This window comes from Chromobacterium alkanivorans (genome assembly GCF_016937655.1).
GTDB lineage: Bacteria > Pseudomonadota > Gammaproteobacteria > Burkholderiales > Chromobacteriaceae > Chromobacterium > Chromobacterium alkanivorans.
Genome location: NZ_JAFHKL010000001.1, coordinates 223,374 through 336,521, shown reverse-complemented (window position 1 = coordinate 336,521; position 113,148 = coordinate 223,374). Strand labels below are relative to the sequence as shown.

Here is a 113,148-nt window from a genome sequence, read left to right as displayed (position 1 = left end):
GCGGCCGTAAAAACGATAGGCGATGGAGTAGACCGACACCGCCGCCACGATCAGCCAGACCGCGTTGACCGGTTCGCCGCGATTGAGGGCCACGACGGCGAAGGCCGCCGCGCCGGCCAGGGCGACGGCCAGCCACACGGCCCATTCTCTTATCTGTTGCATATGGCAAGTTCCTATTCTCTTTTATCCCGTTTTAATTCCCCGGTCCCTGGCGACGACAGCGGCCACGGCCGGCTTTTTTTGCCTGACCGATTCTGGATTGATAGCGCTGGAAAATCAAGCAAGCTCTTTAATTTGTAAAAGCTATCAATGCTTTATGACGAATAGCAGTCACGATAATGCTAAAGTCGCTTCGGATCGCTGCGTGCTAGTATTTTAAAATTCAAGGCAACAAATCCTCTCGAACACATGCCAAGCGATACCCCCCATATTCTCATCGTCGAAGATGACGTGAGACTAGCCGAATTGATAGGCGCTTATCTGAGCAAGCACGGCTATCGCATCTCCCAGCACGGCCGCGGCGACACCGCGCCGGCCATCATCCTGGAAGAAAAGCCGGACCTGGTGATCCTGGACATCATGCTGCCGGGCAAGGAAGGCTTCGACGTCTGCCGCGAAATCCGCCCGCGTTATAACGGCCGGGTGCTGATCATGACCGCGCGCGACGAGGACGTGGACGAAATCCTGGGCCTGGAACTGGGCGCCGACGACTACCTGGCCAAGCCGGTGGAGCCGCGCCGCCTGCTGGCGCGGGTGCGCGCGCTGCTGCGCCGCGGCGGACCCGGCGCGCAGGCCGACGGCGAGGCCGCCGACGAAGACAGCTTCACTTTCGGCCAGTTCTGCATCAGCCAGGCCACGCGCGAAGCCACGCTGAACGGGGAGCTGATCGATCTGACCACCGCCGAATTCGACCTGCTGTGGCTGCTGTCCTCCCACGCCGGCCAGGTGCTGTCGCGCGACGACATCATGAGCGAGTTGCGCGGCATCGGCTTCGACGGGCTGGACCGCTCCATCGACGCGCGCATTTCGCGGCTGCGCCGCAAACTGGGCGACAATCCCGACGCGCCGGCCCGGATCAAGACCGTGCGCGGCAAAGGCTATCTGTTCTCGCGCAGCGACTGGGAATAAGCAATGAGCACCCGTCGTCTGCGCGGCTGGCTCAAGCCGTCGCTGGGCACCCTGTTTGCCCGCTACTTCTTCGCCACCATGCTGGTGGAACTGATCATCATCATCGGCTTCGGCTTCTTGGTCACCAAGCTGTACGAAAACAGCGACCGCGACGGCAAGCTGCAGTTCATGAACGGCACCGTGACGCTGATCCGCCAGCAGCTGGCCCAAGCCCCGCACAAGGACTGGGACGGCAAGCTGGCCGAGATCGCTCGCGCCTTCAGTTACCCGGTCAGACTGATCGCCCACCCCCCCGACGATTTCGAGCCGGAGGGCCACGCCGCGCTGCTGGGCGGCCGCCCCTATCTGGACTTCGACAGCCAGCTGCTTTACGTGCCGCTGCCCCATGATCCGCGCCTGCTGCTGCTGGGCCCCCTGGAGGCGCCGGCCAGCAACAGCAGTTGGATCAGCGAGGACATGGAAATCCTGCTGCTGTGGATTCTGCTGACCGGCTCCACGCTGGGCACCCTGATCTATTTCAGCCTGCGCCCGCTGTGGAAGGACTTGCTGGAAGTCCGCCGCAAGGCGGAGGTGTTCGCCGACGGCGACTTCAGCGCCCGCGCCCAGCCCTCGAAGAGCCGGCTGCTGGCTCCCCTGTCCCTGGCCTTCAACAGCATGGCCGCGCGGCTGGAGCGGCAGATGGAGACCCGCCAGGCCTTGTCGCACGCCATCGCCCACGAGATACGCACCCCGATCGCGCGGCTGCGCTTCGGTCTGACCATGCTGGAGGAAGAAGAGGACGAGCAGGAATGGCGGCGTTACCGCGAAGGCATGGAGCGCGATATGCAGGAGCTGGAAGAGCTGTTCAACACCAGCATGGAGTTCGCCAAGCTCAACCGCAACGAGGTGCCGCTGCACTGGGAAACCGTGGACCTGTACGACTGGTTCGACGATCTGATCGATCTGGTCACGCCGCTGAAGCCGTCCGGCGTCGCGCTGGAGCTGGACTGCGCGCTGGGCAACGGCGCTTTCGACCGCAAACTGATGTACGTGGCCAGCCGCAACCTCTTGCTCAACGCCTTCAAATACGCCAACGCCCAAGTTCGGCTGACGGTGTGCCACAACGCCGCCGGCCAGTTGCTGATCCATGTCGACGACGACGGCTGCGGCATCCCCGAGGCCGAGCGCGACAAGGTGTTCGAACCCTTCCTGCGCTTGGACCGCAGCCGCGACCGCGCCACCGGCGGCTACGGCCTGGGGCTGTCCTTCGTCAAGCTGATCACCGAGCACCACGGCGGCCAGGCCAGCGTCGGCGCCAGCGAGCTGGGCGGCGCGCGCTTCACCCTGCGCATCATGCAGCCTCAGCAATGAAACGCGGAGAAAAGTAAAGCCGCAGTGTGTTAAGCAATCTGAATGGGGTCACGCGCCGTCACAAAGCGGGGACAGGAAGCCAACAGACCCTGATCCGGGCCGGCGGGATAATGCCAGCATCTCAACTTGGATCGGGTATTTCCCATGGTTTCTTCACGACCGGCCGCCCTGCTGGTTCACGGTCTCGGCGGCAGCGCATATGATCTTGGCGCTCTCGGACGCACGCTGGAGGAGGCGGACATCGTCACGCACACCCCCTTGCTGCCGGGACATGGCGGCGAGCCGGAAGATCTGCTGTCCGTTCGCTGGCAGGACTGGGTGGAAACCATACGCAAGGAATACCTGGAACTGAAGACGCGCCACAAGGTGGTGCACCTGGCCGGCGTCTGCCTGGGCGGCCTGGTGGCGCTGGAAGTGGCGCGGCTGGAAAATCACAAGGACGGCCTCGCGCTGTACGCGCCGCCGCTGTTCCTGGACGGCTGGAGCCTGCCCAAACTGACCTGGGCGCGCCACATCGTCTACCGCATTCCCGGGCTGGCCAAGAAAATGCGCGTGCCGGAGGTCGAACCCTTCGGCATCAAGAACGCCCGCATCCGCAAGGCGATCCAGCAACGCTTCGAGCGCGGCGAGCGCTTCCACTACGCCTACATCCCGCTGGCCTGCATCCGCCAGGTGGACGGGCTGCGCCGCCAGCTGATGCCGCGGCTGGAACAGATCACGTGCCCGACGCTGATCGTCCACGCCGACGAGGACGACATCACCAGCCCGCGCTCGGCCCGCTACTTGCAGCGCTATCTGGGCGGCAGCGTGGACTTCATGCCGCTGTCCAACAGCTACCACATGGTGATGGTGGACAATGAACGCGGCGAAGTGCTCAAGCGCAGCCTGAAGTTTTTCAACCACCGCGCCCAAGCGTCGGCCGCCGCCGCCGAACAAAACGGCTGGGCCCTGTTCGCCGCCGCCTGAACGCCGCGCCGCTGCAATCAAGGCAAGCTTCCCGCTTGCCTTTTTTCTTGCCTGCGCCCAAGGCACCTGCTCCACGCCCCTCCAATTAAAGTTGCAAGCAATCACAACCGAACATTGAATTTAACAGCTGCGCAAACTTCCGCGCCGCCCCGTCACCAACCGTCACCAAGCCAGAACACAGCGACAATGGAAGACAAGGTCTGGCTGAAGCAAACTGTTTGCACGAGCCGGATCGGCGCCCCCGCCGGTCTTGCAACGGTTCCGTTCTCTTTTCCCTTTGTGTGACTTTGCGTGCCCGCCGGCTTCGGCGGGCATCTTTTCTTTCATCCGCCCGCCCCGCCTTGTTACACATCGTTACACAAGCCCTCCATCCCTCACACAAAGAGCGCTTACAAGCTCAACAGACTGATTTGCTTCTCATTCGCACAATATCGTCGTTACCAACAAAGCAAACAGTCGCAAAAATGAAAAAACTGATTACCGCTTCCGTGATGAGCCTGGCAGCTCTGTCCGCCCACGCCGCCGACCCGGGCTTCTACGTGTTCGGCAACACCGGCTACAACTTCTCCAAGCCGGAATCCGGCAACCGCAACATCATCCTGAAAGACGCCAAGGCCGCCGGCACGGTATGGGAACTGGGCGCCGGTTACCGCTTCAACCAGTACCTAGCCACCGAACTGTCCTACGCCGACTTCGGCAAATCCACGGCCAACGGCACCTTCAACGGCCGCACCGGCAACGGCTCCGTCGCCACCAAGGCCGAACGCATCGCCGTGTTGGGCATCTTGCCGGTGACCCAGGATTTGGAAGTTTTCGGCAAGGCGAGCCTGAACAACGTCCATACCAAGCTCAAGATCGACCAAGTTGCCAACCAAACTTTCAACGACACCCGCCTGGGTCTTGGTTTCGGCGCGCAGTATCAGCTGCACAAAAACCTGTCCTTGCGTGGCGAATACGAATACATCGGCGGCAATGACTTCCAGATGGCGGGCAAAAGCGTGGTAAAGACTTCCGGCACCAGCGTGCTGAAGGCCGGCATCAGCTACCACTTCTAAACTTAGCCTTGCCGCTACCTCCCATCGCCAGCCGCGGCCCCTGCGCCCGCGGCTGGTTTTGCGTTTCAGGCCGCCGGCACCGCCATGCCGCGCCGCACCGCCGGCCGCTCGCCGACGCGTTGGAACCAGCCGCTCACCCGCGGAAACGCCGCCAGATCCACCTGATGCCAATCATGTCGCGCCGCCCACGGATACAGCGCGATGTCGGCGACGCCGTACTCGCCGGCAACGTAATCCCTGCCCTCCAGTTGCCGGTCCAACACGCCGTACAACCTCAAGGCTTCGTCGTGGTAGCGCTTTTGCGCGTAAGGCAGCGCTTCCGGCGCGTAGCGCAGGAAATGGTGGGCCTGCCCCAGCATCGGCCCGAAGCCGCCCATCTGGAACATCAGCCATTGCAACGCCTCGTAACGCGCCGCGCCCGCCGCCGGCAGCAGGCGGCCGTGCTTTTCCGCCAGGTATTGCAGAATGGCGCCGGACTCGAACATCGCCAGCGGCCGTCCCTCCGGCCCGTCGCTGTCGACGATGGCCGGAATCTTGTTGTTGGGGCTGATGGCCAAGAAGGATTCGGCGAACTGCTCGCCCTTGCCGATATCCACCGCGTGCACGGCGTAAGGCAGCTCCAGTTCTTCCAACATGATGGAAATCTTGCGCCCATTGGGCGTGCCCCAGGTATACAGATCAATCACGATGCGAGTCTCCCCTGTTCAAGGCTCAGGCCGCGCGCGCCTTCGCGCGCCGCCCCGTCTGCTACAATGCAGCCCATTTCAAGCCTTCAGGATACTGCGATGAGCCAGCCGCGCGTCAATGATGTCAAAGCCTTCCTCTTGGACCTGCAAGACCGCATCTGTGCGGCGCTGGAGCAGGCCGACGGCGGCGCTCAATTCGTCGAGGACGCCTGGCAGCGGCCGGGCGGCGGCGGCGGGCGCAGCCGGGTTCTGGCCAAGGGCGCGCTGTTCGAGCAGGCTGGGGTCAACTTCTCCCACGTCTACGGCGACGCGCTGCCCGCCTCCGCCACCGCCCACCGGCCGGAGCTGGCCGGCCGCGGTTTCCAGGCCATGGGCGTGTCTCTGGTGATCCACCCGGAAAACCCGCACATCCCCACTAGCCACGCCAATGTCCGCTTCTTCATCGCGGAGAAGGACGGCGAGGCGCCGGTATGGTGGTTCGGCGGCGGCTTCGACCTGACTCCGTTCTACCCGGTGGAGGCCGACGTGGTGCACTGGCACAGCGTGGCCCGCGACTTGTGCCGGCCGTTCGGCGAACAGGTGTACCCGGACTACAAGCGCTGGTGCGACGAGTATTTCTTCCTGAAGCACCGCCAGGAGGCGCGCGGCGTCGGCGGCCTGTTCTTCGACGATCTGAACGCCTGGGGCTTCGACTCCTGTTTCCGCTTCATGCAGGCGGTGGGCGATGGCTTCACCGACGCCTACCTGCCCATCGTCCAGCGCCGCAAGGGCGACAGCTGGGGCCAGCGCGAGCGGCAGTTCCAGCTTTACCGCCGCGGCCGCTACGTCGAATTCAACCTGGTCTGGGACCGCGGCACCCTGTTCGGTCTGCAATCCGGAGGACGCACCGAATCCATCCTGATGTCGATGCCGCCGCTGGCGCGCTGGGAATACGATTACCAGCCTGAGCCAGGCAGCCCCGAAGCGGCGCTGACCGAGCGCTTCCTGGCCCCGCGCGACTGGCTGGCCTGAGCCGTTTTTTCCAGCCCGCGCATGAGTTTAGCCAATCACAAGGACGGCGAAATCGGGTATCCTTGCGCAGCTGTCCATAATAATCCAACGACTATCCGTTCCGCATGAATCAACCCCATTTCTCGGCCGGGTTTTCCGGCCGCGCCGCCCGTCCCTGGCTGGAGCCGGCGCTGTGGCTGCTGTTCGCCGTCGTCTGGTTCGGCTCCCTCGGCTACCGCGGGCTGATTCACGCCGACGAAGGCCGCTACGCGACGCTGTCGCTGTTCATGCTGCACAGCGGCGACTGGATCACGCCGCGGCTCAACGGCCTGCTGTATTTCGAAAAACCGGCGCTGCAATACTGGATGGGCGCGCTGAGCTTCGCCGCCTTCGGCGTCAACGAATTCGCCGCCCGCTTTTGGCCGGGCCTGACCGGCTTCCTGAGCGTGGCGATGTGCGGCTTCACCGCGCGCCGGCTGTGGGGCGTGGACGCCGGCCGCTACGCGGCGCTGGCCGCGGGCAGCTGCGCCTGGATCGTCGCCAACAGCCATTTCCTGTCGCTGGACATGGGGGTCAGTTTCTTCCTGACCGTGGCGCTGTGCGGCTTCCTGCTGGCCCAGCGCGACGACGCCGGCCCGCGCGAAACACGCAACTGGATGTGGCTGACCTGGGCGGCGATGGCCGCCGCCACGCTGAGCAAGGGCCTGATCGGCCTGCTGATTCCCGGCGCCACTCTGGTGCTGTACAGCCTGCTCAACTGGCAATGGGGCTTCTGGAAGCGCATGCACTGGCTGAGCGGCCTGGCCCTGTTCCTGCTGCTGACCGCGCCCTGGTTCATCCTGGTGTCGCAGCGCAACCCCGACTTCGCCCATTTCTTCTTCATCCGCGAGCATCTGGAGCGCTTCCTCACCACCGAGCACAAGCGCACCGGCGCGCCGTGGTATTTCGTGCCCTATCTGCTGCTGGGCCTGCTGCCCTGGACCAGCCTGTTGCCGGCGCTGTGCCGCGACGGCTGGCGCGAGCCGGGCGCGCGGCTGCGCGCCGGCCGCCTGCTGCTGATCTGGTCGGTCTTCATCTTCGCCTTTTTCAGCAAGTCCAGCTCCAAGCTGCCGTCCTACATCCTGCCGCTGTTCCCGGCGCTGGCGCTGCTGTTGGCGCCTACGCTGCAGCGGATGCCGGCCGCCGCGCTGAAGAAGCATTTGCTGCCGGCGCTGCTGCTGTGGCTGGCCGCGCTGGCCCTCTATCCCTTCGTCGACCGCTTCGCGTCCGAAGACATCCCGCTCGACGTGCTGCACGGCTTCGCCCATTTCGTCGCCGCCGCCGCGCTGCTGTTCCTGGTCTGCGCCGCCGTCGCCTGGCGCTTGCTGGGCCGCGAGCGCAAACTGGCCGCGCTGTGCTGGCTGGCCTTCGGCAGCCTGCTCGCCGTCAGCGTCGCCGCCGCCGGTCACGACAGCTACGGCCGGCTGAAGGGCAGCAAGGAGATCGTGCGCCAGATCCAGCCTTATCTGAGCGCCGACGTCCCGGTGTTCTCGGTCCGTTATTACGATCAGACTTTCCCCTTCTATCTGGGCCGCCCGGTCACCCTGGTGCAGTTCGTCGACGAGTTTGAGTTCGGCGAGGGCCAGGAGCCGCAACGCTGGATGCCGCGGCTGGAACAGTTCGTCGCCGCCTGGAACGCCGCCCCGCGCGCGCTGGCGATGACCGATCCCGCCACCTATCAGGAACTGCTGGCCCAGGGCCTGCCGATGCGGGTGGTCTACCAAGATCCGCGCCGCCTGGTGGTGGCCAAGCCGTGAAACCGCCAACCTTTGGACCCCGTCTACTATGAAGTTGATCGAATTCGGCCTGATTCTGCTCGGCGTGCTGCTCAACGCCGCCGCCCAGCTATGCTTGAAAGCCGGCGTGCGCCAGATCGGCCACTTTGACTTTTCCGCCTCCAACGTGCTGCCGATAGGCTGGTCGCTGGCCACCAATCTGCCCATCGTCGGCGGCCTGTCCTGCTACGCGGTCAGCGTGGTGGTGTGGATCATGGCGCTGTCGCGGGTGGAAGTCAGCATCGCCTACCCTATGCTGTCCATCGGCTACGTGGTCAACGCGCTGCTGGCCTACTGGCTGTTCGGCGAAGCGCTGAGCGCGCAGAAGCTGATCGGCATCGGCGTCATCATCATCGGCGTGGTGCTGGTCGCCCGCAGCTAACGTCAGAAAGGCTCTCATGGATTTCCTGCCCTTCACCCGCCCGGACATCGACGAAGCCACCATCGCCGCCGTCGGCGAGGTGCTGCGCTCCGGCTGGATCACCACCGGACCCAAATCCCGGCAACTGGAAGCCGAGCTGTCCGCCCATGTCGGCGGCCGTCCGGTGCGGGTGGTGGCCTCCGCCACCGCCGCGCTGGAAATGGCCTTGCAGCTGGCCGGCGTAGGCCCCGGCGACGAGGTGATCACCTGCCCGCTGAGCTGGGTGGCCACCGCCAACGTGATTCTGAAAGTGGGCGCCAAGCCGGTGTTCGTCGACGCCGACCGCGCCAGCCGCAACATCGACCTGGACCTGGCGGAGCGGGCGATCACGCCGCGCACCCGCGCCATCATCCCGGTGGACCTGGCCGGCCTGCCGGTGGATCGCGATCGCCTGTACGACATCGCCAAGCGCCATCGGCTGCGCGTGATCGAGGACGCCGCCCAGTCCATGGGCGCCAATTGGCGCGGCCGCCGCATCGGCAGCTTCGGCGACCTGGTCTCGTTCAGCTTCCACGCCAACAAGAACATGACCAGCGGCGAAGGCGGCTGCCTGGTGCTGAACGACGAGGACGAGGCGCGCCTGTTCGAGAAGCTGCGGCTGCAGGGCGTGACCCGCCACGCCGACGGCGGCATGGACGTGGACGTGCTGGGCGGCAAGGCCAATATGACCGACATCGCCGCCGCCATCGGCCTGGGCCAGCTGCCGCGGCTGGAGGGCTTCAACGCCCGCCGCCGCGAACTGGCCGCGCTGTATTTCCGCCATTTCGACCGCGAGCTGGCCTGCGAGCTGCCGCTGGAAGACATGGCCCAGAGCAATTGGCATATGTTCCAGCCGCTGCTGCCGCTGGATCGGATGAGCATGGACCGCGGCGCATTCATCGCCCGCATGAAAGACTTGGGCATAGGCGTGGGCGTGCATTACCCCGCCATGCATTTGTTCACCCTGTTCCGCGAGATGGGCTTCCAGCCGGGCGATTTCCCGGTGGCGGAAGACATCGGCCGCCGCACCGTCACCCTGCCGCTGTTCCCGGCCATGGCCGACGCGGACGTGGAGCGCGTGTGCGCCGCCGTGAGCGGCGTGCTGAAGCCCGTGCTGAGCGTATAAAACATCATGAAAAGCGTAATCGATCTTTCCGTAGTCATCCCGGTGTACAACGAGCAGGACGTGCTGCCGGCGCTGTTCGACCGCCTCTACCCGGCGCTGGACGCGCTGGGCGTGCGTTATGAAATCGTCTTCGTCAACGACGGCAGCCGCGACAGAAGCCCGGCCATGCTCGCCGCGCAGTTCGACCTGCGTCCGGACGTGACCCGGGTGGTGCTGTTCAACGGCAACTTCGGCCAGCACCGCGCCATCCTGGCCGGCTTCGAATACAGCCGCGGCGAGCGCGTGGTGACGCTGGACGCCGACCTGCAGAACCCGCCGGAGGACATCAAGCTGCTGTTGGCGGAAATGGACAAGGGCCACGACTACGTCGGCTCCATCCGCCGCCAGCGCAACGACAGCCTGTGGCGTCACCTGGCCAGCCGCGCGATGAACCACCTGCGCGAAAAGCTGACCCGCATCAAGATGACCGACCAGGGCTGCATGATGCGCGCCTACAGCCGCCGCATCATCGACACCATCAACCAGTGCAACGAGCTGCACACCTTCATTCCGGCGCTGGCCTACCAGTTCGCGCAGAACCCGACCGAGGTCACCGTCGGCCATGAAGAGCGCTTCGCCGGCGAATCCAAGTATTCGCTGTACAGCCTGATCCGGCTGAACTTCGATCTGATGACCGGCTTCTCCATCGTGCCGCTGCAGCTGTTCTCGCTGCTGGGCATGCTGGTTTCCGCCGGCTCCGGCGTGCTGGTGGTCTACCTGGTGCTGCGCCGCCTCATCGTCGGCCCGGAAGTGGGCGGACTGTTCACCCTGTTCGCCATCGCCTTCCTGCTGATCGGCATCGCGCTGTTCGGCATCGGCCTGCTCGGCGAATACATAGGCCGCATCTATCAGGAAGTGCGGGACCGGCCGCGCTATGTGATCGGCGCGGTGCTGGAGCAAAAGGACAAGCCATGAAAGCCGTGGTCTTCGCGTATCACAATGTCGGCGTGCGCTGCCTGAAGGCGCTGATCGGCGGCGGCGTGGAGGTAGCGCTGGTGGTCACCCACCGCGACAACCCCAAGGAGAACATCTGGTTCGCCAGCGTGGAGCAAGTCGCCCGCGACTACAGCATCCCGGTGATCACCCCGGACGAGCCGAACACGCCGGAAGTGCTGGCCCAGGTGCAAGCGGCGCGGCCGGACTTCCTGTTCTCCTTCTATTACCGCCACATGCTGAAAGCCCCGCTGCTGGAGTGCGCGGCGCGCGGCGCCTTCAATATGCACGGCTCGCTGCTGCCCAAATACCGCGGCCGGGTGCCGATCAACTGGGCCATCATCCACGGCGAAACCGAAACCGGCGCCACCCTGCACGTGATGAACGTCAAGCCGGACAACGGTCCCGTCGTCGACCAGATGGCGGTGCCCATCCTGCCGGACGACAACGCCGACGAAGTGTTCGCCAAGGTCACCGTGGCCGCGGAAATGGTGCTGGCCCGCAGCCTGCCGGCGCTACTGGCCGACAAGGCCGAACTCCGCCAGCAGGACTTGAGCCAGGGCGGCTACTTCGGCGGCCGCAAGCCGGAAGACGGCCGCATCGACCCGCAGGCCGGCGCCGACGCGCTGCACAACTTCGTGCGCGCGCTGAGCCACCCCTTCCCGGGCGCCTTCGCCGACACCGAAAGCGGCCGGCTGGTGATCTGGAAAACGCTGCGCGCCGGCGCTCACGGCCTGCAATTGCAAGCGGCCCGGCTACACTCAGAAAACGGCGCGCTGTGGCTGGACGCCGTGGACGGCGGCCGCCTGAAGGTTCTGTCCGCCACGCTGGACGGCGCGGCACTGGCGCCGACAACGACGCTGACGCTGGCTTGAAGCGACGGACTCACGGAATACACATGCAAATCACAGCCCCCTCAGTGGGAGCGACGAAGGAAATCTCAATGAAAAAAGTACTGATCCTCGGCGTCAACGGCTTCATCGGCCACCACCTGACCAAACGCATCATCGAAACCACCGACTGGCACATCTACGGCATGGACATGCACGATGACCGCGTGGCCGAGTGGAAAGACCATCCGCGCTTCCACTTCTTCGAAGGCGACATCACCATCAACAAGGAATGGATCGAGTATCACGTGAAGAAGTGCGACGTGGTGCTGCCGCTGGTGGCCATCGCCACTCCGTCCACCTATGTGAACAATCCGCTGCGCGTGTTCGAACTGGACTTCGAGGCCAACCTGCCCATCGTGCGCCAGTGCGTGCAGTACAAGAAACACCTGGTGTTCCCGTCCACCTCGGAAGTCTACGGCATGTGCCACGACGAAGAGTTCGACCCGGAGAATTCCGAGCTGATCTGCGGCCCGATCAACAAGCCGCGCTGGATCTACTCCTGCTCCAAGCAGCTGATGGACCGCGTGATCCACGCCTACGGCATGCAGGAAGGCCTGAACTACACCCTGTTCCGCCCGTTCAACTGGATCGGCGGCGGCCTGGACAACATCAACACGCCCAAGGAAGGCTCCAGCCGCGTGATCACCCAGTTCCTGGGCCACATCGTGCGCGGCGAGACCATCAAGCTGGTGGACGGCGGCCATCAGAAACGCGCCTTCACCTATGTGGACGACGGCATCAGCGCGCTGATGAAGATCATCGAAAACCAGGACGGCAAGGCTTCCGGCCAGATCTACAATATCGGCAACCCGACCAACAACTACTCCATCCGCGAGCTGTCCGCGATGATGCTGGACCTGGCCCGCGTCTACCCGGAATACCAGCTCAACGCCGACAAGGTGAAGATCGAGGAAACCACCTCCGGCGCTTACTACGGCAAAGGCTATCAGGACGTGCAGAACCGCGTGCCCAAGATCGCCAACACCATGGCGGACCTGGACTGGAAGCCGAGCGTGACCATGGCCGACGCGCTGCGCGGCATTTACGACTATTACCGCGACCAAGTGGCCGCCAGCCGCGACCTGTCCGAGTAAGCGGCTCCCGGCGCCAGGCGAGATAGAAAGCCCGGCGCCGGTTTCAGAGATCCCCCATGAGAAAACTCGCCCTTAAAATCGACGTCGACACCTGGCGCGGCACCCGCGACGGCGTGCCGCGGCTGATGCACATGCTGCAACAGCACCACGCCAAGGCCACCTTCCTGTTCAGCCTGGGGCCGGACCATACCGGCCGCGCGATCAAGCGGGTGTTCCGTCCCGGCTTCCTGTCCAAGGTGTCGCGCACCTCGGTGGTCGAACACTACGGCATCCGCACCCTGTTGTACGGCACCGTGCTGCCCGGCCCGGACATCGGCAAGCGCGAAGCGGAACTGATGCGCGAAGTGCGCGCGCAGGGCTTCGAAGTCGGCATCCACACCTGGGACCACATCAAGTGGCAGGACTACGTCGCCGGCAAGGACGCCGCCTGGACCCGCGCGGAAATGCGCAAGGCGGCCGAGCGCTTCGAACAGATCTTCGGCGAGCCGGCGCGCACCCACGGCGCGGCCGGCTGGCAGATCAACGACGCGGCGCTGGCCTATGAGCGCGAACTGGGCATGCTTTACGCGTCCGACGGCCGCGGCAGCCACCCCTTCCAGCCGGTGGACGCCGCCGGCCAGGCGCTGGGCGTGCCGCAACTGCCCACCACGCTGCCGACGCTGGACGAGTTGATCGGTCTGGACGGCCTCACCGCCGACAACGTCCATCACCATATCCTGGCGCTGACCGAAGAAGCGCCGGCCACCGGCCATGTGTACACGCTGCACGCCGAGCTGGAAGGCCTGCGCCTGGGCTATACCTTCGAACACCTGCTGGTGGGCTGGCAAGCCCAGGGTTACCAGCTGTGCAGCTGCATCGAGCTGTTCAGCAGCCTGGACGTGGCCGCGCTGCCCGCCGGCCGCGTGGTGATGGGAGAAATCCCCGGCCGCAGCGGCATGCTGGCGCTGCAAGCCTGATAGCCTGCTCGCGCCCCGTTCAAACAAACGGCGCGCGCGGGCTCCCAGCCGCCGACCCGCCTCACTCCTCCGCCGGCGACGTCTGGCCGGCCAACCGGTCCAGCGTCGCGCGCAGCGCGTCCATACTCTCGCTCAAGCCTGCCGCTTCGCCCTGCAACAACATCCCCTCCAGCTCGCGCGCCAGCTCCGCCAGCTCGCCTTGTTCCATGGTCAAGGCCGCGCCGTAGATCCGGTGCAGATGCTGGCTGGCCGTGGACCAATGGGTCTGCTGGATCGCCTGCACCGCCTGGCGGTAATCGCGCTCGTTATGCTCGATGAACATCGCCCATAGCCCGTCGGCCTGCGGCGACGGTTCGGCGGACTCGGAGACGGGCAGCGTTTCCGGCAGCCACATGAACAGCATCTGCTGCAGGTCCCTGAGCCGCAAAGGCTTGACCAGCACGCCGTTCATGCCGCTGTTCATGCATTTTTCCCGGTGCAGATCGTCATTGGCGGCGGAAATCGCCACAATGGGCACCAAGGCGTCGCCCTCCTCTCGCTCCCGCGCGCGGATTCGCCACGCCACCTCGTAGCCGCTGACGTCCGGCAGGCTGCAGTCCATCAGGATCAAACGGATCTCCGGATTCTCCTTCAAAATGGACAGGCTGCTCATGCCGGTGCTGGCCACCGTCGCGCGGCAGCCCAATTGGCGCAGCTGCTCGCAAATCATCAGCTGATTGGCGGGATGGTCCTCCACCACCAGCACCAGCTGTCCCTGTCCCACCGCCTGCGGCGGATCGAACGCTTCCTCCTCCGCTTCCCACTCCAGCGCCCGCCCCAGCAGCACCGGCAGCCTGATGGTGAAGGTGGAGCCGGACACGCCGTCGCTGTCCAGCGAGATGCGCCCCTTCATCAAGCCCACCAGCCGCTTGCAAATGGCCAGCCCCAGCCCGGAGCCGCCTGACTTGCGGATGGCGACGGCGTCCGCTTGCACGAAGGCGTCGAAAATGGTTTTCTGCGCGGCCAGCGGCACCCCTATGCCGGTATCGATCACCTGGCACAGCAAAACGCCGCGCGTGCTCCCCGCCTTGCCGCTGCGCAGCTTCGCCTGCAACGTGACCGTGCCCTTGTCGGTGAACTTGATCGCATTGGAAATCAGGTTGTGCAGCACCCGTTGCAGATGCGAAGGGTCCAGCCTGAGTTCGCGCTCCGGCAACTCGCAGACATAACGCAGCTCCAGCCCTTTCATCTTGGCCGCCAGCGCGTACAACTTGACCAGCCCCTCCAGGATGGCGCCGACATTGACGAAGGACGGTTCCAGGCCCTCCTGGCCGGCGTCCAGCCGCGAGGCGTTGAGAATATTGTTGAGCAGCTGCAACAGGCTGTTGGCCGCCAGATTGGATTGCAACACCAGCTCGCGTTGCTTCTCGCCCAAGGGCATGGTCTGCAGCAACTCCCCGGCGGCGATGATGGCGTTCATCGGCGTGCGGATTTCATGGCTGACCACCGCCAGAAACTCGCTTTTGGCCGCCTCCCCCATCCGCGCCTTGCGCAGCAGCCGGGTGGTGGTGCGCATCGCCAGCAACATGGCGAAGAACAGCAGCACCAACACGATGCCCTCGCCGGCATAGCTTCGGACCACGCTGTAAACCGACGGCCGCGCGGCCACCTGCTCCTCCCAGGCGGAGCGGACGGCGTCGACGTCGTCGGCCGACATATCGTCCAGGCAACGCCCCAGGATGTCGTAAAGCAGCGGCTGGTTCTTGCTGACTCCCATCCGGTAAATCGCGTAATAGCCGGGAATCGCGCCGGAGCTGGTCAGTTCGGGAAAACGGTAATTCAATAGGAAACGCGCATAGTTTTCCGGCACCAGACCGATGTCCGCGCGTTGCTCCCGAATCGCCAGCAGCGCCTGAGTCGGCGTTTCCACCGGCACCAGGGCCAGATTGGCATTGTCGTCCAGCAGCCAGGAACGGGAGTTGTCGTTGAAGATGAAGGCGACCTTCTGCCCATGCAGATTATTGTAGTCGTACACCACCGGATGATTGCGGCGCGTGACCGCCATCAAGGGCTGCGAGGAGTACGGCTGGGTGAAGTAGTAGTCCTTGTTCAAGTTCAATTCGCCGATCGCGTCCTGATTGATGCTGGCCAGCATCATGGCTCGCCCGTCTCGGCTGGCGTCGATCAGATCCTGCGCCGAGTGCACTTGCACGATATTGAAGCTCAAACCGCTTTTCTCGCCGACATGCCGCAGGAAATACGCCTCTATGCCCTTGTAGTACACGCTGCTGTTCTTGCGGTTGGGCGCCAGCTTGGAGCGGAGCACATACACGTCCACCACCGGGTTTCTGCGCACCCACTCCGCCTCCTCCCGGCTCAACAGGATAGTGCCGCTCTGATCGGCGCACGCTGACAGCGCGCCGCACAGAACGGCCCAACAGCTCAAATATCTAAGTCGCACCGCTACTCCAATTTCGAGTTCAACAAGAACAGTTCCCTGTCCGTATTGATCCCCAGTTTCTGGAAAGCCGCTTTTTTCTGGGTGCTGACCGTCTTGATGCTGCGCGAGAACTTCTCCGCGATCTGGCTGGTGCTCATGCCGTCCAGGCAGCAGCGCACCACCTCGCGTTCCCTTGGCGACAAGCGGGAGTACGGATCCAGCTTCTGCCCTTCCTCCAGCTTGATGTCGCTGGACAGCAGGAGATTCATCTCGCTCATCATCTTGACGGTCAGATACACCCTCCCGGCATGAACGCAGTGGATCGCGCCCGCCAGCGCCTCCACCGGCTGCGACTTGCTGAAAAAACCTCTGGCGCCCGCGCGCAGCATCAGGTTGATCGTGCCCACCAGATCCACCGACGACAGCACTAGAACCTTGCACTCCGGATAACGCACATTGATGGACTGAATCAGATTCAGACCGTCCACCTCGTTGCTGCCCAGAGAAAAGTCCATCAACAGAACATCCGGCAGCTGCTTGCGAAACACCCCCAGCAACTGAGTGCTGTGCGCAAAGCTGCCGATGATCTCGAATTCCGGGTAGCGCTTGAGGCAGGCTTCCAGCCCCACTCTCACCACGTCATGGTCGTCCAGAATCATCAGCGATATTCTTTTTCTCATGCCGTTCTCATTTAAAGTTGGCCAATCGGCTTGCCGTCGCGCCCCGCGGGAACATGTCCGCCGCATCCCCTGTCCCGCCAGCGCGCCCTGCCCCCGCGCCTAGTCGTCCGGACCCGCCAGGTCCCACTCCTTCGGAGTCCGGCGCACCAATTCGATGTAGCGCGACGGCGCCATCGGACGGTACAGGCCGAAGCCCTGGCCGATCTCGCAGCCCATCTCGCGCAAAACCTTGATGTGACGGGCGCTCTCCACGCCCTCGGCCACCACCTGCAGCTTCAATTCCCTGCCCAGCAGAATGGAAGAGCGGACGATTTCATAATGCCGCGAGCTCTCCAGCATCGAGGCGACGAACAATTGATCCAGCTTCAGGGACGAAAAAGGCATGGCGGACAACATCTTCAGCGAAGAGATGCCGATGCCGTAGTCGTCGCAGGCGATGCCGAAACCGTTGGCGCGCAGCTGATTCAGCGCCACCATCAAATCAAGGCCGATTTCCGGTTCGAGGTTTTCCGTCAGTTCAACCACCAGCAGCGAACGCTCCAGCTGGGTCTTGTCCCAGCGCATGGTGATCTCGCGCGCCAGATTCGGCGAGGACAGGGTAGCCGCGGACGCGTTGATCGAAATCGGCAGCCTCACCCCCTGTGCGCTCAACGCCTGCTGGGTGGCGATCACCCCGCTCAACACATGGAAAAACAGCAATAGGTCCAGACCCAGCTTGCTCACCACCGGCAGGAACACCGATGGGCGGATATTGCCTCGCGTCGGGTGCATGCAGCGCGCCAGCGCCTCGGCGCCGGTGATCGCTCCGTCGCGCAAACGCACCTGAGGCTGCAGATCGATCGTGACATTGCCCTTGGAGCACAGAGCCTCTATCACCTCCTGCTCGCTGAAGGGCCGAGTTCCCAGACGCCCCGGCACGCCCTTGACGCGGACGGCCTCGGCCATCGCCGCGCGCGCCAGTTCCACCTGGCGCAAAAACTGCGCGCACTCGCCGTCGTCCATGGTCGGATGCGCCGTCCAGACGTAGTTGAAACCGGCTTCGCGCGCCAGCCGGACATGCGATTCCTGCAAGGACTTGCCCGCCGCGCTGTGCCACAGCAGCATGGGCGCGTCCGACAGTTCGCCGCGGCGCACGCCGGCATGCACCTTGGCGATCAGCTCGGCGCCGCCGCCGTCCGGCATCTGGATATCGCATACCAGCAAATCCACCGGGTCGCGCAGCAGTTGCTGCTCCGCCTCGTGAATATGGCCGCAATAACGGATATTGCGGATGCCGGCCTGAAACAGCATGCGTTGAAAACGCTCATTGTCCCGTGATGGCCCGGACACCACCATAACATTAAGATCTTCCATGGATTCCCTACCATTTGGAATATTGGCAGCCTAATGCCCACCACTTTCAGACTGGCGCGCCGCCATTTTTTCAACATCCCAAAAAGCATGCGATTGATCAGCTTAATTGCCGGCCCGTTTAGCCAATTCAATAATGACAATGTGAAAGCACATTGCCGGCTAGATGCATCCAAGGTCAATGAATCTAAAGAATCATTCAAGATCGCAGGCTCTGCCTGGCGACGCCTGCCGCCGCAACGACGCTGCAAGCCCCGGTATTCAAGCCACGACCCACTGCACGCATCACGCCCAGCCCCACGGCGTCTCCTCGGCGCCGTCCGCATCAGGTGCAATCAAACCAGATCACGTCGTTCTATTTGGTTTTAAACTGCGATAATAAAAAAAATCCATAGAATCAAACATAGGATTTATCTTAAATACCAAACCAATTGTCATATTGATTTCTTGCAATGTTTTTAATATGAAAATTAATTAATTATTAAAAGATAAAAATAAAAACAACGTCATTGCGTGATAGGCGAGGGTTTCAAGCGCGCGCGGCATCCGGACCCGCGCGCGTACGCGCGCCGGGAACCGACTCAAACGAGGGAAGCCGAGCAGAAAAGAAAACGGGCAAGGCGATTGTCGCCTTGCCCGTTTGAAATGGACGCACTGCAAACAAATCCACGCCGATCGCGGCGGGATTCAAATCAACAAACGATCAGCCGCGTTTGTTCAAGCGCAGCGTCAGAGTCAGCTCGCCTTCGCCGTCGTTCTGCGATTGAATGTTCTTCAAAGTGATGCCGGTGGGCAGCAATACGCTGATGCCGTGGCCGACGCCGTACTTGGACAGCGTTTTTTCCAGCTGCCGCGCCATGCCCTTGGCCGGCAGCTTGGCTTCCTCGTCCAGCGCGAAGCCGTAGGATTCTGCGGCGGAGCCCATCGCCTGGTCCACCTGCTCGCGCGGTACGAACTTCTCGGCGGCGCTGGCCAGCTGCCTGGCCGACACGTCTTCCTCGCTGCTCACCAGATTGAGGAATTCATCCTTGAAACGCGCCTGTTGCAGCGGGTCTTCAATCTCCTCCGACAGCTGCTCCACCACGCTGGCCATCATCTTGCTGCTGGAGGCCTTGTCCGGCACCCGCATCGCTTTCAGGAAATCGTCCAGCCAGAACTTGGCCTCGCGGCTGAGCCGGTCCACCGCGTACACCGTGGGTCCGTGTTCCAGAATCAGCGCGCCCTTGTCGATCAGCCGCGGGTTGATGCCGGACGCGTGGCTGATGTCGAACACGTCGCCGGACTCCACCACGGTCAGGAAATCATCGCGGATCTCGGATTTGAACACTCCCAGCGCGCGCAGCTCGCGGTCGCCGTCGTTGAGGCCGGAGAACAGAATCACCAGCAGGTCGCCGGCATTGATGTTGGGGTGCTGCGAACGCGCGTACAAATGCTTGGCGATGCGCTGGGACACCGCCAGGAAATCCAGCTCGCCGCGGAAAAACTGGCGGGTGTAGTGGTAGATCTCGTTCAGATTCAGGTCGGACTCGTGGAAGAACTGGTGTTGGCGCTTGTCCGACACGATGTTCTTCAGATAACCGCCCAGCAACAACGACGACACCTCCTCGTCCACGGAGCTGGCCCGCTCGGACAGACGCGCGCCTTCGCCGCGCGCGGCATTGCCCACCCGGTGCACCACCAGCCGCTCCACCCTGCATTCGCCAATCGCCAACATCTGTACGCTCCCGCCTGAAAATCGAATGCGCGATTATTGCCACTGCGCCCGGGCTTGGCAACCGCGAAAGCGGCCGCCCGCCTATTCCGGCAAGGCCAGCGGATCGTCGATCAGCGATTCGGCCAGGAAGTCCATCAATAGCCGGACCTTGGGCGACAGCTGGCGGTTGTGCGGCGTCAGCGCCCAAATGCCCTCGTCCGGCTCGCGGTAATCGGCCAACACCTCGACCAGCTCGCCGCTGCTCAAAAAGCCGGCGACGTAATAGTCGGGCAATTGCGCCAGCCCCAGGCCCAGCCGCGCCGCGTGCGCCAGCGCATGGCCGCTGTTGCAGCGCAAGCTGCCCTTGACCCTCACCTGCCTCCTGCGGCCGCCGTCCTGCAGATGCCAGTGCTCGCCGCTCAGCGACAGGCAGTTGTGGCGCTCCAGGTCCGCCGGCTCCTGCGGCCGGCCGTGCCGCTCCAGATAAGCCGGCGCCGCGCAGACATGATGGCGGCGCGAGGCCAGCCGCCGCGCCATCAGCGTGGAATCGCTCAAATGACCGATGCGGATCGCCAGGTCGTAGCCGTCCTGCACCAGGTCCAGCACTTGGTTGGACAGATTCAGGCTCGCCTCCAGCTGCGGATGGCGCTGCAGAAAACGGGTCAACAACGGCGCGATGTGGCTTTGGCCGTAAGCCAGCGGCGCGGTCAGCTTGAGCTTGCCCTGCGGCTGCGCCTGATGGCGCGAGATCGCCTGCTCCGCCTCCGCCAGCGAATCCAGCAACTGCCGACAGTGGCGCAGATACAACGCGCCGATCTCGGTCAGCGCCTGATGGCGGGTGGTCCGATACAGCAATTTGGCGCCCAAACGCTGCTCCAGCTGCGTGACCTGGCGGCTGACCTGGGCGACGGAAATGCCCAGCGCCTGAGCCGCCTTGGTGAAACTGCCCTGCTCCGCCACGCTGACGAATTCGCAAATGCCTTCCCAACCCAGCATTATTCCACCTCGGAAAAAATCATTTACCAATTGCCACGATTATCTATTCAAACACGAGAAATACAATCAAAGTTTTGCCGCCGCCGGCCTTCAGTCTTTAGACACCAGCGAGCTGCTGGCGGCGATCCAACATCTAGGAGGGCTCATGAGCCAGGACATCATCAAGTGCAAGGCCGCCGTGGCCTGGGCCGCCGGCCAGCCGCTGAGCATAGAAGAAGTGGAAGTGCATCCGCCCCGCGCCGGCGAGGTGCGGGTGAAAATGGTCGCCACCGGCGTTTGCCACACCGACGCCTTCACCCTGTCCGGCGAAGACCCGGAAGGCGTGTTCCCCTGCATCCTGGGCCATGAAGGCGGCGGCATCGTCGAATCCGTCGGCCCCGGCGTCAGCAGCGTGGCCGTGGGCGACCACGTGATCCCGCTGTACACCCCGGAATGCCGCGAGTGCAAATTCTGTCTGTCCGGCAAGACCAATCTGTGCCAGAAGATCCGCGCCACCCAAGGCAAGGGCCTGATGCCGGACGGCAGCACCCGCTTCTCCAAGGACGGCAAGCCCATCTACCACTATATGGGCACCTCCACCTTCGCCGAATACACGGTGTTGCCGGAAATCTCGCTGGCCAAGGTCAACCCGGCCGCGCCGCTGGAGGAAGTCTGCCTGCTGGGCTGCGGCGTCACCACCGGCATGGGCGCGGTGATCAACACCGCCAAGGTCAAGGCCGGCGACAGCGTGGCCATCTTCGGCCTGGGCGGCATCGGCCTGTCCGCCATCATCGGCGCGCGCATGGCCGGCGCCGGCCGCATCATCGGCATCGATATCAACGAGAGCAAGTTCGAACTGGCGAAGAAGCTGGGCGCCAGCGACTGCGTCAATCCCAATGACTTCGACAAGCCCATCCAGGACGTGATCGTGGAGATGACCGACGGCGGCGTCGACTTCTCCTTCGAATGCATAGGCAACGTCAAGGTGATGCGCGCGGCGCTGGAATGCTGCCACAAGGGCTGGGGCGAATCGGTGATCATCGGCGTGGCCGGAGCCGGGCAGGAAATCTCCACCCGCCCGTTCCAGCTGGTCACCGGCCGAGTGTGGCGCGGCTCCGCCTTCGGCGGCGTGCGCGGCCGCAGCGAGCTGCCGGACTATGTGGAACGTTATCTGAAGGGGGAATTCCGCCTGGACGACTTCATCACCCACACCATGCCGCTGGAGCGCGTCAACGAAGCCTTCGATCTGATGCACGAGGGCAAGAGCATCCGTTCCGTGATCCATTACTGAGCCGGAGACGCGCGTGAATCTGGAAAACATCAGTGCCAACAAATCGTTTGGCGGCTGGCATCGGCAGTATCTGCACGATTCGGAAACGCTGGACTGCCGGATGCGCTTCGCCGTCTACCTGCCGCCGCAGGCCGGCGCTAACCAGCGCGTGCCGGTGCTGTACTGGCTGTCCGGCCTGACCTGCACCGACGAGAACTTCATGCAAAAGGCCGGCGCGCAGCGCGTCGCCGCGGAGCTGGGACTGGCCATCGTCGCGCCGGACACCAGCCCTCGCGGCGCGGAGGCGGCCGACGACGAGGCTTTCGACCTGGGCCAGGGCGCCGGCTTCTACCTGAACGCCACCCAGGCGCCGTGGGACCGCCATTACCGGATGTACGACTACGTCAGCCGCGAACTGCCGGCGCTGATCGAGGCCAACTTCCCCGTCACCGGGCAGCGCGCGGTGGCCGGCCACTCCATGGGCGGCCACGGCGCGCTGATCTGCGCGCTGAAGCGGCCGCAGGACTATGTCTCGGCGTCGGCGTTCAGCCCTATCTGCCACCCGGTCAACGCGCCCTGGGGCCAAAAGGCCTTCGCCGCCTATCTGGGCGAAGACCGCGCCGCCTGGGAGGACTGGGACGCCAGCCTGCTGCTCAAGCACGCGCAGCGGCAGCTGCCGCTGCGTGTGGACATCGGCCTGGCCGACAGCTTTCTGGACGTGCAATTGCAACCTGAGGCGCTGGAAACGGCGGCGCGGGACTGCGGCTATCCACTGGAATTGCACCGCCACGCCGAGTACGACCACAGCTATTACTTCGTCGCCAGCCTGATCGAGGAACAGCTGCGCTTCCACGCGCGCCACCTCGGACTATGAGCGCGTGCACGGAAACAGAACGCAAAAAAGCCAGGCGTAGCCTGGCTTTTTTGTTGAATCTGGTGGAGGGAGAAGGATTCGAACCTTCGAAGGCAGAGCCGTCAGATTTACAGTCTGATCCCTTTGACCGCTCGGGAACCCCTCCAGAGAGAGGCGCATAATATAGCTAGTCGACCGCCGCGTCAATCGCCGACGCGCGAAAACCCACCGCGACGCGCCCGCGCCCACCGCTGATTTGGCAAATCTGCGCGCGCGGACGCGCAAGCGCGCCAAGAAAGCCCGCTGTGCCATTGGCATGATCTCGCCATCAGGGACTCGCCCTGACCTCTGGAGACAACAATGCCCAAGCTCCCACTCGCCGCGCTGTGCCTGAGCCTCGCCGCCGCCTTGCTGGCGCAGCCGGCGCTGGCCGCGCCCAAGCTGCAAAAAGCCCCCCACCAAGCGCAGGCCCGGCCGAAGCAAGCGCCGCCGCCGCGGCAATGGCAACAACGCCCGCCAAGCGACGCGCAATCCCGCTACCGCTTGCCGGACGAGCGCACCGTGATCGGCAAGCCCAAAAGCAAGCTGATCCGCCGCGCCGCCGTCGTGCAGTGCCCGGACGTGAAGGCCATGGCCGGCTACAGCGGCGCGGCGCTGGCCAACTACCTGGCCGCCCTGCCCGATTACACCTGCACCTACGGCCTGTTCTCGCTGGACAGCAAACTGGCCGCCACGCTCTACAGCGCGGCCAACCTCAACGCCGTCGCCGGCCGCTTCGCCCAGGAGGCCGCCGCCTACAACGCCGGTTCGATGACCCTGGTCAACCTCACCCTCTACCTGCGCGCCGGCTATTACCTGGCCAGCGGCGGCGCCCTGCCGGCGCTGGACCCCAATCTGCTCACCGTGCTGCGCCCCGGCATCAAGCAGCTGGCCGACGGCAACGCGCTGTTCTCCGCCAACGCCCAGGCCTCCACCACCGCCGGCGAGGTGATGAAGCTGATCACCAATATGGCGGATGAGGCCTACTACTTGCCCAGCATGCGCGCCATCGTGCAGCGCTACACCAATAGCGCCAGCCAGCCCAACGCCGCCCAGGCCCTGCGCGAGACCAGCGCCAGCCAGGGCTTCACCGGCGCGCTGACCGTGTTCTTCTACGCTCACGGTCGCGCCAACGCCGCGCCGCTGCTGCAGAACGACGGCAGCTATTCCGCGGCGCTGACCCGCTTCGCCCTGGCCAACAAGAGCAGCCTGCTCGGCACCGAAAGCGCCTTCCAGCTGGGCGACGCCACCCGCGAAGGGCTGCGCTTCATGCAATATCCGGCGCTGAAGCCGGCGATCAAGCCGCAGGCGCAGGCCATTCTGGCCGGCAGCAGCATGACCGGCGCCGACAACGAGCTGTGGCTGGCCGCCGCCGAAGCGGTCAAGTATTACGACGCCGCCAGCTGCGCCGACTACGGCACCTGCGACTTCGAAACCCGGCTCGCCGACGCCATCCTGGTCAACCGCTACACCTGCAGCGCCAGCATCCGCATCCGCGCCCAGGAAATGAGCGCCGAACAGCTGCAGTCCTCCTGCGCGCTGCTGCAAAAAGAGGAGTCCTATTTCCATCAGATGCTGCAAACCCGCAAACAGCCGGTGGCCAACGACAACAACACCTCGCTGGAAGTGGTGGTGTTCGACGACTACAACAACTACGCCAAATACGCCTCCGTCATCTATGGCATCAGCACCGACAACGGCGGCATGTATCTGGAAGGCGACCCGGCCGCGGCCGGCAACCAGGCGCGCTTCATCGCCCACGAAGCCTCCTGGCTGCGCCCGACCTTCAAAGTCTGGAACCTGGAGCACGAATACATCCACTATCTGGACGGCCGCTTCGACATGTACGGCGACTTCGGCGCCAGCACCCGCCTGCCCACGGTCTGGTGGATTGAGGGACTGGCCGAGTACCTGTCGCTGGGCAACGGCAACCAGCCGGCCATCGACGCCGCCCGCGGCGGCGGCTACACGCTGAGCCAGATCTTCGGCAACACCTACGACATGAGCGACTACGTGACCCGCGCCTACCGCTGGGGCTATATGGCCACCCGCTTCATGATGGAACGCCACCGCGGCGACGTGGACGGCTTCCTCGCCCGCTTCCGCAGCGGCGACTACGCCGGCTACCGCAGCCAGATCCAGCTGATTGGCAGCCGCTACGACGCGGAATTCGCCAGCTGGGCGCAAAGCGCCACCACCGCCGGCCAGCCGCCGCTGCCGTCGGACACCGGCCTGCCGCCGTGCAAGGAGGCCTCGCCCAGCTACCTGGGCAAGAACTGCTCCATCGGCGGCCTCTCCGCCTCCGCTTCCGGCGCGGCCTACGCCACCATCCTGCTGCCGGCCGGCGCGCGCAACCTCAAGCTGTGGACCAGCGGCGGCAGCGGCGACGTCGATCTCTACGTGGCGCAGGACCGCTACCCGACGCCAGGCAATTACGACTACGCGTCCGCCGTCGCCGGCAATGAGGAAAGCGTGGCCATCGCCGCGCCGCAAGCCGGCCGCTGGTACTACCTGACGCTGCAGGCGCGCCAGCCCTTCGCCAACGTCACCGTCAGCGCCAGCTACGACTAAGCCCAAAGCCGCACCCGCCGCGGCTCGTCCGCGGCGGACTTGCAAAATGGGTTGAATTAATGCATTTTGTTTTCAAACAATGCTTAATGAATGACATGAAGATTGGATAGCCCGGCCCGCCTCGCTGGCCGGCCGTCTTTTTGGAGCGCAACACATCGCAAACAGGTCATAAGGACGCCCGCCATGTCCATGCCGCCGCAACGCCCCTACATCGTCAGCGACCCGAGCGCCATGCAGGCGATGGCCGCCCTGTTCGATCAGTTGCCCGACGTGGTGTTCGCGGTCAAGGACCTGGACAGCCGCTACCTGGCCTTGAGCGAGGGCTGCGTCGGACGTTGCGCGCTGCGCAACAAATGGCAGGCGGAAGGGTTGACCGCGCACGAACTGTTCCCCAACGCCATGGCCAACCGCTACCGCAGCCAGGATCTGCAGGTCTTCTCGGAGCGGCGGCCGGTGCGCAACCGGCTGGACCTCACCGTCTACCACGACCGCGCGCCCGGCTGGTGCCTGACCAACAAGCAATCGCTGCACGACCCGGACGGGCGCCTGATCGGACTGGTCTGCATTTCCAAGGACCTGACCGAGCTGACCCGCGAGAAGCTGCTGGACGAGCGCTTCGCCGCCTGCGTCGACCACATCCAGACCCATTTCGACCGCCCTCTGCACCTGGAGGAATTGTGCGATCTGTCCGGCCTCAGCATCGGCCAGATGGACCGCCGCATGAAGCGGGTGTTCCAGGCCAGCGTAGGCGAGTTCATCCGCCGCACCCGGATGGAGGCCGCCTGCCACGCCATCCAGCACAGCGGCCGGCCGCTGGCCGACATCGCCGCCAGTTGCGGTTTTTCCGATCAAAGCGCGCTGACCCGGCTGTGCCGGCAAATGTTCGGCCTCAGCCCGCGCCAATTGCGGCTGCGGACGCCGCCCGGCTTTCCTCATCCAGCAGAGCCCGGTACAAGCCGGGCCGCCGGTCGGCATGCACATGATTGCGCCGGCTGATGAATTTGTCCCGGCTCGCCGCCAGATCCAGTTCCGCCAGCAGCCATTGATCCGCGTCGCGCCCAGGCTCAGCCAGCGCCAGCGGATAGCCATCGGCGTCGACGATCAATGAGCCGCCGGTCCAGTCCACGCCGCGCTCACGGCCATGGCGGTCGCACGCTGCGATCGGCAAGCGGTTGAACGCCGCGTTGGCCTGGGCCTTGAAACGCTCGGCCTGGCGCTCGCCGGGCGGGTGCGGCGACGCAGGCCAGTTGACCGGCGCGCACAACAGCTCGGCGCCGGCCAGGGCCGGCAAGCGCACCCACTCCGGCATTTCCAGGTCGTAGCAGATCATCAAGGCCAGCCGGCCAAAGCGGGTGTCCAGCACCGGCGGCGGCTGACCGCCCGGATCGAAGATCCGCTTCTCGGCGTCCCAGAGATGGGCCTTGCGATAGCAGGCCCGCTCGCCGTCCGGCCCCAGCAGCACCGCGCTGTTGTACAGCCCGCCGTCGGCGCCGGCTTCGCAAAACCCCGCCGCCACCGCCATGCCCAGCCGCCGCGCCAGCGCCGCCCAGGCGGACACGCTGCGGCCGTTGGCCGCCTCCGCCAAGCCCTGCGCCTCCTCGCGGCCGGCGAACACATAGCCGGTATTGGCCAGCTCAGGCAGCACCGCCACCTGCGCGCCCTGTTCCGCCGCCCGCTCCAGCGCCCGCTCCGCGCGCGCCAGATTGCCGTCCACATCGCCAAACACCGGCGCCGTCTGGCAACACGCCACTTTGATCCTGCTCATCTCAACGCTCCCATGCCGGTTTCGCCGCGCCATGGCGGCTCAATGCCCAATAGGCGCCTCCCGACGCCAGCAGCCCCACCGCCAGCGACACGTCCGCGCCGCCCAAGGCCGTCGCAACCGGCCCGGCGTAGCCACCCAGCGCCGCGAAAGGCAGCATGGCCAAGAGGCCGCCAAGATAGGACAGCAGACCGGGGCGCGACCATTGCCCATAGACGCCGTCGGCCAGGAAAATGTCGCGGATCGAATAGCTTCCGCGCCGCACCCAGTAGAAATCCACCAGATTCACCGCGCTCCACGGCACCAGCAAGTACAGCATCAGCGACACAAAGACATTGAAACTGGCCAGGTAGTCCGCGGGCAGGCCCAAGGCCGCCAACCACACCACCATGGCGAAAACCGTGATTCCGGCCACGCGGACCGCCAGTCCCCGCGGCGCCGGCCGCACCGCGTCCAAAGCGCTGAGCCCGGTCAGCAGCGCGCCGTAGAAATTCACCGCCATGATGCCCACCAGGGCCGGCGCGGCGGTCAGCGCCGCCAGCGCGCCAAAGCCCGGGACCAGCGCGTCGCCCAATTGCCGCAAGCCCTGGATGGCGTCCGGCCGCGCCTGCTCTCCGGCCAGCACCGCGCCCAGCGACATCAGCCACAGCGCCGAGCCGGCGGCGCCCAGCCAGGTCCAGCCAATCAGCCGCGCGGCCGGCGTCTCCTCCGGCAAATAACGCGAATAATCCGACACGTACACCGAGTAACTGAGCTGATAGCCCGCCGCCGCCGACAGCTGCGCCAGCATGGCCGGCCAGGCGAAAGCCCCCATCGCCACGCCGCCGGCCGCGGCCAATCGGAAACACAGGGCCGCGCTCAGCGCGCCGAATATCAGGATCAGCGCGCAGGTCAGCCAGCGCTGCACCCCGTGCAGCAGATCGTGGCCGACGATGGAGACGATGCCCGCCGCGGCGATCAACACCGCATAGCTCGCCGGCCTAGGCGCTGCAAACACCACGGCGACGGCGTCGGCGGCCAGGATCACGTCGAACACATTGAAGCCGACATAAACGAAAACCACCGCCAGGAACGGCAAAATGGCGCCGCGGCGGCCGAACTGGGCGCGCGACTGGATCATCTGCGGCAAGCCCAGACGCGGCCCCTGGTTGGCGTGGCAGGCCATCAGCAAGGTGCCCAAGCCCACGCCCAGCGCAATCGCCAGCACGGACCAGCCGACGCCCAGGCCCAGCAAGGGTCCGGCGAAGCCGACCATCATGGTGGTCAGCACGAAATTGCCGGCAAACCAGAACGGCGCCTGATGCCAGGCTTTGCCGCGCCGCTCCGCCGCCGGCACGTGATCGATGGAGCGCGTCTCCAGCCAGCCCTGTTCGCGCCTGTCCCGCTTGTCGTTTTGCTCCATGGCCTCCTCCTGTCCTCCCCGGCCAGGCCGGGGCGAGGAGCCAGTCTAGGCGGCCCTGCGGCGGCAACCCATAGCTAATGCCCAATGTTCATGTTGACGCGGATGAATGCGAGCCCTCGCCCCGCCAGGCCGCCACCGTCGCCAGGCTTTGCCAGGCCGCGCGCAATATCCGCTCGCAGGCCGCGAACGGCGCCTTGCCGCCGTCCATCATCCCGTACATGCCTTCGAACAAGCGCACCAGGAATTCGGCGGCGATGCCCACCTCGATGTCCTGCGGCAGCTCGCCCTGGGCGACGGCGCGCCGCAGTTGGCGGCGCACATAATGCATGCTGGCGCGGTCCATCAGCTCGCGGCGGCGCAGGATGCCGCGGTTTTCCTGATTGCGCTCGCACTTGTGGTACAGAAACTCCGTCACCCGCTGCGCCGGCCCCGGCTCGTGAAACTGGCGCAGGTAATACATGCCCACCGCCACCAGGGTTTCGCCCGCCGACGCCCGCTCCGCCGGGAAACGCAGCGCGTCCAGTTCGAACACGCGGTCCACCATCGCCCGGCACACTTCCATCTTGTTGTCGTAATGGCCGTAGACCGCGCCGCGCGACACCCCGGCCGCGTCGGCGATCTGCGCCATGGTGGCGTTGGCCACGCCCTGCCGCAGAAACACCCGCTCAGCGCCGTCCAGGATCGCGTCCCGGGTTTTTTGCGATTCTTCCTTGGTTTTCCTGGCCATATCCGCCTCTGAACTTTTCCTTCGATGCTACCTCAAAGAATTAATTAATCAACCGTGATTGATTAATTGGATGGACAAGGCCGGCCGCGCTCAAGGCAAGACGCGCCGGCCTTCCCCGTCCCTCGATCTTTTGAAACTCTTCTTAGGCACTCCCATGTCACACACAACAACAAACCACCGCGACCTGGACACGTTGCCGGTGTCCAAACTGTTCTGGCAATACACCATACCCTCCCTCGCCGGCATGCTGGCCACCGGCCTGTACGTGGTCATCGACGGCATCTTCGTCGGCCACTTCGTCGGCAGCCACGGCCTGGCGGCCATTGCGCTGGCCTACCCGCTGGTGATGATGCAAGTAGGCCTGGGCGCCATGCTGAGCATGGGCGCGGCCACCCGCATCGCCATCCTGCAAGGCGGCGGCGACTACGACCGCGCGCGCGCCACCCTGGTGGCGGCGCTGGCGCTGCTGGCGCTGATCAGCCTGGCCATCCCGCTGCTTGGCCTCAGCTATCTGGACACCCTGCTGCAATGGCTGCAAGCCGACAAGCAGCCCATCGTGATGGCGGAGGCGCGCAACTATCTGCAATGGATGCTGGGCGGCGCGCTGTTCACCATGGGCCAGATGGTGGCCACCTATCTGCTGCGCAACGACGGCCGCCCGCGGCTGGCCACGCTGCTGATGGTGATAGGCTCGCTGCTCAACGTGGTGTTCAACTATCTGTTCGTCGGCGTGTTCAAGCTGGGCCTGGCCGGCTCGGCCCAAGCCACGCTGTTGTCCGAATCGGTGGTGATGCTGGCCGGCCTCGGCTATTTCTTCACCCGCCACGCGCGGCTGCGGCTGCGGCCGGCCCAGCTGCGGCTGGACTGGCGCTGCTGCGTCCCGGTCCTGGCGCTGGGCCTGTCCAGCCTGCTGATGGAGTTCAACCTGGCCTTGCTGATGTTCGCCCACAATTTCCAGCTGCTGCGCTGGGGCACGGACCTGAGCGTGGCCGCCTACGCCACCGCCGGCTACAGCGAAGCGCTGTTCACCCTGGTGGTGCACGGGCTGGCGGTGGGCCTGCAACCGCTGCTCAGCCACTCCACCGGCGCCGGCCGGCCGGAGCGCACCCGCGAAGCGCTGCGCTACGGCCTGCGCGTCACCATGCTGCTGGGGCTGACGGCGTTGGCCGTGGTGCAGTTGTTCCCCACCCTGATCGTGCGGATGTACAACAGCGAAGACCTGGCGCTGATCGCCGCCGGCAGCCACGCGCTGCGCCTGCACCTGCTGGCCATGCCTTTTGACGGCCTGGTGATCATCGGCATCCTCGCGCTGCAGGCGATGGCGCTGACGCGGGCGGCGCTGCTGCTGACCATAGGCAAGACCGTGCTGTTGCTGCCGGCCTTGTGGCTGCTGCCGCTGTGGCTGGCGCTGGATGGCGTCTGGCTGGCGATGCCCCTGGTCAACCTGCTGCTGGGCACGGCCGCCGCGCTGGCCTTGTGGGGCGCCTTCCGTCGTCTGAAACGCGAAGAGAACGCGCTGGCAGCCGCCTGATCGCCTCCGTTCTCCACCAAATGGCCGGATTTCCGGCCATTTTTTTTGGGCATGAGCGAACCGGTTTCAATTGCCATTGTCTATACCCTCGCGCGACACTGGCAGCTTGTCCGCCACCCGCCGTCGCGCATCCTTGCACCCATGACCGCAAAAAAAATCGCAGCCTGGCCTTATAGTGATATCAATGCGCTTTCCCCGTCACGGCCCGGCTTACACCACCGTCAATAACAAGGAAAATAAATTGTCTCCGAACACCATTCCCCGCTGGACCGTCGTCACCCCGCTGGTGGCCGGGGGCGCAATCCTGGCAGCATCCTCGATTGCGGCCTCCCCCCTCTTCCTCACCCTGCTGGCGGTGCTGCTGGCCGGCACCGTCTTCGCCGCCGTCCACCACGCCGAAGTGGTGGCGCACAAGGTGGGCGAGCCGTACGGCACGCTGATCCTGGCGCTGGCGGTGACGGTGATCGAGGTGGCGCTGATCGTCTCCTTCATGCTGGCCGGCGGCGAAAGCAAGCTGGCGCTGGCGCGCGACACCATTTTTTCCGCCATCATGATCACCTGCAACGGCATCGTCGGCATCTGCCTGCTGCTGGGCGGCCTGCGCCATCGCGAACAGAACTTCCAGCTCAGCGGCGCCAAAGTGGCGCTGACGGTGCTGGCCGCCATTTCGGTGCTGGCCCTGGTCTTGCCCAACTACGGCACCAGCGAACCCGGCCCGCTGCTGTCCTCGTCGCAACTGGCCTTCACCGGCGTGGTGTCCCTGGTGCTGTACGGCGCCTTCGTCTTTGTGCAAACCATACGCCACCGCGACTACTTCCTGGCGGAAGACAGCCATAGCGAGGACGAGCACGCGCCGCCGCCGTCCATGAAAGTGACGCTGATCAGCCTGGCGCTGCTGCTGGTCTGCCTGGTGGGCGTGGTCAGCCTGGCCAAGCTGCTGTCGCCGTCCATCGAAGGATTCGTGGAAGCCGCCGGCGCGCCGGCCGCCGTGGTGGGCATCATCATCGCCGCGCTGGTGCTGCTGCCGGAAGGCCTGGCCGCCGCCAACGCCGCGCGCGCGGACCGGGTGCAAACCAGCCTCAACCTGGCGCTGGGTTCGGCGCTGGCCTCCATCGGCCTGACCATCCCCACCGTGGCGCTGATCTTCGTGACCATGGGCGAGCCCCTGATCCTGGGCCTGGAAAACAAGGAAACCATCTTCCTGGTGCTGACCCTGCTGGTCAGCTCGATGTCGCTGGCGGTGGGCCGCACCACCATCTTGCAAGGCATCGTCCACCTGGTGATCTTCGCGTCCTTCGTGTTCTTCGCCATCAGCCCCTGAGCGGCCGCGCCGCGCAAAAAAAACCGCCAACCGTTGCCGGCTGGCGGTTTTTTCATGGGCGGACCCGGTTCTCAGAACGTGTTTACGATCTCGCGGGCTAAGGCGAGACAAGGCGAAAACGGCTGAGAAAGCGGAATGTACGCGTGGTACATGAGCATTTCGAAGCGGGCACTCATCGCACAATGCCTCTACCGACGCGCAGCAGATCGTAAGCAGGTTCTCAGGCCCGCATCGCTTCCAGCACCTTGGCGCTGTCCACAATCTGCACGAACTTGACGATCTTGCCGTCGCGCAGCGTGTAGATGTGGGCGAAAGAGGCGACGAAGCCCTTGCCGGTGGCGCGATAGACGCCGTGGTAGAAACCTTGGGCGATCACGTGCTCGCCGGCGTCGTAGAAGCTGTCCACCGCCGCGCGGTAGCCTTCCCACTCGCGGCCCAGCCGCTCGTGCACGTTCTTGACGATGGACTCCGCGCCGACATAGGTGCCGGCGTAGGGGAAGCCGGCGGCTTCGGTCCATTCCGCGTCCGGCGCCAGCGCGGCCAGCAGATTGCGGCCGTTGGCCTCGGAATCGCCTTCGTAGGTGGCGCGGACGATGTCCACATTGCTCAGGTGGCCCTGGCCGGAGGTTTGATTAGCGTTCATGGTCTTCCATCCAAAAATCGGTTTGCTCATGCCCTTCCCTTATCGCTACAGCGCACAGCTGTCCGGGCCGCAGGCCAGCGCCTCCGTCGCGGCCGGGGCCGCGCTGGACGCCGCCTGGCGTAAGCGGGCGCGCCAGGCGTCCGGCCGGCCCAGATAGGCGCCGAGGTCCAGCACCGTCAGCCGGCCGTTTTCCTCCAGCGCCAGCGTGGGGAAGCCCTGGCCGCCCGCTTGGGCCAACAGCCGGCGGCTTTCCTGGAAGTGGGCGTCGGTGGCCGCGCCCTCCTGCCGGCGGTAAGCCGCGGCGAAAGCGTCCGCGTCCAGGCCGATGTCGGCGGCCAACTCGGCCAGCACCGGGAATTCCGCGATGCGGCGGCCTTCGACGAAATGGGCGCGCTGGATGCGGTGCAGCAGTTCCAGCCCGCTGCCGGCCAGCTCCTCCGCCGCCAGTACGGCGGTGGTGGGCGGCGCGGAATCCATCACCGCGCCGTGATCCTTGAGCAAGCCGTCGAAGTAGGCTTCGCCGAAAGGCTGGCCGGAGACTTCGGCGATGCGGCGGTCGTGCGGCAAGACGAACTGACGCCACTCCGGGCTGACCCGGCGGCGATTGGCGCCCACCATCATGCCGCCGCCGTGCAGCGCCACCGTCAGGCCCGGCACGCCGCGCGCGGCTTCCAGCAAGGGCGCGGCGCCGTAGCACCAGCCGCAGAGCGGATCGAAAATAGTGTGCAAAGTGATGCCGGACATGTCGGTTTCCTTTCTTGCGCCGCCCGCGGCGCGGGCGGCCATGCATTCAAATCATCAGGCGTAAACGGCTGCCGGCAGGCGGGCCGTCTACGCGCAACAGCTCGTGAAGCATGAGGGCGGCAAACGAAGCCGCTGCCCTCAGCCCCTTATTGCGGCCACTTCATCTCGCCCTTGAGCACCTTGGCGCTCAGTTCCAGGTCGGACACGCCGTCCAGCTTCGGATAACGCTGCTTCATCGCCGTCACCAGCTCGGCCGAGTTCTTGGCCTTGGGCAGCTCCGCTTCCAGCGTTTTCAGGTAGTCGCTGGTGAACTTCACCGAAGCCAGGGTGTGCGGCGCATTGTTCAGGAAATGGCCCGGCACCACGACCTTGGGCTTCAGCGCCTGCAGGTTCTTCAGCGACTTCTGCCAATCCGCGCGGTCCTTCGGAGTTTGGGTGTCCGCGGTCCAGACATGCATATTGCCGTAGGTCAGCACGCCGCCCATCGCGGTCTTGATCGAAGGGGCCCAGATATAGGTGCGGTCCGGAGTCGGGCCTTTCAGACCCATCACTTGCAGCTTCTGGCCGTCCACTTTCAGGGTGTCGCCCTGAATGGGCTCCGGCACGATCACGGTCTTGGGCGCGTTGTCCTTCAGGATCGGGCCCCAGTAAGCCATCTTGCCGTCCTTGGTGGCCTTGATCGACTCGATGGTGGACGCGGTGGCCAGCACCTTGACGTCCGGGAAGGCGGCCTTGATCACGTCCAGGCCGAAGTAGAAGTCCGGGTCCGGATGGGAGATGAACACGGTGGTCAGCTTCTTGCCGCTGGCCTTGACCTTGGCCACCAGGGCCTCGGCGTCGTTGCGCTGGAACTGAGCGTCGATCAGCACAGCCTCGCTCTTGCCGGTGACCAGTTCCGACGACACCGGGAACAGGCTCTTGGCGCCGGGGTTGTAGACATCGACTTTCAAAGCGTCGGCCTGGGCGAAGGCGGCTGACATCAACAGGGCGCCTGCTACAAAGCTGCCGGAAATGCGGTGTTGGATCATGATGGTTTCCATTTGGTGAATTTGAGATCGGTCGGCTTGGTAGCAAGCCTGATGTGAATCATAGATTGCTATTTTCGAATCAAAAACCGGATAATAAGCAATGGTTAGTTGCATGAATCGAGCAAATCATGGATAGGATCACCGCGGCGCAAGTCTTCGTCACCATTACCGAACGCGGCAGCCTGGTCGCGGCGGCGGACACCCTGGACATGTCGCGGGCGATGATCACCCGCTATCTGGCGGAAATGGAGGAGTGGGCCGGCACTCGGCTATTGCATCGCACCACGCGGCGGCTGAGCCTGACCCCGGCCGGCGAGGAGACGCTGGCGCGGTGCCGGCAGATGCTGGAAATCGCCGGGCAGATGCCGGCGGCCAACAGCGCGGACCCCGGCCAGCCGCAGGGCCTGCTGCGCATCAGCTGCGCGCAGTCCTTGGCCCAGGACGCGCTGGCGGCGGCGGTGACCGAGTTTCTGCGCCGCTATCCGCAAACCGCCATCGATCTGCAGATCAGCAACCGCGCGGTCAATCTGGTGGAAGAAAGAATCGACCTGGCCATCCGCATCACCAACGCGCTGGACCCCAATCTGATCGCCCGGCCGCTGGCCAGCTGCGCGTCGGTGATCTGCGCCTCCCCGGCCTACCTGGCCGCCCACGGCGCGCCCAAGCGGCTGGAGGATTTGTCGCTGCACAACTGTCTGACCTATTCCTATTTCGGCAAGAGCTTGTGGCGCTTCCTGCGTCACGGCGAGCAGTTGGCGGTGCCGGTCAGCGGCAATCTGAGCGCCAATGAGTCCATGGTCTTGTTGTCCGCCACCGCGGCCGGCGCGGGCATTGCCTTGCAGCCCTTGTATTCCGCCGCGCCGCTGATCGCCAGCGGTCAGTTGGTGGCCTTGTTGCCGGAGTATCAGCCGCAAGAGTTGGGCATTTACGGTATTTACGCTTCGCGCCGGCAGATGCCGGCCACCTTGCGGGCGATGCTGGATTTTCTGGTGGAGCGGTTCGCCAGCGATCCGGCCTGGCAGGCGCGTACCGCCGGGGGCTGAGCGGGGGTGGCCGGTGGGCGCTTCGCGGAGCCGAATATGGCAGGTGCAGCGTTTTAATGATTAATCTGTGGAATCCGCTGCGCGGATGATGATTTCCATTGCCGGGGCTGCCCGGCGGGCAGGAAGGGGAATTTGCGCGGCCAAATTCCCCTTCACCCCAAAGGCCGCCCTGCAAGCCTGGCCTGCGGCTTCCCGCCGGGGCCCGTCAGGCCCGAGGCGCGGCTGAACTCGCAGCGCGCTAACGTCGCGCTGCTCGAACAAGCAGCCGCTTAAAACCTCGGGCCTGCCACCCGACGGCAGGCTTGAAGGGACCTAGGGCGCGTCGGATACATACTTTCTTTTAGGAAACAAGACTTATCCACAGATAAGAGCAATGGGCCAAGTTACCCACAAGAATGGCCCACTTCGCTAAACCACCCCTCTTAATTCAAAAAATACCACCTCGTGTAGCGCCCAAGTGTCCCCTCGGGGCGCGCCGGAGAAAAAGAGGTCTGCAAGGTCTTAAGCGGCTGCTTTGTTTGAGCGATTTGACGTTAGCAAATCGCGAGTTCAGCCGCGCCTTGCAGGCCTCTTTTTCTTCGGGGTTTCGCGTCCTGGGGGACGAGGGGGGCTGGAAGGGGGCGGCGGCCCGCCCCCTCCCCGTTCGCCGCGCGGAAAGCGGCACCTAAATCAATATCCGCGTAGCGGATTCAAAACCAGACCATCCAATAAATCAGCCACGCTCAATCAAAGCAACCACCCCACCTTGACCCCGCCCGCCCCCTCGGCAACAATCCCCAGGTTGCCGCCCACATGCGGCACACGGGATTGGCGTCCCGTTATCTACTTACCAATTCTGCTTGCGCGGCATGCCGCGCGGGCTGCTTTACCATGGCCGCGCCATTTGGCAGGCGCATGGTGGGGGAGTGCTATGCACTCGCTGGTTTGGTAAGTAGACCAGTACGCCAATCCTGCCACGCGCCTGCCCAATACCTCAGCCTTCCCCGGCAGGTGGTTTATCTTGTGTCACCGCAGGAGAAACACCATGCAACAGCCTCAAAACTTTCCCCCGCGCCGCCGCTACAAACTGAATGCTCTTGGACAACAGGAAGCGCTGCTGCCCTTCGTCCGCTTCTGCCCCGGCCGCACCTACCCGCATTACTGGCAAATGCCTACGCCCAGCAAGGATCTCCTCGCCAACCACGCCTATGGCCGCGAATACGTCGGCAAAGGCCTGCTCAGTCGCGTGGCGCGCGACATCGATTTTGACGACCGCGACGGCCGCGGCCAGTGGATGGGTTTCTTCAACTATCTGGAAATCATCATGCTGTTGGGCGCTGACCGGGTCCGGGTCTACCGCCATGTAGACAGCCAACACCAGATCTACCTGGCGCTGGGACAGCGCTTCAGCCTGGAAGCGCGCTTCCGCCGCATCCGCCTGCGAAACCGCTAAGCGCCTTGCGGTGGGTATCGCTGCGCTCCACCCACCCTACGGCGGATGGTTTGGTCGGGGGTATTTGTAGGGTGGGTGGAGCCGATAGGCGATACCCACCAAAACCCGCCGCCAAGACCCAAGCATCAATCCCATCGCGTTTCCGCGTGGGTATCGCTACGCTCCACCCACCCTACGGTGGATGGTCTTGTAGGGTGGGTGGAGCCGTAGGCGATACCCACCACACTCCCCCACCGAAAACCAACACTCAAGGCGCGGCCAGGTAATCCTGCAGGCATGTCTGCAAATGCTCGCGCAGCGCCGCCACCGCCGGCGACAGCATCAGACGATGCGGGATCACCAGACACAGCGGCGTGGCCTCGGTCTGCCAATCTTCCAACAGCGGCAGCAAACGGCCGGCGCGCAGATCGTCCAGCGCGTCCAAACGCGATTTATAGGCGATGCCCAAACCCTCCAGCGCCCAGCGCCGCACCACTTCGCCGTCGTCGCTCTGACGGCGGCCGTCCACCGTCACCAGCTCCCGCTGCGGCCCCTGGCTGAAACTCCAGCGCTCGTGCAGCGTCGCGCCCAACACCAGGCGCAGGCATTGATGGCGGCGCAGCTCCTGCGGCGACTGCGGCCGGCCGTGGCGCGCCAGATAGTCCGGCGACGCGCACAGCACCCGCCGGTTGTCCGGCGCCAGCGGCAGGGCCACCAGGCTGGAGTCTTCCGGCACGCCGTAGCGCAGGGCCACGTCCACCGGCTGCCGGTACAGATCCGCCACCCGGTCGCTGATCCGCAATTGCAGGCGCAGGCCGGCGTGCCGCTCCAGGAAGGCGTCCAGCCAGCCGCGCAGCCGGCTGCGCCCCAGGTCCGACGGCATGGACAGCGACAATTCGCCGCTCAAAGCCTGCCGCTGCAAGGCCAGCGCCTGGCCGCCGGCTTCCACCGCCTCCAGCGCGGCGCGCGCATGGGCCAGGTAGCGCTCTCCGGCCAGAGTCAGCCGCAGGCTGCGGGTGGAGCGCGCCAGCAATTGCGCGCCCACGGTTTTTTCCAACCGCTTCAGCGCCGCGCTGGCCACCGCCGGGCTCAGGTCCAGCTGACGCGCGGCGGCGGACAGGCTGCCGTTGTCTGCGGCGCGAACGAACACCTGCAAATCTTCGAAACGGACCATGATCGTCAAAATTTTTTTGAAACTGAATCGAATTCTAGCCGGCTTTTCGTTGCTCCGAATAGGAATAGCATGGACACCATCAAGACCGGGCCATATCGGCCCGCACGCTATGGAGAACACCCTATGAAAGCCGTCGCCTATTACCAGAACCAGCCGATCGAGCATCCGGAATCGCTGCAGGACGTGCAACTGCCCGAGCCCGCCATCGGCGAGCATGATCTGCTGGTGGAGGTCAAAGCCGTCTCGGTGAACCCGGTGGACGCCAAGGTGCGCGCCGGCGCGGCGCCGGAGGCCGGCCAGGCCAAGGTGCTGGGCTGGGACGCCGCCGGCGTGGTGCGCGCGGTGGGCGCCAAGGTCAGCCTGTTCCAGCCCGGCGACAAGGTGTGGTACGCCGGCGCGCTGCACCGCCCCGGCGCCAACAGCGAATTGCACGCGGTGGACGAGCGCATCGTCGGCCGCATGCCGCAGAGCCTGGACTTCGAACAGGCCGCCGCGCTGCCGCTGACCGCCATCACCGCCTGGGAGCTGCTGTTCGACCGGCTGCAAGTGCTGGACAACCGCGCGCCCAGCGGCCGCAGCCTGCTGGTGGTGGGCGCGGCCGGCGGCGTCGGCTCCATCCTGGTGCAGCTGGCGCGTCGGCTGACCGGTCTCACCGTGATCGCCACCGCTTCGCGGCCGGAAACCCAGACCTGGGTCAAGGAGCTGGGCGCCCATCAGGTGATAGACCACCGCCGCCCACTAAGCGAGGAGCTCAAGCGCATCGGCTACGCCAGCGTCGATTACGTGGCCAGCCTGAACCAGACCGACGCCCACTTCAAGGAGATCGTCGCCGCCATCGCGCCGCAGGGCAAGCTGGCGCTGATCGACGATCCGGCGGCGCTGGACGTGCGTGAGCTGAAACGCAAGAGCGTGTCGCTGCATTGGGAGTTCATGTACACCCGCTCGCTGTTCGGCACCGACGACCAGATTCAGCAACACCTGCTCCTGAACCGGCTGGCGGATCTGGTGGACGCCGGCCTGATCCGCAGCACGGTGGCCGAGCGCTTCGGCCGCATCGACGCCGCCAACCTGAAACGCGCTCACGCCTTGCTGGAGAGCAACCGGGCCAAGGGCAAGATCGTGCTCTCGGGTTTCTAAGCACCTGTTTACGATCTGCTGCGCGTCGGCGATACGGCGTTGAAAACGCCTTCGAAATGCTCAGGCACCACTCGTACATTCCGCTTTCTCAGTCGTTTTCGCCTTGTCTCGCCCTTGCTCGCGAGACTTTGAACAGGCTCTAAGAACCGATACACGCCATCGCGCCGGCGGCGGCGTCTCGCCGCCGGCTCCATGCCGCTGCGCTAAGCGCCGCCGGCATGCGTCGAAATCGCTTCACAAGGCGCAGCCGGCGCGGAATAATGGCCTGCTGGCCGTCTTTAACAATCCGGGGAACGAGATCACGAATGCGCACGCTTTCGCCTCCGGCCCCGCCGCTGGCGACGCCGGCCGCGCCGCAGCGCCCGGCCCGCCCCGCCATTCCACCCTCCGTTCCCGCACCGGTCAGACCGGCGGCGCAAGCGTTCCCGGCCGCCAAACCTTTGCGTAATGGCCTATACCAAGCCTGATGCCGGAGCGAAACCGGAGCCGCCGCCCGCGCAACAGAGTACACAGGTTCAGAGACATAACCATGGCGCAAGGCGCAGCCGCGCCGCCATCTGTTGGGATACTCATATGCCTGATGCCAAATCATTGCGGAGCCAGCCGATACAGATCATGTTGCTGGACGATCACCTGATGGTGCTGAACAGCCTGGCCGGCCGCCTGGCCGATGAAACGGACCTGAGCGTGACCGGACAGTTCACCAGCAGCGCGCCGCTGATCCAGCATCTGGCGCAACACGACGGCGTCGACGTCGTGGTCACCGACTACGCGCTCAGCCCCGGCGACATCGACGGCTTCAGTCTGATCCGCGGCCTGCGCCGGCGCTTCGCCCAAGTGCGCATCCTGGTGATGTCGGCCTATTACACCCCGGCCACGGTGGCGCTGGCGCTGCGCTGCGGCGCGCACGGCTTCATCGGCAAGGAACAGAGCCTGGACGAGCTGGTGGCCGCCATCCGCCTGCTGGCCGACGGCCACGGTTATCTGAGCCCGGACATGAGCGCCGCCTTGGACGAAAGCTGCGCCAACCTGCCGGCACCGCAAAAAGCCATGCTGCGCAGCCTGCTGGACCACCCGGAGCTGTCCCCGCGCGAGCGCGAGGTGCTGCGCTGCTGCCTGGACGGCATGACGGTCAGCGACATCGCCGTCAAGTTCTCGCGCAGCATCAAGACCATCAGCAATCAGAAGCAATCCGCGCTGAAAAAGCTGGGCCTGCGCAGCGACAACGAGCTGTTCAAGCTGCAAAGCCGGCTGGCCAGCCACTGAAGCCATGCGCGCGCGCCTCTTGCTGTCCTCCTGTCTGCTGCTGGCCTTCTGCCTGCCCGCCGGTTTCAGCCGCGCCGCCCTCAATCCGGCGGAACGCGCCTGGCTGCTCAAGCACCCGGTGGTGCGCTACGCGATAGACCCGCACGGCTGGCCGATCGAATACATGGAGGACGGCGAGCACCGCGGCCTGACCCAGGCTTATCTGAGCCGCATCTCCGACATCAGCGGCCTGCGCTTCGAACTGGTGCCGGTGGCCAACCGCCAGCAGGCGGTGGACATGATGCTCAGCGGCCGCATCGACCTGCTCACCGCGCTGTCCTCCGGGCTGATTCCGCCGGAAGTGGGCCGGCGCATCCGCTTCAGCGACCCCTACTTCTCCGGCAGCACCGTGCTGGTCACCCAGCCGGACAAGCCCATCGTGTTCAGCACCTCCAAGCTGTCCGACAAGACCATCGCGGTGGAAAGCGGCGACCCCTACGAATACTTCCTGCGCGAGAATTTTCCCGCCGTGGACATCGTGGCCACGCCCACGCCGCTGGCGGCGCTGGACGCGGTGGCGGACGGCAAGGCCTACGCCGCGGTGGGGCTGGACGCGGTGATGCAGTCCGTGATCCGCCGCCGTTATTACGGCTCGCTGCGCATCGCCGGCAGCGTCAGCGAAATGCCCAGACTGGTGTCGATGGCGGTGAACAAGGACCAGCCGCAGCTGCTGTCCATCATCAACGGCTCGCTGGCGCAGCTGACCGCGGACGACACCCAGCACATGCTGGAAGACTGGCTGCAGACCACCGACTACGGCGCGCCGTCCTGGCGCTCCATCGGCCGCTACTACGCGCTGGAGCTGGCCGGCGTCGGCCTGGTCTTGCTGTTGCTGCTGCTGTTCGCCCAGCGCGCCCACGCCGCGCGCCGCGCCGCCCAGCGCAGCGAGGCGGAGAAATCGACCTTCCTCGCGGTGATGAGTCATGAAATCCGCACGCCGATGAACGCGGTGCTGGCCTCGGTGGAGCTGCTGCGCCAGGCCGAGCTGCCGCCGCGCGAACGCGAGCTGGCGGCGCTGGCCAACGCCTCGGCGGTGAATCTGCTGGAGCTGCTGGACAATGTGCTGGACGTGTCCAAGCTCAACGCCCGGCGGCTGCGGCTGGAACCGGTGGCCACCGACGCGGCGGCGCTGGCCAGCGGCGTGGCGGCGATCTATCGCGCCTGCGCGGAAAAGAAAGGGCTGGAACTGCAACTGGAAATGCAGGACCTGTGCCGCCGCCTGCTGGTGGTGGACCCGGTGCGCCTGCGCCAGATCCTGAGCAATCTGCTCAGCAACGCGGTCAAGTTCACGCGTCAGGGCAAGGTGTGCCTGAAGCTGGAACTGCAGGAAATAGAGAAGGAACGGGCGCTGCTGTGCGTCCAGGTCAGCGACACCGGCATCGGCATCGCGCCGGAACAACAGGCCCGCTTGTTTCGCGAATACGCGCAGGCGGACAATACCCAACAGCGCTACGGCGGCACCGGGCTGGGCTTGCTGATCTGCCGGCAGTTGGTGGAGCTGATGTCCGGCCGCATCGCGCTGGACAGCCTGCCGGAGCGCGGCACCACGGTGACGCTGTGGTTGCCGGTGCGCCATGCGCCGGCCGAAGCCGAAACGAACGCCGAGCCGGACGCCGCCAGCGCGCCGGCGGCGCTCAAGGAGTCCTGCGATCCCATCCTGGTGGTGGAGGACCAGCCGGCCAACCGCTTCATCATCGCCCAACAGCTGCTGCAACTGGGCTACCGCGCGGTGACGGCGGACAACGGCGCCGCCGCGCTGGCCTTGCTGGATCAGGGCCAGCGCTTCGCCATGGCGCTGCTGGACTGCAATCTGCCCGGCATCAGCGGCTATCAACTGGCGCTGCGGCTGCGCCGCCACCCGGCGCTGCAGTGGCAGCCCTATCTGCCCATCATCGCCATCTCGGCGACCACCGGCATAGAACACCAGCAGCGTTGCCTGGACAGCGGCATAGACAGCTGCCTGACCAAGCCCTTGCGGCTGGCCCAGCTGGAGCAGATCATGACGCTGTGGCTGGACCACCGTCCCGGTCCGTCGCCGGCCGCGCCGGCGCCGCCCGACGACGAGCTGACGCAGTTGCTGAGCCACAGCTGCGACGCCGACGCCGCCGCGCTGCGCCAGGCCTTGCAGGCGCGGGACTGGCCGCAGGCGGAGCACTACGCGCACCGCCTGCACGGCGTGGCGCTCAGCGCCGGCCTGCCGCGCTTGCCGGCGCTGGCGGCGGAAATGCAGACCGCGCTGCGCCAGCCGCAGCCGGACTCAGGCCGGCTGCAGGACCTGCTTCAAACGCTGGAGGCGGCGTTGCCGCAGCCGGCGCCCAGCGGCGACTGAGCGAGGCGGCGCGCCAGCTGCCGCTCCACCACCTGGCAAACATGGGCCACGGTCTTGATGTCGACGATGTCGTCGACGCCGATCTCGATGCCGAACTCGTCGTTCAGCAACAGCACCATGTCCAGCAGCTCCATCGAGTCCGCGTACAACTCGTCCACCAGCAAGGCCTGCGGCTGCAGCTTGGACTCCTCCACCGACAAACAGCAAGCCATCACCGCCACCACTTGTTGCTCAAGACTGATTGCCACGGTTGCGCTCCCGGATGCGGTTGGGGTCGAGATGCAGGCCGTCGGTGGTCAGGGTGATCTCAGAGGCGGCGCTGCGCTGCGTTTTACGCTGCGCATTGCCGTCATCGCGGAGTTGCCGCTGAGTGGCGGCGTCAAGACCCACCGCGTCCAGCAAACCCAGCACCAACGGGTTCTCCGGCTGCCCCTTGGTCAGCAGATAACCCTCCTTGATCAAATTGCCCGCAAAGCGGTTCAAGGCTTCGCGTCGTCCCGCCAGCCCCTGGTGCGTGGCCAGCACCTGCTGCAAGCGCTCCGCCGCCTTGGCCTGGGCATCCGTCTGCGTGCCATTGGCGAACACGGTCAACAAGCCCGTTTGCCCGCTTCTGGCGTCCGGCAAGGCCTGCTTGCGCAAAGCATCGAATTCACGCTGCTGCGCGCTTGGGTTCCACTCCGGAGCCAACACGCTGCGCGCCGCACGCAATAACTCGACCTCGCCATTCAAGGCCATGCCTTGCTGGCGCAGGGAGCTCAGCGTCGGCAGGGTCGGCATATTGCCGAAGCGCAGCAGATTGAAACCGCCGGCAGGCCGGGTATCGGCCGGTGTCGCGGCTTGCGCTGTCGCGGCCGACTGAAGCGGCGGCGGCGTGCCGCTGGGAGACGATGCGGCAGGGTTCTCGAGCTCGCTCGGCTGGGCGTCGTTGCCGTTCAGCATCCCTTGCAGGAAGGCTTGCCGGCGCAGATCCATCGCCTTGGGCTCTGTGTGCGCCGCTTCCGCGCCGCCATCGGCCAGAACCGGCGGCGTATCCGTCCGCGTCGGCACCGTCAGCGGCTGGCTGTATTGCGTGGCGGCGTTGGCCACCGGCTGGCTGGAGGCTTGCAGGACATTGGGCTGCTCTCTTAGCTCTCTTAGCAAAGCCCCTTCCACGCGCGGGCTGTTGCCGCCCGCCAGCGTTTGGGCCGTGGCCGGCGCCTGGACGGATGCCCAGTTCAGCAAGCGCAGGATGACGCAGTCCTTGTCGCCATCGAATTTAGCGATGCTGGTCAAGCGCGCCGTTTTCAGGATCTGGCCGCGCAGCTGCGTCTGCTGCGGGTGCTGTTCCAAGCCTTGACGCAATTGCTGCCATTGCGTCTCCGGCATGGCCCTACCATAAAGCTTTCCGCCCACGCTTGAGCCGGGTTCGGGCAAAAAGGCATCCCGCGCCTGCACCAGGGGGCCGCGATCCAGCTCGCCGCGGCTGTCCAGCAGCATGGCGGTGCGAATGTCCTGCGCCAACGCGCCGGCCGCCTTGTTGGCATCGGACTGGTAAATGACGGACTTCAACACCACCTCGGGGAAGCTGCTGCGCCACTGCTTGAAAGACAGCGGAGGAGCGGCGGCGGTGTCGTCGGCCTGCGTGGACGCGTCCACGGGGATCACCCCGCGCTCGGCATCCGTCGAGCCGACGTTGACGCGCGACCTATCCAGATCCGTCACCGGCGTTTTCACTTCGGTCGTACGCGCCGTTCCGTCGCGGCCGTCGGCCGCATCCGTTTGCGTCTCCATGGAGCGGAACGAGCGCCCCGCGCCATCGCCAGACGCGGGCGCGCGGCGGGTCTGCTCGTCGCCGCTCGCAGTCCCGCGCTGAGCGCCTTGCTGATGCTGATGCATCTTCAGATTCAAACGTTGCACCAGCCTGCTCGGATCTCGCCGTCCTCGGGCGGGCCGCTGGCTGCGGCTGCTGTTGCCACTATCGGAGGTATTGCCGCTATCCGTGATATTCACGCTGTTATCGATGGTGATGCCACCGACATTGATGGTGATGTTGGGCCCGCCCGCCGGCGCGGCGGAAGGATCGGGTTTTGGAGTGGCCGGCCCTTTGGGCGCGTCGGGAAGATCCGGCTTCGCCTGCGGCGGCGCTTCCTGACCCAGTCCCGCCAGCACGCTGCGCAGCAATTGCGGCAGAATCGCCACGGTGTCGAGATCGCGCGCCTGCCGGCCCAGGCTCGGGCCGCTCAGCCCCAGCATCTCGCCGCGGCTCTGGCGCAGCGCGTTGAAAGCCAGCCCCGCCGCGCTGTCCACCAGCTCCATCACTTTCTCGCCGGTAGCCGCATCCAGTGAACGCCCCAGCTGAGTCTCCACATAGGACAGGATGAAGGTGCTGACCTCGCGCTGCATGAAGTCGTTGCCCAGCTTCATGGTGTCGCCGCCGCAATGCTCGTGCGCCAGCTGCGCCAACTTGTGCTCCAGCTGGTTGCGCAGCTGGTATTGCTTATTGGTGCTCTGGGTCCACGGACCAAAGGCGGATTTGGCGCCCAAGCCGTCTTTCTGGATGCGGGCGGTGTATTGCTGCGCCAGATCGTCCAGAGATTTGGCGTCCTGCGGGCTCAGATCCGGCTGCTGCTTCAACTGCGCATAAACCTTGGCGAACTCCGCAATTTCCAATTGGGCGTAGACATTGGGCGAAGCCAGGTAGAGCTTGTCCAGCGCCTTGGCGTCCGTCGAGGCGGCGAACAAGGCCGCCACGCTGTCTCGGGTGTGCTGGGCCTTGAAGCTGGCCGGATCCATCAGCGAGTGGCGGCGCGCCGGCGTGGCGGCGCTGCTGCGCCCGCCGTTGAAACGCTCGGAGAGCGGGGTGGCCGGCCGCCGCGACGCGTCCGCCGGCATGGACAGAGAGCGCGTCAGAAGGGGGGATGCTCCGCTAATGGGCATGGTGTGGTTCTCCTTAGCCTTATAGAGCGGCTAACAGAAGTCGGTTTTACGGCTGAGGCAAGGCGCGCCGACGGTAGCCGTCATACGGTAAATCGGCGCGCGGCGCCGCGGGAGTTTTGTCAGCCGCGCTTAGCCTTGCAGGAAGGACTTGGCGGTTTCCGTGCAGCTGCTGATGGTGCTGCTGAGCACCTTGACCAGATTGTCGAACAGCGAGTTGGCGTTGCTGTATTTCTGGGTCAGCGTCTGCAAGGTGTTCTTCAGGTTTTCCTCCTGCGCCTTGAAGCCGGACTGCCAGGACTGGAATTTGGCATTGTCCATTTCCACCTTCTGCCCTTGCGACGGCACCTTGTTGCCCGCCAGCCCTTCCAGCGCCTTCATCATTTTATCCACTGGACCGGTGTCGATGACCACCACATAGCCGTCGCCTTTTTTTTGCACACAGCTTTCCGGCAGACCCAGCTCCTTGGCCCATTTTTTCGCCTCGGCCTCGGTCGTGGTGCCGCTGGTGGGGAACAACGCCGTGTTCTCGTATTTCTCCTTCAATGTCTTCAGCTCGGCATACAGATCGCCCACATTCAACGTGACTTTGTCGCCCTTGTCGTTGGATGAGATCCAGCCGGCCATCTTGGCCAAGATGTCGCTGAACTCCTGGTAGAACTCGATGTATTTGCCCACCACGTTCTCATACACGCCCAGATAGCCGTTCTTGATGTTGCCGATGGAGTCGCTGATCAATTTCCACAGCTCGCGGTCGGAGATCACACCGCCGGAGGCGTCCCGGGCCGCGTTCAGCATCGGCGCGGCAAACTCCCGCGCCGTCGGCGAAATGTCGGCGACTTCCTTCTCGATACCGTCGAGCAGCTGCTGCTTTTGCTGCGGCGTCATCACATAGCCGCTTTCTCCCACGCTCTTCAGCGCGCCAACGAACTGTTGGGTTGCCAGGGTCTGCATGTCGCGGGCCTCGTCCAAGGCCCGCGTCAGCGCGCCGCGCTGGAATGCCACGCGCTCGGCCGGCGGCTGCTCGCCGCCGGAAATCGCAGCCTGCCAGCGCTGGTCCGCCAGCTTGCTTTCATAGGTGGTCTGTCCTTCGATGACGCGACGGACGGTTTCGTTGACCTGACGCAGCGCGTCAGCCTTGTTCTGAGCGGTATTGAGCGCGGACAGCTCCGGTCCTTGCGGCGCGGCGGCGCGGATTTCGGCAGCGACGCCGCCGACATCGGCGCGCGGCGCGGCGGCCGGGGTTTCCGTCATTTGCGGCCGCGTCAGCGGCAAGGAGGATGTGGTTTGAATGCCGTTCATGGGAATTCCCCTGCATGGCCAGCGCCGAGGCAGGCGCCAAGGCGCTGGCGGGATGAATGGTGTGGAAGGCCGGCCCGGCCGGGTTGGCCGGGCCGGCGGACGGAGCCTGGGATGGCTCCGCCCGGTTCCGGGCTAGCGGATCAGGCGCGAATATTGCCGGCTACCGCGCCCATGGCCGCGTTCTTGGATTGGCTGATGCTGTCCAAGGTGCGCAGCAGCTCCTGGATGAAGCTGTCGGACTTGCGGCTGCTCTCGCGGGTTTCCTCGGAGGCGGTATTGGCCACGCGGCTGGAAGCCTGGCTGATCTGCTGCTCGGACTGCTCCAGCGTGGCCGCGTAGCGGCCGGAGCCGCCGGCGATATTGCTGGCCGCGGACGAGCTGTCCATGATGGCCCGGCCGGTGGTTTTCTTGGCCTCGGCCTTGAGCTTGGTGTCGTCCATGGCCAGTTGTTCCGCCTGTCCCTTCACCGACAAGTTCTCGCCGGCGCCGCCCAGCGCGGTTTCATGCTCCTTGGACAAACGCTGGTTGCTGGACTGCAGGCCGATCTTGTCGCCGGCCATGCCGTCGGCCACGCTGCCGGCGGCGTTGGACTGCGGGTTCAACTCGCCCGCGCCCGGCTTGGCCGCTCCCGGCTGCTGCGGCTTCAGACCCACCTGCTTCAGGCCGTCGGCGTCGGTGCCCAGCTTGACGGTGTTCTGGCGGCCCAGCGCGGACTGGATATTGCGGCCCTCATCTCCCAGCTTGGCCAGCTTGGGCGCGTTGTTCTTCAGCGCGCCGCGTTCAGCGCTCAAGCCGCTCAGGTTCTTCTTGGCGCCGACGCCGGTGATGGCCATCTGGCCCACGCCCTGGGCGATGCTGCTGGACAGGTTGGCCACGCCCTCGCGCACCATGGAAGCGGCGGTGGCTTTGGTGGCGTCGAAGCCTACCAGCGACAGCTTGCTGCTCAGCGTGTTGTCGGCGGTGCGCAGCGCCGACATCAAGACAATGGCGGCCACCATCAGCGCCGCGCCGTTGGGCGCCATGCCGCTGATGTCGAAGGGCTTGCCCTGCTCGGCCTGCTCCTTGACCTTGTCGTCCACCAGCTTGCTGACGCCGGACTCGACCTTCTGATACACCGCGCCCAGATCCTGGACGAAAGCCGGGTCCTGGGCTTTTTCGCTCAAATAGCTCTTCAGCGCGTCGGTCACCTGCTTGCTCACTTCGGCGGACGGCGGGCGCAGTTGCGGCCCGCTCATCGCCTCGGCCAGCGCCTTGCCGTCGCGGCCGGCGCTGTTCAGGATGGGCAGGATGTCCTTGATGTCCACCAAGGACTTGGCGACAGGGGATTTTTCAGCCGCGCCGGATTCAAGCGCCGCCGGAAACGGATTGTGGGTGGAAACACTGCCGATAATAGTTGCCATAATATTCTCTCCTAACTCAAGCGTGACTCTGACGCAGCACGAAACGACCGGCTTCGGCGTTCTGCTGCAACGCGGAAGACATCATCGTGGTCAGGTCTTGGGTAACTTTCTGGGTGCTGGCGAAGACTTCCACCGCCTGCTTCAGCCATTGTTCGATCTGCTCCATCGCGGCGCGCGCCAGGGTGAAGTCGGCCAGCATATCGCTGGCGTTCTTCATGAACACGCCCTGCGCCACATTGCCGCCGGCCTGAGAGGTGGCTTGCGCCACTTCCCCGCCCACCACCACGCGGTTGAGGGTGTTGGCCATCAGTTGCTTGGAGGCGGCGTCGGTGCGCAGGCCCAGGCTGTTGGCCAGGCGCTGGAAGCCCTGGGTCAACATCTTGCTGCCGTTCTTGGCCAGTTCCTTCAGCACATTGGGCACCATCTTCTTGATGGCGTCGCCCATCAGCTTGCTGAGCGCGCCGCCCAGCTTGCTGGCGGCGCCCTTGCCCACCACGGCCACCACCACCATCACCGCGACCATGGCCACCGCGGCCAGCACCGCGCCGATGATGGAGCCGGCCAGCTCGGCGGTCTTCTTGTCCACCCCCATGCTTTCCAGCGCCTTGGTAATGGCTTTGCCTATCAGGTCCATCAAGGGTTTGAGCACCTTGTCCATCAAGGGCTTCAACGCCTCTTCCATGAAAGACACCCCGGTGGTGGCCTTGACCACCTCGTCCGCCACCATCAGCGCGACGCCCACCGCGGCCAGCGCCAGGCTGGCGCCGCCGGTGAATGCTGCGGCCACGACGCTGATCACCGTCAGCACCGCGCCTAGAATCTTGCCAATGCACCCCATGGTGCGATTGAGTTCTTCCGCCTTGCGCACTTCTTCCTGGTACTCGGCGGATTTTTTGTCCATTTCCTTCTGGCGGCCTTCCTGCATGGCCTGGAACAATGCCAGATCGCTTTTCAGGCTTTCTTCGCTGTTCTTGCCCACCATCTCGACGAACATCGCCATCAGCATGGTCAGCTTGGCTACATTGGACAGGTTGTCCTCGCCGGTTTTGCGCGCGACATCGCCGCCCACATTGGCGCCTTGCACCTTGCCGGCCAGATCATCGGCGATCTTGCCCTTTTCCACCGCCACCACGCGGGCCTTTTCCGCCACCTCGGACGCCTTGTCAGCTTTCTGCTTGGCTTGCGCGGCTTCGCCGGAAGCTTGCTGGCTGGCGGCCTGAGCGTCGGCGTAGCCCGGATCGTCCGGCGACATGCCGTTCAACTTGGCCAGGGCCGCGTCGGCTTTCTTCTGGGCTGCATCCGCGGCCTGTTTGGCGCTGTCGTAGTTGCCCACGGCGTCTTTCAACGCCTCGGTGGCTTCGCTCGCCGCCTTGAACGCGTCCTGGAACTCTTTGGACAGTTTCTCGCCCATCGCCACTTGCGCTTCCATCATCGCGCGCCAGGTGGCGATGCGGCTTTCCAGCTGCGACAGCGAAACATTGCCCAGCAAGGACATCAACTGCCCCAGCAGCAGCGTCAGCTTGCCCGCGCCGTCCAGCTCTTCCTTGGCCTTGGCCGTGGGCTGGGTCAGCGGCGGCGTGTTCAAGTCGCTGCGCGGCTTGGCGGCGCCGGCGTCGTCGCTGACGCGCATCGTGAACAGCGCTTGCGCCGACTTCTGCGCGGCGTCGACGAATTTCTCGCTCGCCTGGGTGTTGCCCGATAGCGCTTTCGCCAGCTTGGCACTGTCAAGATTGAAGCTTTGACCGATAGTGTTACCGCTCATGCTTGCTCCTTTTCCTGCTGACGGGATTGCTCGGCCTCCGTCTCCTGCAAACTGTCCAGATACACTTGGGCCTTGGCGCGCAGCGACTCGTCGTCGCTTTGTTCGCACACCAGCTCGAAACACTGCCTGGCCTTGGCCGCCTTGCGCATGAACAGCTGGCACTGGCCGGTGAAGAACACCGGCCGGTAGTCGTTCTTGCTCAGGGCGAAGGCCACCGCGTACAGATCGGCGGCCTTCTGGAACTGTTTCTTGAGCTGGCACACGGCGGCCAGCCCCATGATGTAGTCGGGGTTGTAGAAGTCGTAGATGCATAGGAAGCGGAAGAAGGTTTCCGCCTCGTCGAGCCTTCCCTTGTTGTAAAAATCGTAAGCGTGGGCGTACAGGCCTTCCATCATGTCCGGCGGTATGCCGTGCACGTCTTTCAGGGTGGCGCCTGCGCTTACGGCTTCCCAGACCATCTCTGCCAGGCGGTCGTCGCTGACACTGTCTTCAGGGTTCATCAAACATCTCCTAGTCGCTGTCACCAACCCGGCAGAGCTGGCTAGAGACGACGGTTGTCTTGGGGGTGAGGTGACCGTCGTCGCTGTCATTTAACAGCGGCCGGCGGGGGGAAACATTCAGGAATCGCTCATGGCGACGGCGCACCGGAAATCCGGGCTTGCGCAACACGGCCCTGCCGGCTTTGAAGCCGCCGCCGCGCGGGGGAGGATTGGCGTTGCCGGACCTTCCCGGCGGGCGGGAAGGCTCTTGGGCCGCGTCTATGCGCTCAGCCTCCCTGGTCGTTTTGTTTATCCACAGAGGCTGGCTTGGCGGCGGATTTATCCACAGCAGGCCCGGCGACGCTTCCGTCCTTCCCCTGCTCCGCCGCCGGTGGCGTCGATGGCGCCGGCTCCGACGCCTCCGCTCCGGCGTTTTCCACCTGCTCCAGCCACATCAACAAACGCAGCACTTCCTCCACCTCGTCCAGGCTGACCAGGGAATAGCGGCGATGGCTGGCGAAGATGCGCCGCGCCAGCGGAATGTCGCGCACCACCGGCACGCCCACTTTTTCGGCGTAGGCACGCACCGCCAGCGCGCGCTGATTGGTCTCCATCACCGAGATGAAGGGAATGGGCAGCAACTCGGGCTTGAAGTAGATGCCGACGGCGATATGGGTGGGGTTGGCCACAATCAGACGCGAGTTCTCGATGTCGGACTTCACCTGCTCGGACAGGATCTCCATATGCGCCTCGCGGCGGCGCGACTTGATCTCCGGATTGCCCTCCTGCTCCTTCATCTCGCGCTTGACCTCCTGCTTGTCCATCTTCATGTCCTTCATGAACAGGAAGTACTCGGCGATCGCGTCCAGCACCAGCACCGCCACGATGCAGCCCAGGCAGGTCAGCACCAGCGCCAGCAGCAGTTCGCGCCAGATCGCCGCCATGCCCATCGGGTCGCCGTTGAGCTGGGCGAACAGCAGCGCCTTGTGCTTGTGCCACAGCACCAGCACCGCCACCACGAAGCTGGCCAGGTAGAGCAAGGCCTTCACCGCCTCCTTCACCGTGCGCAGGCTGAACAGCTTCTTGAAGCCGTTGACCGGGTTCAGCGCTTCCAGATTGAGCTTCAAGGCCTCGCTGGCCAGCACGAAGCCGCTTTGCAGCAGGGAGGGCAGCGCGGAGGCGACGATGCACAGCAGGAAGATGGGCAGCAGCAGCTTGATGCCCAGCCAAACCACGGCCTGGGCGTAGCCCTGCATGTCCTGCTGGAAGCCGCCGGCGATCACCTGGCGGAAAGCGCCCATCAGCTCCACCAGCGAGCCGAAGGACACCAGATAGGCGACGCCGCACAAGGTCAGGCAGGCCACCACCAGGTCGCGGCTCTTGAAGGACTGGCCTTTCTTGGCCGCGTCCTGCAGGCGTTTGCGCGTCGGTTGTTCGGTCTTGTTCGACATCTCAAGGCACCGGCGCGCTCAGCCAGCCGGGCAGCGACTGCGGCGGGAAGGCCAGCCGCATCACCGTGTCCGGCAAAATCGGGCCGAAATACATCAGCATGATCAGCAGCGCCGCCGCGCTCTTCACCGTCAGCGACACCGCGAAGGCGTTCATCTGCGGCGCGAAGCGCGACAGCAGCCCCAGCACCACCTCGGACAGCAGCAAGGCCGCCACCACCGGGCTGGCCAACACCACCGCCTTGCTGATCACCTGATTGAGCAGGCTCAGCGTCGGCTGCAGCGCCGGCGTGCACGCGCCCAGCGGGTCGCACAACTGATAGCTCTGGCGGAACAGATCCAGCATCAGATTCATGCCGCCGCCTTGCAGATAGACCGCGGCGGCGAACAGATTGAACATATTGGCCAGTTCCGAGGTGTCCACGCCGTTGGCCGGGTCTATGCTGCTGCTCAGCGTCGCGCCGCGCTGGTTGTCTATGATGCTGCCCAGCGCGTGGAACACCCAGAACGGCCAGGCCAGCAGACAACCCAGCAGCAGGCCCACCGCCGCCTCGCGCGCGATCAGCGCGAGAAAGGGCAGCGCCTGGAAGGCGGGCAGCGCCTCCACCGGATGCGGCCACAAGCCCAGCGCCACCAGCATGGTGGCCGAGGTGCGCACCACGCCGCTGAGCACATTGCTGTTCAGGAAGGGCAGGATGAAGAACACCGGCGCCACGCGGGCGAAACCGAGCGCGGCCGAGGCCACCCAGCCGTGGATTTCGAAGAACAGGCCGAACTGCATCCGCCTCAGCCCCTGGCCAGCGCCATGCGCATCACCTCCCGGCCGAAGCCGAGCAGGGTTTCGCCGTACCAGCCGGACAGCAGGAACAGACACAGGCTGACGCCGAACAGCTTGATGCCGAAGGGCAGCGTCTGTTCCTGCAACTGGGTCACGGTCTGGAACAGGCCCACCAGCAGGCCGATGGCGGTGGCGACGATGATGGGCCAGGCCGACATCAACAACACCAGGTACAGCGCCTTGTTGCCGGCGAACACCAGATCATTCATAGCAAAACTCCAAAATTGAGGCGGGCGGCATAGGCAGCAAAACCGAGCGCAGCGACCGAGGCAAGGCGCGCCGACGCAGGCAGTACCCGTCGTACGACAAGGAGGCGCAACGCAGCATCGGCGGTTTTTCATTCATACAATCACCAGGTCTAGGTAATGGGCGGCAAAACCGCGCGCAGCGGCCAAGGCAAGGCGCGCCGACGCAGACAGTGCATCTAGCACGGCAAGGAGGCGCAACGCAGCATTGGCGGTTTTGCCGCCCATTACGTCGCCAGGTCCAGGTACTGCAACACCAGTCCCTTGGACAACAAAGTCCAGCCGTCCAGCGCCACGAACAACACCAGCTTGATCGGCACCGAAATCGTCACCGGGCTCATCATCATCATCCCCAGCGCCAGCAGGATGCTGGAGATCACCAAGTCCACCACCACGAAGGGCAGGTAGAGGTAGAAGCCGATCTTGAACGCGCTCTTGATCTCGCTGAGCGCGTAGGCCGGCAACAAGGCGAAGATGGACGGCTGTTCGTCCTCGGCCGCATTGCCGGTTTCGCGCTCGGTGCGCTGCGCCTGGGCCTTTTCGAAGAAGCTCACCAGCTCCGGGTCGGAATACTTCTGCAAATAGCCGCGATAACCGTCCAGGCCGTTCTCGACGAAATTGCTCACCGACTCCACGCTGTTGAAGCTGACCTGCTCTTCCTGGTAATGGCTGTAAGCCTGCTGCGCGATCGGCAGCATCACGAACATCGACAGCATCAGCGCGATGCCGTTGAGCGTCATATTGGACGGCACCTGCTGCAGGCCCAACGCGTTGCGCACCATCACGAACACGATGGAGAACTTGATGAAGCAAGTGCCGGAGGCGATCAGGAAAGGCAGCAGCGTGGCGAAGGCCAGCAGCGCGATCAGCGAAATATCATTCGACATCGGCGGCTCCGCCCAGCCACTCCGTCACTTCCACTCCCAGATGGCCGGCCAGCTGCACCAGTTCGCCGCGTCCCAGCAAGGCGCCGTTGGCGCGCACTTCCACCCGCCGCTCGACGTCGGCCGGCAGGTTCAACAGCCGGCCCCGGCACAAGTCCTGCAGCTCCGCCAGCGTCATCCGGCCGCGATGCAGCACGAACTCCAGCTCCACCGGCAGCTGTCCCATATCGCGCGCCGGCGCTTCCTGCTCGGCCTCCTGTTGCGATTCATCCCATTCCATGACGATTCCTTCCTCATACGTTTGATAAGTGCCCAATGCGCGGTCGTGGCAGCGCACCGCCGCCTTAGGCTCGCGGATCAGCAGCACGTCGCCGCGCGCGACGCCGCGCAGCAGGCCCAGGCTCACGCGGCTGTCGCCGACGACGAAGCGCAGCGGCCAACTCAACAGCGGCGCCGGGTCCGGCGCGTCTCCGGCCTCGAACTCCGGCGCGCGTTCCAGCCACAGCGGCCCCTCGGCGCACATCACCCGCAGCAGCGGCTGGCGCGGCAAGGCGTCGCCCGGCCCCGCTTCGCCCAGGCTCAAGCGCTGGTAGGCCAGCTCCGGCATCGGCGGCGTCAGCGGTCGTTCCGCCGCCGCCAGCCATTGCGCCGCCTGCGACTCCACTCCGGCGGACAGCGCCAGCCGCGCCAGCTCGGGCGCGGCGCTCTCCAGCCAGGCGCGCGGCTGCAACCAGCCCTGCCAGCGCTGTTCCGCGTCGGCCACCGACAGCCACAGGCCGCCGCGCGGCGGCGTTTCCAGCGTCGCGTCCCAACCCTGGCGCCGCCAGGCCTCGGCGGCGCGCCGCAAAGCGCGCTCGCGCGCGTCTATCTGTCTGAGCGCCAGCATCAGGCGTCCTCCTCCTCATCCCGCTGCGGCTGCTGCCGGTCCTGCTCGCGGCCGTCGTCGCGGGCCATCTGCCATTGCTGCGGATTGCCGGACTGCCATTGCTCGCCCAGGCGCTGCTGCACCAGGCTGTCCGACGGTTGCAGGCTGAGCACGCCGCCGGGCTGGCTTTGCACATTGACCGCGTGTTCGCCGCCCCAGCGCTGGAAGCGATACGTCAGCCCCGGCTGGGCCGGTTCCGGCGCGCTGGGCGCGGACGGCGCCGCTTGAGCCGCGGTCGAGGCCGGGTCCTGGCGCGGTCGCGCCGGCGGCGCGGTTTCGCGCGGCGGCGTCGGCTGCGCCGATGGCTGGGCCGGCGGCGGCGCGATGGCCGCGGCGGCGGCCGGCGCGGCCTCGGTCTTGCGCGCCTCGCCGCCTTCGCGCGCGGCGGGCGGCGTCGGCGCGGAAACCGATGCGGCGGCTTCGGCTTTCGGCGCGCCCCGTCCATGCGACACCGGCGCGTCGGCGCCGGTCGACGACGCCGCGGCGGCCGGAAGCGGGGCCTCGCCCTTGGCCGGCGCGTGCTCGATCTTGTGCGGCGCAGCCGGCGCCGGCGACGCGGAGCGGGCCTTGGCCGGAACGTCGGCATCCGAAGCCAGGCCGGCCGCGTGCGCGGCCGCCAAGGCCGCCGCGGCGGCGTGCGGGTCTTGCGGCCGGACGGCGGTCTTGCCTCGCGCGGCGGCGTCCGGCCGTTCGCCGTCGCCCAAGGGCGTCTGGCCGCGCTTGCCCGGCGCGGACAAGGCGGCGTCCGCCGCGTGGCGGCCGCCGGCGTTCAGGCGCGCGGCGTTCCAGTGCGGCGGCAGCGGCGGCTGCCACAGCGCCCCCGCCGGCAGGCGGGAGCGATCCCGCTCGCGCTCGCCGTCGCGCTCCGGATCGGCGGCGTCCTGACGCTGTCTCTGGGCTTCGCGGGCAAAGGCCTCGGCGGCGCCGTCGGCGTCGGCCGCGGCTCCCGGCCGGGTGTCCGCGCTCGGCGCGGGAATGGGCGTCATCGCTTCCATATCGTCCTCTCTTCCTGCTCGGCCTCGTCCAGCCGCAAACGCCGCATCCGTTCCTGGCGGCGCTGCAGCTTGGCCCAGCGTTGATACTTGTCTTCCTTGCGCAGCCATTGCCGGCGCAAAGCCTGTTGTTCCTCGCGCCGGCCGGCCAGGCCTTGGCGCTGTTCTTGCAACTGCCCGCTTTGCAGGTCCAGGTTTTGCAACTGGCGGCGCAGCACCGCCTGCTTGCGCTGCAGCGCGAACAGCTGGCCGCGGCTCATCGCCCCGGCCGGCCGCTGCGCCAGCAGCAATTGGCGCAGGCCCTGCCCCTGCGAGGCCAGCGCCTGTTGTTCCGCCGCCAGCGCGCCGTCCTGGCGCGCCAGCTGAGCCAGCTCCGCCTCGCAGCGCGATTGCGCCGCCTGGCAGCGGCGCAGCAGCGCGCCCAGCTTAGGCAACAAGCTCATGCAGGCTGCGCAGGGTGTCGTCGAACCCCGCGCCCTCGTCCATCGACTGGCGCAGCCAGCGCCGCAGCGCGTCGCGCGCGTGCATCGCGCGGTCGTTGTCGGCGTTCTCGCCGGGGCGGTATTCGCCCAGGTCGATGAAAACTTGCAGCTCCTCCAGCCGCGCCATCAAGGCGCGCAACGCCGAGGCCGCCTGCAAATGGCCGCCGTCGCAAACCTGGCCTGCCACGCGGCTGGCGCTCTTGAGCACGTCGATGGCCGGGTAATGGCCCTGGCCGGCCAGCTTGTGGCTCAGGTAGATGTGGCCGTCCAGAATGGAGCGGATCTCGTCCGCCATCGGGTCCGGCTCGTCGTCGCTTTCCAGCAGCACGGTGTAAAAGGCGGTGATGCTGCCGCCGCGGGTGGCGCCGGGGCGCTCCAGCAGCCGCGGCAGGCTGTCGAACACCGAGGCCGGGTAGCCGCGCCGCGCCGGCGGCTCGCCGGCGGCCAGCGCCACGTCGCGCAGCGCGCGGGCGTAACGGGTCATGGAGTCGACGAAGAGCACCACTTTCTTGCCCTGGTCGCGGAAGTACTCGGCCACCGTGGTGGCCAGCAGCGCCGCGTTGCAGCGGTCCACCGAGGAAAAGTCCGAGGTGGCGAACACCAGCGCGCAGCGCTCGCGCTTGGGCGAGACGCGCAGCGATTCGGCGAACTCGGTCACTTCGCGGCCGCGCTCGCCGATCAGGCCGATGACGAAGACGTCGGCGTCGCTCTGCTCGATCAGCATGTGCATCAGCATGGTCTTGCCGCAGCCGGCGGAGGCGAAGATGCCGACGCGCTGGCCTACGCCGCAGGTCAGCAGGCCGTCGATGGCGCGCACGCCGGTGGCCAGCGGCTCGCGTATGCCCACGCGTCGCGAGTACGGCGGCGGGTCGGCGTCGATGCCGCGCTCCTCGCCGCCGACGCCGGCCTCGGGCGCGAAGCGCTCGACGATGCGGCCGGTGGGGTCCAGCACCGCGCCCAGCGCCGACTCGCCTATCCAGGCGGCCAAGGCGCGGCCGGTGGGCTGCAGCACCGCCTCGCGCGACAGGCCGCGCGCGTTGCCGATCAGGCTGAGCACCGCGCGCGGGCCCTGGAAGCCCACCACCTGGGCGCGGGCCACCACCTCGCGGTCCTGCCAGCTGCGGCGGATGTCGCACAGCTCGCCTATCGCCACCTCGGGCAGCGCGGCCTCCAGAATGGGGCCGGACAGGCGTTGCGGATACGCCAGCCGGCGCAGCAGGCGCGGCGCCTTCATCGCAGCAACGACTCGCTGAAGCGCTCCAGCGCGTCGAAGAAGCCGTTCAGCGCCTCGGAGAAGCGCTTGCCGTCGGTCAGATAGTCCGGGTGCGCCATCGCCTTCAGCTCCAGATAGCCGTCATTGGCGGCCAGTTGCAGCTGGCCGCCGCGAGCGAAGTGGCAGCCCTGCATCAGGTCCTGCAGCAGTTGGGCCGCGCGCTGGGCCAGCACCGCCTCGTTGTGCTCGGCCAGCCGCGCCCACAGCCACACCTCGCCGTCCTGGGCGCTGACGTGGATGCTGGGCAGGTCGTGCAGGTCCAGCGCGATGGTGGAATGGCTGTCCAGCTCGCCCAGCAGGGCGGGATCGCAGCCGCTCTCTTCCAGCGCGGAGCGGACCAGTTGGGCGATATCCATGGCGAACATAGGCGGAATCCTTTTTTAGATGGTTTTGATCACGTTCACCGACACGCTGTCGGCGATTTCACCGAAGGACACCACTTCCAGATCGCGGAAGCGGGTTTCGACCAGTTTCTTGATGAAGCGCCGCACGTCCACCGAGGCCAGCAGCACCAGGTCCTTGTGCGCGATGCCCATGCCGTCCAGGCCGAGCGCGAACAGGTCCATCAGCTCGTCCGAAGCCGCCGGCTCCAGGTTGAGGAAGGCGCCGGCCGAGGTCTGGCGTATGCCCTTGCGCACCATGTCCTCCACCTCGGCGGACATCATCACCGCGCGCAGTTCGCCGCCGCTGGCGAACTTGTGGCAGATGTAGCGCGCCAGCGCGCCGCGCACGTGCTCCACCAGATTGATCACGTCCTTCTCGCGCGGCGCCCACAGCGCCAGCGCCTCCATGATCAGCTTCATATTGCGCACCGAGATGCGTTCGGCCAGCAGCCGCTGCAGCACTTCGGCGATGCGCTGCACCGTGGCGTGGCGCAGCACTTCCTTGAGCAGGTCCGGGTATTTGGCTTCCAGCTGATCCAGCATGTGCTTGGTTTCCTGGACGCCGAAGTATTCGTTGACGTGGCGCGCCAGCAGCGCGGCCAGACATAGATAGAGCTCGTCCAACGCCGGACGCAGCTGGTAGCCCAGCTTGGCCAGCTTGTCGCCGTCGGCCGGGCGCACCCAGGCGCACTGGCTGGCGCCCTGGGCGCTGAACACCGGCTGCACCCCGAGCGCGGCGGCCTCGTCCGAGTAATTGACCACCCGCAGCAAGTCGAAATGCAGCTCGAACTCGTCGGCGCGGATCTCGTTGATCAGCACCGCCACCCGGTTGTCCGGCAGGCCTTCGCCGTCGCGCAGCAGCATGTCCGGCAAACGCACGCCGTAGTCGATGAAGAACTGGCTGCGCAGCCGCTCGGCCAATTGCGCCTGCTCCAGCGCGGCGCGGCGCGCCTTGGGCACCAGCAGGATCAGCGGCACGGTCTCCGCCGCCACCTTGTCCAGATTGCCGATCAGGCCCAGCGAGCTGTCCTTGCCGCCGGCCGGCGTCGCGCCGGCCGCCGCGCCCGACGCCGGCGCCTGAGCCGCGCCCGACGCGCCTTTCCGCGCCACGCGGCGCTTGTAATAGAACAGGCCGCCCAAGGCCGCGGCCAGGATCAGGAACACGATCAGCGGGAAGCCGGGCAGCATGCCCACCGCCAGCGCCAGCACCGCGGTCACCACCAGCACGAACGGGTTGCCCAGCAACTGGCTCATGATGTTGCGGCCCATATTGTCGCTGTCGCCGTTGACGCGGGTGACGATGAAGCCGGCGCTGATGGCGATCAGCAGCGCGGGAATCTGCGCCACCAGGCCGTCGCCGATGGTGAGCATGGTGTAGGTGGACAGCGCGGTGGACAGGTCCATGCCGTGCTGGGTCATGCCCACGGCGATGCCGCCGATGAAGTTGACGAAGATGATGATGATGCCGGCGATGGCGTCGCCCTTGATGAACTTCATCGCGCCGTCGAAGGAGCCGTAAAGCTGGCTCTCGCGCTCCAGCACGCTGCGGCGCTCGCGCGCGCCGTCGGCGTCGACGATGCCGGCCTTGAGGTCGGCGTCTATGCTCATCTGCTTGCCGGGCATGCCGTCCAGCGAAAAGCGCGCCGCCACCTCGGCCACCCGTTCCGAGCCTTTGGTGATGACGATGAACTGCACCACGGTGACGATGGAGAACACCACGAAGCCCACCGCCAGGCTGTCGCCGATCACGAACTGGCCGAAGGTGTTGATGATCTCGCCGGCGTCGGCCTCGATCAGGATCAGGCGGCTGGTGCTGATGGACAGCGCCAGCCGGAACAGCGTGGTGATCAGCAGCACCGAGGGGAAGGTGGAGAAGCTGAGGATGCGGTCGATGTAGAACGAGCCCATGAACACCAGCACCGCCAGCACGATGTTGAGGCCGATCAGGAAGTCCACCAGATAGGTGGGCAGCGGGATGATCAGCATCGCGATGATCATCACCATCAACAGCAGGATCAGCAATTCCGGCCGCGAGCGCGCGCCGTTGAGCAGGGAATTAAACACCGTTAGTCATCCAAAGCGATTCGATATTGGCGACGGGCCGCGGCCCGCCGGGAAAAACAGCCAGGCAAGACGGGACATGTCCCCCGCCTTGCCTGGCGGCTCTCGTTTTACTCCGCGCCGCCGCCCTCGGCCTCGCGCCGGCGTTCGGCCAGCTCGTGGCGGTAGGCGATGGCGGCCAGCCGGCGGAATTCCTCCTGCAAGGCGTCCAGCCAGCGTTCGTCGACGAACAGCTGCGGCGGCAGCGCCTTGCAGGCCTGGTACAGCGCCTGCAGCAAGGTGGAATGCTCGCTGTGGCGGCTGAGCAGCGCGGTGTCGCCCACCGTTTCCGCCAGCAGGCCGTCCAGCTGCTGCGGCTGCTGCAGCAGCGACAGCAAAAACAACAGCCAGTCCGCCTCGTGGGGGTTGAAGGCGCACACCTGCGGATTGCCCAGCATGCGGCCGACGAAGAGCGCGTCGGCCGAGCGCAGCAGCTTGAGCTGGCTCAGCCGGCCCAGCAGGTTGCCGAACTCCAGCCGCGAGCAGCTGGCGTCCAGAGAGTCGATGTCGGCCAGCAGCGCGCCCTCGATGAAATCCAGCACCACCGCGCGGCGCTGATAGCCGTAGCTGCCCACCCAGTCGGCGTAAATCTCCGCTTCCGCCGCCTCGCTCTCCAGAAACTGGCGGTAGCTGGCGCGCAGCAGACCGGGGCTCAACGACAGCGCCTTGCCGAACAGCCGCGCCTTCAGCGCGCAGTTGATGCCGGCCTTCAGCGGCTTGGGCTCGGCCTGGTCCTCCACCTGCTTGAGCAGGGCCTGCAGACGCTTGCGCACCACCTCGTCCAGCTGGCGGCGACGCAGCAGCTCGCGCAGCACCAGCACCAGATCGCTGTCGTCCGGGAACAAGGAACGCGCCTGGCGCAGCAATTCCTCGGCGCTGACGCCGTGAGACTTGGCCACGTGCAGGATTTGCTGCGCCTTGGGCTGCGCCTCCTCGTCCAGCACTCGTTCGAAGCTGTCGGCCAGATGGCCCAGCTTCTTGTCGTAATCGCGGCGGTTGCGGAACTGGGTCAGCGCCGCCGACATTTCATCGGTGGACTGGGCGAAGCGCTGCACCTCGGCCGCCGGACTGGCGTCCTCCACCTGCTGCGCCTCCGCCTGCCGGGCCTCGCCCTGGCGCTGGGCGTCGCGCTGGGCGTCCAGCTTGCCTTGGTGCTTGGGCGAGCGCACGCCGAAGACCGGCGGCGGACGTCCGCTAATGTCCACGCTTCGCGTCCTTGGCCGCGCCGTCGGCGCGCTGTTCGCGGTCCAGATAGTTGCGCACCCATTGCTGCAGCGGATCGCTGTCGATGCCGCCCTGCTTGGCCACCTCCGCCGACAGGTCGCTGGCGTCCGGCGTCAGCGGGTCGTCGATCTCGCGCGGCTGAATCAGGAACACGCGCACGGTATTGCTCTGGTTCTGGCTGCGGTAGCGGAACAGGCCGCCCACCAGGGGCAGGCTGCCCAACAACGGCACCTTGTTGTACTGTTCGATATTGGCGTCGCGGGTGTAGCCGCCTATCAACAGGCTCTTGCCCTGCGGCACCCGCGCCACGGTGCTGATGCGGGTGCGGCCCACCTCGGGCAGCGCGTCCTGCGGGTCCTTGTCGTAATCCGGGCTCTTGGCCTCGCGGCCGTCCTCGATGTTCAGCGACATCTCGATCTGGCCGTCGGCGGAGAAGCGCGGCAACACGCTGACCAGGGTGCCGTAGGTCACGTGCTGCAGGCTGGAATTGCGCTCGCCCACCAGCTTGGCGTAGAAGGTGCGGTTATTGTCGAAGATGGCAGGCACGTTTTCCTGGGTCAGCACCACCGGACGCGACACCACATTGGCCTTGTTCTTCTGCGACAAGGCCATCACCGAGGCGATGAAGCGGGTGCCGTCCAGAGTGCTGATCGAGTTGCTGGGATTCAGCGCCACGCCCAGCTTGTTGCCCACGGTGACGCTGCCGCTCCAGTTGACCCCCAGTTGATCCAGATCGCCCTTGTCCAGGTCTATGATCCACAGCGACAGCTCCACGTGGCGCTTGGCCACGTCCAGCGCCAGCGCCAGGTTCTCGATGAAGCGCACCTGCTCGGTGGTGCCCTTGATCAACAGACTGTTGGTGTCCGGGTAGGCGATCACCTTGATGTCGCCGGCCGCCGCGTCCTGCTTCAGCGCGTCCGGCAGGCTGAGGCCGGCCTGGTAGGCCGGCGCCTTGATCTCGCCGCCGGCGGGGAAGTCCGGCATCGCGGGGATGTCGCTATTGCGCGCCGGCGGCCGCGCCGAATTGACGCCGGCGGTCTGCAAGGGCTTGCCCTCGCCCTGCAACAGCTTCTCTATCACCGTGGCCATGCCGGGGATGACGATCTTCTGGTCGCGCAACTCATAGCTGCGGTCGCTGACGAAGGTGTTGTTGAGCCGCACCACGCCTATCTTCTGCCGGCCCAGCTCAATGCCGTCGCTCTGCTTGTCCATGAAGCCGGCGGCGTTGACCACCAGGTCCACGAAGACCGGCGGCCCGGACACGTAGAAAGTGCCGCTGCGGCTGTCGCCGCGCAGCGGATAACGCTTGTCGTAGAGGCCGGACTTGCGCAGGAAGTCGTTGAAGGCGGAGAGCGACACATTGCGCAGCGACACCACCGCGTTGCGGGTTTCGCTGGCGTCGTAGACGTAAATGGCCTGGCCGTCGTGATACCAGATCAGGCCCAGCTGCTGGGTCATCTTGTCCAACAGCGCCTGCGGGTTGGCCAGGTCGAAATCGCCGCTGATCTGCTTGCGCGCCGCCTGCTTGCTGACGATCACCGGCTTTTTCAGCCGCGAGGAAATCGCGTCGAAGAAAGAACGCAGGCCCTCCTTCTTGGCGATGTAGCCGGCGGAGTCGGCGGCGCGCGCCGGTTCCGGCGCGGCGGCGGCCGGCACGGCCGCGAGCAGCGCCGCGGCCAGCAGCGCGGCGGATAAAAAGCTTCGATTCATTTGGTGGCCAGTTGAATGATGTTGGACAGACCGCGCGGCGACACGCCGATCAGCCCCTTGATTTCGTTGGAAAAATGCGAAGACGAGGCGTAGCCGTGCTTGAGCGCCACCTGGGTCAGGTTTTCCCGCCCTTCCGCCACGTCCAGCAGCGAACGGGCCATGCGCCAGTCGCGCAACTCGGTCTTGGCCGCGTTGCCCAGCGCGTGGCGGCACAAGCGGCGGAAGTGGGAGTAAGACACGCCGTAGCGCTCGCCCAGCGCCTGCAGCTTGTCGCCGCAGGTGGACTGGGCCAGCAGAAAGCGCACCAGCCAATAACTCTCGCTGCGGCGCAGCAGCGCCAGCAGCGCGGCGAAGGCCGGCGACGGCGTCAGCACCTGCAGCAAGAACCAGTATTCGCAGCGCTTGCGGTCCTGCCAGGCGTTCAGATCGGCCAGCGGCAATCGCGCGCAGCGCGCCTCGCTCGCCGGCGCGTCCGCGTCGCGGGCCTCGTCGGTCTTGGCTTCGTCGACGAAAGCCAGCAGCTTGCTCAGCGCCTCCAGCCGGACCGGCTGGAAGGCCAGCGCGCCGGCGACCACGTTCACTTCCACGCGGTCCAGCAACAGCAGGCCCTGCCAATCCGCCGCCAGGGTCAGCGTTTCCGCGCCCTCTTCCCAGCTCAATTCCAGCCGCGCCTCTTCCCGGCGCGGCGGCAGCAGCCAGACGTCCTGGGCCGGCGCGCTGCGCTTGGCGGCGGCCTCCAAAGTCTCCAGCGGGTGCAACACATCGTTATCGGTCATCGGTCAAACGCCCTGCCGGGCTCGTGCTTGGACCGGGAAAGTGTCGCCCAGCGTCGCGGGCGAATCCTGATGCAAATCTGATGGGGATCCGAGTTTTCGCCGCGGCGCGCGCCAGACACAAAGAACAGGCCCGCCGCGGCGGCGCCCGCGCGACACAAGCCTCGACGAGCGCGCAGGCGCGCGCCGCTTGAGCCTGGATCAGCGCCGAGATTATTCCTTTTCCCGCCGCGGGCAACTTTCAACTATCGACCATGGCGCCGGATTTTCGCCATCCGTATGAACGCTCAGCAAAACTACGCGGGCGCGGTCCCGCCGCCGCCGTGCTATAGGCAGAGATAGGCCCAGACATGCCAAATAAATGAAACAAAATCAAAACCGCCTTGCTGCCGATGGAGAAAATGCGATGGCCCAGTTGACCCCTACCCTGCGCCGGGGAGCGGCGTTGCTATTGCTGTTGAGCCTAGCCGGCTGCCGGGACGGCGAGCCCAAACCCGGCACCGTGCTGGACGAGGCCAAGCAGGCCCAACGCACGGTGGAATCCTTCCCCGCCGCCGACGAGGACTACTTCAAGGACATGGACGGCGCGGTGGCGCTGAACGCCGCCGAGGTCAAGGGCCGCAACACCTGGCTGGTGTGGACCGGCGGCAACGACAGGCTGTGGGACAAGCTGGCCACCGTCAGCGTCGGCAACCTGGACCTGCTCAAGACCCTGTCCTCCCATCCCGGCCTCAAGTTCAGCCGCGACAATCGCTGGAACTACCTGGGCCTGGTCAACGAGCCCTGTTTCGACAAGGCCGGCGGCCCGGACGACAAGCGCTTCGGCCTGTGGCTGGACCAGCGCCGCGCCGATTGCCCGAAAGACCCGTTCGAGAACGAGCAGAAATATCCGGGCGTGGCCATAGGCGCGCGCGGCAAGAATCTGCCCGCCGGCTCCTTCTACGGCTACGCCACCGGCGTGGTGGGCCTGCGTCTGTTCCCCAACCCGGCCTTCGACGAAGCCGCCGCCAAGAAATGGGACGCCAAGCGCTATTACGAAGACCCGACGTATTACAACGACAAGGACCTGATCCGCCCCTACCGCGTGGGCATGTCCTGTGCGTTCTGCCACGTAGGCCCCAATCCGGTGAAACCGCCGGCGGACCCGGAACATCCGAAGTGGGAAAACCTCAGTTCCAACGTCGGCGCCCAATATTTCTGGGTGGACCGCATCTTCTCCTGGCAGGCGGACGCCAGCAGCTTCCCCTTCCAGCTGTTCCACACCTCGCGCCCCGGCGCGCTGGACACCTCGCTGATCTCCACCGACTCCATCAACAACCCGCGCACCATGAACGCGGTGTACGGCCTGGGGCCGCGGCTGGACATCGCCAAACGCTGGGGCAAGGAAACCCTGGCCGGCGGCGGGCTCAACAACAAGCAGTTCAACGACTTCGTCAAGGACGGCCCGCTGACCCAGTTCTTCCAGCCGCCCAAGACCGTGTGGACGCCGCGGGTGCTGAAGGACGGCTCCGACTCGGTGGGCGCGCTGGGCGCGCTGAACCGCGTCTATCTGAACATCGGCCTGTTCAGCGAGGAATGGCTGCTGCACTTCAACCCGCTGGTGGGCGGCAAAACCATCACCCCGATCCAGATCGCCGACGCGCGCAAGAACTCGGTGTACTGGCAGTCCACCGAACTGCAAACGGTGGACATGGCGCTGTTCTTCCTGAAAAGCACGGACCCGCACAAGCTGAAGGACGCTCCCGGCGGCGCGCAATACCTGAGCAGCGACGCCGCCCAGCTCAGCCGCGGCAAAGTGGTGTTCGCGGAAAACTGCGCGCGCTGCCACTCCAGCAAGCTGCCGCCCAAGGTGCCGCCGCTGGACCCCAGCGCCGGCTGCGCCGGCCCGGACTACCTGGCCTGCTTCAACAAATACTGGGACTGGACCAAGACCGAGGACTTCAAATCGCAGATGCGCCAGATCGTCCAGGCCGACGACTTCCTGAAGGACAACTACCTGTCCACCGAACTGCGGGTGCCGGTGACCCTGCTGCAGACCAACGCCTGCAGCCCGCTGGCCACCAATGCGCTCAAGGGCAATATCTGGGACAACTTCTCGTCCAAAACCTATAAAGACCTGCCCTCGGTCGGCGAGATCACCGTGCACAACCCGTTCACCGGCGCGCCCTCGCAGTACAAGATGCCGGCCGGCGGCCGCGGCTTCACCCGCCCGGCCTCGCTGATCAGCGTCTGGTCCACCGCGCCCTTCCTGCTCAACAACAGCCTGGGCAAATTCAACCCCAGCCCGTCGGTGGCCGCGCGCATGGAGTCCTTCAACGACTCCATCCAGAAACTGCTGTGGCCTGAAAAGCGCGAGAAGGACAAGGTGCTGGGCGACAAAGTGCCCGGCCTGATCGACCGCACCACCGCGCGCAGCTATCTGCGCGTGCCCACCGGCTACCTGCCGGACGCGCTGCAGGAACTGCAAGGCCCGCTGCAACGCTATCTGCCCTGGCTGTTCGGCAAGGACGGCGTGGAGCTGGGGCCGATCCCGGCCGGCACCCCGGTCAACCTGATCTCCAATCTGCAGGTGACGCTGGACAACCCCTCGCTGGGCGAACGACTCAAGCACGACAAGAAACTGCTGGAGCTGCTGCTGAAGATCAAGCACGACCTCAAGGCGCTGCCGCCGGGCGCCAGCGACGAAGAGGCGCGCAAGGTGTTCGCCAACCTGGCGCAGCCGATGCTGGAGCTGAGCACCTGCCCTGACTTCGTGGTCAACCGCGGCCATTACTTCGGCACCGGCTACCAGACCAAGGAGCCCGGCCTCAGCGACAGCGACAAATACGCGCTGATCGAATTCCTGAAAACCTTCTAAAGCGCGCGCCATGGACGAATACGAATACATCGTGGTGGGTTCCGGCGCCGGCGGCGGCACGCTGGCGGCGCGGCTGGCCGAGGCCGGCCATCGGGTCTTGCTGCTGGAGGCCGGCGGCGACCCGCGCGCGCTCAAGGGCGGAGACGCCTGGCAACCCCAGGCCGAACGGCTGCCCGACGATTACGACGTGCCGGTGTTCCACGCTCTGGCCTCGGAAAACGAGGCGATGAAGCTGGACTACTTCGTCCGCCACTACGCCGACGACGCCCAGCAAAAGCGCGATCCCAAATACCGCGCGGAATGGAACGGCCGGAAAGTGGACGGCGTGCTCTACCCGCGCGCCGGCGCGCTGGGCGGCTGCACCGCCCACAACGCGATGATCACCGTCTACCCGCACAACGCGGACTGGGACGGCATCGCCCAGCTCACCGGCGACCACAGCTGGCGCGCGGACCACATGCGCGGCTACTTCGAGCGGCTGGAAAACTGCCACCACCGCCCGCTCTACCGCTGGCTGGGCCTGCTCGGCGTCAACCCCACCCGCCACGGCTGGCGCGGCTGGCTGCAAACCGAGAAGGCGATCCCGGAATCCGCGCTGGGCGACGCCGGCCTGGTGGACACCCTGCTGGTGTCGGCGGACAAGGCCTTCGACGAAGTGGACGTGCCGCACCGCAGCTGGCGCTGGCTGCTGCAAGGCCAGGCCGATCCCAACGACTGGCGGCTGGTGCGCGACAACGCCGTCGGCGTCTGCTACCCGCCGCTGGCCACCCGCAACCATCAGCGCAACGGCAGCCGCGAACGGGTGCTGGACGCGGCGGCGCGCCACCCGGACCGGCTGCGCGTGGAACTGGACGCGCTGGCCACCCGGGTGCTGTTCGACGAAGGCCAGCGCGCGGTGGGCGTGGAATACCTGAAAGGCGCCGGCCTCTACCGCGCCAGCGGCCGGGTCAGTGAGGCCGCCGGCGAGCGCCGCGAGGCGCGCTGCAGCCGCGAAGTGATCCTGGCCGGCGGCGCCTTCAACAGCCCGCAACTACTGATGCTGTCCGGCATCGGCCCGGCCGCCCACCTGCAAGAGCACGGCATCGCGCCGCGGGTGGACCTGCCCGGCGTCGGCCAGAACCTGCAGGACCGCTACGAAGTGGGCGTGGTCAACCGGATGAACTTCAAGCACTGGGAAGTGCTCAAGGGCGCGGAGTTCGCGCCCGGCGACCCGCAGTACAAGCAGTGGGCGGAAGGACGCAAGGGCGTTTACACCACCAACGGCGCGGTGCTGGCGGTGATCCGCCGCTCGGCGCAAGAACGCCCGCTGCCCGACCTGTTCTGCTTCGCGCTGCTGGGCCTGTTCAAAGGTTATTTCCCTGGCTACTCGCGGCTGTTTCCGGAACACCTGAACTACCTGACCTGGGCCATTCTCAAGGCGCACACCAATAACCGCGCCGGCACGGTGACGCTGCGTTCCGCCGACCCGCGCGACCCGCCGGACATCAACTTCCATTACTTCGAGGAAGGCAGCGCCGGCGGAGATCAGGACCTGGACTCGGTGGTGGAAGGCATCAAGTTCGTGCGCACCCTGACCGCGGACCTGAAAAAGCAGAACCTGATCGCGGAAGAAGAACTGCCCGGCGAGGCGCTGCAAAGCGACGACGAACTGCGTCAGTTCGTCCGAGACAACGCCTGGGGCCACCATGCCTCCTGCAGCTGCGCGATCGGCGCGCGCGATGCCGGCGGCGTGCTGGACAGCCAGTTCCGCGTCCACGGCGTCAGCGGCCTGCGCGTGGTGGACGCCTCGGTGTTTCCGCGCATCCCCGGCTTCTTCATCGTCTCCGCGGTGTACATGATCGCGGAGAAGGCGGCGGAGGCGATTTTGGAGGATGCCAAGCGTTGAGGGGCCGCTTGGCGTATGGGTCTTATATCCGCTACGCGGATGATGGGTTTCATTGCCGGGGCTGCCCGGCGGGCAGGAAGGGGAATTTGCTCGGCCAAATTCCCCTTCACCCCAAAGGCCGCCCTGCAAGCCTGGCCTGCGGCTTCCCGTCGGGGCCCGTCAGACCCGAGGCGCGGCTGAACTCGCGATTTGCTAACGTCAAATCGCTCAGACAAAGCAGCCGCTTAAGACCTCGGGTCTGCCACCCAACGGCAGGCTTGAAGGGACCTAGGGCGCATCGGATACGTGATTTCCTCTTGCTTGCCTCGAAATATCCACATCCGCGTGGAAAACAACACCCAAACTCTCGCTCGCGCGGAGGATGCAACTTCCATACCTCAAACATTAAGCCTGTGGAAAGAAGCCGATGAACACCCCCACCCAAGCCTTCTCCCAAGTCCACGCCGACGAACGCGCCGGTCTCGCCGCCGCGCGCGCGGACGAAGGCGTGGAACGCCCGGGCGGCGATGCCGCGCCGCAAGCCGGCCTCGCCTTCTCCGGCGGCGGCATCCGCAGCGCCACCTTCAACCTGGGCGTGCTGCAGGCGTTGGCCAGCAGCCGCTGGCTGCGCGAATTCGACTACCTGTCCACCGTCTCCGGCGGCGGCTATCTGGGCGGCTGGCTGTCCGCGCTCAAGCGCCGCGCCGGCAACGCCGGCATGGAACAGACGCTGCGCGACCATCAGGGCCGCCAGCCGGCCATCCAGTTCCTGCGCGACTACAGCAACTACCTGACCCCCAAGACCGGGCCGTTCAGCCTGGACACCCTGTCCGCCGTCATCACCTACTGGCGCAACTTCATCCTCAACCAGATCGTGCTGCAAAGCCTGCTGCTGGCGCTGCTGCTGGGCCCTCATTTCCTGGTGGGCCTGGCGCGCAATCTCGCCGACTGGCCCTATGCGGGCACCGCCGCGCTGGCCGTGGCCGCCGCCTCCGCCGCGCTGTCCGCGCTGCTGGCGCGCGCCACCACCCGCGACGGCAAAACCGCCGCCTCGCCCAATGCCCCGGCCTGCAGCATCGCACTCTTGCTGCTCTTCTGTTACGCGATGGCGGTGTTCACCTTGCGGCAACTGGAAAACCGCGCCGACTTCTGGCACCAGCTGCCGCTGTGGCGGGTGGCCCTGGTCTCCAGCCTGGCTTACGCCGGCTACTGGGCCTTGCTGGCGCGCGGCTTCAGCCAGCTGCGCGGCAACGGCTATCTGCGCAGCGTGCTGTGGGCGCTGCTGGCCGGCCTGGCCGGCGGCGGCAAGCTGTGGCTCTTGCTGCAGGCGCTGGACTACGGCCTGGGCATCCGCGCGCCGCTGGCCCAGGCCTGGTACGTGGTGGCCGGCGCCTTCGCCGTGCTGCCGCCGGTGTTCGCCCTCAGCGCCGCGCTGCACATCGGCCTGGTCAAGCGCAGCTTCTCGGACCTGCAGCGCGAATGGTGGTCCCGGCTGGGCGGCCTGCTGCTGGCGCTGGACCTGGCGCTGGTGCTGCTGTTCCTCGTGGTGGCGCTGTCGCTGCCGCTGCTGGCGGTGGCCGCCGACTGGCTGCGCGCGCTGACGCTGCCGGCCTGGCTGCTGACCACGCTGGCGGCGGTCTGGCAGGGGCAGTCCGCCAAGACCGGCGGCGGACAGCACGCCGGCTGGCGCGACCTGGTCGCCCGCATCGGGCCTTACGTCTTCGTCGCCGGCCTGCTGATCCTGCTCAGCGCCGGCCTCAGCTGGCTGCTGGCCGCGCTGGAGATCCGCGCCGACGGCTGGCAACTGCGCCAGCAGCTGTGCGGCTTTCAAAGCTGCGGCCTCGGCGACTGGACCACACTGCACTTCGCCGCCTCGGAGCAACAGGGCATGGGCGGCGGGCTGTACGCGGCGCTGATCCTGGCCAGCCTGGGGCTGGCGGTGTTCGCCTCCTCGCGCTTCGACATCAATCTGTTCTCGCTGCACAACTTCTACCGCAACCGGCTGACGCGCGGCTATCTGGGCGCCAGCGCGCCGCAGCGGACGGACACGGTCAACCGCTTCACCGGCTTCAACGCCGGCGACGACCTGCCGCTGGCCGAACTGGCCGGCGCGCCCTCCGGTCCGCCGCAGCGGCCCTACCCGCTGATCAACACCACCCTCAACCTGGTGGCCGGCGACGACCTGGCCTGGCAGCAACGCAAGGCCGCCTCCTTCACCTTCACCCCGCGCTACTGCGGCTATAAATTTCCCGACGGCGCGCCGGAGGCCATCGACGCCTTCGTGCCCACCCGCGACTATATGCACGACGACGCCACCGGCGCCGAGCAGGGGCCGATGCTGGGCTCGCTGATGGCGGTGTCCGGCGCGGCGGTCAGCCCCAACCAGGGCTATCACAGCTCGCCGGCGGTGACTTTTCTGCTGACGGTGTTCAATGTGAGGCTGGGACGCTGGTGCCCCAATCCGGGCAAGCCCGGCGCCGCGCTGCAGGCGATGTCCCCGCCGCAGGGCTGGGTCTATCTGCTCAAGGAGTTGCTGGGGCAGACCAATGCCCGTTTGGACTTCGTCTACCTCAGCGACGGCGGCCACTTCGAAAACCTGGGCTTGTATGAATTGCTGCGGCGGGAATGCCGGCTGATCGTGATCAGCGACGCCGGTCAGGACGAGCAGATGACTTTCGAGGACCTGGGCAACGCCATCCGCAAATGCCGGATCGATCTGGGCGCGGAAATCCACATCGACGTGGACGCCATCCGCCGCGACCCGGCCACCGGCCTCAGCCGGGCCGCCTTCGCCGTCGGCTACATCCGCTACGCCTCCGGCGCCAGCGGCCATCTGCTTTATCTGAAGCCCTGCCTGCAGGGCATAGAGCCGGTGGACGTGCTGCAATACCGTGCCGAGCACCCGACCTTCCCGCACCAGTCCACGCTCAATCAGTGGTTCGACGAATCCCAGTTCGAGAGTTACCGCAAACTGGGGCTGTGCATAGGCGAACAGGCGGTGCGCGAGCTGGACCGCAACGGCGCGGGCTGGCTGGCCGCGGACGGCGGCGGCGCCTGAGCGGAAACAGGCTGGACGTTTCCGGTCCGCCGGATACTCGCGCCTTGGCGGGGTTCGCCTTGAGGCGAACCCCGCCAAAACGCCGTGCGGCGTCTCGCTATGCGCATTGGATCATGAACAGGCGCTTAGGCCATGTCCTTTTGATGCGCCACATCGATAGGGAGCCTAAGTTCACTATAGTCGGCAGGCATTGGTTCTTTACTTTCAGGCATGCCTTTAATCTTATGTAACATATCTTTGCTCGGCAATATAAATTGCCCATCGTTTCGGGACAATATCAATTCATTGACATTTCCATCGCTCTTTAAATACTGAATGACCTCATCAATACCAAATGCGCGCGACTCATTTAAGGGATGATCCCCTTTGTTCACCCAAATATGCAGATGCAAGGTAGCGGTTGAAGGCGCCACCGGAAAATGGAAAAACAACTTAACCTTATCTTTTTCAGCAGACACCCCATAGGTATCAACTAAATACTGAAGGCTATCCCGCTTTAGTTTTTCCAGCATTCCAACATCGCTTTGCTCCAAATCCAATATAGAAGTCAATGACTTCACGCCTGATTTTAACTCAGCCTTATATTGATTTAATTCCTCACTCTGCTTAACCGCTACTTTTTCTATTGAAGGATCACCCTTCATTTCCTGAATCAAGTCATGTGGTAAAGCAGGATGAACGGCCCAGGCCGTCAGCTGGATGCCTTCTGGCCTAGCGGCCAAATCCGTGACTTGTCCAGCGGTGTAGGTTTGCGACATGTAGGGAATATTCGGATAAATCAGAAACCCATTGCCCGTTCCCAACGGGGCAGAGTAATGGAAGATATCTGGATTTTTTTTATACACCTCATTGTATACCTTATCGCCAGGTTCCCGGCTGTTACCGCGTAGCAGCTCAACCAGGAACTGGGTAGTATTTTCATTTTTGTACGTTTCCTTGAGCTGTGCCAGGTTTGTTGTTGTCAGCCTTACCTGAGCCAGGTCCTTAGTTTGATACTTTTGCAAACCTCTTGGATTTAGCCATCTGAAACTACCATAGTCGTCTTCAGATTGTTTGGATATATAGACACCATGGGTTAAATCGGCGGCTCCGGATTTGTCTTGCTTAATCAACACATGATAGCTGTCTTGATTTAGCTGACTCAGGATTTTCCGATTGTCATCAATGCCATAGGCATCCAATGTTCTGCGGATCGCAGAACTTTCGTGTTGTGTCAGGCTGGCCTGAGAGTTACGTACTGCCTGTACATCTAGGGTCTCATGGCATAAGCGACTCGAGTCAGCGGGCAAAGTCGCAGCAGAAGGCCGCAACGCTTGAATTGAAATCATGAGTTATCTCCTGTAATTGTCATGTTGCACGTTGCAGGTGCGTTGGCTGCACTTAGTCACTAAGGCTTGCTGATCGTACTCCAACGAACAAAAGGCCAAGTATAAATCTATTACAAAGGCAGATTTAGAACATTGCCGCGCACACCTTTAAATGGAATACCGCTAATATCCTTAATGGAATCTGAGGTCGGTAGAAAATAAGTTCCCCCGTTTCGATCAAGAACGAGATCGCTAATCTCTTTTCCAGACTTAAGATGCGCAATAATCGCGTCGAGATCGAAAGACCTTGGTTCATTCAGCGGGTGATCGCCTTTGTTTACCCAGGTGTGCAAGTGAAGCGTAGCGGTTTTCTCTGCAACGGGAAAATGGAAAAACATTCTGGTATTGTCATGTTCATTTACAGCATATACGTTTCGAAGATGTTGCACTGTCTCTTGTCGCAATTTTTCGAGCTGCGGAAGATGCTCTTGTTTTAAACTCAGAATGCTGGTCAAGGAGTCAATCTGTGTTTTTTCATCAATCATCTTTTGTGGCGTCTTCTGGCTTGCCTCAAGCCTCTCAGGGCCTGATTGATGATTTCTCGATTCCAGAAATGAGGACTGTATACCCGGATGAATCGCGTAGGTGCACAAGATGATGCCATGTTTGCTATTTTTGAGTTTTTCGGGAGCGTTGACATAGGCATCTAACACTTTTGCATCGCAGTACGGGGTATTGGGGCTAATTAGATATCCATGTTGCGTACCATCAATTGGCGAAACAAACTGCGCCAGATTCTCATTCCGGCGATAAAGATCAGTATCTAGGCAGGCCTCTGCATTAAGTACCTTGGTGAGGAAATCCGGCAAGGGAGTCTTCGAGTAGGTCTCGCTAAGCTGTGTTAACTGATCTTTATTCGTAAAGCTGATAACAGCGACATCTGGGGTTTGATATTTCATCAGCCCCTTTGGATTTAACCAGTTAAAGTTGCCATAGTCATCCTCACCCTGTTTGGACACATAGGCACCGTGGGTTAAATCAGACTTACCTGAGTGGTCTTTTTTAATCAACACATGGTATTTATCCTGATTTAGCTGGCTTAACGCTTTCCGACTATCATCTATACCGTAGATGTCCAGCGTTCTGTGCATCGGCGAGTTTTGAGTATTGTGCACTGCCAGCACATTTAGGGACTGATTGCGCTGATGACTTTGCTCAGTCGGCGTAATAGAGGTAGAACGATGCAATGTTTGAACTTGGATCATTTCCTATATCCTAATAGAATGAGTTTGTATTATTAGACTCCTGCCTGGCAAACAACAACGTCAACCAGAGTATTTCCTCACCAGCGCCTTTATATCACTCTGCGCGATAGACTTGGCGTGGATATCGAGCTCATCAATATTGACGCCTTGCGCCGCCAATCGAGCTAAAAGATGCTCTAGTTGAGGCCGCTGGGGCATATAGTGACCGGAATCCAGATGAAATGATTTCGCTTTCCCCTGTGCAATGAGTATCATACCCGCTGATAAAACCGGCTTACCTTCTGTCGTCGAAGTATGCTGCCATTTGCCTTTTTCATATGGGTGAACAAAGATATTTCCATCTCGATGGACAACAATGGCAGCGTGGCCCTCCATCCCGGCCTTGCCCGGCAGATGTGTCGTATCTAATAATTTATCCCCTACTTTCCATTCACCCTGAGAAAGCGTTACCCGATAATTAGCGGCTTGACCTGAGGATAGATAATTGATATAGCCGACATCCTGCGACAGAGGATGCTTAGATTTATTCTTGAGCGCATTGATTTCAACATCGGGATGCTGATCAATCCACTGAAACAGCCCAACCTTGCTATTAACGTCTTCCTGCCATGCGCTTAATGCACCGGACTGTGCATCAAGACCATTCAACGAAACCCTATCGCGATGCTTCGGATCTTTAATTTCCAGCCAGTATTTTGGGTTAGCACCTGCTTCCCCACAGCTTTTTCTTGGCATCATTTCCATAATGAATTGTGCGGCCTCTTTGAAACGCATCATGCTTGGGGAGTTTTTTATTGTTTTAACCGGCAGTAACTGAGGCTCACCCTGCTGTTCTGCTTGGCATCTGCTGACCTGGGCGATGTGATTGACTTTAATTTCCAGCATTAAACATCCTTCCTCATCGGTGGCTAGACACAATCTTTAGCGCGCCATAAAAACCATAAATAACTTCACTGAATTTATTTTCAAGCAATGCGCTCGGGTTAATCAATGCTTTTAATTCGAAACCATCATTACACTTACCCAATGTTAAGTGGCCCGTTTCAACATATTCCATTACAGTTGTGAGAACAGGCATGATGTGCCTGGCATTGTCTATCAACAGCTCTTCACCAATCGGGATAAATGACCAAATGAAGAGGCGATCGTCGACCAACGAAATATTAATAGACAGCCCTTCATTTAGATCAATGGCTATGGTTGAGTGTGAGTCAAAGCCATGCAACAATTGGTCTGAAACGCCCAGCTCGGTCAGTGCATCGCGAACCAACGAACTAAGTTCATGATGAATATTTTGAGAGAATGACAATGAACTGTAGGTCACAGAATTCAACGACCTGCCCAAGAAGTGGGTTTGATCATCAATTTTTTCGCTCATGGCATTTCCTTTTTCTGCGCCGCACGGCTCAGTGGTTTGTCCTCGGACTGCAAGCTGGCCTTCAATTGACTGAACAAGCCGCGTAGTTGTTTTTCCTGCTGATATTGCTTGGCATCCGGGAATAGCGTATTCACTTGTTCGCGGACTTTCTTATTCACCGCGCAAGCGCCGAATGGTTTCGAATCCACCCACAGACTCACCGTGCTGTTCATATTTTCTCCGGCCCTCCGCGCAGATATTTCTGCTGGCTGTCGCCAGGCTTGGAGCCAAGCCAAACCATATGGATTTCCGATGACACTGCCTTGAAATCGCTCTTATAGTAAACCTGAGCAAAACGCTTGCTGGCCTGCACCGATTCCACGCCGGCATTGGAGGACGAGGTTTGAAGCAGACGAACTCCGACTGAATTCAGCATCATGTCTGCGACTCCTGAAAATTAAAAAAACAAAACAGTCGTAAGTATTTAAATCCAAGCCAAGATCAAGCACTTCCAAAAAGCGCTCACCTAAGCCGCGGGCGCCGAGCTGACATAAAAAAACGGCGCGCCAAATTGGCGCGCCGCTTGCGTCTGAAACCGTCCCGGCTTTAGTGCCGGGCCTGGCGATAGGGCGCCAGCACCTCGGCCAGCTCCGCCCTATCTTCGTGCGGAGCCAGCACCGCCAGTTTCGACAGATCCATCCTGCCGTCCAGAAAATCCAGCAACCGCTCCAGGTCGTCCAGATCGCTCATATAGTGGCCGGAGGACAGCACCAGCGATCTGGCCTTGCCCTCGCGCAGCTCTATCATCGCCGCCGCCCGCACCGGCTTGCCGGCGCTGGTGCTGCTGTGGTGCAGCCGCCCCAGCACCGCGTCGTGGACAAACAGCCTGTCCTCCCGGTCCAACACCAGGATGGCGTAGCCCGGCATGCCCAGCTTGCCCTTGGAGCCGGCGGTGTCGATAGCCGTGCCGTCCAGCCGCCGCCACACGCCGTCGGCCACTTCGGCCAGATAAGGTTTGAGCGCGGCGGCCTCGCTCAGATAGCTGACTTGCGGCGCGTCGCCCAAGCGCGCCATGCGCGGCGGCTGGCCCGGCCGCGCCAGATTGATGTCCAGCTGCGGGCGGGCGTCCATCCAGGCGAAGAAGTTTTCCTTGGCGCAAGCGCCGCTGGCCACCCATTCCTTATGCGCCGGCTGCGCGTACTGACGGTAGCGATGGCGCGGATCGCGCGCTTCACGCAGCTCTTCGTCCACCAGGCCGGTTTCCCCTTCCCTTGGCATCAGCGCGGCGACGAAGCGGGCGACGTCGCGGAAACGCTCCAAGGGCCGCGGCGCGGGTTCGCAAACGCTGTCCACGCCCTTGACCGCCTGGGCCAGCCGGCTGGCCTCCGTCGCCGGCGGGGCGTCCGGGCGCGGCGGCGGCGGCGGCATCGCCGCGCCGCTTGCCGTGATTCTCATTTGCTGTGTCCTCTTGCCTTATCCACCGCCGCTAGCGCGCCAGCGGCAGCTCTTCCCAACCGGCGAAGCTCTGCTTGTCCGCCTGCCACAGCGGGAGCTGGCGCTCCATCATCGCGTCCAGCGCGTCCAGCGCGGCGTCTCCCGCCGGCTTGGAGCCGCTGGCGGCGAAGCGCTCCATCGCGGCGAAGAAATCCACGCCGTCCGCGCCCTGCCGCCGCAGGTAGTAATCCGCCTCTTGGCGCACCGCCGAGCCCGGTTCGGCCAGCTTGCGGCACAGGGCCTCCAGCGCCGGGCGCTGCGCCACCCTCAAGGCCGGCCAGCGCTCGCTCTCGTTCACGCCCTTCAGGTGCAGATAGTGCATCAGCGGCGCGCTCAGGCTGTTGTCGCCCCAACGCTCCCCCAGCACCGCGGTGGCGGAGGCGCCGGCGTTAAGACCCAGTTCCAGCGACACGCCCGGCTGCAGCGGCACGCCGCCGGAGGCGGACACGCCGAGGTTGCCGCTGGCGCTGACCCGGCTCAATTGCAGCCGGAAGCCGGCGGCTGCTGCCGGGAAATCCGCCTGGGTCTGGTATTGCGGCCGATAGAAGCGCAGCAGCAAGGTCAGCGCTCCGCCGCCTTGCAGGCCTGCCGAGCTTTGCAACCCGGCCAGCGCCGCCGGCACTTCGGCGGCCAGGCCGTGCGGCGCCAATTGCGCGCTCAGCGCGTCGCGCAAGGCGTCCAGCGGCCAAGAGCCGCTCAGATTGCCGGACAGGCTGATCCTCACGTCCTTGTAGTCGCCGGCGCGCACCGGGTTGTGGTGCACCCGGGTGCGTTCGGTCAGCGAGGCTTCGGCTTTCAGGCCCAGCGGGCCCAGCGCGCCGCCCAGGTCCAGCGCGACGCTGCGGTCGCGGATCTGCAGGCGCAGCACGTCGTGGAAGCTGGTGCGTTTGGCCAGAGCCGCCGCGTCGTGGCGGATGGGCGGCGCGTACAGCCGCGGCGCCAGCGCGTCCAGGCTTTGCAGCAATTCGGCGTCGCCCTTGCCCGCCGCGGTCAGCGTCAGCGCGGCGTGGGCCAGCGCCATATTGGCCAGCGTCTCCTCGCGACTGCCGGCGCGCCAGGAGGCCTGGATGGAGCGCTCCACCGCCGCGCCGCCCTGGCGCTTGCCGATGCCGGCGTCCAGTTGCTGGGCGACGGCGCAGAAATGTTCGAACTCGGCGCGCAGGCCCTCCGCCGCGTCGCGCAGCTTGGCCGGCGTCTGCTCGCGCAGTTCCGCCATGTTCTGCGCGCCGCTGAGCCAGCTCAAGGGATGGTTGCGCGCGTCCGCGCCCATCAGCGCGGCGGCTTTTTGTTCAATGCCGGCCAGCCGCTGCTGCGCGATCGTCGCGTTGCGCGCCGCGCCTTGCTCTTGGCGCAGGCCTTGCCAGATCGGCGTCAGCGCGTCGGCCTGGATGTCGATGCGCTCCACCGCCGCGGCGACGCCGGCCCCGACGCCGACGGCTTCGGCGCGGGCGGAGGCGCTGCCCTTGACGCTGTCCACCTTGCTGGGCGGCAGATAAGGCGCTTGCGCGCCGGGCAGGGACGCGGCGTTGTCGCGCTGGCCCAGCCAGCCCAGCAGCACGCCCAGCCGCTGCTGCTGATCCGCCGCCTGCTGTTGCAATTGCTGGTATTGGCGCAGCTCGTTGCCGTGGCTGGGCCGGAACAGGCGGATCAGCGCGCCCACCACGGTGCGGGCGCTGACGCCCAGGGTGTCGCGGCGCGAGCCGTGCGTCAGTTGGTCCGCCTTCAGCTTGACGAAGGCGGTGGCGCTGGCGTATTCGGTCGCCATGGTGCGCTGGCGGCGGCCCTCCACCGCGCCGGACAAGGTGGCGACGCCTACGCCGCCCTGAACGCCGGCGCGCGCCGACACCGCCTTGCCCTGGTTCTGGAACACGAAGCCTTCGTCGTCGTTGTCCATGCCGCGGCTCCAGGCCAGGCCCACGCTGAAGGTGGCCTTGGCTCCGGCGCCGGCTTCGCCCAGCCCCAGGCCGACGCCGACCGAGCCGCCGACCTTGCGCTCCTGGCTGGCGCCGGGCTGGTCGAAGCGCTGGAACTGCGGCAGCAACTGCGCTTCCGCCTCCGTCCGCGCCAATTGCGCCCAGGCCGCCTGGCCCAACAAGGCCAGCCGCTGGCTCAGTTCCGCCAGCGGGCTGCCCGGCGTAGCCGCGCGCGCCAGCGCTTCCATATCCAGCGACAGCCGCGCGCATTCCTTGATGTCCAGCGGCGTTTGCGCGTCGCCGGCCGCCAGCGTCTGCCGCAAGCTTTCCACAATGGCCACGGTCCGCGGCGCCACCGCGTGGCTGCGCGGCAGGATGTTCAAAGCCTGCACCCAGCGCGGCCAACGCGAGCGTTCCGGCTCCGCCTGGCGATACGCTTCGCGTTTCATCGCCAGCAAGGTCTGGCCCAAGTCCTCGCGCCGCAGGCGCAGCTTGTCGTCGCTAAGCGCAACCTGCCCGCCGCGCGCCGGCGGCGCGTCTTCCACGCTGCGTTCGGCCGCGCCGCGCGCGCCGCTCAACGCCGCGGCCAGGCCCTGCGCCGGCCGCTGCACCGAAGATTCCGATAAACGGCGGAAGCCCTGCAACCGCACCGTACTCGCCCCGCTTGCAACTGTGTCCAACATGGATGCCTCCTCGCGCCGCATCGCGGCTCAAACGCCGGGCCGGGCCCGTAGCGCCTGTCTAGTTTTCGCCGTTGCCGGCTTTCAAATTCGCGGCCAGCGCCAGCGGCGACGGCCTGTCCGACTGCAACTCCCGCCCCATCTCCGTCCAGCCCAGCAACAGTCTCTGCAATTGCCCGCGCGTCTCCTGGCTGACCGTCGCGTCTTTCAAGCCCTGGGCCGCTAAATCGCGATATTTGGCGCAATCCCGAGCCAGGTCGGCTCTCACGGCCTGCCAGGCGTCGGCGCTGTTGGGCGCCGGCTTCTGTTCGACAGCCGGCTCCAACGCCGTCATGCCGCCGCTACGCAGCGCGGCCGCGAACGGGCTTTGCGTCGGCGCGGACGCCGCGCTTGGCTGCGGCTCGGACAGCGCCGCCAAACGGGATGGGGCGGCGGGCGGCTTCGACGAAACATTAAAAGACATTTGAAACGCTCCTGATTTGGCGGCGAGGCCAGAACGACGGTGATGAGGGGCCGCCGGCGCATGCTCGGCGACAGCGTCAAACTACCCCAACGCCCCTGGCCTAACTTGCATAAATCGGCCGCGGCCCCGTCCATGCCGCCCCCTCGTTTTTGAGAGTTTTCCCATTTGTAGCAAGCACTCCCTCACGTAGTATTCCTACATACACTCAATTTATGCGAAGGAAATCAAAAACATCCATATCAACCCAATGACATAACAACAGGACAAACAAGACCATGTCATTCGCTGAACATTTTTTGCAAGCTGGCCCTCGTCGGCAAAAGTACCATCCACTCTCTCTGTTTTTATGACCGGATAGAGGTTTTGAGCGCCAGTTGACGACACTGGCAATTCCAGGCGACAGCGGGCGGGAAGCGGCGGACACACGCCGCGCGATGCGAATCCGCAGCCGGCCCCAAGAACCAGCGCAAATCACCCAACAGATCCACCGAACAAAAAACACGCCGACATGCCGCGATGCTACGGGGAACAGCACACAAGTCGCGGCATTGGTCGACTCGATCCGCATGGTCCGCCATGCGCTATTGCGCCCTGCGCGCAAGAGGAACTAGAAGATGGCGTTACATAAAGATGGCTTCATGAACAGGCAATTTGTTTTTGGCGACTTCGTCCTGCACTTCGACGGCATGCTGCTGCACCGAGAGCAGCAGATCAGCATTCCGCCCAAGGAGCTGGCGGTGCTGACCACCCTGCTGGAAGCGGCGGGAGAGCTGGTCAGCAAGGACGCGCTGCTGGACCGCGTCTGGCCGGACGGCGAGGTCAACGAAGAATCGCTGACCCGCTGCATTTACGCGCTGCGGCGCATCCTGCTGGAAACCAAGGACTGCCGCTACATCGACACGGTGTACGGCAAGGGCTACCGCTTCAGCCGCCCAGTGGCCATGGTGTCCAAACCCACCCCGCTGGCAGCGCAGTGCTCAGTGGCGGTGCTCCCTTTCCGCACCCATCCGCAGCTGGACGCGGTCAGCCTGCACAACGCCCTGGTGCAATGCCTGTCGCGCTACTCGCCGTTCGGCCTGATCGTGCTGCCGGCCACCATCACCCAGAACTGCCGCGACGTCACCGACATCGTGGCGATGATCGACCAGCTGCGCCCGGACTACTACCTGGCCGGCCAGACCCTGCAGCAAGGCGGCGTCTGGAAGCTGCGGGTGGAATTGGTGCGCGCCGCCGGCCACCAGCTGATCCATCACGAAAGCATAGAGCTGAGCCCGGAACAGCCGATCACCGCGCTGCAGACTCGGCTGGCCAGCCTGCTGCCGCAACGCATTCCCGGCCTGCGCTGGAACCAGGGCCAGAACAACGAGCTGGGCTCGCTGGACATGGCCATCACCTATCTGAACGGCCGCCACGAACTGCAGCAACACACCCCGTCCAGCCTGCGCCGCGCGCTGATGCTGCTGCGCCAGTGCGTCAACGCCGGCCCCAGCCACGCGCTGCCTTACTGCAGCCTGGCCGAGTGCTATCTGACCCTGGCCCAGCTGGGCCTGTTCGACCAGGCCCAGGCGCTGATCCAGGCGCAGCAGGCGGTGAACAAGGCGGTGGAGCTGGACGCGGCCAACCCGCAGGCGCTGGGATTGCTGGCCCTGCTCAGCAGCATGCGCTCGGAGCAGGCGGTGGCCGAGGCGCTGTTCGAGCAGGCGCGGATGCTGGCGCCGGACGCCGTCGACATCCATTACTACCACGCCTGGCATTTATTCCTGTCCGGCAAGCTGGCCCAGGCGCAGCAGGCGCTGGACGCCTGCCTGGAGCGCGACCCCTCGCGCATCGCCGCCAGCATCCTCAAACTGTGGCTGACTTATTACGAGCGCCGCATCGACGACGCGGTGTCGCTGGGCAAGCGCCAACTGTGCCAATACGGGCAGAACCACCCGGTGCTGCAAAGCGTGCTGGCGCTGCTGCTGGGACTGCAAGGCCAGCACGCGCAAGCCGACGAACTGGTCCAGGCGGTGCGCGACTCCGGCGAGGAGGCCGGCCTGCTCGCCCTCAATCACAGCTATGTGGACTACTGCCGGCGCGGCGACGCCGCGCTGCCGGCGCTGCGCGCCTTCCTCGCCAAGGTGGACAGCCGCCAGGTGCGCTCCAGCCTGCTGCCGCTGATCCTGGCCGCGCAGGGCCCGGAGGCCGCCATTCAGCACTGGCGCCAATTGCAGGCCGAAGGCTATCTGTGGATCAAGGCCTGGCGCCACGATCCGCGTCTGAGCGAGCTGGCGGAACACGCCCAGCCCTGCCAGCCGGAGGCTGCGTGATCCGCGCCTGTCTGCTGTCCGCTCTCTTCTTGTGCGCCGGCGCCGCGCGGGCGGACTGCTGGGATCGCGCCGGCGGCATGTTCAATATCGCGCCGGACCTGCTCTACGCCATCGCGCAACAGGAGTCCGGGCTCAAGCCGGACGCGGTGGGCCGCAACCGCGACGGCAGCCGGGACCTGGGTCTGATGCAGATCAACAGCACTCATCTGCCGCGGCTGCGCCGGCTGGGCGTCACCGAGCCGCAGTTGATGGGCGACGCCTGCCTGTCCGTGGTCGTCGGTGCCTCCATCCTGGCCGAGATGATGAAACGCTACGGTTATTCCTGGGAGGCGGTGGGCGCTTACAACGCCGGCACCGCGCCCAACCGCCGCGCCTTGCGCATGCGTTACGCCGAGCAAGTGTGGCGGCGCTACCAGAAGCTGCGCCAAGCCGCCCCACCCCCAAGCAAGGAGCTCTCATGATTCGCTCGCTTTCTCCCGCCCCGCGCGCGCTGCCCGCGACGCCGCCGCCCGTCAACACGCCGGCCCCGGCGGCCGACATACAGCAATTGCGCGATGTAGAGAGCCAAAAACTGCGCAAGGAGCCGGCTTCCAATCCCGCCGCCTCGTCGGCGGGAAAGGAGCTCATCAACGAGTTGAAAGAACGACAGATCCTTAGAGAACAAAGAATGGCGGCGCGGGCCGCCGGTGCCCAAGAGCGCTGAACCCGCGCCATCCCCGATCCCCCTTTACATGGCGGCCGCCGTCTTCGCGGCACGCCGCCATGCTTTTTCCCTCCTTCCCCGAATCTGATTCCCCTCCCGAGATTTCATCGGTTTTCCATCAGGAATCCGTCCCCGCATGTCCGTAAAGTGGATGCCAACATCGCAGAACCTTGCGCACTCACCGACAGACACCATGGCAGCTGAAGACATCACACTCTCCGCGCCGGCGCCCATCGTGGTCCGCCTGCTCAACAGCCCGCTGCGCGGCTGCGAATTCCTGTTGCAGCCGGGCAAGACCCTGTTCCTGGTCGGCCCGGCCGCCGCGCTGACCGAGACCGGCCAGTTGCCGGAATTGCCGGCCGACGCCCTATTCATTCCGCTGGAGCAGGGCGGCGTCAATTTCGAAGTGCTGATCGACCGCGCCGAACCCGACCGCGTGACCTTGCGCGAACTGCGCGACGCCGGCACGGACGAACGTCCGGCCGAGTTCAACCGCCCGCTGCGCATCGGCGCGCTGGAGCTGGCGCTGCGGCCGGAACACCTGTCCTGGTCGCCGGAAGTGTTGGGCCACGGCCAGGACGCGCCGCCGCCGGAGCAGAAGCCGGCGCGCCGCCACGCCGCCGCCGCGGTGGCGCTGGCGGTGATCGCCGCGCTGTTGCTGGCCGGCGGCGGCTACTGGTTGTGGAACACCCCGCAGCGCCAGGCCTCGGAATTGAACGCGCTGCTGGGACGCGACAGCCAGCGCTTCCAGGTATTGCCCGGCCGCGACGGCGTGTTCTACGTCGCCGCCGCCAATGAGCGCGACAGCGCCTGGGCGCGGCAAGTGCTGGCGCGCGGCGACTACAACCGCCCGGCGCAAGTGCTCAGCCCGCAGCAGGAAAACGAACGCGTCGGCCGTTGGCTGGCCGACCACTACCCGCACCTCCCCTATTACCGCCTGCAGCTGGACGACCCGCGCCGGCCGCAGCTGTGGGTCAGCCAGCAGCGCGCCGCGCTGGGCGGCCCGGCCAGCCAGGCGCTGTCGCAGCGGCTGGCCGAACAGATGCCCTACGCCGACGCGGTGGACATCGTGCCGGTGGACGACGCCGCCGCCGCGAGCCAGGCCGAAACCGGCCTGTCGCGCCAGGCGCTGCCCTTCACCCGCAGCGAGCAGCCCAACGGCGTCACCTTCGTGATCCAGGGCGCGCTGGACGACGGCGAACTATTGCGCGCGCGCCGCTTCGTCGACGACTACTACCGCCAATGGGGCGGCCGCTACGTGCAATTCGCCATTGAATTGAAGGACGACTGGCTCAAGGGCAAGTCCTTCAAGTACGGCAACCAGGGTTACGTCAAGATGGCGACTGGCCACTGGTATTTCCCCAAACCCCTGTAAACCCAAAGGCAAACCACCATGGCAATCGACCTCCCCTCCAAAGACTGGACGCTCAGCGATATGTCCGGCGAATTCGACAAGGGCGTCGCGGACCTACAAAAGGACCTGAAAACCGCTCTGGACGACCTGAACAAGAACCCGTCCAACCCCAAGATCCTGGCCGACTACCAAAGCAAACTGTCCGAGTACAACCTGTACCGCAACGCCCAGTCCAACACCGTCAAGGTGTTCAAGGACATCGACGCGGCCATCATCCAGAACTTCCGCTAAACCCCGGCGCCGGCTGCGCCGGCGCTCCTGGAGCCACCCATGACCCCCATCGCCGCCCGCTCGCTGGACGCGCTGACCACCCAGGCCAGTGACATCACTCGCTCCGAGCACAATCTCGTGTCGCTGGACGACCGCCTGATCCAGGCCTTCTCGCAAAACGCCGTCGACATAGGCATGGAAAAAGACGCCATCCTGCAACGGCTGGAACAGCCGGGTCTGTTGAGCAATCCGGCCATGCTGATGGAGCTGCAGCAGCGCACATCCAATTACAACCTGGAGGTGTCCATGATCAGTACCCTCACCCGCAAGACCGTGGGCGCGGTAGAAAGCCTGCTGCGCTCATGATCCGCCATGGTTTCAAAGCCGTATTGCTGGCCTTGCTGCTGACCGGCTGCCAGCAAAAGGACTTGCTCAAGGGCCTGGATCAGCAGCAGGCCAATGAAGTGATCGCCGTCTTGCAGCGCCACAATATCGAGGCCGACAAGACCGACCGCGGCAAGACCGGCTTCAGCATCGCCGTGGCGCAGCCGGACTTCGCCGCCGCCGTGGACTGGCTGAAGGCCTACAACCTGCCGTCGCGGCCGCGGGTGGAAGTGGCGCAGATGTTCCCGGCGGATTCGCTGGTGTCCTCGCCGCGCGCGGAAAAGGCGCGGCTGTATTCCGCCATCGAGCAGCGGCTGGAGCAGTCGCTGCAGACCATGGACGGCGTGCTGTCCGCGCGCGTGCACGTCAGCTACGACCTGGATTCCGGCGAAGGCGGCCGCGCGGCCAAACCCATCCACCTGTCCGCGCTGGCGGTGTACGACCGCGACGTGGACCCGGCGCAGATGGTCAACGACATCAAACGTTTCCTGAAGAACAGCTTCGCCGACATCGATTACGACAATATCTCGGTGGTGCTGTCGCGCCGCAGCGAGGCGCAGCAGCAGGCGCCCACCGCGCCGGCGGAAGAACGCGGCTCCGGCCTGAGCTGGCTGATGGCCGGCGTGGCCCTGATCGCGCTTCTGGGCGCGGCGGCGGCCTGGCTGTGGCAACGCCGCGCGCCCAAAGCCGCGGCAGCGCCGCCCGCCGCCGAGCCGCAGGCTGGACATGAGTAAACCGCCGGCCGCCCGTTCCCCGGCGCTGCAAGCGCTGCTGTACGACCCGCTGGCCTATCTGCACCCGCGGCGGCTGGTTCTGCCACCGGCGCTGACCGCCTCCGCCGCCGCGCGCGCGGCGGCCAATGAACTGGTGATTTCCGCTTATCGGCTGGACAGCGACTGCGCCGACGCCCAGCTGGACCCGCTGGCGCGGCAATGGCTGCGCCACTGGCGGCGGCTGCCGCAAACCGCCTATCTGCTGGGCTGCCACGCGCTGCGCGCCGGCCTGGGCTGGCAAGCCGGCCTGCTGCGCTTGCCGGACTGGGCGCAGGCCTTCGCCTCCGTGGCGCTGCCGCCGGACGCCGCCGCCGCGCAACGGCCGGCGCTCAGCCACGGCGCGCTGCTGCTCACCGGCTACGGCCGCCTGCAAGCCTGGCGCGAACGGCTGCCGCGCCCGCTGGCGCAACGCCTGCCGCTGCTATTTCCGCCGGAAGCCGACGCCGCGCCGCCGCAGCCGGCCGCCGACGCCCTGATTCTGACCTTGGCCCTACAACATGCCCAGAGACATCCCCACAACCCGCCCCCCGACCGCCGCTGAAGGCGTGCTGGTGCGCCGCGGCCAGTTGCGCCGCGCCGAACGCGCCGACCGGCTGGAACGCGAGGCGCGGCAACAGGCGCAGCGCCTGCTGCGCGAAGCCGAGCGCCAGGCCGAGGCCTTGCGCCGGCAAGCCAGCCAGGAGGGCTACCAGCAAGGCATGCTCGCCGCGCTGGAGCACGCGGCCGCCCATCTGGCCGCCAACCAGGCCATGGCCTGGCGCTGGCGCGAGCGGCTGGAGCAAGAGGCGCGCGCGATGCTGGCCGCCGCGGTGGACCATCCGGACACGCTGCTGCTGCTGCTGGACGAATGGCTGCGCGACCTGGACCAGCCGGACGCCACCCTCTACCTGCAACTGCCCAAGCGCGCCCGCGCGCTGCAGCCGCAGCTGATGACGCTGCTGACGGAAAACTGGCCCGGCGCCATCCAGATCGACTATCACGCCGACACGCGCTTCATGATGCGCTGCGCGGACCAGGCGGCGGAGTTCTCGCCGGAACAATACGTGGAGCCGGCCAGCCGCCAGCTGCTGCAATGCCTGGAGCCCCTGCCCCAGGACTGCCGCCGCTTGTCGGAGCAGGCGCTGCGCGGTTTGATCGCGCGGCTGGAACAAGACCTGGCGGCCTTGGCCGCCGCAGACAGGAGCCCGGAATGATCCCCTCGCTGCCCCCCTCCGCCTTGGGCCGCGCCGCCGCGGCCGGCGACGACCTCATCCCGCTGCAGCAACGGCTGCTGGCCGCGGCGCAAGACGCCGACGGCGCCGCGCCGCCGACGGAAACCCCGGAGACGGGCGACGCCAAGCCGGTGGATCCGCCGCCGTTCAAATGGCCGGACTTCCAGTCCGACCCCGTCGCGGTCGCTTTTCTCGCAGCGCTGCGCGGGCTGCCGCCGCCGGCGACCGACTCGCAAGAGGACAAGCAGCGCTACGCCGACGCCGTCGGCAAGCTGCTGCGCGATTTCAAGGACCCGGCCACCGGCGAGCTGGCCTTCACCACCTTGAAGCAGAAGAACGACATGATCCAGCGCACGCTGGAACAGATCGACAAGGACTCGCCGCTGCACACCGCATTACTGACATCGCTGGTGAGCAATATGGGCATCGGAAGCATGATGACCCAATGGATGCAGGACGCGATCATGTCAGGCGGCGTGCCCAAGGAGATGGAGGACTGGTGACTCACACCGCGTCCCACAAGGCCCGCGCCGCGGCCGCGTGATAAAAGACGTCGCCGCTGCGCTGGAACTCGCGGTGGCAGGCGTACACCAGCTTGATCACATGCTCGTTGCGCACATTGAGCGCGCGTTGCAGCAACAGAGGCCAGGCCGGCTGCGCGTCCGGCAGAGTCTCCGCCTCCAGCGCCGGCGCGCCGATCGACACATAGGCGACGCAGAAGGTCTGCCACAACGCCGGATGCCAATCCTCCGCCGGCAGGCCGGGCAGATGCTCCAGCACGTCGCGCAGCGCCAGCGTCGCCGTCACCATGTGCAGGGCGGTGAAGTTGTCGGTCTGCCAGTACACCCGCAACGCCGCCCGCGCCAAGGCGTCCAGCCAGTCCGGCGTTTGCGGCGCGCCGGGCAGCGCGGCGGCGAAGCGCGCATCGGCCAACACCGCGTCGAAGCGATCGTGTATCCAGTAATCTGGGCTGTTCCAGCCGTCCAGCGCCTGCGACAAGCTGGCCAGCCCATCCAGCGCCGACTCCGCCGGCGCGCGCGCGTCCAGACCGGCGGGCAGGCGCAGATAGCTGCTCAGATAATAGGCCAGGCCCGCCGCCGCCTCGCCGGCGTGGCCGGCGCGCAGGGCGAAGGCCAGGCGGATCAGCGGATGAAAGGCTCCGCCGCCGGGCGAAAACGGCAGGCTGCCCAGCACCTCGCGCGCGGTGTCTTCCACGCCGCGCGCCGCCACCCTCTCCTCCATCACCCGCAACAAGGCCGGGAAGGCGTCCAGCCGCCCCAGCGCGGCGTCCCAGCGGCCCCAGCCGATATCGTAGTCCGCCGCTTCCGCGGGCTGGGCGCGCTCGCTTTCCCAAAAATCGAAGAATGCGCGCAGTTGATGCGGCTCCGCCCCCATCTCCGCCAGCGCGGTCAGCGCCATCGGGCAATGGTTGGTGGTGTCGCTGTGCATCAGCGAAAACTCATGGTTGGCGTCCAGCAAGGCATGCAGTTCAGTGTGACGGCTTGGCGCGTTCATGGCGTCCTCCTTGAAAAATTCATGCCGCCACGATAAAAGTTAAAGTCAACTTTAAGTCAAGCGAGTCCGCTCATGCCCGCCTCTCCCGTCCCCAAACCCTGTCCCTGGCTCAGCATAGGCGAGTTGGCGCGCCGTTCCGGCGTCGCCGCCAGCGCCCTGCGCTACTACGAAACCCAGGGCCTGCTGCACAGCGCCCGCTCCGCCGGCGGCCAGCGCCAATACCCGCGCGACGCGCTGCGCCGCGTCGCCTTCATCCGCGCCGCCCAGATCGTCGGCATCAGCCTGGACGACATCCGCGGCTCGCTGGCCGCGCTGCCCAGCCAGCGCACGCCGACCCCGCGCGACTGGGAGGCCTTGTCCGCGGACTGGCTGCCGCGCCTGCAGCAGCGCATAGACGAACTGACCCGGCTGCGCGACCGGCTGGGCAACTGCATAGGCTGCGGCTGCCTGTCGCTGAGCCAGTGCGCGCTGTACAACCCCGGCGACCGCGCGGCCAGCCTGGGCGAGGGACCGCGCTACCTGATAGGCGAGCCGCCGGCGGAAGCAGCCGACCAAGACGGCGGCTGAGAACGTGCTTACGATCTCGCGAGATTTTGAACAGGCTCTTTAAGAGCCGCTAACAAAACCGCGCAGCATACCTGAGCCAAGGCGCGCCGACGCAGGCACCGTAGTACGACAAGGAGGCGCAACGCAGGGTCAGGGGTTTTGTTAGCGGGTCTTAACTGCGCGGTGGCAAGCCCAAAAGGAAAACGGCCAAGGCCGCCGGCATACCTCAGTACACCGGCCTAGCCTCGGCCGCTTTCAATCGACGTCAAGCGCCGTCTACAAGTCCACCACCGGGAAATCAATCTCAGTGCCGGCGATCAGATTGGCGTAATTGGTCAGCGTGTTCAGCGCCACCGCGGCGATGACCTCCACCAGCAGGCCGTCGTCGACGCCGGCGGCGCGCGCCGCGGCCAGGTCCTGATCCGACAGCGCCCCGCGCTGGCCGACGATTTGCGCGGTCAGCTTGGCGATCGCGCCGGTCTGCGCGTCGGCCGCCTGGCCGGCGCGCGCCGCCTGGATGTCGGCCTCGCTCAGGCCGGCGCCCTTACTCATCAAGGTATGGGCGGACAGGCAGTACTGGCAGGCGTTGGCCTGGGCGGCGGCCAAGGCGATCACTTCGCGCTGACGCGCGCTGAGCTTGCCCTTGGTCAAGGCCTCGGAGAAGCCCAGATAGGCGTTCAGCACCGCCGGCGCTTGGGCGAAGGTGGCGAACAGATTGGGCACCATGCCCAGTTTGGCCTTGACGGCGTCCAGAGTGGCGCCCAGTTCCGGGCTGACTTGATTGCGGTTTACGGTGGGGATGCGGGACATGACGGGCTCCTGAATCTCAAGTTGAACGACGATGGGGACTGCACAGGAGCCATCTTGCAATACAATCAGACGTCTATCGTCTCGAAAACTTTGCAGATCGTATCGAAATGGACCTGTTGACACCCTTGTTGCAGCAAAGCGCGTTTTCCGCGCGCGTGTTCCACCATGGCAATCTATGCCATCTGGTCGATTTCGACCCCGGCGCAACGGCCGGCCACCTGCACTTGCTCAAGGGCGGCCGCCTGAGTTGCACGCTGCGCGACGCGCTGGTGCTGGACACCGACCGTCCCTGCGCGCTGCTGTTTCCGCGCCCCAGCGCCCATACCCTGCTGCCGGTGGGGGAGCGCGGCGCCGATCTGGTCTGCGCCACGCTGGACCTGGGCTTCAAGACCGGCGGCCCGCTGGCGCTGGCGTTGCCGGAGTGTCTGGTGCTCTATCTGGACGACACCCCCAACCTGCTGCCCACGCTGCAACTGCTGTTCGACGAAGCCTTCTCCGATCGCTTCGCCCGCCAGGCGGCGCTGGACCGCTTGATGGAATACTTCCTGATCCAGGCGATACGCGTGGTGATAAACGCCGGCCAGATCCACAGCGGCATCTTCGCCGCCATGTCCGATCCCAGGCTGGCGCGCGCCGTCAACGCCATCCATGAGCGCCCGGAGCGCGGCTGGACCGTGGAGCTGCTGGCGGAGCAGGCCGGCATGTCGCGCGCGCGCTTCGCCGCCCGCTTCCGCGAGCAGGTCGGCCTCGCCCCGCTGGACTACCTGACCGACTGGCGGCTGTCCGTCGTCCGCCACCAGCTGCGCCAGGGACAGCCGATCAAGCGCATCGCCGCGCAAGTGGGCTACGCCAGCCCCGCCGCGCTCAGCCGGGTCTTCGCCCAACGGCTGGGATTGCCGCCCAGCGATTGGCTGAAGCAACAGGCTGCAGACTGAACCCGGCTGCGCGCGGAACTTTGGAATCCGGTGCCCCATCTGACTCCAGACCGCGGCGGTCCCAGCGGATACGCCGCGCCGAATCCAATCTAAGGGAAACATCATGAGCACACCACGCTTCGCCGCCGCCGGCCTGATCTGCGCCGGCCTGTTCAGCCTGCCCGCCCACGCCGCCACCTTGTGCACGCTGCTGGCCGACGCCAAGAGCGGCGACATCCTGCTGCAACAGGGCAGCTGCGAACAACGCTACACCCCGGCCTCCACCTTCAAGATTCCGCTCAGCGTGATGGGCTTCGATTCCGGCTTCCTCCAGAGCGAGCACCAGCCGGCCTTGCCGTATCGGGACGGCTATGTGGACTGGGGCGGCGACAATTGGAAACAGCCCACCGATCCGGTGCGCTGGCTGAAGTATTCGGTGGTGTGGTATTCGCAGCAGATCGCCAAGGCCTTGGGCGAGGAGCGGCTGGGCCGTTACGCCGACGCCTTCGGCTACGGCAACGCCGACTTCAGCGGCGACCCGGGCAAGCGCAACGGCCTGGAACGCTCCTGGATCGCCTCATCGCTGCAGGTGTCGCCGCTGGAGCAACTGGCCTTCCTGCGCAAGCTGGTCAACCTGGAACTGCCGGTGTCCAAACGCGCGCAGGAGCTGACGATGAAGATCGTGGAAACCAGCGCGGCGGCGGACGGCTGGCAGGCTCACGGCAAGACCGGCATGGCCTATCCGCGCAAGGCGGACGGCGAGTTCGACGAGGAACACCCCTACGGCTGGTACGTGGGCTGGGCCAATAAGGGCGAACGCTCGCTGGTCTTCGTGCGCCTGATCCAGGACGACAAGAAAGAGCCGGGCACCGCCGGCGTGCGCTCGCGCGCGGCCTTCCTGGAGGAGTTGCCGACACTGTTGGCCGCAACCCCCGCCCCCGCTCAATCCATCAGCCGCTGATACAGATACACCAGCACCCGCGCCAATTCCTGCGCGGTCTGCTCCTGGCCGGCGTTACCGCTGTGGCCGCCGGCCTCGGTTTCCAATAGCAGCGCGTCGTGGCCCAGTTCCCGCATCCGCGCCACCATCTTGCGCGCATGCGCCGGGTGCACGCGATCGTCCTTGGCGCTAGTGGTGAACAGCGCCAGCGGATAGGCCAGATCGCCGCGCAGCCGGTGATAGGGCGAGTACGCCGCCAGCGCCGGCCGTTGCTCTGGATCGTCCGGGTCGCCGTATTCGTCTATCCAGCTGGCGCCGGCCAGCAGCTCGGTGTAGCGCAGCATGTCCAACAGCGGCACTTCGCACACCACCGCGCCGAACAGCTCCGGCCGCTGCGTCATGCAGGCGCCCACCAGCAGGCCGCCGTTGCTGCCGCCCTCTATGCCCAACCTGGCCGGCGTGGTCAGGCCGCGGGCCACCATGTCTTCCGCTACCGCGATGAAGTCGTCGAAACCCACCTGGCGGTTCACCCCCTGCGCCGCCTGATGCCAGCCGGGGCCGAACTCGCCGCCGCCGCGGATGCAGGCCAGCGCGAAGGCGCCGCCGCGTTGCAGCCAGTGCGGGCCGAAGTTCTCCACGTAGTAAGGCATCATCGGCACTTCGAAGCCGCCGTAGCCGTACAGCAAGGTGGGGGCGGCGCCGTCCAGCGGCGCGTCGCGGCAGCGCACCACGAAGTAAGGAATGCTTTCGCCGTCCGGCGCGCGCGCCTGCCATTGCTCGGCGACGAAATCGGCCGGATCGAAAGCCTCCGGCTGGCGGCGCAGGCATTCCTGCTCGCCGCTGGCCACGTCCAGCCGGTACAGGCCGGTGGGGGTCAGAAAATCGCTGAAGCTGTAGCACAGGATGTCGCTGTCCCAGGGCTGGTCGGCGAACTCGATCACCCCGCCGCTGGGCGTGGGCAGCTCGCGCTCGCGCCAGACGCCGTCCGCCTTGTCGAAGGCCAGCAGCCGGCTCTTGACCTGGTCCAGCAGATTGACCACCACGCTGGCGCGCGTGGTCTCCACTGACTCCACCGCCAAGCGCGGCTGCGGCGCCACCAGCAATTGCGCGGCGATGCACCCCTGCCGCAGCGGCTCCAGCGCCACCGCCAGCAGCGCGCCCGCCGGATAGACGGTTCCGGCCGCGCTCCAGTCCTCGGCCAGCTTGACTATCAAATCGCCGTGCAGATAAGCCTCCAGCTCGGCCTTGGGCGGCAGCGGCAGCGCCTGGGTTTCCAGTTCGGCGTCGATCAGATGGTAGCTTTTGCTGTAGAAGCTGTCCGAGCACTCGATCAGGTCCAGCGGCGCGCCGTCGGCGTCGAGGAAGCGCCAGGCGGCCACCATCATCGCGTCCTCGCCGGCGGCGAACACCTGGCTCCAGGCATGCCGCCCCTCCTCGCCGCGCTCCACCAGCCACACTTCGCGCGGGTAGCCGGAACGGGTCAGCGGCGCGCCCGGCCAACCGGGGCAGACCCAGGCGCTGTCCGGATCGCGCCAGGCGACATGGCTCTTGCCTTCCGGAAAGCTGAAACCGTCCGGCCGCCAGGTTCCTGCGGCCAGATCGTATTCACGCGCGATGCCGGCGTCGCCGCCGCCGGCGGTCAGGTGCACCATGGCTTGCAAGGGCGCCAGCGTGCAATGGGACACGCCGTCCAGATACCAGTCCTCGTCGTCGGCTTCGGCCAGCGCGTCGATGTCCAGCACGATCTGCCAGTCCTGCTCGGCGGCGCGGTAGGCCGCCAGCGTGGTGCGGCGGTAAATGCCGCGCGGATGCGCTTCGTCCTGGTGGAAGTTGTACAGCCAGCCGTCGTGCTCGGCGCAGAACGGGATCTGGCGGGTGTCGCGCAGATGGGCGAGGATTTCGTCGCGCAGGCCGGCGAAACGCGGGTCGGCGTCCAGCAGCGCCTGGGCGCGCGCGTTCTGCGCGGCCACCCATTCGGCGGCGGCGGGATCGTCCAGGTTTTCCAGCCAGGCGTGGGGATCGGGAGCGTTATAGTCGGACATCGGCGTCATCACGGTTGCGGATCAATGGCCGCGAGGTTAGCACCCCGCGCCGCCAACGCCAAATGCGCCACACCCGCTGCTCCCGAAGTTCAGACCGCGGTGATCTCCACCCCCTCCCCCCGCAGCTGGCGGCAGGCGTGCTCGGGGTCCAGCAGCGCTTCCCCCAGATAGACGCCGGCGGGCGGCGCGTCCGCCCCCAATAAATGCTCGATCTGCAAGACGGCGCCCAAGGCGGTCAAGTGCGACTGCCCCAAGGGATCCGCCAACTGCACGGTTTTTTCGCACGGCCGGCCGGCGGCGTCCTTGCCCGCAACGGCAATGCGGATGCGGTGAGCCGCGCCCGGCCCCGGATTGTAGAGCAGCGCCCGCCGCGCGCTGTTGAACATCGGTCGCGACAGCAGCCGCCATACGCCGCTGCGCACCAGCAAATGCAGCAAGGCGGTGGCTTTGCCGTCGTCGAAGCCTATGCGCGCGTCCACCTGCGCTGCGCCGACGATGGCGGGCAAATTCGCTTGATCCGGAGTATCGAAACGGTAAACCCGGTGGCGGCCGCCGGCGCCGAAGTCGGCGGCGTGGCCATCTAGAAAACCGCTGCGCTGAACCCACTCGCCTCGCTCCATAGTGTGGAAAGGCTCGGACAGCCGATCCATGTAGGCAGTGGAGTTGGGCCCCGCCTGATCGGCCATCGCGAACAGGATGTCGATGCCGACGCTCTCGACCTCGGCGATGCCCCTCGCCGCGTCGCGCGCCGCCAGGCTGGCCACGCCGGCCATCCAGGCCGAAGACAAGACCACCGGCGCGCTGGGCCGTCCATGGGCGGCCACGGTCAGCAACGCCTGCTTCAAGCGCTCCGTCCAGCGCGTGATGTCCAGATAGGCATGGCCTTGAGTCAGCGCCAGGCGCAGCAGCCGGTCATGCGCATCGTTGACCAAACCGACGATGAGCGCGCCTTTCAGATGCGCCGGCAAGACCGGGGCGTCCACATCCATCGCCAACGCCTCGGCGCCGTATCGCTCCGCCACAGCCCTAGCCGCGTCTAGACGACGGCCGGCGATGACGAGCTTGAGATCCGGCCTGCGCCGCGCCAGCAAAGACGCCACTTGCGCGCCCACCACGCCGCTGCCGCCGACAAGAACAACGCTTGAAGAAGTCATGCCCCACCCTTGTTTTGGTCAATTGACCAATATTAAAACATGAACTTGGTCGTTTGAACAATTAAACTGGCGCATCAGCGACGCTGGACGATCACGAAGGAGGAAGGATGTCGGTCAAAGGAGAGGAAAGACGGGAAGCGATTTTGCGCGCGGCGATGCGGGTATTGACCCGCGACGGCGGACAGGGCTTCCGCATGCGCGCCATCGCGGCGGAAGCCCAGGTGGGCATCAGCCATGTCCAGTACTACTTCAAGAACATCGACGCGGTGATGGAAGGCGTCATGGTTCGCTACCTGGAAGACTGGGATGAACTGATGCTGGACGCGCCGGCCAGCCTGGTCGGCGCGCTGGACTTTGTGCTGGCGACCCAGCTTCAGCACGGCGGCTGCGCCTTGCTCTGGGAGCTGTGGGCGCTGTCCAGCCGCAACGAGGCCGCCGACGCGGCGCTCAAGACTTTCTACGCCGGCTACACCGACCGGGTCTGCGCGCTGCTGCGCCGCGAGGCTCCGGCGGACGCGCCCGACAGCGTCGTCAGGGAGCGCGCGGTGCTCATCGTCGCCTTGATCGAAGGCCTGTCCATCCTGCGCGGCAACGGCCGGGAGCAAACGCTGGCGCCGCAAGCCCAGCACCATGCCGTAGAAGCCGTGCTGGCCTTGACGGCCTTGCCGCTGCCGGCCGCCAAGGCCTAATCCGCGCTCCGCGCGGCGGCCTTGAAACGGGCGATGACCGCCGGCGCGGTGTCGCGGTTGAAGGCGGCGTACAGCGCGCTGTCCAGCTGCGCCAGCTTCATGCCGCGCCGCACCAGCGCCGCGTCCAGACCCAGGGACTTGAGCTTGCTGCGCATGCCGATCTCGGTGGCGGGCAGCAGGTCGCAGCGGCCGGACGCCAGCTTCTTGACGTTGATGCTGGAGTCGGAGGTCGGGTCCAGCCTAGGAAAGCCCTCCGCCTTCAGATACTCCTGCCGGTAGTCCCCCAGCACCACGCACACCGAGTAACGCTTGGCCGCCGCCAGCGTCGGCGCCTGGATGTCGCGGCGCGACGCCAGTTGATAGAAATACACGTCGGAATCCAGCAGCTTGACCGCGAAGTTCAGGTGCTTGAGCCGCTCCCGGGTCTTGGCGATGGGAAAGATCACCGCGCCCGGCCGGGTCTTGGCCTCCTCGTAGGCGCGCGCCCACGGCACCGTCTCGATGCGCGACGGCGGCAGGCCGAGCTTGTCCAGGATGGCCAGGACCGGCGCCACCGCCAGCCCGCCGCGGATCCGGCCGTCCGGCCCCAGTTCCACATAGGGCGGATCGTCGCTGCTGAACAGCCGCACCTCGTCCAGCGCGCCCGCCGGGGCGCCGCCGCAGGCCAGCGCGGCGCAGCAAGCGCCCAGCCATCGTTTCATCCCGCCTCCCGTTTTCACGCCGCAGCCCCTTATTTATAGCCGCCGGGCCTGCGTTCAGTCGGACAACACCCGTTGCAGCGCGCCCACCAGCCGGTCCAGATCCTCGCGCCGCACCTGCCAATGGGTGACGATGCGCATCAGGCCGCCCTCGGGCGGATTGGCCTTGACGCCGGCCTGGCGCAACGCGGCCATCAACTCGGCCACGTCGATGTCCGCGGTGAAGCGGAACCACACCATATTGATGTGCACGTCCTCCAGCTTCACCTCGACGCAGGGCAGCGCCGCCAGCCGCTCGGCCAGGTAGCGGGCGTTGGCGTGGTCGTCCTTGAGCCGGTCCACCATCTCGTTCAGCGCCACGATGCCGGGCGCGGCGATCACGCCGGCCTGGCGCATCCCGCCGCCCAGCAGCTTGCGGTTGCGGCGCGCGCGGGCGATGAAATCGGCGCTGCCGGCCAGGATGGAGCCCACCGGCGCGGCAAGGCCCTTGGACAGGCAGAACATCACCGTGTCGGCGTATTGGGCGATGTCGCGCGCCTCGCAGCCCAGATAGGCGGCGGCGTTGAAGATGCGCGCGCCGTCCAGATGCACCGGCACCTGATGACGACGCACCGCCTCGGCGCTGGCGGCCATCGCCGCCAAGGGAATCACCCGGCCGTTGCAATGCGCGTTTTCCAGACAGATCAAGCTGGTGCGCGGCCAGTGGATGTCCTCGCCGACGCGGATGCGCTGCGCTATCGCCTCCGGCGCCATCACCCCGTCCACGCCGGCGATGGTGCGCAGCTGCACGCCGCCTATCACCGCCGCGCCGCCGGTTTCGTGCCAGACGATGTGGCAGCCCTCTTCCAGAATCACTTCGTCGCCGCGCCGGCAGTGGGTGAAGATGGCCAGCTGGTTGCCGAAGTTGCCGGTGGGCACGAACAGCGCCGCCTCCTTGCCCAGCTTTTCCGCGGCCAGCTGTTCCAGCGCTTGCACCGTGGGATCGTCGCCGTAGACGTCGTCGCCCACCTCGGCGTTGAACATCGCCTCGCGCATCGCCGGCGTCGGCTGGGTCACGGTATCGCTGCGCACATCAATCCATTGCATGCTTGTCTCCTTCGCTAAGTGGAAATCTCGGGGCCTTGCCACGGCAAGGCCAGGTAGGCGGTCAAGGCCGCCGCGACGCAGCGCGTCAGCTCCGCCTCGTCCGGCGCGCCGTCCAGCGCCAGGCCGTGAATCAGGCTGTCCGCCATCCTCAGCAGGCGCGGCGCGCGCTCGACGGGCAGGCCGCCGCCGGCCAGCCATTCGGCCACGCAGTCCAGCAGCGCCGCGTCCAGCGGATTGTCCGCCGGCGGCGCGTCGAACTGCGGCCACTCCCGCTCCAGCACCCGGTGCAGCCCGGGCGCGGCCAGATGCAGCCGCAGGCAGGCGGACACCAGCTGTTCCAGCTGCGCCGGCCACGGCAGGCCGGCGCTCAGCCGCAAGGCCTCCCGCACCGTGCCCAGGGTTTCCTCGCCGTGGCGGCGGTGCAGCGCCGCCACCAGCGCCTGCTTGTTGGGGAAGTACTGGTACAAGGAACCGATGCCGACGCCGGCCAGCTCGGCCGCCTTGTTGGTGGTTAGCCCGGCATAGCCGTCGCGCTCCAGAATGCGAGCAGCCGCCTCCAGGATGGCGGCCACCGCGTGGCGGGAACGGGCTTGGCTGGGCAGTTTGCGGGCTTGCGGGATCATGGGCATGCAGCGGTCCGTAAGGGGGGAGGCTTGCGCCGCGATCATGGGGCCGACAGCAAAAAGACGGCGGCAAACGCTTAGCAAAACACGAGTTTTGCCGGCTGACAAGGGCGGATACATTGAAAGCGTCGTCAACCCTCAATGAAAGCGGAATCATGAGCCAAAGCTACGCCTTCTTCGCGCTGCTGCGCGTCCACCCCAACTGGCTGCGCTTGAGTCGGCCCGAACGCCGGCAATTCGAAGCGGAAACCCTGCGCCCCATCTATGCGCGCTATCCGGCGGTGCGCATGCGCTGGTTCGACGCCGAGGCCTTCACCGCCCGCTGCAGCGACATCGCGCTGTTCGAAACCGAGTCGATCAAAGACTTCTATTATCTGATCGACGCGCTGCGCGACAGCAAGCTCGCCACCGAACCCTATTTCGAGTTCGTCGACATCCTGCCGGCGGTGGAGAACGGCTTCCGCGACTACGACGCCCACCTGGCCGCGGACTGATCGCCGCGCCGCGAGGCCAGCCAATACAAACGGCGACCTTGCGGTCGCCGTGTCGCTGCTGCGGGAGGCCGGGTTATGCCCGGCGAATCCGGCCTGAAACGGCCGGTGGAAACACTCTCAGATTGTCAGCAGTGGCTTAATGGATTCGATACGATTGCTTGATCTCGCTTACGCGGCGCTCGGCCTGTTGAACGGTCAGCGGACTCATGGCCACATGGGCGCCGCAATGGCAGCGCAACACGCTGTCGGGATGCAGGGACTTGAGATGATGGCGGATTTCATGGCCGCATTCCTCGCAGGCGACCACGACGGTGGCGTTGTAATGCTTGTCCAGATCAATATCGAATCTTTGCTGCTTCATGGGAATCTCCCTTGCTGTGACAAAGGCCGGCCGGCCAGAGGAAGAGCAGGAAGCGCTTCATGGCCGACCTGAAGTGAAGGATAGCTCCGCCGGCGAAAGGTTCCCAGCAATCAGCCACTTAACTGTGGTTTTTTTGACCGCGGGCAAGCCCCGCTTCGATGGCCGCCGCACTGGTCAGTTGCCGGGGCTTGCAGTATCCTTCGCCGATTTGATTGTTGACGATTGCAGGCATGGACACCCACAACGCAGATCTGGAACGCCGCTTCGGCGGCATCGCCCGTCTTTACGGGCCGGAGGCGCTGGCCCGCTTCCAGGCCGCCCACGTTTGCGTGGTCGGCGTCGGCGGCGTCGGCTCCTGGGCGGTGGAAGCGCTGGCGCGCAGCGCCATCGGCAAACTGACCCTGATAGACCTGGACAATGTGGCCGAGTCCAACACCAACCGCCAGTTGCCGGCGCTGGATCCCAACTACGGCATGGCCAAGGTCACCGCGCTGGCCGAACGCGCGCGCGCGATCAACCCGGCCTGCCAGGTGATCGAGATCGAGGACTTCGTCACCGAGGACAATCTGGAACAGATGCTGGGCCAGGGCTACGACTTCGTCATCGATTGCATCGACAGCCTGCGCATCAAGACCGCGATGGCGGCCTGGTGCGCGCGCCGCCGCCAGCCCTTCATCGTGTCCGGCGGCGCCGGCGGTCAGACCGACCCGACGCTGATCCGGGTGGCGGACCTGGGCGAGGTCACCTACGACCCGCTGCTGTCCAAGCTGCGCTACAACCTGCGCCGTCACCACCAGTTCAGCCGCGAACCCGGCAAGAAGCTGCATGTTCCCTGCGTGTTCTCCACCGAGCAGCTGGTTTATCCGGACACGCAGGAACAACAGGCTTGCGACGTCGGCGAGGCCCGCGGCCCTCAGGGCCTGTCCTGCGCCGGCTTCGGCGCGGCGATGACGGTCACCGCCACGTTTGGCCTGGTGGCGGTGGCGCAGGCCTTGAAGCACTTGGCCAAGCCGCCAAAGGCCAAACGCAGCTAGCCTCTGTCCCGGCAACAAAAAAGCACCGCCGCGGCGGTGCTTTTTGCTTGCGGACGAGCGCCGCTTACATGCCCTGGATCTGCTTTTCCAGCTTCACCGCGCGGTCGCCCGGGGCCGGGTGGCTGGACAGCAGGCTGCTGTCGTTGCCGTACAGGTCCGCCAGCTTGCGCAAAGCGGCCGGGCCGCCCTGAACGTTGTAGTTGTGGCGCTTGAGGAAGCCCACCGAGTAGGCGTCGGCGTCGCTTTCCTGAGACTGGGAGAACTGCGCGTTCACCACCGCCTCGGCGAAACCGCCGAGCTCGGATTCGGACAGGCTGCTGGCGACGCTGTTGCCGCTGCCGGCCGCGCCTTTGCGCGCCGCGGAGGTGGCATAAGCCAGTTGCATGGCTTTCTTGGTGTGGCCCAGTTTCACGTGGCCGATTTCATGGCCGATGACGAAGCGCACTTCGTCGTCGTTCATCTTGTCCATCAGGCCGCTGTACACGCGCACGGTGCCGTCGGCCATGGCGAAGGCGTTGACTTCCTTGGTCAGGTAGACCTTGAAGTTCAGCTTGGTGCCGTCTTCGCTGTCCAGGCCCTTGACCATCTTGGCCAGGCGCTTGGAGTAGGCGTTGGAGGCCGGAGCCACCTTGTTTTTCTTGTCCATCACCACGCTGGATTCGGCGGCCATGGCCTTGACGTCGGCGTCGCTGAGGGTGGCGGATTTCACCAGGTCGGTGCCGGCGCCTATCATGGCGCCCAGATCAAAAGCGTGTACCGGAGCGGAAAGGCAGGCAGCAGCCAGAACGGTCAGAGCGAATTTTTTCATTGTGTCAGTCTCTTATTGAACCTACAGATTCAGTTTACAAATAAAGCAGACGGATGCTATCTGGTTTACCGCCCCCAGGGAAGCGTCTGGCATAATGCCCATCGCACCGCGACGCGGCAATCAGAAAGACAAACATCCTTTAATAACAAGTCATTAGCCTGATATTACTCCCCCAACCCCGTCCACCCCTCCTGCACCGCCCACCGCGGCCTGTCGCGGTAAAACAACGCGCCGGCCTCTGTTGCTAGAGCGCGCGGCTGGCCGGCTCGGCGCGCAGCGCCGGGCAGGCGTGGTCCTGCAATTCCTCGACCGAGGCGCGGTTGGCGCCTAGCAGGCTGGCGCGGCTGCTCAACAGGATGAAGCCGTCGCGGCCGTCGGCCAAGCGCGTCGCCACCAGCGCCAGACCGTAGCGCCCCATGTCCAGACCGGCTTCCGGCTGCCCGGCCGCCAGCGCCTTGAACGGGTCCACCTCGGGACCGCCGTCGGCCTTGGCGGCCACCGCCCGCGCCCAATAGGCGTGGCCCTGCAGCTCCACCGGCAGTTCCCGCCACTCTTCGCTCAGGCTGTCCTTCAGGTCCTCCAGTTGCTGGCGCACGGTGGCGTCGGTGCAGGAGATGTGGATGTGCAGCTGGTTCTGGGTGCGCCCGTACTGGGAGTTGATGGTCAGCGACAGCAGTTCGCGCGGGATAGCCCGGCCGTAGCGCTGTTCCAGAAAGCTGCGCGCGCGCCAGGCCGCCCCCCAGTAGTCCGGCGCGCGCTCGTTCAGCAATTCCGGGCTTTCGATGCCGCTGAGGCGGACGGTGGGAATCAGCAGGTATTGCAGCCAGCCATTGCGGTCTTTCAGCACCGCGTAGCCGCCGGCCTCGCCGCCGCTCAGGTCCACTTCGGCGCAGGGCGCCGGCTGGCCGGCGGCTTGCTGATTGGGCAGGCACTGCCGGCTGACGATATTCCACAAGGCGTCGGAATCGGCCCACAGCAGCGCCGAGTACCCCAAGGCCAGCGCGGCCAGCAGGCCGGTGGCGATTTTGAGCGTGGTTTTCATGTTTGGATTTTTGCTTGATGCCACCCCGCCACTATAGCGAAGGCCGCAGCCATGCATGAAAAAACCGCCCCTAAGGGCGGTCTGGCGCGGGGCGAAATCCGGCTCAGGCCAGCAGGCAGGAAGACTGGCTCTGCTCGCTGACGCGGCGCAGCGGCGTGGGCTGCTGAGCGCAGCGCGTCTCCGCCTGCGGACAACGGGTGCGGAACACGCAGCCGGACGGCGGATTGATCGGGCTGGGCAGGTCGCCTTGCAGGATCTGGATCACCTTGTTCTTTTCCAGCTTGGGATCCGGAATCGGAATCGCCGACAGCAAGGCGCGGGTGTACGGGTGCGACGGCGCGTCGTACAGCGCGGACTTTTCCGCCAGCTCCATTTCGCGGCCCAGATACATCACCAGGATGCGATCGGAGATGTGCTTGACCACGGCCAGGTCGTGGGCGATGAAGATCAGCGCCAGCCCCATCTCCCGCTGCAGCTCCTTGAGCAGGTTGATGATCTGCGCCTGGATGGACACGTCCAGCGCCGACACCGGCTCGTCGCAGATGATGAGCTTGGGCTCCAGGATCAGCGCGCGGGCGATGCCGATGCGCTGGCACTGGCCGCCGGAGAACTCGTGCGGATAGCGGTTGATCATCTGCTCGCGCAGGCCCACCTTGGCCATCATCGCCTTGACCCGGCGCATCACTTCTTCCGGCCCCAGCTCCGGCTTGTGCACGCGCAGCGGCTCGCCGATGATGTGCGCCACCGTCATCCGCGGATTGAGCGAGGCCAGCGGGTCCTGGAAGATCATCTGGATGTCCTTGCGCACCGCCAGCCAATCCTTGTCGCTGCCCTTGCGCAGATCCTTGCCCATCCAAACGATTTCGCCGTCGGTGGCGGGAATCAGATTGAGGATGGCGCGGCTGAGCGTGGACTTGCCGCAGCCGGATTCGCCCACCACGCCCAGGGTTTCGCCGGCGTAAAGGTCGAAGCTGACGCCGTCCACCGCCTTCAGGGTTTTCTTGGGACTCCACGGCCAGCTGTCGCCGCCCTTGACCTGGAAGTGCACTTTGACGTCGCGCACCGAGAGAATGGCCTGCTTGGCTTGTTCAGACATGGGCCACCTCCTGGGCTGCTTGCGCCAGCTCGACGGCCGGCTTGTGACAGGCGCGGATCACCTGCGGATTGTGGCTGCTGGCCTGCAGCAGCGGCAGTTCGTCGGCGCAGCGCTCGGTGCTGTGCTGGCAACGTTCGGAGAACGGGCAGCCTTTGGGCATGTGCGCCATATTGGGCGGGTTGCCGGGAATGCTGACCAGTTCGCTGCCGTCGTGGTCCAGCCGCGGCAGCGCGCCCAGCAGACCTATGGTGTAAGGATGGCTGGGGTGGTAGAAGATGCTGTCGGCGTCGCCGTATTCCATCACCCGGCCGCCGTACATCACCATCACTTTTTCGCACAGGCCGGCCACCACGCCCAAGTCGTGGGTGATCATGATGATGGAGGTGCCGAAGTCGCGCTGCAGGTCCTTCAGCAGAGTCAGGATCTGCGCCTGCACCGTCACGTCCAGCGCGGTGGTGGGTTCGTCGGCGATCAGCACTTCCGGCTCGCACAGCAAAGCCATCGCGATCATCACGCGCTGGCGCATGCCGCCGGAGAATTCATGCGGATACATGTCCACGCGGCGCGCCGCTTCAGGAATGCGCACCGCTTCCAGGAGTTCGATCGCGCGTTTCTTGGCCGCGCGCCGGCTGATGCCCTTGTGCAGTTCCAGCACCTCGGTCATCTGCCGCTCCACCGTCAGGTAGGGGTTCAGCGAGGTCATCGGGTCCTGGAAGATCATGGACACGCGGTCGCCGCGGATGGCGTTCAGTTCCGGCGCGCCCATCGTCAGCAGGTCTTTGCCGTGGAACAGCACTTCGCCGCTGGTGGAGCCGTTGCGGGCCAGCAGGCCCATGATGGACAACACGGTCTGGCTCTTGCCGGAGCCGGACTCGCCGACGATGCCCAGGGTCTGGCCCTTGTCCAGTTCGAAGCTGACGCCGTTGACGGCGTTGACCATGCCGTCGTTGGTCTGGAACTGGACCCCGAGATTGCTGACTTTCAAAATGCTCATAATGGTTCTACCTCGGGCTCATCGATCTTTCGGGTCCAGCGCGTCGCGCAGGCCGTCGCCGATATAGTTGGCGCAGTACAAGGTCAGCGACAACATGCCGGCGGGGAACAACAGCTGCCACGGCTGGGTTTCCATGGTCTTGGTGCCGTCGCCGATCAACACGCCCCAGCTGGTCATCGGCTCTTGCACGCCCAGGCCCAGGAAGGACAGCACCGATTCGGTCAGAATCACCCCCGGCACCGTTACCGTAGTGTAGATCACCACGATGCCCAGCAGATTGGGCACGATGTGGCGGGCGATGATGGTGGAGGTGGACACGCCGATGGCGCGCGCGGCCTCCACGTACTCCTTGGACTTGATCGACAGCGTCTGGCCGCGCACCACGCGCGCCATGTCCATCCAGCCCAGGATGGTGATGGTCAGCACCACCAGGTAGAACTCGCGGCCCAGCAGGGTCACCATCAGGATGGCGATCAGCAGATAGGGCACCGCGTACATCATGTCCACGATGCGCATCATCAGATTGTCTATCTTGCCGCCGAGGAAGCCCGCGCTGGCGCCCCACAGCACGCCTATGATCACCGCGGCGACGGTGGCCAACGCGCCCACCATCAGCGAGATGCGGCCGCCTATCAGGGTGCGCACCAGCAGGTCGCGGCCCAGATCGTCGGTGCCGAACCAGTGCATGCCCTGCCAGGTGGGCGCCAGGCTGATGGCGTCCCAGTCGGTGTCGTCATAGGTATGGGGCAGGAACATCGGCCCGAAGATACAGGCCAGCACGATCAGCGACAGGATGATCAGGCTGACCACGGCCGCGCGGTTGCGGAAAAAGCGGATGCGGGCGTCGCGCCACGGGCTGCGGCCCTCTACGGCGGCGTCGTCCAGGCGGGTTTCCAGCGCGATCGCCGCTTGCTTCTGTTTGCTTCTCAACATGGGAAATCCTTCGCGGTCACGCGCGTCAATAGCGAATCTTGGGATCGAGGAAAGCGTAAGCCAGGTCGACCAGCAGATTGAGCAGCACGGCAATCACAGTCACCAGCACCACCAGGCCCAGCACCAGCGTGTAGTCGCGGTTGGCCGCGCCGTTGACGATGAGCTTGCCCAGGCCGGGCAAGGAGAAGATGGACTCGGTGACCACGGCGGAGGTGATCGAGGAAATGGTCAGCGGGCCCAGCAGCGTCACCACCGGCATCAGCGCCGGCTTCAGCGCGTGGCGGACGATGATGGTGCGCATCGGCAGGCCCTTGGCGCGCGCGGTGCGGATGAAGTTGCTGCCCAGCACCTCGATCAGGCTGCCGCGCATCACCCGGCCTATGGTAGCCACGTTGATGAAGGTCAGCAGCGCCACCGGCAGAACCATGTAGCGCGGATCGAAGTCGTTCCAGCCGCCGGACGGCAGCCATTGCAGGGTGACGGCGAACACCAGCACCAGCACCGGCCCGATGATGAAGGAAGGGAAGGCGCTGCCCATATTGCTGATCAGCATCACCAGGTAGTCGACCGCGCTGTTCTGACGCAGCGCGGCGACGATGCCCAACGCCACGCCTATCACCAGCGAAATCAGGATAGCGCTGCCGCCTATCGCCGCCGACACCGGCAGCGCCTTGGCCACCAGATCGTTGACGCTCCAGTCCGAGTAGCGGAAGGAAGCGCCCAGATCGCCTTGCAGCAGGCTCTTCAGGTAATACAGGTATTGCTGCCACAGGGGCAGGTCGAGATGGTATTTGGCCTGCAGATTGGCCAATACCGCCTCGGAAACTTTGCGCTCCCCGTCGAAGGGGCCGCCGGGGGTCATGTGCAGCAGCAGATAACAGACGGTGATGACGGCCAACACGGTGGGGATCGTCAACAGCACGCGTCGTAAAGTGTAGGACCACATTGCAAGTTACTCCGACTCGCCGCGCCCGGCGCGCGCCGGCGCGGGGCGCGGCTGCGGACGGACCAACGGCGATTGACACCGAACAGTCACGGGCGGACGGCGCCGTCGCTTGCGACGGCCGCCCGCTCAACACATCGGGGTTGCCCCCGTTTTCAGATCAGGGCCAGACGCGCGTCCGCCCGCGCGCCTCCGGTCCCGCGCGGGACTGGAGGCGTTCAGGCGTCGGCGCGGGGCCGGCGATCAATGCTGGATGATGTAGAGTTCCTTGCTGCGGTAGCGATCCACCGGGTTCTTCAGCGAGTAGCCGCCCACATACGGTTTCACCAGGCGCGGCAGCGTGTACTGCAGCACCGGGATCATCGGGTAGTCGTCCATCGCCAGCTTGGTGGCCTGAGTCAGCAATTGGGTGCGCTTGGCCTGATCGGTGCTTTCATTGCCCTGCTTGATCAACTCTTCCGCTTTCTTGTTGCAGTTGAAGTTGTCGTTCTGGGTGTTGCCGCACTGAACCAGCGCCAGGAAGGTGGTGGCGTCGTTATAGTCGGCCAGCCAGCCGTTGCGCGCCACCTGGTAGTCGCCGTCGTGGCGTTTCTTCAGGAAGACCTTGAACTCCATGTTTTCCATGGAGGTGTTGAAGCCCAGCTTGCTCTTCCACTCGGAGGCCACGAAGATGGCCATCTTCTTGTGGTAGTCGCTGGTGTTGTAAGACAGCTTGAGCGTGGTGCCCGGCTTGACGCCGGCCTGGGCCAGCAGCTTCTTGGCCTCGTCCACGCGCTTGGCCATCGGCCATTGCGCCCAGTCGTAGCTGGTCGGCAGGCCGCCGTGCACGCCTTTGACCATCACGCTGTAGGACGGCAGCTGGCCGTCGCCGGTGATTTTCTTGGCCATCAGGTCGCGGTCCACCACCATGGACAGCGCCTTGCGCACGCGCACATCCTTCAGCAGCGGGTCCTTGTTGTTCAGGCTGTAGTAGCGCAGGCCCAGGATGGTGGAGGTTTTCAGATCCTTGGGCATGGCGCTCTTGAGCTTGTCGAAGCTGCCCGGCGGGATCTCGTATGTCATGTCGGTCTGACCGGACTGGTACAGCTTCTGGTCGGCGTTCTGGTCTTCGATCGGCAGGAAGCTGACGCGGGTCAGCTGCACGTTCTTGGCGTTCCAGTACTGCGCGTTCTTCTCGATCACCACCTTGCTGTTGACTTGCCAGTCTTTCAGCACGAAGGGGCCGTTGCTGACCATCTTGCCCGGCTTGACCCAGTCCTTGCCAAACTTGTCGATCACCGCCTTGGGCGCGGGGCCCAGCTGGGCGTTGGACATCAGTTCCGGCAGGTAGGACACCGGGAAGGCGGTGTCCACTTGCACGGTGTATTTGTCCAGCGCCTTGACGCCGATGGCGGTCACCGGCTTCTTGCCGGCCACGATGGCCTCGCCGTTCAGGAAGAAGATGCCGAAGGTGCCGGCGTAGGGAGCGGCCAGCTTGGGATCCACCAGGCGGCGGATGCCGTAGACGAAGTCGTCGGCGGTGACGCCGCTGCCGTCGGACCACTTGGCGTTCTTGCGCAGCTTGAACACCCAGGTGGTGGGCGCGGTCTGTTTCCAGGACTCGGCCACGCCGGGCTGCAGCTTGCCTTCGTTGTCGGTGGCGGTCAGGCCTTCGAACAGGTCATGGGTGATGATGTTGGCGGGCACGCCCTCCACCACCATGGGATCCAGCGACTCCGGTTCGGAGCCGTTGGAGCGCACCAGCTCCTGCTTGGCGGCCAGCTTGGTGCCCGGCGGCACGATGGCGGCCAGGGCCGCGCCGGAAGTCAGGGCCAGCGCCACGGCGGCCGCGATTGTCTGTAGCGATTTTTTATCAGCCATCTCGCCTACTCTCCTAAGTATTGCCGCTCCCGTCGACTATCGCGGGGCGATCAGAATCTTCACTCGATTGTATCCAGAGTGGTTGGCGGCCATTATGCGCTGAGGATTTTGAATACTTCAAGTGCTAAGCACGGCGCGACGGCGGGCGATTTAACGTTTTTGTCGCAAATTGACTATCCTTGCCCGCATTAGCTGCCACAGCCCGCTGATTTCATAATGCTTTTCATTGGAAAGTCATCTGCCATTCTAAAAATTATTGGCAGGCATACTCATTGCTCATGAATAGGAAAATAAGCCTATACAATTAATCGAAAGACATATCAGCATAGTCTTAACTTCTGCTTTATGGTTTTTCATAAAATCATTAACGTTTTTGCGCTTGGCGAAACCGGAACAGCTTGAGTAAGCTCGACCCGAAGCATGCCGCGCGCCGTGGCGCGCGCCCGGCCGACCATACGTTTCATCTCACTGATCCTAAAGCCTTTTTGGCCCTATCATTCCAAGGAGAAGACGGGATCCGGCCCGGCGACGGAGGCACGCCCGGGACACGCGGCCCGCCGCCGGACTTATGTCCGCGGCAAGAGCCGGCGCCGGCATGCGCCAGCAGGTATCGATGGGACGACGCCTGGCATCCACACGGCGGGCTAGGCTCCCGCCCCAAGAGCGAGAATAAAAGATGAAGAAACGAGTCGTCGCAAGCGCCGCGGCGCTTGCTCTGGCCGCGGCCGGCCTCGCCGGCTGGTATGGCTTCAGAACGACCGCCGCCGCGGCCAAAACCGCGGCGCGACCGCCGATTGCCGTTGGCATCGCCAAAGTGGCGGCGGAGGACCTGCCGATAGAGCTGAACGCCACCGGCAATGTCACCGCCATTGAAAAGGTGGAGGTCAAGCCGCAGGTGTCCGGCGTGGTGGCCAAGGTTCACGTCAAGGAAGGCCAGAACGTGACGCCGGGCCAGTTGCTGTTCACGCTGGATGCGGCGGCGGAAACCGCGCAGTTGAAAAAGGCCCAGGCGCAGATGCTCAGCGATCAGGCGCAGCTGAAAAACGCCGAACGCGACCTGGCGCGCAGCCGCGACCTGCTGGTGAAAAACTTCGTTTCCCAAAGCGTGGTGGACGCCAATCAATCCAAGATGGACGCGCTCAGCGCCACCGTCGCCGCCGACCGCGCCCAGGTGGACGCGGCGCGGGTGGCGCTGGACTACAAGACGCTGCGCGCCTCCATCGGCGGGCGCATCGGCGTGATCGGCGTCTATCCGGGCACCCTGGTGCAGCCGGGCATGGCCGCGGCGATGCTGACCATTACCCGCATTCATCCGATCAACGCCACCTTCACCCTGCCTGAACGCGAGCTGGGCGCGGTGCGCGCCGCCCAGGCAGCCGGCAAGCTGCTGGTGCGCGCCGCGCTGCCGGACAGCGGCGACAAGGTGGACGGCAAACTGGTCTTCATCGACAGCGCGGTGGACAGCGCCAACGGCACGCTGACGCTGAAGGCCGAATTTTCCAATCAGGACGGCAAGCTGTGGCCGGGCCAGTTCGTCACCGTCTCGCTGGACGCCGGCCGTTACCAGCAGGCCACCACCATCCCGGTGGCGGCTCTGCTGACCGGGCCGGAAGGCAAATTCAGCTATGCGGTGCAGGCCGACGGCAGCGTCAAGCGCGTGTCGGTGGAACTGCTGGCCATCCATAAGGAAAGGGCCATCGTCAAAGGGCTGAGCGTCGGCGAGGCCGTGGTGTCCAACGGCGGCCTCAATCTTCGCCCCGGCGACAAGGTGCGTCCGGCCAAGGCCGGCCCGGCCAGCGGGGGCCAGTGATGCAAATCTCCGAACTCTGCATCCGCCGTCCGGTGATGACGGTGCTGCTGTGCCTGTCGCTGGTGGTGGCCGGCCTGATCGCCTATCAAAAATTGCCGATCGCCGCGCTGCCCAGCTTCGACACCCCCACCATCAACGTCTCCGCCAGCCTGCCCGGCGCCAGCCCGGACAGCATGGCCTCCTCGGTGGCCGCGCCGCTGGAGAAGCAGTTTTCCACCATTCCCGGCATCGCGGTGATCAGTTCGTCCAGCACCCTGGGCAGCACCTCGATCACGCTGGAGTTCGACAACGACCGCAATATCGACCTGGCGGCGGTGGACGTGCAGGCGGCGCTGCTGCGCGCGCAGCGTTCGCTGCCGACGGAAATGACCTCGATGCCGTCCTACCGCAAGGTCAACCCGGCGGATTCGCCGGTGCTGCTGCTGGCGCTCAATTCGCCGGCGATGTCGCTGTCCGATCTCAACGACTACGCCGAGAACTGGATCTCGCCCAATATCGCCACCCTCAAGGGCGTGGCCCAGGTCAACATCTTCGGCCAGAAGCGTTTCGCGGTGCGGATCAAGGCCGATCCGGGCAAGCTGGCCTCGCGCAATCTGACGCTGGACGACGTGGCCGCCAGCATCCGCGCCGCCAACGTCAACACCCCGGTGGGCACGCTGGAGGGCAAATCTCAGCTGATGACGGTGGAAGCCAACCGCCAGTTGCAAAACGCCGCCCAGTTCGCCAATCTGGTGATCGCCAGCCGCAACGGCCTGCCGGTGAGGCTGTCCGACGTGGCCGCGGTGGAAGACAGCGTGGAAAACCTCAAGACCGGCAGCTGGGTCAACGGCGAGCGCTCCATCGTGCTGGCGGTGATGCGCCAGAGCGACGCCAACACCGTGGCGGTGGTGGACGCCATCCGCAAGGAGCTGCCGCAGTTGCAGGCGCAGCTGCCCGGCTCGGTGCGGCTGAACCTGCTCAATGACCGCTCCCAGTCCATCCGCGAAGCCATCCACGACGTCAAGCTGACCCTGCTGCTCACCATCGCGCTGGTGATCATGGTGATCTTCATGTTCCTGCAGCGCATGGCGGCCACGCTGATCCCGGCGCTGTCGCTGCCGATCTCGCTGATCGGCACCATCGCCCTGATGTACTGGCTGGGCTACAGCCTGGACAATATCTCGCTGCTGGGCATCACGCTGGCGGTGGGCCTGGTGGTGGACGACGCCATCGTGGTGCTGGAAAACATCGTCCGCTACATCGAAGAAGGGCTGTCGCCGATGGAGGCCGCGCTGCGCGGCTCGCGCGAGATCGGCTTCACCATCGTGTCGATCTCGCTGTCGCTGGTGGCCATCTTCATCCCCATCTTCTTCATGCAGGGCGTGATCGGCCTGCTGTTCCACGAATTCGCCGTGGTGGTGTCGCTGGCGGTGCTGGTGTCGGCGGCGGTGTCGCTGACCCTGATCCCCCTGCTGTCCTCGCGCTTTCTCCGCGCAGATTCGGTTGGACACCAGGCGCGGCGCGGCCGGCTGGCCACCGCGCTGGAAGGCGGTTTCGACGCGGTGCTGACCGGCTATCGCCGCACGCTGGACCTGGCGCTCAAGCATCGCCGGCTGACCCTGGCCGGCGCGCTGTCCACCTTCGTCCTGACCGCGCTGATGTTCAACGGCATTCCCAAGGGCTTCTTCCCCACCGAGGACACCGGCCAGATCATGGCCAGCACCGAGGCGGCGCAGGACATTTCCTACGACGCCATGCTCAAGCTGCAGCAACGCGCCGCCGCCATCACCCAGGCCAACCCCAACGTCGCCTTCGCCACCTCCTCGCTGTCCGGCGGCAACACCGGCCGCATGTTCATCCAGCTCAAGCCGCGCAACGAGCGCGCCAAGCTGGACCCGACGATGGAAAGCCTGCGCCGCGACCTGCGCGCGGTGCCCGGGCTCAGCGTCTACCTGAACCCGACGCAGAACCTGCGCCTGGGCGGCCGCCAGAGCAAGAGCCGCTACCAGTACACCTTGCAGGGCATACAGGCAGAGAGCCTGAACACCTGGTCCGACAAGATCTTGCAGCAAATGCAGCTCGATCCCATCTTCCGCGACGTCACCAGCGACTCCCAGCTCAAGGGCCTGCAAGCCAAGCTGAACATAGACCGCGACAAGGCCAATCTGCTGGGCGTGGACATCCAGAGCATACGCAGCGCGCTGTACAGCGCCTTCGGCGAGCGGCAGATCTCCACCATCTACACCGCCAGCGACAACTATCAGGTGATCCTGCAGGCGGACGACCCGTTCAAGGTTAACGAGTTCGACTTCTCGCGGCTGCGGGTGCGCGCCGCCGACGGCCAACTGGTGCCGCTGTCCAGCATCGCCTCGGTGGAACGCACCGTCGGTCCGATCTCGGTCAACCACCAGGGCCAGCTGCAGGCGGTGACGCTGTCCTTCAACCTGGCGCCCGGCATCCCGCTGAGCCAGGCCGACCAGCACCTGCGCCAGCTCAAGGAACGCATCGCCCTGCCCGCGTCCATCGCCACCAGCTATAGCGGCGACGCCGCCGCCTTCGAGGAAACCCAGGGCAGCCAGATCCTGCTGCTGGGCATCGCGGTGGCGGTGATCTACGTGCTGCTAGGGGTGCTGTACGAAAGCTATATCCACCCGCTGACCATTCTGTCCGGCCTGCCCTCCGCCGCCATCGGCGCGCTGGGCACGCTGATGCTGTTCGGCCAGGAACTGACGGTGATCGCCAGCATCGGCATCCTGATGCTGATCGGCATCGTCAAGAAGAACGCCATCATGATGATAGATTTCGCGCTGGAGGCGCAGCGCAAGCAGGGCATGGCGCCGGAACAGGCGATTCACGCCGCCTGCCTGCTCCGTTTCCGCCCCATCATGATGACCACGCTGGCGGCCCTGATGGGCGCGCTGCCGCTCGCGCTGGGCCTGGGCGCCGGCGCCGAGCTGCGTCAGCCGCTGGGCCTGGCGGTGGTGGGCGGCCTGGTGTTCTCCCAGGTGGTCACGCTCTACATCACCCCGGTGCTCTATCTGTACTTCGACGCGCTGGCGCGACGCCACGCGGCCTGGCGGGAAAGACGGCGCGCGCTGCGCGCCTGACGCGACAAGGCCCGCGCCGGTTCCCCGGCGCGGGCCTTTCGGTTTTCAAGCGCTGCGGCCTCAGCCTTGGCGCAAGCGCTTCAGCGCCTCCTCGGCGTCGCGCGGCGCGCGCTTGTCCGGGCAGGCCAGATCGCGCAGCGTGCGGCGCAGCTTGTCGTCATGCTCGATCTTGCGCCACACCGCCTTGTTGGAGCGGATCCAGTTCTTGTCCACGCTGTTGCCGAAGGCGTAGGCGCGGTAGCTGCCCTCATTGCACAGCAGGCCCTCGAAACTCAGGTTCTCCGCGCCGGCCGGGCTCTTCACCCGCACGATCATCCGCACCACGCCGTCCTCGCCCGAGCTCAGAGTCTTGGCATCGACGAAATACTGGTTGGTCTGCAAATTGTCGGTGCTCACCGCGATCCAGTCCGGCTGCGCCGGATACGGCGGCAACTGGTA

The 113,148-nt window shown here is 65.3% G+C and carries 102 protein-coding genes and 1 tRNA gene (2 of these 103 running past the window's edge); 44 read left to right on the top strand and 59 right to left on the bottom strand.

Translation table 11 applies throughout. The features are described from left to right. On the bottom strand, window positions 1–162 hold the beginning of the coding sequence (locus tag JW897_RS01595; protein WP_205464959.1) for a carbon starvation CstA family protein. The gene continues 1,899 nt to the left of window position 1, outside the view; the window shows 162 of its 2,061 coding nt (coding positions 1–162); the start codon lies at window positions 160–162; its stop codon lies beyond the left edge, outside the window. Between the two features lie 246 nt (window positions 163–408). On the opposite strand from JW897_RS01595, the gene JW897_RS01590 reads away from it, so the two are divergent. The 4 genes from JW897_RS01590 to JW897_RS01575 all read left to right on the top strand — a co-directional run bounded on the left by JW897_RS01590 (window position 409) and on the right by JW897_RS01575 (window position 4,499). Then, a complete protein-coding gene (locus JW897_RS01590; protein WP_048413142.1) occupies window positions 409–1,128 on the top strand; it encodes a response regulator in 720 nt (239 codons plus the stop codon). A gap of 3 nt (window positions 1,129–1,131) precedes the next feature. Further along, window positions 1,132–2,478: an ATP-binding protein gene (locus JW897_RS01585; RefSeq protein WP_205464958.1), complete on the top strand. Its 1,347-nt coding sequence runs from the start codon at window positions 1,132–1,134 to the stop codon at window positions 2,476–2,478. 144 nt (window positions 2,479–2,622) lie between these two features. Beyond that, entirely contained in the window at window positions 2,623–3,444 is an 822-nt protein-coding gene (locus tag JW897_RS01580; protein ID WP_082158781.1) for an alpha/beta hydrolase, read from the top strand. 464 nt (window positions 3,445–3,908) lie between these two features. Then, window positions 3,909–4,499, top strand: a complete 591-nt coding sequence (locus JW897_RS01575) for an outer membrane beta-barrel protein (RefSeq protein ID WP_205464957.1) — start codon at window positions 3,909–3,911, stop codon at window positions 4,497–4,499. A 65-nt stretch (window positions 4,500–4,564) separates the two neighbouring features. On the opposite strand, the gene JW897_RS01570 is transcribed toward JW897_RS01575, so the two are convergent. Then, on the bottom strand, window positions 4,565–5,185 hold the full coding sequence (locus tag JW897_RS01570) for a glutathione S-transferase family protein (protein ID WP_048413139.1): 621 nt from the start codon (window positions 5,183–5,185) through the stop codon (window positions 4,565–4,567). A gap of 99 nt (window positions 5,186–5,284) precedes the next feature. Here JW897_RS01570 and hemF point away from each other — a divergent pair, with 99 nt between their 5' ends. From hemF to JW897_RS01530, 8 genes are all read left to right on the top strand, one after another. After that, entirely contained in the window at window positions 5,285–6,196 is a 912-nt protein-coding gene (gene hemF, locus JW897_RS01565) for an oxygen-dependent coproporphyrinogen oxidase (protein ID WP_048413138.1), read from the top strand. Between the two features lie 104 nt (window positions 6,197–6,300). Then, window positions 6,301–7,971, top strand: coding sequence for a glycosyltransferase family 39 protein (locus JW897_RS01560; RefSeq protein ID WP_205464956.1), 1,671 nt, complete (start codon window positions 6,301–6,303; stop codon window positions 7,969–7,971). 28 nt (window positions 7,972–7,999) lie between these two features. Continuing rightward, window positions 8,000–8,371, top strand: a complete 372-nt coding sequence (locus JW897_RS01555; protein ID WP_205464955.1) for an SMR family transporter — start codon at window positions 8,000–8,002, stop codon at window positions 8,369–8,371. 16 nt (window positions 8,372–8,387) lie between these two features. After that, on the top strand, window positions 8,388–9,515 hold the full coding sequence (locus JW897_RS01550; RefSeq protein WP_205464954.1) for a DegT/DnrJ/EryC1/StrS family aminotransferase: 1,128 nt from the start codon (window positions 8,388–8,390) through the stop codon (window positions 9,513–9,515). 6 nt (window positions 9,516–9,521) lie between these two features. Beyond that, window positions 9,522–10,469, top strand: a complete 948-nt coding sequence (locus JW897_RS01545) for a glycosyltransferase (RefSeq protein WP_205464953.1) — start codon at window positions 9,522–9,524, stop codon at window positions 10,467–10,469. After that, window positions 10,466–11,362: a formyltransferase gene (locus tag JW897_RS01540; protein WP_205464952.1), complete on the top strand. Its 897-nt coding sequence runs from the start codon at window positions 10,466–10,468 to the stop codon at window positions 11,360–11,362. Before JW897_RS01545 ends, JW897_RS01540 begins: the two co-directional genes overlap by 4 nt. A 68-nt stretch (window positions 11,363–11,430) precedes the next feature. Next, a complete protein-coding gene (locus JW897_RS01535) occupies window positions 11,431–12,474 on the top strand; it encodes a bifunctional UDP-4-keto-pentose/UDP-xylose synthase (RefSeq protein ID WP_053077249.1) in 1,044 nt (347 codons plus the stop codon). 56 nt (window positions 12,475–12,530) lie between these two features. Next, window positions 12,531–13,430, top strand: coding sequence for a 4-deoxy-4-formamido-L-arabinose-phosphoundecaprenol deformylase (locus tag JW897_RS01530; protein ID WP_205464951.1), 900 nt, complete (start codon window positions 12,531–12,533; stop codon window positions 13,428–13,430). Between the two features lie 61 nt (window positions 13,431–13,491). Here the strand turns inward: JW897_RS01530 and JW897_RS01525 are convergent, their stop codons facing one another. The 5 genes from JW897_RS01525 to JW897_RS01505 form a co-directional block, all read right to left on the bottom strand. After that, entirely contained in the window at window positions 13,492–15,765 is a 2,274-nt protein-coding gene (locus tag JW897_RS01525) for an ATP-binding protein (RefSeq protein WP_205464950.1), read from the bottom strand. Window positions 15,766–15,872: 107 nt separating this feature from the next. Further along, window positions 15,873–16,529: a response regulator transcription factor gene (locus JW897_RS01520; RefSeq protein ID WP_053077248.1), complete on the bottom strand. Its 657-nt coding sequence runs from the start codon at window positions 16,527–16,529 to the stop codon at window positions 15,873–15,875. Window positions 16,530–16,628: 99 nt separating this feature from the next. Further along, complete coding sequence (locus tag JW897_RS01515; RefSeq protein ID WP_205464949.1) at window positions 16,629–17,882, bottom strand: EAL domain-containing response regulator; 1,254 nt, start codon at window positions 17,880–17,882, stop codon at window positions 16,629–16,631. A gap of 700 nt (window positions 17,883–18,582) precedes the next feature. Next, on the bottom strand, window positions 18,583–19,593 hold the full coding sequence (locus tag JW897_RS01510; protein ID WP_227105359.1) for a nucleoid-associated protein: 1,011 nt from the start codon (window positions 19,591–19,593) through the stop codon (window positions 18,583–18,585). Window positions 19,594–19,674: 81 nt separating this feature from the next. Next, window positions 19,675–20,568, bottom strand: a complete 894-nt coding sequence (locus tag JW897_RS01505) for a LysR substrate-binding domain-containing protein (protein WP_048413129.1) — start codon at window positions 20,566–20,568, stop codon at window positions 19,675–19,677. Window positions 20,569–20,713: 145 nt separating this feature from the next. Between JW897_RS01505 and JW897_RS01500 the strand changes: the two genes are divergently transcribed. Together JW897_RS01500 and fghA are read left to right on the top strand one after the other, a co-directional pair. Continuing rightward, window positions 20,714–21,838, top strand: coding sequence for an S-(hydroxymethyl)glutathione dehydrogenase/class III alcohol dehydrogenase (locus JW897_RS01500; protein ID WP_048413128.1), 1,125 nt, complete (start codon window positions 20,714–20,716; stop codon window positions 21,836–21,838). A gap of 19 nt (window positions 21,839–21,857) precedes the next feature. Next, on the top strand, window positions 21,858–22,691 hold the full coding sequence (gene fghA, locus JW897_RS01495) for an S-formylglutathione hydrolase (protein ID WP_205465202.1): 834 nt from the start codon (window positions 21,858–21,860) through the stop codon (window positions 22,689–22,691). 60 nt (window positions 22,692–22,751) lie between these two features. On the opposite strand, the gene JW897_RS01490 is transcribed toward fghA, so the two are convergent. Then, window positions 22,752–22,836: transfer RNA gene (locus JW897_RS01490), tRNA-Tyr, on the bottom strand. A 194-nt stretch (window positions 22,837–23,030) separates the two neighbouring features. On the opposite strand from JW897_RS01490, the gene JW897_RS01485 reads away from it, so the two are divergent. Both JW897_RS01485 and JW897_RS01480 read left to right on the top strand, forming a co-directional pair. Further along, window positions 23,031–25,280, top strand: coding sequence for a M9 family metallopeptidase (locus JW897_RS01485; RefSeq protein WP_205464948.1), 2,250 nt, complete (start codon window positions 23,031–23,033; stop codon window positions 25,278–25,280). A gap of 183 nt (window positions 25,281–25,463) precedes the next feature. Further along, window positions 25,464–26,276, top strand: coding sequence for an AraC family transcriptional regulator (locus JW897_RS01480; protein WP_240352032.1), 813 nt, complete (start codon window positions 25,464–25,466; stop codon window positions 26,274–26,276). Here JW897_RS01480 and JW897_RS01475 read toward each other — a convergent pair. The 3 genes from JW897_RS01475 to JW897_RS01465 form a co-directional block, all read right to left on the bottom strand. Beyond that, window positions 26,170–27,045, bottom strand: coding sequence for a nitrilase-related carbon-nitrogen hydrolase (locus JW897_RS01475; RefSeq protein WP_205464947.1), 876 nt, complete (start codon window positions 27,043–27,045; stop codon window positions 26,170–26,172). The genes JW897_RS01480 and JW897_RS01475 overlap by 107 nt on opposite strands. A 1-nt stretch (window position 27,046) precedes the next feature. Beyond that, window positions 27,047–28,444 (bottom strand): purine-cytosine permease family protein, encoded by a 1,398-nt coding sequence (locus JW897_RS01470; protein ID WP_205464946.1) that lies wholly within the window; start codon window positions 28,442–28,444, stop codon window positions 27,047–27,049. Between the two features lie 88 nt (window positions 28,445–28,532). Then, on the bottom strand, window positions 28,533–29,171 hold the full coding sequence (locus tag JW897_RS01465) for a TetR family transcriptional regulator (protein ID WP_205464945.1): 639 nt from the start codon (window positions 29,169–29,171) through the stop codon (window positions 28,533–28,535). A 154-nt stretch (window positions 29,172–29,325) separates the two neighbouring features. On the opposite strand from JW897_RS01465, the gene JW897_RS01460 reads away from it, so the two are divergent. Together JW897_RS01460 and JW897_RS01455 are read left to right on the top strand one after the other, a co-directional pair. Continuing rightward, window positions 29,326–30,702: an MATE family efflux transporter gene (locus tag JW897_RS01460; RefSeq protein ID WP_205464944.1), complete on the top strand. Its 1,377-nt coding sequence runs from the start codon at window positions 29,326–29,328 to the stop codon at window positions 30,700–30,702. A gap of 241 nt (window positions 30,703–30,943) precedes the next feature. Further along, on the top strand, window positions 30,944–32,023 hold the full coding sequence (locus JW897_RS01455) for a calcium:cation antiporter (RefSeq protein ID WP_205464943.1): 1,080 nt from the start codon (window positions 30,944–30,946) through the stop codon (window positions 32,021–32,023). Between the two features lie 220 nt (window positions 32,024–32,243). Here JW897_RS01455 and JW897_RS01450 read toward each other — a convergent pair whose 3' ends face one another. From JW897_RS01450 to JW897_RS01440, 3 genes are all read right to left on the bottom strand, one after another. Then, window positions 32,244–32,666: a nuclear transport factor 2 family protein gene (locus JW897_RS01450; RefSeq protein WP_048413123.1), complete on the bottom strand. Its 423-nt coding sequence runs from the start codon at window positions 32,664–32,666 to the stop codon at window positions 32,244–32,246. 45 nt (window positions 32,667–32,711) lie between these two features. Beyond that, window positions 32,712–33,410: a DsbA family protein gene (locus JW897_RS01445; RefSeq protein ID WP_205464942.1), complete on the bottom strand. Its 699-nt coding sequence runs from the start codon at window positions 33,408–33,410 to the stop codon at window positions 32,712–32,714. Between the two features lie 146 nt (window positions 33,411–33,556). Then, a complete protein-coding gene (locus JW897_RS01440) occupies window positions 33,557–34,438 on the bottom strand; it encodes an MBL fold metallo-hydrolase (protein ID WP_205464941.1) in 882 nt (293 codons plus the stop codon). Window positions 34,439–34,566: 128 nt separating this feature from the next. Here JW897_RS01440 and JW897_RS01435 point away from each other — a divergent pair, with 128 nt between their 5' ends. Next, on the top strand, window positions 34,567–35,481 hold the full coding sequence (locus JW897_RS01435) for a LysR family transcriptional regulator (protein ID WP_205464940.1): 915 nt from the start codon (window positions 34,567–34,569) through the stop codon (window positions 35,479–35,481). Between the two features lie 1,024 nt (window positions 35,482–36,505). Beyond that, window positions 36,506–36,913, top strand: coding sequence for a hypothetical protein (locus JW897_RS01430; protein WP_205464939.1), 408 nt, complete (start codon window positions 36,506–36,508; stop codon window positions 36,911–36,913). A 247-nt stretch (window positions 36,914–37,160) separates the two neighbouring features. Here JW897_RS01430 and JW897_RS01425 read toward each other — a convergent pair whose 3' ends face one another. Next, window positions 37,161–38,066, bottom strand: a complete 906-nt coding sequence (locus JW897_RS01425) for a LysR family transcriptional regulator (RefSeq protein WP_240352031.1) — start codon at window positions 38,064–38,066, stop codon at window positions 37,161–37,163. Window positions 38,067–38,189: 123 nt separating this feature from the next. On the opposite strand from JW897_RS01425, the gene JW897_RS01420 reads away from it, so the two are divergent. The 3 genes from JW897_RS01420 to JW897_RS01410 all read left to right on the top strand — a co-directional run bounded on the left by JW897_RS01420 (window position 38,190) and on the right by JW897_RS01410 (window position 42,837). After that, window positions 38,190–39,203: a zinc-binding alcohol dehydrogenase family protein gene (locus JW897_RS01420; protein ID WP_205464937.1), complete on the top strand. Its 1,014-nt coding sequence runs from the start codon at window positions 38,190–38,192 to the stop codon at window positions 39,201–39,203. 573 nt (window positions 39,204–39,776) lie between these two features. Continuing rightward, entirely contained in the window at window positions 39,777–40,469 is a 693-nt protein-coding gene (locus JW897_RS01415; protein ID WP_048413118.1) for a response regulator, read from the top strand. A gap of 4 nt (window positions 40,470–40,473) precedes the next feature. Next, entirely contained in the window at window positions 40,474–42,837 is a 2,364-nt protein-coding gene (locus JW897_RS01410) for an ATP-binding protein (protein ID WP_048413117.1), read from the top strand. Here JW897_RS01410 and JW897_RS01405 read toward each other — a convergent pair. The 19 genes from JW897_RS01405 to invF form a co-directional block, all read right to left on the bottom strand. Beyond that, window positions 42,789–43,085, bottom strand: coding sequence for an acyl carrier protein (locus JW897_RS01405; protein WP_156187778.1), 297 nt, complete (start codon window positions 43,083–43,085; stop codon window positions 42,789–42,791). The two genes, JW897_RS01410 and JW897_RS01405, sit on opposite strands and share 49 nt — an antisense overlap. Then, entirely contained in the window at window positions 43,069–45,753 is a 2,685-nt protein-coding gene (locus tag JW897_RS01400) for a hypothetical protein (protein ID WP_205464936.1), read from the bottom strand. The genes JW897_RS01405 and JW897_RS01400 overlap by 17 nt, the downstream gene beginning before the upstream one ends. Before the next feature lie 129 nt (window positions 45,754–45,882). Beyond that, on the bottom strand, window positions 45,883–47,052 hold the full coding sequence (gene sctA / locus JW897_RS01395) for a type III secretion system needle tip protein SctA (protein WP_205464935.1): 1,170 nt from the start codon (window positions 47,050–47,052) through the stop codon (window positions 45,883–45,885). A 140-nt stretch (window positions 47,053–47,192) separates the two neighbouring features. Next, window positions 47,193–48,452 carry an IpaC/SipC family type III secretion system effector gene (locus tag JW897_RS01390; RefSeq protein ID WP_205464934.1) on the bottom strand — a complete coding sequence of 420 codons (1,260 nt, stop codon included), beginning with the start codon at window positions 48,450–48,452 and terminating at the stop codon, window positions 47,193–47,195. Window positions 48,453–48,468: 16 nt separating this feature from the next. Then, the gene (locus JW897_RS01385) at window positions 48,469–50,214 is read right to left on the bottom strand and encodes a type III secretion system needle tip complex protein (protein ID WP_048413114.1); all 1,746 of its coding nucleotides are present in this window, start codon (window positions 50,212–50,214) and stop codon (window positions 48,469–48,471) included. Continuing rightward, window positions 50,211–50,714: a type III secretion system translocator chaperone SicA gene (gene sicA, locus JW897_RS01380; protein ID WP_019103389.1), complete on the bottom strand. Its 504-nt coding sequence runs from the start codon at window positions 50,712–50,714 to the stop codon at window positions 50,211–50,213. Before sicA ends, JW897_RS01385 begins: the two co-directional genes overlap by 4 nt. Before the next feature lie 266 nt (window positions 50,715–50,980). Next, on the bottom strand, window positions 50,981–52,144 hold the full coding sequence (locus JW897_RS01375) for an EscU/YscU/HrcU family type III secretion system export apparatus switch protein (RefSeq protein ID WP_205464933.1): 1,164 nt from the start codon (window positions 52,142–52,144) through the stop codon (window positions 50,981–50,983). A 1-nt stretch (window position 52,145) separates the two neighbouring features. Next, entirely contained in the window at window positions 52,146–52,922 is a 777-nt protein-coding gene (gene sctT / locus JW897_RS01370) for a type III secretion system export apparatus subunit SctT (RefSeq protein WP_205464932.1), read from the bottom strand. Window positions 52,923–52,927: 5 nt separating this feature from the next. After that, window positions 52,928–53,188, bottom strand: a complete 261-nt coding sequence (locus tag JW897_RS01365; protein ID WP_019104573.1) for an EscS/YscS/HrcS family type III secretion system export apparatus protein — start codon at window positions 53,186–53,188, stop codon at window positions 52,928–52,930. Between the two features lie 263 nt (window positions 53,189–53,451). Beyond that, the gene (locus tag JW897_RS01360; protein ID WP_043589695.1) at window positions 53,452–54,111 is read right to left on the bottom strand and encodes an EscR/YscR/HrcR family type III secretion system export apparatus protein; all 660 of its coding nucleotides are present in this window, start codon (window positions 54,109–54,111) and stop codon (window positions 53,452–53,454) included. Further along, window positions 54,101–54,994, bottom strand: a complete 894-nt coding sequence (locus tag JW897_RS01355) for a YscQ/HrcQ family type III secretion apparatus protein (RefSeq protein ID WP_053077243.1) — start codon at window positions 54,992–54,994, stop codon at window positions 54,101–54,103. The genes JW897_RS01360 and JW897_RS01355 overlap by 11 nt, the downstream gene beginning before the upstream one ends. After that, entirely contained in the window at window positions 54,994–56,028 is a 1,035-nt protein-coding gene (locus JW897_RS01350) for a SpaN/EivJ family type III secretion system needle length determinant (protein WP_205464931.1), read from the bottom strand. Before JW897_RS01350 ends, JW897_RS01355 begins: the two co-directional genes overlap by 1 nt. Beyond that, entirely contained in the window at window positions 56,016–56,468 is a 453-nt protein-coding gene (locus JW897_RS01345) for a hypothetical protein (RefSeq protein ID WP_205464930.1), read from the bottom strand. Before JW897_RS01345 ends, JW897_RS01350 begins: the two co-directional genes overlap by 13 nt. Beyond that, the gene (gene sctN, locus JW897_RS01340; RefSeq protein WP_205464929.1) at window positions 56,452–57,741 is read right to left on the bottom strand and encodes a type III secretion system ATPase SctN; all 1,290 of its coding nucleotides are present in this window, start codon (window positions 57,739–57,741) and stop codon (window positions 56,452–56,454) included. The genes JW897_RS01345 and sctN overlap by 17 nt, the downstream gene beginning before the upstream one ends. Then, window positions 57,738–58,145 (bottom strand): SPI-1 type III secretion system chaperone SpaK, encoded by a 408-nt coding sequence (gene spaK / locus JW897_RS01335; RefSeq protein WP_205464928.1) that lies wholly within the window; start codon window positions 58,143–58,145, stop codon window positions 57,738–57,740. Before spaK ends, sctN begins: the two co-directional genes overlap by 4 nt. Window positions 58,146–58,160: 15 nt before the next feature. After that, the gene (locus JW897_RS01330) at window positions 58,161–60,227 is read right to left on the bottom strand and encodes an EscV/YscV/HrcV family type III secretion system export apparatus protein (protein ID WP_082158774.1); all 2,067 of its coding nucleotides are present in this window, start codon (window positions 60,225–60,227) and stop codon (window positions 58,161–58,163) included. Between the two features lie 107 nt (window positions 60,228–60,334). Then, entirely contained in the window at window positions 60,335–61,468 is a 1,134-nt protein-coding gene (locus tag JW897_RS01325) for a YopN/LcrE/InvE/MxiC type III secretion system gatekeeper (protein WP_338030542.1), read from the bottom strand. After that, window positions 61,458–63,197 (bottom strand): type III secretion system outer membrane ring subunit SctC, encoded by a 1,740-nt coding sequence (gene sctC, locus JW897_RS01320; protein WP_205464927.1) that lies wholly within the window; start codon window positions 63,195–63,197, stop codon window positions 61,458–61,460. Before sctC ends, JW897_RS01325 begins: the two co-directional genes overlap by 11 nt. Next, complete coding sequence (gene invF / locus JW897_RS01315) at window positions 63,194–63,973, bottom strand: AraC family transcriptional regulator InvF (RefSeq protein WP_205464926.1); 780 nt, start codon at window positions 63,971–63,973, stop codon at window positions 63,194–63,196. Before invF ends, sctC begins: the two co-directional genes overlap by 4 nt. A 403-nt stretch (window positions 63,974–64,376) precedes the next feature. Here invF and JW897_RS01310 point away from each other — a divergent pair, with 403 nt between their 5' ends. The 3 genes from JW897_RS01310 to JW897_RS01300 all read left to right on the top strand — a co-directional run bounded on the left by JW897_RS01310 (window position 64,377) and on the right by JW897_RS01300 (window position 71,749). Continuing rightward, window positions 64,377–66,827, top strand: a complete 2,451-nt coding sequence (locus tag JW897_RS01310) for a c-type cytochrome (protein ID WP_205464925.1) — start codon at window positions 64,377–64,379, stop codon at window positions 66,825–66,827. A gap of 10 nt (window positions 66,828–66,837) precedes the next feature. After that, window positions 66,838–68,712 (top strand): GMC family oxidoreductase, encoded by a 1,875-nt coding sequence (locus tag JW897_RS01305; protein ID WP_205464924.1) that lies wholly within the window; start codon window positions 66,838–66,840, stop codon window positions 68,710–68,712. 406 nt (window positions 68,713–69,118) lie between these two features. Then, window positions 69,119–71,749 carry a patatin-like phospholipase domain-containing protein gene (locus JW897_RS01300; protein ID WP_205464923.1) on the top strand — a complete coding sequence of 877 codons (2,631 nt, stop codon included), beginning with the start codon at window positions 69,119–69,121 and terminating at the stop codon, window positions 71,747–71,749. Window positions 71,750–71,874: 125 nt separating this feature from the next. Here the strand turns inward: JW897_RS01300 and JW897_RS01295 are convergent, their stop codons facing one another. The 9 genes from JW897_RS01295 to JW897_RS01255 form a co-directional block, all read right to left on the bottom strand. Then, window positions 71,875–73,077, bottom strand: coding sequence for a m7GpppX diphosphatase (locus tag JW897_RS01295; protein WP_205464922.1), 1,203 nt, complete (start codon window positions 73,075–73,077; stop codon window positions 71,875–71,877). A gap of 110 nt (window positions 73,078–73,187) precedes the next feature. Continuing rightward, the gene (locus JW897_RS01290) at window positions 73,188–74,321 is read right to left on the bottom strand and encodes a hypothetical protein (RefSeq protein WP_205464921.1); all 1,134 of its coding nucleotides are present in this window, start codon (window positions 74,319–74,321) and stop codon (window positions 73,188–73,190) included. 60 nt (window positions 74,322–74,381) lie between these two features. After that, window positions 74,382–75,206: a hypothetical protein gene (locus JW897_RS01285; RefSeq protein ID WP_205464920.1), complete on the bottom strand. Its 825-nt coding sequence runs from the start codon at window positions 75,204–75,206 to the stop codon at window positions 74,382–74,384. A 13-nt stretch (window positions 75,207–75,219) separates the two neighbouring features. Next, window positions 75,220–75,699 (bottom strand): InvB/SpaK family type III secretion system chaperone, encoded by a 480-nt coding sequence (locus JW897_RS01280; protein ID WP_205464919.1) that lies wholly within the window; start codon window positions 75,697–75,699, stop codon window positions 75,220–75,222. Beyond that, window positions 75,696–75,911, bottom strand: coding sequence for a hypothetical protein (locus JW897_RS01275; protein WP_205464918.1), 216 nt, complete (start codon window positions 75,909–75,911; stop codon window positions 75,696–75,698). Before JW897_RS01275 ends, JW897_RS01280 begins: the two co-directional genes overlap by 4 nt. Further along, window positions 75,908–76,117, bottom strand: a complete 210-nt coding sequence (locus tag JW897_RS01270; RefSeq protein WP_205464917.1) for a hypothetical protein — start codon at window positions 76,115–76,117, stop codon at window positions 75,908–75,910. The genes JW897_RS01275 and JW897_RS01270 overlap by 4 nt, the downstream gene beginning before the upstream one ends. A 167-nt stretch (window positions 76,118–76,284) precedes the next feature. Next, window positions 76,285–77,133 (bottom strand): hypothetical protein, encoded by an 849-nt coding sequence (locus tag JW897_RS01265; protein ID WP_205464916.1) that lies wholly within the window; start codon window positions 77,131–77,133, stop codon window positions 76,285–76,287. Window positions 77,134–77,164: 31 nt separating this feature from the next. Further along, window positions 77,165–79,768, bottom strand: coding sequence for a hypothetical protein (locus JW897_RS01260; RefSeq protein ID WP_205464915.1), 2,604 nt, complete (start codon window positions 79,766–79,768; stop codon window positions 77,165–77,167). A gap of 58 nt (window positions 79,769–79,826) precedes the next feature. After that, window positions 79,827–80,228, bottom strand: coding sequence for a hypothetical protein (locus JW897_RS01255; RefSeq protein WP_205464914.1), 402 nt, complete (start codon window positions 80,226–80,228; stop codon window positions 79,827–79,829). Between the two features lie 614 nt (window positions 80,229–80,842). On the opposite strand from JW897_RS01255, the gene JW897_RS01250 reads away from it, so the two are divergent. The 10 genes from JW897_RS01250 to JW897_RS01205 all read left to right on the top strand — a co-directional run bounded on the left by JW897_RS01250 (window position 80,843) and on the right by JW897_RS01205 (window position 87,735). Then, entirely contained in the window at window positions 80,843–82,537 is a 1,695-nt protein-coding gene (locus JW897_RS01250) for a HilA/EilA family virulence transcriptional regulator (protein ID WP_048413097.1), read from the top strand. Next, the gene (iagB, locus tag JW897_RS01245; RefSeq protein ID WP_304413550.1) at window positions 82,534–82,998 is read left to right on the top strand and encodes a type III secretion system invasion protein IagB; all 465 of its coding nucleotides are present in this window, start codon (window positions 82,534–82,536) and stop codon (window positions 82,996–82,998) included. The genes JW897_RS01250 and iagB overlap by 4 nt, the downstream gene beginning before the upstream one ends. Continuing rightward, window positions 82,995–83,240, top strand: a complete 246-nt coding sequence (locus tag JW897_RS01240) for a hypothetical protein (protein WP_205464913.1) — start codon at window positions 82,995–82,997, stop codon at window positions 83,238–83,240. Before iagB ends, JW897_RS01240 begins: the two co-directional genes overlap by 4 nt. Window positions 83,241–83,433: 193 nt before the next feature. After that, window positions 83,434–84,615, top strand: a complete 1,182-nt coding sequence (locus tag JW897_RS01235; protein WP_205464912.1) for a PrgH/EprH family type III secretion inner membrane ring protein — start codon at window positions 83,434–83,436, stop codon at window positions 84,613–84,615. An 18-nt stretch (window positions 84,616–84,633) separates the two neighbouring features. Next, window positions 84,634–84,885, top strand: coding sequence for a type III secretion system needle complex protein (locus JW897_RS01230; RefSeq protein WP_048413095.1), 252 nt, complete (start codon window positions 84,634–84,636; stop codon window positions 84,883–84,885). A 39-nt stretch (window positions 84,886–84,924) separates the two neighbouring features. Continuing rightward, the gene (gene sctI, locus JW897_RS01225) at window positions 84,925–85,230 is read left to right on the top strand and encodes a type III secretion system inner rod subunit SctI (protein WP_048413094.1); all 306 of its coding nucleotides are present in this window, start codon (window positions 84,925–84,927) and stop codon (window positions 85,228–85,230) included. After that, on the top strand, window positions 85,227–85,982 hold the full coding sequence (locus JW897_RS01220; RefSeq protein WP_205464911.1) for an EscJ/YscJ/HrcJ family type III secretion inner membrane ring protein: 756 nt from the start codon (window positions 85,227–85,229) through the stop codon (window positions 85,980–85,982). The genes sctI and JW897_RS01220 overlap by 4 nt, the downstream gene beginning before the upstream one ends. Further along, window positions 85,975–86,562: a type III secretion apparatus protein OrgA/MxiK gene (locus JW897_RS01215; protein ID WP_205464910.1), complete on the top strand. Its 588-nt coding sequence runs from the start codon at window positions 85,975–85,977 to the stop codon at window positions 86,560–86,562. The genes JW897_RS01220 and JW897_RS01215 overlap by 8 nt, the downstream gene beginning before the upstream one ends. After that, window positions 86,519–87,214 (top strand): hypothetical protein, encoded by a 696-nt coding sequence (locus tag JW897_RS01210; RefSeq protein WP_205464909.1) that lies wholly within the window; start codon window positions 86,519–86,521, stop codon window positions 87,212–87,214. The genes JW897_RS01215 and JW897_RS01210 overlap by 44 nt, the downstream gene beginning before the upstream one ends. Then, window positions 87,211–87,735 (top strand): hypothetical protein, encoded by a 525-nt coding sequence (locus JW897_RS01205; RefSeq protein WP_205464908.1) that lies wholly within the window; start codon window positions 87,211–87,213, stop codon window positions 87,733–87,735. The genes JW897_RS01210 and JW897_RS01205 overlap by 4 nt, the downstream gene beginning before the upstream one ends. Window position 87,736: 1 nt before the next feature. On the opposite strand, the gene JW897_RS01200 is transcribed toward JW897_RS01205, so the two are convergent. Beyond that, window positions 87,737–88,747 carry a questin oxidase family protein gene (locus JW897_RS01200; RefSeq protein ID WP_205464907.1) on the bottom strand — a complete coding sequence of 337 codons (1,011 nt, stop codon included), beginning with the start codon at window positions 88,745–88,747 and terminating at the stop codon, window positions 87,737–87,739. A gap of 72 nt (window positions 88,748–88,819) precedes the next feature. On the opposite strand from JW897_RS01200, the gene soxR reads away from it, so the two are divergent. Continuing rightward, window positions 88,820–89,314 carry a redox-sensitive transcriptional activator SoxR gene (gene soxR, locus JW897_RS01195; RefSeq protein ID WP_048413089.1) on the top strand — a complete coding sequence of 165 codons (495 nt, stop codon included), beginning with the start codon at window positions 88,820–88,822 and terminating at the stop codon, window positions 89,312–89,314. Between the two features lie 255 nt (window positions 89,315–89,569). Here the strand turns inward: soxR and JW897_RS01190 are convergent, their stop codons facing one another. Beyond that, the gene (locus JW897_RS01190) at window positions 89,570–90,103 is read right to left on the bottom strand and encodes a carboxymuconolactone decarboxylase family protein (protein WP_048413088.1); all 534 of its coding nucleotides are present in this window, start codon (window positions 90,101–90,103) and stop codon (window positions 89,570–89,572) included. 107 nt (window positions 90,104–90,210) lie between these two features. On the opposite strand from JW897_RS01190, the gene JW897_RS01185 reads away from it, so the two are divergent. Together JW897_RS01185 and blaOXA are read left to right on the top strand one after the other, a co-directional pair. Then, complete coding sequence (locus tag JW897_RS01185) at window positions 90,211–91,038, top strand: AraC family transcriptional regulator (protein WP_205464906.1); 828 nt, start codon at window positions 90,211–90,213, stop codon at window positions 91,036–91,038. A gap of 103 nt (window positions 91,039–91,141) precedes the next feature. Further along, on the top strand, window positions 91,142–91,978 hold the full coding sequence (blaOXA, locus tag JW897_RS01180) for a class D beta-lactamase (protein WP_205464905.1): 837 nt from the start codon (window positions 91,142–91,144) through the stop codon (window positions 91,976–91,978). On the opposite strand, the gene JW897_RS01175 is transcribed toward blaOXA, so the two are convergent. Further along, window positions 91,960–93,999 carry a prolyl oligopeptidase family serine peptidase gene (locus tag JW897_RS01175; RefSeq protein WP_205464904.1) on the bottom strand — a complete coding sequence of 680 codons (2,040 nt, stop codon included), beginning with the start codon at window positions 93,997–93,999 and terminating at the stop codon, window positions 91,960–91,962. The two genes, blaOXA and JW897_RS01175, sit on opposite strands and share 19 nt — an antisense overlap. Before the next feature lie 89 nt (window positions 94,000–94,088). Then, window positions 94,089–95,153, bottom strand: coding sequence for a saccharopine dehydrogenase NADP-binding domain-containing protein (locus JW897_RS01170; RefSeq protein WP_205464903.1), 1,065 nt, complete (start codon window positions 95,151–95,153; stop codon window positions 94,089–94,091). 107 nt (window positions 95,154–95,260) lie between these two features. On the opposite strand from JW897_RS01170, the gene JW897_RS01165 reads away from it, so the two are divergent. Continuing rightward, on the top strand, window positions 95,261–95,842 hold the full coding sequence (locus tag JW897_RS01165; RefSeq protein ID WP_205464902.1) for a TetR/AcrR family transcriptional regulator: 582 nt from the start codon (window positions 95,261–95,263) through the stop codon (window positions 95,840–95,842). Here JW897_RS01165 and JW897_RS01160 read toward each other — a convergent pair. The 3 genes from JW897_RS01160 to JW897_RS01150 are packed head-to-tail and all read right to left on the bottom strand — an operon-like array spanning window position 95,839 to window position 98,255. Beyond that, window positions 95,839–96,543: a substrate-binding periplasmic protein gene (locus JW897_RS01160; RefSeq protein ID WP_205464901.1), complete on the bottom strand. Its 705-nt coding sequence runs from the start codon at window positions 96,541–96,543 to the stop codon at window positions 95,839–95,841. The genes JW897_RS01165 and JW897_RS01160 overlap by 4 nt on opposite strands. A 54-nt stretch (window positions 96,544–96,597) precedes the next feature. Beyond that, the gene (ltaE, locus tag JW897_RS01155) at window positions 96,598–97,626 is read right to left on the bottom strand and encodes a low-specificity L-threonine aldolase (RefSeq protein WP_205464900.1); all 1,029 of its coding nucleotides are present in this window, start codon (window positions 97,624–97,626) and stop codon (window positions 96,598–96,600) included. A 14-nt stretch (window positions 97,627–97,640) separates the two neighbouring features. After that, the gene (locus JW897_RS01150; RefSeq protein WP_205464899.1) at window positions 97,641–98,255 is read right to left on the bottom strand and encodes a TetR/AcrR family transcriptional regulator; all 615 of its coding nucleotides are present in this window, start codon (window positions 98,253–98,255) and stop codon (window positions 97,641–97,643) included. A gap of 149 nt (window positions 98,256–98,404) precedes the next feature. Between JW897_RS01150 and JW897_RS01145 the strand changes: the two genes are divergently transcribed. Continuing rightward, window positions 98,405–98,743, top strand: a complete 339-nt coding sequence (locus tag JW897_RS01145) for a darcynin family protein (protein WP_205464898.1) — start codon at window positions 98,405–98,407, stop codon at window positions 98,741–98,743. Between the two features lie 136 nt (window positions 98,744–98,879). Here the strand turns inward: JW897_RS01145 and JW897_RS01140 are convergent, their stop codons facing one another. Continuing rightward, a complete protein-coding gene (locus JW897_RS01140; RefSeq protein ID WP_048413080.1) occupies window positions 98,880–99,104 on the bottom strand; it encodes a hypothetical protein in 225 nt (74 codons plus the stop codon). Between the two features lie 230 nt (window positions 99,105–99,334). On the opposite strand from JW897_RS01140, the gene tcdA reads away from it, so the two are divergent. Next, window positions 99,335–100,138 carry a tRNA cyclic N6-threonylcarbamoyladenosine(37) synthase TcdA gene (gene tcdA, locus JW897_RS01135; RefSeq protein WP_048413079.1) on the top strand — a complete coding sequence of 268 codons (804 nt, stop codon included), beginning with the start codon at window positions 99,335–99,337 and terminating at the stop codon, window positions 100,136–100,138. A 64-nt stretch (window positions 100,139–100,202) separates the two neighbouring features. On the opposite strand, the gene JW897_RS01130 is transcribed toward tcdA, so the two are convergent. From JW897_RS01130 to JW897_RS01100, 7 genes are all read right to left on the bottom strand, one after another. Then, the gene (locus JW897_RS01130) at window positions 100,203–100,946 is read right to left on the bottom strand and encodes a M48 family metallopeptidase (RefSeq protein WP_082158766.1); all 744 of its coding nucleotides are present in this window, start codon (window positions 100,944–100,946) and stop codon (window positions 100,203–100,205) included. 244 nt (window positions 100,947–101,190) lie between these two features. Beyond that, the gene (locus JW897_RS01125) at window positions 101,191–101,988 is read right to left on the bottom strand and encodes a CDP-diacylglycerol diphosphatase (protein WP_205464897.1); all 798 of its coding nucleotides are present in this window, start codon (window positions 101,986–101,988) and stop codon (window positions 101,191–101,193) included. A gap of 103 nt (window positions 101,989–102,091) precedes the next feature. After that, entirely contained in the window at window positions 102,092–103,084 is a 993-nt protein-coding gene (oppF, locus tag JW897_RS01120) for a murein tripeptide/oligopeptide ABC transporter ATP binding protein OppF (RefSeq protein ID WP_048413077.1), read from the bottom strand. Further along, on the bottom strand, window positions 103,077–104,078 hold the full coding sequence (locus JW897_RS01115; RefSeq protein WP_048413076.1) for an ABC transporter ATP-binding protein: 1,002 nt from the start codon (window positions 104,076–104,078) through the stop codon (window positions 103,077–103,079). Before JW897_RS01115 ends, oppF begins: the two co-directional genes overlap by 8 nt. A gap of 18 nt (window positions 104,079–104,096) precedes the next feature. Next, on the bottom strand, window positions 104,097–105,011 hold the full coding sequence (locus JW897_RS01110) for an ABC transporter permease subunit (RefSeq protein WP_039755096.1): 915 nt from the start codon (window positions 105,009–105,011) through the stop codon (window positions 104,097–104,099). A 25-nt stretch (window positions 105,012–105,036) separates the two neighbouring features. Next, entirely contained in the window at window positions 105,037–105,957 is a 921-nt protein-coding gene (gene oppB, locus JW897_RS01105) for an oligopeptide ABC transporter permease OppB (protein ID WP_205464896.1), read from the bottom strand. 240 nt (window positions 105,958–106,197) lie between these two features. Then, window positions 106,198–107,814: a peptide ABC transporter substrate-binding protein gene (locus JW897_RS01100; protein WP_205464895.1), complete on the bottom strand. Its 1,617-nt coding sequence runs from the start codon at window positions 107,812–107,814 to the stop codon at window positions 106,198–106,200. 676 nt (window positions 107,815–108,490) lie between these two features. Between JW897_RS01100 and JW897_RS01095 the strand changes: the two genes are divergently transcribed. Beyond that, window positions 108,491–109,624 (top strand): efflux RND transporter periplasmic adaptor subunit, encoded by a 1,134-nt coding sequence (locus tag JW897_RS01095; RefSeq protein WP_205464894.1) that lies wholly within the window; start codon window positions 108,491–108,493, stop codon window positions 109,622–109,624. After that, the gene (locus JW897_RS01090; protein ID WP_048413072.1) at window positions 109,624–112,710 is read left to right on the top strand and encodes an efflux RND transporter permease subunit; all 3,087 of its coding nucleotides are present in this window, start codon (window positions 109,624–109,626) and stop codon (window positions 112,708–112,710) included. Before JW897_RS01095 ends, JW897_RS01090 begins: the two co-directional genes overlap by 1 nt. 60 nt (window positions 112,711–112,770) lie before the next feature. Here the strand turns inward: JW897_RS01090 and JW897_RS01085 are convergent, their stop codons facing one another. Next, window positions 112,771–113,148, bottom strand: the 3' portion of a protein-coding gene (locus JW897_RS01085) for a CNP1-like family protein (RefSeq protein WP_205464893.1). It continues 120 nt past the right edge of the window; 378 of the gene's 498 nt are visible here — the last part of the coding sequence; the start codon falls outside the window, past its right edge — the gene reads right to left on this strand; it ends in the stop codon at window positions 112,771–112,773.

Excerpts from the sequence above, each read along its gene's own strand:
- JW897_RS01590 (WP_048413142.1), top strand. The coding sequence starts at position 409 with ATGCCAAGCGATACCCCCCATATTCTCATCGTCGAAGATGACGTGAGA.
- JW897_RS01585 (WP_205464958.1), top strand. The coding sequence starts at position 1,132 with ATGAGCACCCGTCGTCTGCGCGGCTGGCTCAAGCCGTCGCTGGGCACC.
- JW897_RS01580 (WP_082158781.1), top strand. The coding sequence starts at position 2,623 with ATGGTTTCTTCACGACCGGCCGCCCTGCTGGTTCACGGTCTCGGCGGC.
- JW897_RS01575 (WP_205464957.1), top strand. The coding sequence starts at position 3,909 with ATGAAAAAACTGATTACCGCTTCCGTGATGAGCCTGGCAGCTCTGTCC.
- hemF (WP_048413138.1), top strand. The coding sequence starts at position 5,285 with ATGAGCCAGCCGCGCGTCAATGATGTCAAAGCCTTCCTCTTGGACCTG.
- JW897_RS01560 (WP_205464956.1), top strand. The coding sequence starts at position 6,301 with ATGAATCAACCCCATTTCTCGGCCGGGTTTTCCGGCCGCGCCGCCCGT.
- JW897_RS01555 (WP_205464955.1), top strand. The coding sequence starts at position 8,000 with ATGAAGTTGATCGAATTCGGCCTGATTCTGCTCGGCGTGCTGCTCAAC.
- JW897_RS01550 (WP_205464954.1), top strand. The coding sequence starts at position 8,388 with ATGGATTTCCTGCCCTTCACCCGCCCGGACATCGACGAAGCCACCATC.
- JW897_RS01545 (WP_205464953.1), top strand. The coding sequence starts at position 9,522 with ATGAAAAGCGTAATCGATCTTTCCGTAGTCATCCCGGTGTACAACGAG.
- JW897_RS01540 (WP_205464952.1), top strand. The coding sequence starts at position 10,466 with ATGAAAGCCGTGGTCTTCGCGTATCACAATGTCGGCGTGCGCTGCCTG.
- JW897_RS01535 (WP_053077249.1), top strand. The coding sequence starts at position 11,431 with ATGAAAAAAGTACTGATCCTCGGCGTCAACGGCTTCATCGGCCACCAC.
- JW897_RS01530 (WP_205464951.1), top strand. The coding sequence starts at position 12,531 with ATGAGAAAACTCGCCCTTAAAATCGACGTCGACACCTGGCGCGGCACC.
- JW897_RS01520 (WP_053077248.1), bottom strand. The coding sequence starts at position 16,529 with ATGAGAAAAAGAATATCGCTGATGATTCTGGACGACCATGACGTGGTG.
- JW897_RS01515 (WP_205464949.1), bottom strand. The coding sequence starts at position 17,882 with ATGGAAGATCTTAATGTTATGGTGGTGTCCGGGCCATCACGGGACAAT.
- JW897_RS01510 (WP_227105359.1), bottom strand. The coding sequence starts at position 19,593 with ATGTTGGCGATTGGCGAATGCAGGGTGGAGCGGCTGGTGGTGCACCGG.
- JW897_RS01505 (WP_048413129.1), bottom strand. The coding sequence starts at position 20,568 with ATGCTGGGTTGGGAAGGCATTTGCGAATTCGTCAGCGTGGCGGAGCAG.
- JW897_RS01500 (WP_048413128.1), top strand. The coding sequence starts at position 20,714 with ATGAGCCAGGACATCATCAAGTGCAAGGCCGCCGTGGCCTGGGCCGCC.
- JW897_RS01485 (WP_205464948.1), top strand. The coding sequence starts at position 23,031 with ATGCCCAAGCTCCCACTCGCCGCGCTGTGCCTGAGCCTCGCCGCCGCC.
- JW897_RS01480 (WP_240352032.1), top strand. The coding sequence starts at position 25,464 with ATGTCCATGCCGCCGCAACGCCCCTACATCGTCAGCGACCCGAGCGCC.
- JW897_RS01475 (WP_205464947.1), bottom strand. The coding sequence starts at position 27,045 with ATGAGCAGGATCAAAGTGGCGTGTTGCCAGACGGCGCCGGTGTTTGGC.
- JW897_RS01470 (WP_205464946.1), bottom strand. The coding sequence starts at position 28,444 with ATGGAGCAAAACGACAAGCGGGACAGGCGCGAACAGGGCTGGCTGGAG.
- JW897_RS01465 (WP_205464945.1), bottom strand. The coding sequence starts at position 29,171 with ATGGCCAGGAAAACCAAGGAAGAATCGCAAAAAACCCGGGACGCGATC.
- JW897_RS01460 (WP_205464944.1), top strand. The coding sequence starts at position 29,326 with ATGTCACACACAACAACAAACCACCGCGACCTGGACACGTTGCCGGTG.
- JW897_RS01450 (WP_048413123.1), bottom strand. The coding sequence starts at position 32,666 with ATGAACGCTAATCAAACCTCCGGCCAGGGCCACCTGAGCAATGTGGAC.
- JW897_RS01445 (WP_205464942.1), bottom strand. The coding sequence starts at position 33,410 with ATGTCCGGCATCACTTTGCACACTATTTTCGATCCGCTCTGCGGCTGG.
- JW897_RS01440 (WP_205464941.1), bottom strand. The coding sequence starts at position 34,438 with ATGATCCAACACCGCATTTCCGGCAGCTTTGTAGCAGGCGCCCTGTTG.
- JW897_RS01435 (WP_205464940.1), top strand. The coding sequence starts at position 34,567 with ATGGATAGGATCACCGCGGCGCAAGTCTTCGTCACCATTACCGAACGC.
- JW897_RS01430 (WP_205464939.1), top strand. The coding sequence starts at position 36,506 with ATGCAACAGCCTCAAAACTTTCCCCCGCGCCGCCGCTACAAACTGAAT.
- JW897_RS01425 (WP_240352031.1), bottom strand. The coding sequence starts at position 38,066 with ATGGTCCGTTTCGAAGATTTGCAGGTGTTCGTTCGCGCCGCAGACAAC.
- JW897_RS01420 (WP_205464937.1), top strand. The coding sequence starts at position 38,190 with ATGAAAGCCGTCGCCTATTACCAGAACCAGCCGATCGAGCATCCGGAA.
- JW897_RS01415 (WP_048413118.1), top strand. The coding sequence starts at position 39,777 with ATGCCTGATGCCAAATCATTGCGGAGCCAGCCGATACAGATCATGTTG.
- JW897_RS01410 (WP_048413117.1), top strand. The coding sequence starts at position 40,474 with ATGCGCGCGCGCCTCTTGCTGTCCTCCTGTCTGCTGCTGGCCTTCTGC.
- JW897_RS01400 (WP_205464936.1), bottom strand. The coding sequence starts at position 45,753 with ATGCCCATTAGCGGAGCATCCCCCCTTCTGACGCGCTCTCTGTCCATG.
- sctA (WP_205464935.1), bottom strand. The coding sequence starts at position 47,052 with ATGAACGGCATTCAAACCACATCCTCCTTGCCGCTGACGCGGCCGCAA.
- JW897_RS01390 (WP_205464934.1), bottom strand. The coding sequence starts at position 48,452 with ATGGCAACTATTATCGGCAGTGTTTCCACCCACAATCCGTTTCCGGCG.
- JW897_RS01385 (WP_048413114.1), bottom strand. The coding sequence starts at position 50,214 with ATGAGCGGTAACACTATCGGTCAAAGCTTCAATCTTGACAGTGCCAAG.
- sicA (WP_019103389.1), bottom strand. The coding sequence starts at position 50,714 with ATGAACCCTGAAGACAGTGTCAGCGACGACCGCCTGGCAGAGATGGTC.
- JW897_RS01375 (WP_205464933.1), bottom strand. The coding sequence starts at position 52,144 with ATGTCGAACAAGACCGAACAACCGACGCGCAAACGCCTGCAGGACGCG.
- sctT (WP_205464932.1), bottom strand. The coding sequence starts at position 52,922 with ATGCAGTTCGGCCTGTTCTTCGAAATCCACGGCTGGGTGGCCTCGGCC.
- JW897_RS01365 (WP_019104573.1), bottom strand. The coding sequence starts at position 53,188 with ATGAATGATCTGGTGTTCGCCGGCAACAAGGCGCTGTACCTGGTGTTG.
- JW897_RS01360 (WP_043589695.1), bottom strand. The coding sequence starts at position 54,111 with ATGTCGAATGATATTTCGCTGATCGCGCTGCTGGCCTTCGCCACGCTG.
- JW897_RS01355 (WP_053077243.1), bottom strand. The coding sequence starts at position 54,994 with ATGCTGGCGCTCAGACAGATAGACGCGCGCGAGCGCGCTTTGCGGCGC.
- JW897_RS01350 (WP_205464931.1), bottom strand. The coding sequence starts at position 56,028 with ATGGAAGCGATGACGCCCATTCCCGCGCCGAGCGCGGACACCCGGCCG.
- JW897_RS01345 (WP_205464930.1), bottom strand. The coding sequence starts at position 56,468 with ATGAGCTTGTTGCCTAAGCTGGGCGCGCTGCTGCGCCGCTGCCAGGCG.
- sctN (WP_205464929.1), bottom strand. The coding sequence starts at position 57,741 with ATGAAGGCGCCGCGCCTGCTGCGCCGGCTGGCGTATCCGCAACGCCTG.
- spaK (WP_205464928.1), bottom strand. The coding sequence starts at position 58,145 with ATGTTCGCCATGGATATCGCCCAACTGGTCCGCTCCGCGCTGGAAGAG.
- sctC (WP_205464927.1), bottom strand. The coding sequence starts at position 63,197 with ATGAATCGAAGCTTTTTATCCGCCGCGCTGCTGGCCGCGGCGCTGCTC.
- invF (WP_205464926.1), bottom strand. The coding sequence starts at position 63,973 with ATGACCGATAACGATGTGTTGCACCCGCTGGAGACTTTGGAGGCCGCC.
- JW897_RS01310 (WP_205464925.1), top strand. The coding sequence starts at position 64,377 with ATGGCCCAGTTGACCCCTACCCTGCGCCGGGGAGCGGCGTTGCTATTG.
- JW897_RS01305 (WP_205464924.1), top strand. The coding sequence starts at position 66,838 with ATGGACGAATACGAATACATCGTGGTGGGTTCCGGCGCCGGCGGCGGC.
- JW897_RS01300 (WP_205464923.1), top strand. The coding sequence starts at position 69,119 with ATGAACACCCCCACCCAAGCCTTCTCCCAAGTCCACGCCGACGAACGC.
- JW897_RS01295 (WP_205464922.1), bottom strand. The coding sequence starts at position 73,077 with ATGATTTCAATTCAAGCGTTGCGGCCTTCTGCTGCGACTTTGCCCGCT.
- JW897_RS01290 (WP_205464921.1), bottom strand. The coding sequence starts at position 74,321 with ATGATCCAAGTTCAAACATTGCATCGTTCTACCTCTATTACGCCGACT.
- JW897_RS01285 (WP_205464920.1), bottom strand. The coding sequence starts at position 75,206 with ATGCTGGAAATTAAAGTCAATCACATCGCCCAGGTCAGCAGATGCCAA.
- JW897_RS01280 (WP_205464919.1), bottom strand. The coding sequence starts at position 75,699 with ATGAGCGAAAAAATTGATGATCAAACCCACTTCTTGGGCAGGTCGTTG.
- JW897_RS01275 (WP_205464918.1), bottom strand. The coding sequence starts at position 75,911 with ATGAACAGCACGGTGAGTCTGTGGGTGGATTCGAAACCATTCGGCGCT.
- JW897_RS01270 (WP_205464917.1), bottom strand. The coding sequence starts at position 76,117 with ATGATGCTGAATTCAGTCGGAGTTCGTCTGCTTCAAACCTCGTCCTCC.
- JW897_RS01265 (WP_205464916.1), bottom strand. The coding sequence starts at position 77,133 with ATGAGAATCACGGCAAGCGGCGCGGCGATGCCGCCGCCGCCGCCGCGC.
- JW897_RS01260 (WP_205464915.1), bottom strand. The coding sequence starts at position 79,768 with ATGTTGGACACAGTTGCAAGCGGGGCGAGTACGGTGCGGTTGCAGGGC.
- JW897_RS01255 (WP_205464914.1), bottom strand. The coding sequence starts at position 80,228 with ATGTCTTTTAATGTTTCGTCGAAGCCGCCCGCCGCCCCATCCCGTTTG.
- JW897_RS01250 (WP_048413097.1), top strand. The coding sequence starts at position 80,843 with ATGGCGTTACATAAAGATGGCTTCATGAACAGGCAATTTGTTTTTGGC.
- JW897_RS01240 (WP_205464913.1), top strand. The coding sequence starts at position 82,995 with ATGATTCGCTCGCTTTCTCCCGCCCCGCGCGCGCTGCCCGCGACGCCG.
- JW897_RS01235 (WP_205464912.1), top strand. The coding sequence starts at position 83,434 with ATGGCAGCTGAAGACATCACACTCTCCGCGCCGGCGCCCATCGTGGTC.
- JW897_RS01230 (WP_048413095.1), top strand. The coding sequence starts at position 84,634 with ATGGCAATCGACCTCCCCTCCAAAGACTGGACGCTCAGCGATATGTCC.
- sctI (WP_048413094.1), top strand. The coding sequence starts at position 84,925 with ATGACCCCCATCGCCGCCCGCTCGCTGGACGCGCTGACCACCCAGGCC.
- JW897_RS01220 (WP_205464911.1), top strand. The coding sequence starts at position 85,227 with ATGATCCGCCATGGTTTCAAAGCCGTATTGCTGGCCTTGCTGCTGACC.
- JW897_RS01215 (WP_205464910.1), top strand. The coding sequence starts at position 85,975 with ATGAGTAAACCGCCGGCCGCCCGTTCCCCGGCGCTGCAAGCGCTGCTG.
- JW897_RS01210 (WP_205464909.1), top strand. The coding sequence starts at position 86,519 with ATGCCCAGAGACATCCCCACAACCCGCCCCCCGACCGCCGCTGAAGGC.
- JW897_RS01205 (WP_205464908.1), top strand. The coding sequence starts at position 87,211 with ATGATCCCCTCGCTGCCCCCCTCCGCCTTGGGCCGCGCCGCCGCGGCC.
- JW897_RS01200 (WP_205464907.1), bottom strand. The coding sequence starts at position 88,747 with ATGAACGCGCCAAGCCGTCACACTGAACTGCATGCCTTGCTGGACGCC.
- soxR (WP_048413089.1), top strand. The coding sequence starts at position 88,820 with ATGCCCGCCTCTCCCGTCCCCAAACCCTGTCCCTGGCTCAGCATAGGC.
- JW897_RS01190 (WP_048413088.1), bottom strand. The coding sequence starts at position 90,103 with ATGTCCCGCATCCCCACCGTAAACCGCAATCAAGTCAGCCCGGAACTG.
- JW897_RS01185 (WP_205464906.1), top strand. The coding sequence starts at position 90,211 with ATGGACCTGTTGACACCCTTGTTGCAGCAAAGCGCGTTTTCCGCGCGC.
- blaOXA (WP_205464905.1), top strand. The coding sequence starts at position 91,142 with ATGAGCACACCACGCTTCGCCGCCGCCGGCCTGATCTGCGCCGGCCTG.
- JW897_RS01175 (WP_205464904.1), bottom strand. The coding sequence starts at position 93,999 with ATGTCCGACTATAACGCTCCCGATCCCCACGCCTGGCTGGAAAACCTG.
- JW897_RS01170 (WP_205464903.1), bottom strand. The coding sequence starts at position 95,153 with ATGACTTCTTCAAGCGTTGTTCTTGTCGGCGGCAGCGGCGTGGTGGGC.
- JW897_RS01165 (WP_205464902.1), top strand. The coding sequence starts at position 95,261 with ATGTCGGTCAAAGGAGAGGAAAGACGGGAAGCGATTTTGCGCGCGGCG.
- JW897_RS01160 (WP_205464901.1), bottom strand. The coding sequence starts at position 96,543 with ATGAAACGATGGCTGGGCGCTTGCTGCGCCGCGCTGGCCTGCGGCGGC.
- ltaE (WP_205464900.1), bottom strand. The coding sequence starts at position 97,626 with ATGCAATGGATTGATGTGCGCAGCGATACCGTGACCCAGCCGACGCCG.
- JW897_RS01150 (WP_205464899.1), bottom strand. The coding sequence starts at position 98,255 with ATGCCCATGATCCCGCAAGCCCGCAAACTGCCCAGCCAAGCCCGTTCC.
- JW897_RS01145 (WP_205464898.1), top strand. The coding sequence starts at position 98,405 with ATGAGCCAAAGCTACGCCTTCTTCGCGCTGCTGCGCGTCCACCCCAAC.
- JW897_RS01140 (WP_048413080.1), bottom strand. The coding sequence starts at position 99,104 with ATGAAGCAGCAAAGATTCGATATTGATCTGGACAAGCATTACAACGCC.
- tcdA (WP_048413079.1), top strand. The coding sequence starts at position 99,335 with ATGGACACCCACAACGCAGATCTGGAACGCCGCTTCGGCGGCATCGCC.
- JW897_RS01130 (WP_082158766.1), bottom strand. The coding sequence starts at position 100,946 with ATGAAAAAATTCGCTCTGACCGTTCTGGCTGCTGCCTGCCTTTCCGCT.
- JW897_RS01125 (WP_205464897.1), bottom strand. The coding sequence starts at position 101,988 with ATGAAAACCACGCTCAAAATCGCCACCGGCCTGCTGGCCGCGCTGGCC.
- oppF (WP_048413077.1), bottom strand. The coding sequence starts at position 103,084 with ATGTCTGAACAAGCCAAGCAGGCCATTCTCTCGGTGCGCGACGTCAAA.
- JW897_RS01115 (WP_048413076.1), bottom strand. The coding sequence starts at position 104,078 with ATGAGCATTTTGAAAGTCAGCAATCTCGGGGTCCAGTTCCAGACCAAC.
- JW897_RS01110 (WP_039755096.1), bottom strand. The coding sequence starts at position 105,011 with ATGTTGAGAAGCAAACAGAAGCAAGCGGCGATCGCGCTGGAAACCCGC.
- oppB (WP_205464896.1), bottom strand. The coding sequence starts at position 105,957 with ATGTGGTCCTACACTTTACGACGCGTGCTGTTGACGATCCCCACCGTG.
- JW897_RS01100 (WP_205464895.1), bottom strand. The coding sequence starts at position 107,814 with ATGGCTGATAAAAAATCGCTACAGACAATCGCGGCCGCCGTGGCGCTG.
- JW897_RS01095 (WP_205464894.1), top strand. The coding sequence starts at position 108,491 with ATGAAGAAACGAGTCGTCGCAAGCGCCGCGGCGCTTGCTCTGGCCGCG.
- JW897_RS01090 (WP_048413072.1), top strand. The coding sequence starts at position 109,624 with ATGCAAATCTCCGAACTCTGCATCCGCCGTCCGGTGATGACGGTGCTG.